The sequence below is a fragment of the Brevibacterium sp. LAARM2_SD2 genome (assembly GCF_057364785.1).
Window position 1 is genome coordinate 1 of record NZ_JBNFOM010000016.1, and the last position, 87,154, is coordinate 87,154.

An 87,154-nucleotide genomic window follows, 5' to 3' on the forward strand; every position below is an offset into this window, starting at 1 on the left:
CCGGGCCGGGCGTCGCCGGGGCGCGGGTCGACCGGGCGGCGGTCAGCCGGGCCGGGCGTCGCCGGGGCGCTGGTCGTCGTGGCCGATCGCGCGGTCCGCGGCGTCGCGGGCGCTCTTGATCTTGTCGCTGTACTTGCCCTTCGTCAGCGAATCGGCGGCACCGGCAGCCTTGTCGAGGACCTGATCGCTGAACTTCTCCACCTTGGGGTTGTTGAGCTTCTCACGGACCTTGGGGTCGTTGGCGAGGTTCTTCGCCTTGTTGATGAACTTGTCGAATCCCATGGGACTGCCCTTCTTCACAGGTGTGCTTCACAGATGTGATGGTCGCCACCGATCCTAGTCCGCGAGGCTGAGTCGGTCCTGTGGGCCGCCTTCGCCCCGCCTCAACCCGACTTGTCCGCGGAAGGGCCGGTCGCGGCGGTGTAGGCGAGCGCTGCCTGCACCCGCGACTCGACGCCGAGCTTGACGAGCACTCGGGAGACGTGCGTCTTCACAGTGGCCTCGGTGATGCCGAGCTCATTGGCCAGGGCGCGATTGTTCCGGCCTGCGGCGATCCCCGCGAGGACCTCGCGCTCCCGGTCGGTGAGATCGTCGGGCAGCGCCGCGGCGGGTGCCGGTTCCTCGGGAAGTGCCGAGAGCATGGTGACGACGCTCGCGGTGACCTCGGGTGAGAGCACGGTGTCCCCGGCGGCTGCGCGGTGCACGGCGCCGATGAGCTCCTCGGCCGAGGCGCTCTTGAGGAGGAAGCCCGCGGCCCCCGCGCGGAGGGCGGCGAGGATGACGTCGTCGAGTCCGAACGACGTGAGGATGAGAACCGTCGGGGCGCCTGGGGCCGACCGCAGCTGCCGGGTCGCGGCGACTCCGTCGAGGACGGGCATCCGCACATCCATGAGGACGATGTCCGGGCGCAGCGCTTCTGCCATGCTCACCGCCGTGCGCCCGTCGGCGGCCTCGCCGACCACGGAGATGCCGTCGGCGGTGTCGAGGAGCAGGCGGATGCCGGCGCGCACGGCTCCGTGATCGTCGGCGATGAGGACGGTGGTCACTGCGGGGGTCCTTTCGGTCTCGGCGGCTCCGGCGCGACGTGCGACTCGGGTGCGGCCGTCCTGCCTCCCGGCAGGGTGAGTGTGGCGGTGAACGTGTCCGTCGTCCGGGTGAATGCGGCACCCCCGCCGAGGCGCTCGAGCCGGTGGGCGATGTTGTCGAGTCCGTGCCCCGCCCGGTCGGTCGCCCCCGCGGTGGGGGAGAGCGCGACCGGGTTGGACGCGGCGATCGCGCCCGCCTCGGTGACGGTGATCGTCAGCTCCGGTGCGCTGGCGTGCTTGACGACGTTGGAGATGAGTTCGGCGATGACCGGACGCAGCGCCGCCTCCTGCCGGTCGGGCAGCGCGGTGAGCGCCTCCGCCCCGGTGACGGTGACCCCGAGGCTCCTGGCCAGGGCGATCGCCTCGGCCGCTGACGCCGCGACGGGAGGATCGGCCTCGACGTCGGAGCGGAGGACATCGATCATGCGGCGCATCTCGCTCAGCGCCCGGTCGGCGGCGGCGTGGACGGTGGTGAGCACCTCGGTGCGGATCCTCTCATCGTGGGCGGCCAGCGCCGCCTGGGAGTGGAGGGCGATCGCGGAGATGTGCCCGGCGACGAGGTCGTGGAGGTCCTCGGCGGCGGCAGTTCGCACCTTCTGCTCGGCGAGCCGGGCGCTCACCGCGGCGTTCTCGGCAGCCAGACGCGCCGCCTGCTCCTGAGCGTCCGCGCGGGCGCGCTCGGCCTCGGCCCGTTCGTGTTCGGCGGCGGCGGTGTTGCGGTGCTCGCGGACGCTGCTCGCCCACAGGGCCGGGAGGAAGAGGATGATGACGGCGAGGACCGAGAACTGGAACGACGTCGACAGATCGAATCCGGAGGCGAACGAGGCGACGCCCGCGACGATCGTCGAGACTCCTGCGAGGGTGAACACGACCGTCGACACGCGCGGGGATGCGTGTCCGACGAGGGCGAAGACGAGCTGGAACACGAGCCAGAGAGCGAAGTCGTGGCCGCCGGCGAGGACGTCGACACCGAGGCCGATGAGGAAGCTCGTCGTCGAGATCGCCACCCGCGGGGCGTAGAGCGTGCCGATGAATCCGCAGGTGATGAGCACGGGCTGAGCGACCTGGTCGGGGACGACGTCGGTGTCGAACCACTGGTTCTGGGGGCCGAGGACGATGAAGAGGACGCCGATCGCGCTGAGCACGAGCGCGGTGAGGAGATCCTCGAGGGTGAATGCGGGCAGGCCCGGCACTGACAGGTGCCGCTGATCGGACATGATCCGAGTCTAGTGACGACGCCGTCGGGAGGAATCATCCCAAAGTCGGATGTCGACGTGCGACTTCCTCCCGACGACGGGGCTTCCCTCTCCCGCATAGCGTGGCGGCATGAACAGCACCGAGGCGGCCCGGAGTTCCGGTCGGGCACAGGCATCGACGGCGTCGGGCTTCTTCAGCGGACCCGCTGAACTCCTCGCCTTCGTCCTCCCCGTCGTCGCCGCGCAGCACCTCGGGGCGAGCGGGGCCGAGACCGGAGCGCTCGTCGCCGTCCAGCTCCTCGTCTCGCTCCTCATCCGGCCCCTGGCCGGCAGGCTCGTCGACCGGTGCGGATCGCCGCGGAGCTCGGCGATGATCGCGGCGGCGGGCTCAGGCGTCGGGGTACTCTCCTTCCTCGTCTTCGCCGCCTCGACGACGCTGCCGCCGGCGTTCGCCGCTGCCGCACTCGGCGGCATCGCCGGTGCGCTCTTCTGGGTCGCGGTGCGCGCCCTCATCGCCGAGCGCGCCGAGGGCGATATCGGCGATGACCGCTTCGCCGTGCTCATGGAGAACGAGTCCTCCGGCGCCTGGATCGCGTTCATCATCGGCATCCCGCTCTTCCAGGTCGCCGGACCGCAGGCCGTCTTCCTGGCGTGCGCGGTCGCCTGCCTCGTCGCGGGGGTCCTGCTCGCGCGGATCGGAACGCACAGTCCTGCACAGGGAGAGGCACGGCAGCGCCCGACGCCCGACTCTGCACATCTGCTGCGATCCCTGCGCGGCATCCTCGCGCTCGTCGTCGTCCTCGCCTTCGCCGAGGGCATCATCTCACTCCTCCTCATCCTCCACCTCGCCGTCGAGCTCGGGCTGGAGCTCGGAGAGATCGCGCTCGTCTACCTGCCGGGGGCGATCGTGCTCAGCATCGCCCCGCGTCCTCTCCACCGTCTCGTCCGCCGCATCGAGCCGCGGTGGATCCTCCTCCTCGGCCTCACGTGCTCCGCCGGGTTCGCCGCGGCGATGGTCACCCGCCCCGGCCCGGTCGCGCTCGCCGTGCTCTGGGTCCTCTCCGCCCTGTGCTTCTCGCTGCTCGAACCGCTGCTCGACAGGCTCATCGCCGTCGTCTCCGGCCACCGGGCGGGAGCTGGGTTCGGGTACGCCCAGAGCGCAGAGCTCATCGGGACCGCTGCCGGGACGCTGGCGGCCGGAGCGCTCTTCGGTGCCGGCGCCTGGCATGTCGCGACGATCGCCGCCGCGGTCGTCCTCATCATCGCCGCGCTCACCGGGTGGCGGGGTCTGCGCCGTTTCCCCGCCGCAGACCTCGGGGCAGACGAACGCATTCGAGACCAGCGCCCGCGCGACAGTCGCCAGCACGGCACTCGTCGAAACGACACCCGCCGCAGCGGCACCACCACAGAGAGAAAGGGACTGAGTCCAGCCATGAAGAGAACAGCAGCGACCCTGGCCATCCATGTCGGCATCTACGTGATCGCGCAGGTGATCTTCGCCCTCGTCGCCGCCAGCTGGCCCTGGGAGGTGATCACGGGCGGGACCTCGGTGACGACCCTGCTGAGCTGGAACGCCGGGGGAACGGACATGCAGAGGTGGATCGGCTCGATCTCACGGATCTGGACGATCGTCGTCCTCATCGACATCCTCTGGTCCGGTTATCGGATGATCGTGCCGAAGGCACCTCAGTCCTCGACGGACTGACCTACTCGAGCATCACCCCGTTGCCGTGGACGCTCACCCGCATGCCGTCGTCGACGGCGTCGATGCCGGTGACCTCGAGGCCTTCGGGCATGTCGCCCAGATCGATGACGATGTCGGAGATCTCCGAGGTGAGGAACGACGGCATCGTCGAGAGGTCGACCTCGGCCGCGCCGAGGGTGAGCGTCGTCGCCGAGACGAGGATCTGCCGCCCGTCGGGCTGCGCATCGATCCCGACGCGCACGTCCTGCCCGAGCAGGGAACCGGTGAGGTAGAGCGTCCCGTCGGTCGTCGTGAACGTCATCCCGTCGGGCAGGGAGGCGTTCTGCCCGGCGAGCCGATCGATCGTCGACAGCGGGATCGTCGCCTCCCCGTCGACGGTGCCGATCGGCCGCGAGGAGTCGGTGGGCACATCGAAGAGGCTGAGGTCGACGTCGGTGACCTCGAGGTCCTCGTACGTCGCCCGCGTCGCCGTGACGTCGACGGCGTCGAGCCTGCCCGCAGCCAACTGGTTGAGGATCGGGAAGCCCCTGACGTCGACCTGCGCGTCGCCGTAGTTCTCCAGCCCCTCGGCGATCCGGCGCTCGGTGGTGAAATCGACGATCCGGTCGGCGGCGATGACCCCGACGACGAGGGTGACGACGACGATGATCGCGGAGACGATGAGGGGACGGCGGCGGGACCGGCGGCTCGGATGGGCTCGGGTTGCTCCAGTCGTCATGACGCTCATTCTCCCATTGTCCCTGCCCAGGATGCGTGCGACCTGGCTGTCGGATGTGCCGGTCCGACAATCGCCTGCCCTGTCGGCCGGGGACGCACCCCGCCTAGGATGGGGCCATGGACTCGACTCGCACGCAGAACATCAGGACCCTCTCCGGTCGCCTCAACTCGTTCCACTCGTCGATCTACTTCTCCGAGGTCGTCGGCGCCTCGTTCGCCGAACTCGGCCTCGAACCCGGGATCCCGGCGAACATGGCCGCCCGCTCGGCGCCGATGGGTCGCGTCAACGCCGGCGTCGTCGCCGGCACCTTCTACAACTACTCGCCGTCGTTCATCGCGACGATCATTCCGCGGATCTGGGACACCGTCTCCCCGGACGTCATGGTCTCCGCCCGTTTCGACGCCGTGTCCCTCTACCTCGACGGACTCTTCGGCGACCGTGACGACATCGCCCTCCTCACCGAGGCGGCCGTCCAGCTCACGGAGACGCTCACCCCCGTGCGCGAGGCGATGGACTTCACCGGGCGCTCGCTGGCCGGCTCGACCGCCGCCGCCGTCGCCGCCCACACCCCGGCCACGGCCTTCGAGGCTCTCTGGGATCTCGCCACAGTGGCGCGCGAGTTCCGCGGCGACGGGCACGTCGCCTCCCTCGTCACCGCCGGAGTCGCCGGCATCGACGCCCTCATGCTCGACGTCGCCACCGGTGCGTCGTTCAAGCCGCGGGCCGCGCAGAAGACCCGCGGTTACACCGATGAGGAGTGGCAGAGGGCCCAGGACGGACTCGCCGAGGCGGGGCTGATCACCGTGGGCACCGACGACCGCGGGTATCCGCTGCCGCAGATCACCGACGCGGGACGTCAGCTCAAGGAGGAGGTCGAGATCCTCACCGACGGCACCGTGGCCGCCGCCTGGTCGGTGCTCAGCGACGAGCAGATCGCCTCGCTCATCGCCCCGAGCCGCACGCTCGTCAAGGTGCTCGTCCAGTCGGGGGCGTTCCCGTCCGCCGTCTTCGCGCAGCCGGAGCGGAAGTCGAGCTAGTTCGCCGGTGTCGCGTCGGCGGGGGTCTCAGCAGCGTCGCCCGCCGGCTGCTCCGCGTCCGCGGAGTACTGGGCGACCACCTCGGCGGCGATGCGCTTGGCATCATCCGAGGTCGGCCCCTCTGCGGAGAACACGGCCCGGCGGTAGTACTCGAGTTCGACGATCGAATCCCGGATGTCGCCGAGGGCGCGATGGCCGCCGAGCTTCGCCGGTGCCTGGTAGTAGGCGCGGGGGAACCACTGCTTCGACAGCTCCTTGATCGAGGAGACGTCGATGATGCGGTAGTGGAGGTAGGCGACGAGGTCGGGCATCTGCTTGTTGAGGAACACCTTGTCGGTGCCCACCGAGTTCCCGCCCAGCGGGGCCTTGCCGGCCTCCTTGACGTGCGTCTTCACATAGTCGAGGACCTGGGCCTGCGCCTCGGCGACGGTCGTGCCGGCGTCGAGTTCGGTGATCAGCCCGGAATCGGTGTGCATCTTCGTGACGAAGTCGTTCATGTTCGCCCGGGCCGCCGCCGAGGGCCGGATGACGATGTCGATGCCCTCATCGAGCGGTCGGAGCTCGAAGTCGGTGACGATCGCGGCGATCTCGATGAGTTCGTCACGCGCCTCGTCGAGGCCGGTCATTTCGCAGTCGATCCACACAATTCTGTCGTTGCTCACGCTGCCAGCTTAACGGTGTGCGGGTCGGGACAAGCCGAGTGGGTCTGTGTGTCCGCTGACACACGCTGAGTGCATCCGCAGAACACCGCCGCCGTCGGTGACCTAAACTTGTACTGACCTCTGCCCGGACAGGGTGGGAGGAATCGTGCCGACTCGAGGAGAAGGTTTTTCGCGTGCGTTACACACTTGCTGTGATTCTCATGGTGGTGGGTGTCGTTGTCTCAGGGCTCGGGCTGCTCCAGAAGACCCTGTGGGCCCCCTCCGACACGATCACCGCCACGACGCAGATCGACGGGTCGGCCCCGGCCGTCATCGTCGATCCGGGCATGCTCAACCTCTATGACACGCCCGCGACGCTGACCGCCCAGGGCACCGGTGATCTCACGATCGCGCAGGCCCCGATCGAGAGCATCGACGCCTGGGTCGGCGATTCCCCGGCCGCCCGGATCACCGGACTCGCCGCGGAGAACGGTCTCACCGTCGAGCCGAAGGAGGGCGAGGCAGAGCTGCCGAACCCGGTCGGCTCCGACCTCTGGGAGGCCGAGGTCACCGGCACCGACACCGTGAGCCTCGACTGGGACTCCGACCCCAACCGCACAGGGTTCCTCATCGCCGGCTCCGGCGCCCCCGGCGACGTCACCTCGGTGTCCCTGTCCTGGCCCAACCGCGCCGACACCCCCTGGGCGATCCCGCTGATGATCGCCGGCGGCGCGATCTTCGTCATCGGCCTCATCCTCCTCTTCCTCGGCCGTCGCACCGCGAAGCGCGAAGCCAACCGCCGCCAGGCCCGGCAGGACCGCCGGCGCAAGCTCGCCGAATACGGCACGGCCTTCGCCATCGTCCCGGTCCTCGCGCTCAGCGCGTGCGGCCCCGCCGAGCTGCCGACCCCCGAAGCCTCACCGGCCCCGACGACGCCGATGGCCGGGGTGAGCAGCGGCCAGGCTGAGCGCATCCTCGGCGCCGTCGCCACCGACATCGCCGCCGCGGACAAGGAGACCGACGCGAAGAAGCTCGAGGCCCGCGCCACCGGACCCGCACTCGAACAGCGCACCGCCGTCTACACGGTCAAGGACAAGGTCAAGGACCAGACGATGCCGCCGGCGATCGCCGCCGACGACATCGTCGTCAACTTCACCGCCGCGACCGACACGTGGCCGCGGATGACGAGCCTCATCACCTCGGCCGGCGACCAGACGCAGCTCCTCGTCCTCACCCAGGACGACGCCCGGGCCGACTACAAACTGTGGTCGCAGACCGTTCTCGTCCCCGGCACCGAGCTGCCGGAGATCGCCGACGCCCGTCAGGGCTCGCAGCCGCTCGACGCGAGCGCGGAGGGCTTCGCGATGACCCCGCAGGCCGCCGTCGCCGACTACGCGAAGGCCCTCGGCGCCGGCGCCTCGTCGAAGGAGGCGAAGCTCTATGAGCCCGACGACTTCTCGAAGTCGATCTGGGCGAACCAGGACGAGCAGAAGAAGAGCGCGGAAGAGGGCAAGGCCAGCGTCAAGTACTCGTACGAGCCCGGACAGCAGATCGTCGCCCAGGAGACGGCGGGCGATTCCGCGGTCGTCACCGGCGTCATCACCGCCGAATCGACGATCACCCCGCAGTCGACAGGCGGCCGCACGGGCACGCTGACCCTGAGCACCCCGCAGAAGGAGCTCACCGGGGAGAGCAGCACGCAGCAGCCGGTGACGACGACGACGTACCAGGTGCTCACCTTCCTCGTGCCGCAGGACGGCAAGCCCCGCCTCATCGGCGGCCTCGAAACCCTCAGCGGAGCCAAGCTCGGCTGACGCACCCAGCAAAGGAGATCCCGTGTCTTTCGATCCGAATCAGGGTCCCGGCCCGCAGTCGGGCAGCACCCCTCAGCAGGGGCTCGACCTCTCCGCGGTCCGCACGAAGAACATGCCCGCCGACGAGGCGGGTGCGCCGGCCGCGGATCCCACCGCGGTGCCGCTGCCCTCGCTCGTCCTCGACGTCGACGAAGCGGTCTTCAACGACATTGTCGCGCTCTCCGAGCGCGTGCCCGTCGTCATCGACCTCGCCTCGAGCGCCAGTGACGCAAGCCGTGAGGTCTCCGCCGTCCTCGCGCGCCTCATCCCGTCCTACGGCGGCAGGCTCGTGCTCGCGAAGGTCGACGTCGACCAGAACCCGCGGGTCGCCCAGGCCTTCGGCGTCCAGTCGACCCCGACGGTCGTCGCGATCATCAAGGGCCAGCCGGTGCCGCTGTTCCAGAGCACGCTGCCCGAACCGCAGATCGCGGCCTACTTCGACGAGCTCCTCACCCTCGCCGCGGAGAACGGCGTGAGCGGTCACGCGGTCGTCGGGGGAGCCGAACCCGAACCGGCCGGCCCCAAGCATCCCGAGGCCGAGGAGGCCCTGGCCGCCGGGGACTTCGACACCGCCGAATCCCTCTTCAAGGCGGCACTGGCCGCCTCACCGGCCGATGACGAGGCGAAGTTCGGCCTCGCCCGCGCCGGCCTCGGCCGCCGCCTCATCGACGCCGACCCCGACGAGCTCATCGCCGCCGCTGACGCCGACCCCGCGGATGTCGAGGCCGCGAAGGCCGCCGCCGACGCCGAGGTCGTCAGCGGCAACCCGGCCGGGGCGTTCGACCGCCTGATCTCGCTCATCCGCACGTCCACGGGACCGGAGAAGGAGGCGCTGCGCCTGCGCGTGCTCGACCTCTTCGAGATCGTCGGACCCGATGACCCGGCCGTCGCCAAAGCACGCACCAAACTGATGAGGGCATTGTTCTGAACCAGATAGTCCGCCTCACCACCGCCATCCTGTTCACGATCACCGGCGTGATCCTGACCGTGCTGGTGGCCTCTGCCATGTCCGTCGTCGGCACCGACGAAGTCACCGAGACCCCGGCCTTCGAAGTCTCCGACGGGTCGTACGCCGTCGTCCTCGACGAGGCGATCGTGCCGTTCTCCGGCACGAACGTCACCATCGAGGCGACGAACGCCGACGGCAAGGAACTCTTCCTCGGCACCGCGAACGGCGTCGACACCGCGAGCTACCTCGACGGGGTCTCCCAGGTCCAGATCAGCGACGTCGACTTCCCCAACGAGGCGACCCATCGCTCGATCCCCGGTGACCCGGCGCCCGCCGCGGACATCGCCGGCAGGGATTGGTGGACATCCGCGGAGACCGGGGCGACCGTGTCGAAGACCTTCGACCTCGATGCCGACCCGCAGGTCCTCGTCATCGCGCCGGCGACGGCGGGGGAGAACCTCGACGGGACGACCGTGCAGCTGAAGATGCGCGTGGCCGGTGTGCTCGCGCTCAGCCTCATCGGCCTGGCCGCCGCGATCATCGCCTTCGGCTTCGCCGCGTACTTCTTCCTCCGCTGGTGGAACGGACGGATCCGCCCGCGCAAGCAGTCCGGCAAGCTCAAGGAGCGCCGCCCCAGCACCGAGGCGCCCCGCCGGAAGTCCCGGAAGTCCGCCTCGGCGACCGGGCAGGAGACCGCGGACACCGCGCCGACCGGCAGCGAGAACCCCGGCCGGGAGTCCGACCGCGGAGCCGGCGAAACCTGCGGCTCCGCTCGGCGCCGGAACACCCGCGTGCGCGCGGCTGCCGGCATCTCGCTGGCTTCGGGCCTGGCGCTGTCCGGCTGCGGTGCGCTGCCCATCGCCCAGCCCGACACCCCGCAGGTCACCCCCTACGAGCGCACCGCTGTGCGCCCGGGCGAGGCCGGGGAGTTCATGACCTCGTACACGGAGTCGCTCGACAAGATCCTCGCCGACAAGGGCGAGGGACTCGAAGCGATCCAAGGCGCCCCGCTCATCGACCGCACCCGTGCGCAGATCCAGATCGCGGACAAGACGAAGCAGAACCTGCGCGCCCCGAACTTCACCGAGGTCGTCGCCGGCGGACCTGCCTTCACCGACTATCCGATGTGGTTCTACGCCCTCGGCACGACGGGCGGGGACGAGAAGCTCACGCAGGTGCAGCTGGCCACCCGGGAATCCGCCTCGGTGCAGCCGCTCGTGCGCACCGCGGTCTTCATTCCCGCCGATCAGGCCCCGACCCTGCTCGCCGACGGCAGCGGAGCGGTCGAGCCTGCCCCGCAGGCGTTCACCGAGGAGATGGCGACCGCAGCCGACCAGATCTCGACGTTCCTCAAGGACGGCAAGGTCGACGGCGGCATCGTCTCCGGACTCGACCAGGGCGGCTTCAAGTCCTTCCAGGACTACGTCGGCGGCCTGCGCAACGAGGACTCCGGCTTCGACGACGTTACCGTCGAATGCACCCCGTACCAGGACTTCGACTTCGGGTCGATGACGCTGACGACGGAGAACGGGGCGCTCGGCATGGGCGAGATCCGCTGCACCCTGACGATCAAGGTGCCCGAGGACTACTCGGTCGACCTCGGTGACACGATCGAGGCCGTGAAGACGAACGACAAGGACGGCAACACCGTCAAGGTCGACACCGCCCAGCCCTACGTCCTGCTCAAGGACGGGGAGACGATCACCGCACTCAACACCGACTGGGACATCCTCTCCTCACGGATCGAGTGAGGAGATCACACGAGGTCCGTCTGCTCCTCGCGCACCCGCCGGCCGACCCGCAGCAGCCACCACAGGCCGATGAGGGGAAGCACGAGCGGGATGAAGCCGTAGCCTGAGCCGAAGTTCGACCACACCGAGGGCTTCGCGAAGTCCTCGGGATGCGTGAAGCTGAGGATGCCGACGATGATGACGCCGGCGAACTCGATGAGGCACGCGGCGATCGCGATGCGGTGCGTGACCCGGTTGCCGATGACGAAGCACACCGTCGCGAGGATGTAGATGCCGGCGGCGATGACGGAGAGCGTGTAGGCGACCGGGGCGACGTCGAATTCGCGGATGACCTGGTAGCCGGCCCGCGCGGTCGCCGACAGCGCGAAGATCCCGTAGACCGCGGTCAGGGCCCGACCGGGTCCCGAATGCATCGCCGAGTACGGTGAGCGCGGTGCCGGGCGAGTGCGTCTGTTCACAGCCAAATCTGGTCCATTCTCTCGATCATGATGATCACCGTCAGCCCGGCGGCGGCGAGCACGCCGGGACCCCACCTGCTCAGCTCCGCGAACGCCCAGAACCCGGCGAGCGCGATGACGAGGATCGCGGTGATGACATAGCCGAAGTAGAGGAGCGGGTCGACGCCGTCGGTGCCTCCGAAGGTCGCGATCGAGATGACGAGCTCGACGATGAGGAGGAGGAGCAGGAGTGCGGAGCAGCCGAGCAGCAGCGGTCCCGCAGGTCGGTTGCGGATCGTCTCGACGATCGCCCACACGGTGAGCACGGCGGCGACGGCATAGAGCACGAGCGTGAAAACGGTGAACACCCGGACAAGTTTAGTCCGCAGGGCCCCGCGGCGAAGACCGCTCCGAGCGGCGGAACCGGGTGAGATCGGGCACGGAAGCGGGTGAGATCGGGCACGGAACCTGGCCGGGGCCGGGCCCGAGCGCCTAAAATACTCGACGTGCCGATCTATCTCGACCATGCCGCGACCTCGCCGATGCCCCAGGCGGTGCTCGACGTCTACACGACCGAGCTGAGCCGCCGGGCCAATCCGTCGTCGCTGCACGCGGTCGGTCAGGCCGGGCGGATGCGGCTGGAGACGGCCCGCGACGACATCGCCCGGGCACTCGGGGCGACGAGCTCCTCCGAGGTCGTCTTCACCTCCGGCGGCACGGAGGCCGACAACCTCGCCGTCAAGGGCCTCTACCTCTCCCGCAACAACGGCAGCTTCGCCGAGCCCGCCCGACCCCTCGTCCTCACCTCGGCGATCGAGCACCACGCGATCCTCGACTCCGTCGACTGGCTCGAGTCCCAGGGCGCGGAGATCGTCCTCCTCGACGTCGACGAGACCGGCCGGATCGACCTGCCCGCCGCCGAGGCGGCGTTGCGCCGCGACCCCGACCGGACCGCGCTGCTGTCGGTCATGGCCGCGAACAACGAGATCGGCACGATCCAGCCGATCGCCGAACTCGGTCGCCTCGCCCGGGACCTCGGCATCCCGTTCCACATCGACGCCGTCCAGGCGCTCGGGCAGATCCCGCTCGACTTCGCCGCACTGGAGGCCACGGCGATGACGATCACCGCGCACAAGATCGGCGGTCCCGTCGGCATCGGCGCCCTCCTCCTCGACCGCGCCGCCGCGCCCACCCCGATCCTCCACGGCGGCGGTCAGGAGCGCAGCGTGCGCTCGGGCACCCTCGACGTCGCCGGCGCGGTCGCCTTCGCCGCGGCCGTCGACCTCGCGACCTCCGACCTCGATTCGCGGGCCGCGAAGTTCTCCGACCTCCGCGACCGCCTCATCGCCGGTGTCGAGGCGACGATCGAGGGCGCGACACTGTCGGGCCCCCGCGGGACCGGCCGTCTGCCCGGCAGCGCCCACTTCACGTTCGCCGGCTGCGAGGGCGACTCCCTGCTCTTCGGCCTCGACGCCCGCGGGATCGCGACGTCGACGGGATCGGCTTGCTCGGCCGGCGTCTCCCGCCCTTCCCATGTCCTCCTCGCCGCGGGCATGAGCGAGGACGTCGCCCGCTCCGCACAGCGCTTCACCGTCGGCCACGACACCGCCGTCTCCGACATCGACGCGCTCCTCGAGGCGCTGCCCGCCGTCGTCGACCAGGCCCGCCGGGCCGGCATGGTCTCGGCGACGCCGCGCTGGCGGCAGACGGCCCACGAGAGTCAGGAGAGCGCATGAAGGTCCTCGTCGCGATGTCCGCGGAGTCGACTCCGCCGTCGCCGCCGCCCGTGCCGTCGACGCCGGCCACGAGGTCGTCGGCGTCCACCTCGCCCTGTCCCGGATGCCCGGCACTCTGCGCACCGGCTCGCGGGGCTGCTGCACGATCGAGGACTCCCGCGACGCCCACCGAGTGGCGGGCATGCTCGGCATCCCCTTCTACGTGTGGGACTTCTCCGAGCGGTTCAAGGAGGACATCGTCGATGACTTCATCGCCGAGTACGCCGCCGGCCGCACCCCGAACCCGTGCATGCGCTGCAACGAGCGCATCAAGTTCGCCGCCCTCCTCGACCGGGCGCTCGCCCTCGGCTTCGACCAGATCGCGACCGGGCACTACGCCGAGGTGGTCCGCGACGCCGCCGGCCGCCCCGAGCTCCACCGCGGCGAGGACCTCGCGAAGGACCAGTCCTACGTCCTCGGCGTCCTCACCGGCGAGCAGCTCGAGCACTGCTACTTCCCGATCGGAGCGACCGCTTCGAAGGCCGAGGTCCGCGCCGAGGCGGCCGAGCGCGGCTTCTCGGTGGCGAACAAGCCCGACTCCTACGACATCTGCTTCATCCCCGACGGCGACACGAAGGCCTGGCTGGCCGACAAGATCCCGATGCGCCCGGGGCTCATCAAGGACGGCGAGGGCGAAGTCCTCGGAGAGCACGACGGTGCGATGACCTTCACCATCGGCCAGCGCAAGGGGCTCGGCATCGAGAAGCCGGCCGCCGACGGCAAGCCGCGCTTCGTCACCGGTCTCGACCCCGCCTCGAACACCGTGACCGTCGGCTCCCGCGCCGACCTCGGCGTCTCCCACCTCACCGGCATCCGCACCTCGTGGGCCGGACCCGCCCCCGCCGACATCGGCACCACACCGGAGACGGGGATCGACTGCGAGGTCCAGATCCGCGCCCACTCCGACCCCGTGCCCGCCCGCGCGTGGCTCGGGGACGTCGTCACCGAGGTGCCCGCCCACGAGGCCGCGGTGCCGGCGGCCCGGCCCGCCGGCCAGCTCCTCCACGTCGACGTCGCCGAGGAGCTCTCCGGTGTCGCCCCGGGACAGACGATGGTCGTCTACCGCGGCACCCGCGTCCTCGGTCAGGCCACGATCGACGTCACCGCCAGGGACCGCCTCGGCGCGCGGTGATGCGCACCGGTGACGCCCACCGGTGACGGGCCCGCTATGGGCGGTAGCCTGGGGGAATGAAGGAATCGCCCCAGGACGTCGTCACCGCGCCGTACGGCACGTGGTCCTCGCCGCTGAGCGCAGCGGAGGTCGCCACCGGGGCAGCCCCGATCTTCGAAGCCGCCTTCCGCGGCGAGCACGTCTACTATTCGGCGAAGTTCGCCGCCGAGAACTCCCGGACGGGACTCGTCCGCACCTCCCTGTCGCACCCGGGGCCGGGGGAGCGGATCCTGCCGGAGCCGTTCAACATCCGCTCGGCCGTCCACGAATACGGCGGCGGGGCCTGGGCGCTCGACCCCGACAGCGACATCGTCTACTTCGTCAACGCCGCCGACCAGCGCGTCTGGCAGCTCATCCCCGGCCGGTCGCCGCACGCGCTCACCCCCGAGACCTCGGGTCTCATCCGCTACGGTGACCTCCACATGACCCCGTGGGGGCTGCTCTGCGTGCGCGAGGACTGCCGATCGACGGTGCGGCGGCGCTCGATCGTGCTCATCACCCGCTTCGGGACGATGCGGGAGCTCGCGACGCAGGCGCACTTCATGGCGTGGCCGCGGATCTCGGCCGACGGCCGACTTCTCACCTTCATCGGGTGGGAGCACCCGCACATGCCGTGGGATGAGACGAGCCTGTGGGTCGTCGACCTCGGCACCGGGGGCGACCCGACCGTCGCCGCCGTCCTCCACGGCAGTGAGGTGGCCCTCCTCCAGCCGGAGTTCAGCGGACCGACGACGCTGCGGCTGTGCTCGGACCATCAGGGGCACTGGGCCCTCTACGAACTCGACCTCAGCGGGGTGGCGGGGTCGTCTGCCGCCGAGGCGGTCGACCTCTCCGTGACCGACCTCAGTCCCGTCCTCGACACGGGAACCGAGATCGGCGGACCGCTGTGGCAGCTCGGGGCGCTGTGGCACCTCGGTGACGGCGCCGAGGTGTGGGCGCACGCGCAGTCGGACATGGCCGCCCTCGTGCGGGCGCGCGACGACGCTGCCGCCACTCCCGTCGGGGACGCCAGCGCCACCGCCGCCTCGGCGCGGGTCGTCGAGGAGATCGCGACGCTGGGCAGCATCGAACTCCACGATCTCGGCCGCACCCACGTCCTGCTCACCGCGAAGTCACCGGACTGCGCGGGCGCGCTCATCGCCGTCGACCGGGTGACCGGGGCGTTCACGGAGATCGCGACGGAGCGGCTCGACGCCCACGACGACTACTACGCGCACCCGCGCACGACGGTCCTCGGCGGCGTCCCCGTCGTCCTCCATGAGCCCCACAATCCCCGCTTCATCGCCCTCGACCGGGAGCGCCCTCCCTACGTCGTCATCGCCCACGGCGGACCGACCGGGCAGGCGACGGCGGACATGTCGGCGCGGATGAGCTTCTTCGCCTCCCGCGGCATCGGCGTCATGGAGGTCAACTACGGCGGGTCGACGGGCTTCGGCCGCGCCTGGCGCGAGCGCCTGCGCGGACAGTGGGGGATCGTCGACGTCGCCGACATCGTCTCTGCCGTCGAGGGACTCATCGATGCGGGACTGGCCGACCCGCTGCGGATCGCGATCTCCGGCGGTTCGGCGGGGGGCTGGACGGCGCTGTCGGCGCTCATCAGCTCCGATGTCTTCGCGTGCGGCACCTCGTACTTCGGGGTCACCGACCTCATGCGGTTCGTCATCGACACCCACGACTTCGAGAGGCACTACGTCGACGGTCTCGTCGGCCCCTGGCCCGAGGCGCAGGACGCGCTCTTCTCCCGCTCGCCGATCCACCGCACGAGCGACATCAGGGTGCCCGTGGCGATCATGCAGGGCGACCGCGACCCGATCGTCCCGCCCAATCAGGCGCAGGAGTTCGTCGACATGCTCCGACTGGCCGGAGTGGAGTACATTTACCGTCTGTACAAGGGCGAATCCCACGGCTTCGTCCGCACCGAGACCATCATCGATTCCCTGGAAAGCGAGTTCGGATTCTATGTCGACGTCTTCGGAATCCCCCGCAGCCGCAGGCACCGCTGAGACGCAGTCACTCACTCCGTCGGCGACGACGACGTCGGTGTGGATTCCCGGTGGGGACAGTCTCGGCGGCTCCGACCCGGCCGCCGCGTCCCGGCCCGGTGACGTCTCCCGGCGGGCCGCCTCGGCGGGCTTCGACGTCCTCGCCTCGGGCCTGCCTCCCGTCCCGCTCATCGCCCACCGCTCCGGGGACCGGTGGGGCGCCGACGCGATCGGCCGCGCCGTCGGCCTGCTCACCGACCTCCACGTCGACCGCGCGTCCTACGGGTGGAGGCTGACGGCCGCGGCGGGACGGGACGAGCGTCTCGAGTCCTCCGGGCTCGGCGAAGCCCTCGACGCCGTCGCCGAATACGGCGAGGGCTTCCCCGGTGCCGTGCAGGTGTCCCTGCCGGGACCCTGGACGCTCGTCACCGCGCTCAGCCTGCCCTCGGGCGCCGCGTCCTCGGCGACGCCGGAGCCCGCCGCGACGTCGTCCAGGCCTACGCCTTCGGCATCGCCGGCCTCACCGAACGGCTGCGCAGGCTCGGGCTGCGCACCGTCATCCGCTTCGCCGAGATGCGCCTCGACCCCGTCCTCACCGGCACCTGGCCCACCGTCTCCGGCTTCGCGAGCCTGCCCGCGATCAGCGAGACACAGGTCCACGCGGCGCTGACCTCGACCTTCGGGCACCTGCCGCCGTCCCTGCTCAGCCTGCCCGACCTCGCGCCCCTGCGGCTGCGCGGCAAGGAGATCCCCGCCGCCGAGGTGGTCCGCTCCACCGGTGCCGGCGCCGTGTCCGTGCCGTTGGCTAGTCTGAGGGCAGCAGGATGGGAGCAGCTGGCGATCCTCGCCGAGGCGGGAGTCGGCACATGGATCCGCCTGCCCGCCGACGCCGGTTCCCGACCCGGTGACGTGCGGCAGTGGCTCGACCGCATCGCCGAACCGTGGCAGCGGGTCGGCATGGGTGCCGCGAGCCTCGCGGGCTTCGGCGTGCTCACGGGAGAGGAGCTGCCGCTGGGGCACCCGCCGCTGCTCGCTCCGGCGGCGACGCCGGACCGCGCCGATGAGCCGGCGATGCGGCTGGCGGCAGGACTGCGGCGAGCCCTGACGGAGGGATAGATGAGCCAGACACAGCGAGACGGAGACACGACCATGGACGACACCTTGGACCTGCAGGACGCCGCTGCCCGGGCGAAGGCTCACGCCGCACTCGCCGAGCAGATCGAGTCGCATCGCGCCGCCTACTACAAGGACGACTCGCCGCTCGTCTCCGACGCCGAATACGACGAGCTCTCCCGCCGGCTCGAAGCGCTCGAGGAGAAGTACCCGGAGCTCGTCACCGACTCCTCGCCCACGCAGACCGTCGGCGGATCCGTCGACACGACGACGTTCTCCCCGGTCACGCACATCGGGCGCATGTACAGCCTCGACAACGTCTTCGACTTCGCCGAGCTGCGCGAGTGGTACCACAGGGTCAGCGGCGCGGTGAGCGCTGAGTCGAAGTTCCTCTGCGAACTCAAGATCGACGGACTCGCCGTCAACCTCCTCTACCGGGACGGCGAACTCGTCCGCGCCGCGACCCGCGGCGACGGGCGCATCGGCGAGGACATCACCGCGAACGTCCGGACTATCTCCGACATCCCGCAGCACCTCGACACGGAGTTCCCGCCCGCCGAGGTGGAGATCCGCGGGGAGGTGTTCTTCCCCGTCGAAGCCTTCGCCGAACTCAACGCGCAGCTCGTCGCCGAGGGCAAGCCCCCGTTCGCCAATCCCCGCAACTCCGCCGCCGGATCGCTGCGGCAGAAGGACCCGGCGGTCACGGCGAGCCGTCCGCTGCACATGCTCGTCCACGGCATCGCCGCGTGGACGCCCGCCGACGCCTCGCACCCGGAGCCGAAGGAGCAGTCTGAGGTCTACGAGCAGTTCCGCTCGTGGGGGCTGCCGATCAGCGAGTACTACAAGGTCCTCGAGACCGTCGAGGAGATCGAGGAGTTCATCGCCTACTACGGTGAGCACCGCCACGACGTCTCCCACGAGATCGACGGCATCGTCGTCAAGATCGACGACTTCGCCGTCCAGGAGGCCCTCGGCTACACCTCACGGGCACCGCGCTGGGCGACGGCGTTCAAGTACCCGCCCGAGGAGGTGACGACGAAGCTCCTCGACATCCAGGTGCAAGTGGGACGCACCGGCCGGGTCACGCCGTTCGCGGTGATGGAACCCGTCACCGTCGCCGGCTCCACCGTCGAACGCGCAACGCTGCACAACGGCTACGAAGTCAAGCGCAAGGGCGTGCTCATCGGCGACACCGTCACCCTGCGCAAGGCCGGAGACGTCATCCCCGAGGTGCTCGGCCCCGTCGTCGCCGCCCGCGACGGATCCGAACGCGAATTCGTCATGCCCACGCACTGCCCGTCCTGCGGGACCCTCCTCGGCGAGCAGAAGGAGGGCGACAAGGACGTCCGCTGCCCGAACGCGCAGTCGTGCCCAGCGCAGGTGACGAACCGGATCTTCTACCTCGCCTCCCGGGCCGCCTTCGACATCGAAGCCCTCGGCGAGGAGGCCGCCCTCGCGCTCACCGCGCCCGCCGAACCCGAGACCCCGCCGCTGTCCTCGGAGGCCGGACTCTTCGACCTCACCCCCGACGACCTCGCCGATGTGAAGATCTGGCGCAACAAGCGCGTCAAGGGCGTCGAGACGGGGGAGCGGGAGCTCGTCCCGTACTTCTTCACCCGGGGGACGGCGAAGAAGCCGAGTGCCCCGAGCCAGAACACGAAGAAGCTCTTCGCCGAACTCGACAAGGCCCGCGACCAGGACCTGTGGCGGGTGCTCGTGGCGCTCTCGATCCGCCACGTCGGACCGACTGCCGCGCGGACGCTTGCCGCCCACTTCCACTCCCTCGACGCCATCCGCGAGGCGAGCCTCGAGGAGCTCTCCGCCGTCGACGGGATCGGGGAGACGATCGCGGCGAGCATCCGCGACTGGTTCGCCGTCGACTGGCACCGCGAGATCGTCGACCGGTGGAGCGCCGCCGGAGTCCGGATGGAGGACGAGGTCGGTGAGACCGCGCCGCAGACCCTGGCCGGGCTGACGATCGTCGCCACCGGGTCGCTGAGCACGTTCACCCGCGACGGCATCAAGGAGGCGATCCTCGCCGCCGGCGGCAAAGCTGCGAGTTCCGTGTCGAAGAAGACCGACTACGTCGTCGCCGGGGAGAACGCCGGCTCGAAGCTCGAGAAGGCCGAATCGCTCGGTGTGCCCGTGCTCGACGAAGACGGCTTCCGGACGCTGCTGGCGACCGGGTCCCTTGCCTGAGACCAGGAACGTCTCAGGCGGAGCGGAGAATGGGGACAGAATGGTTTGGCAGAGTGGGAGCCATGAAGGCATTCCCCCGCTTGATCGCCGGCACCGCGGTCGCTCTGGCAGCAGTTCTCACCGCGGCACCTCTGGGAGCGGGTCTCGCCGACTTCGTCCTCAGCCCTGACCACCACACCAAGCGCAGCACGGCGCCGACCGCGGCGGCCGAGTCTCCGCAGGAGCAGGGCGAACCGTGGAGCGGGGGACTGCTCGGCAGCGCCGAGCGCGGTGAGGGACTCGAGAGACCCGAACCGCTCGCGCTCGCCCCGCGCACCGCCGACGCCGCCGTCACGGCCGCGACGTCACCGAACCTCACGCTGGCCGCCGGGACGGGAGGAGAGTCGGTCGAAGCGCGGATCACCGAACTCGCCGCGGACCTCCAGGCAGGGGTGCGCGCCGGCGAGTTCACCCAGGCCGACGCCGACCGCGTCCTCGGCGACATGGCCGGCTACATCCGCGGTGAGAGAACCTGGCCCGAGCGCGTGAGCGTGTGATAGAGAGGACCCCATGAGCACTGTTCCGCACAGTTCGCACTGGGGGTCCTTCACAGCAGTCGTCGACGACGACACCCTCGTCGAGGTGGTTCCACCCGACACCGATGCCCGACCGAGCCGGCTCATCCACGACTTCGCCGACTCCGTCGACTCCGACCTGCGGGTGCGCAGACCCGCCGTGCGACGCTCCTGGCTCACCGCAGTGCGCGCCGAGCGCCAGGGCCGGGGCGAACCCGAGACCCGCCGCACCGATGAGCGCAGAACCGATGAGCGCAGAACCGATCTGCGCGGCGCCGAGCCCTTCGTCGAGATCGACTGGGATGAGGCCCTCGACCTCGTCGCCGGGGAACTCGAGCGCGTGCGCGGCGAGCACGGGAACGCGGCGATCTTCGGCGGGTCCTACGGCTGGGCGAGCGCGGGTCGTTTCCACCACGCGCGCACCCAGCTCCACCGGTTCCTCAACGCCTTCGGCGGACACACCTCGCAGGTCGGCAACTACAGCTTCGGTGCGGCGGCGATGATCCTCCCGCACGTCCTCGGGCCCGCCCAGTTCGCCAACGGTCGGCTCAGCAGCTGGGACGTCGTCTCCGAGCACACCCGGCTGTGGGTGATGTTCGGCGGGATCGCGCTGAAGAACACGCAGCTCGAATCCGGAGGACTCTCCGACCACCCGATCCCCGACCGGCTGCGGGCCACCCACGACAACGGCTGCCGGTTCGTCTCCGTCTCCCCGCTCAGGGACGACGCCCCCGATTTCCTCGATCCGCAGTGGCTGCCGGTGCGACCGAACACGGACACCGCGCTCATGCTCGGACTCGCCCACACGCTGCTGGCCGAGAACCTCCACGACGAGGAGTTCCTCACCACCCGCTGCGTCGGGTGGGAGCGCTTCGGCCCCTACCTCCTCGGTGAGAGCGACGGCATCGCCAAGGACGCGGACTGGGCGGCCGGGATCACCCGGATCCCCGCGGAGACGATCCGCGAACTGGCCCGTGAGATGGCGGGCACGACGACGATGATCTCCGTCGCCTGGTCGCTGCAGCGCGCCGACCACGGGGAGCAGCCGTACTGGGCGGCGCTCGCGCTCGCGGCGATGCTCGGACAGATCGGCCTGCCCGGGGCGGGATTCGGATTCGGGTACGGGGCCGCAGGGACGATGGGCAACTGGCAGTACCCGTTCCCCGCGCCGCGCCTGCCCGTCGGGGAGAACCCGGTGACCGCGCCGATCCCGGCCGCCCGGATCGCCGACATGCTCCTCCACCCCGGTGAGGACTACGAGTTCAACGGCGAGCGGCGGACGTATCCCGACACCCGCCTCGTCTACTGGGCGGGCGGGAACCCCTTCCACCACCATCAGGACCTCAACCGGCTGCGCCGCGGATGGCAGCGGCCGGAGACGATCGTCGTCCACGAACCCTTCTGGACGGCCACGGCCCGGCAGGCCGACATCGTCCTGCCCGCGACGACGACCCTTGAGCGCAACGACCTCGGCGCCGCCTCGGGGGACAAGCGCATCGTCGCCATGCACCGGGCACTGAGTCCCCGCCACGCGGCCCGCGCCGATTGGGACATCTTCTCAGCACTCGCGGCCCGGGTCGGCACGCACGAGTCCTTCACCGCGGGCCGGACCGAGATGGAGTGGATCGCACACCTCTACACGCGCACCCGGCAGGCCGCTGCCGACCACGACATCGCGCTGCCCGACTTCGCCACGTTCTGGGCCGACGGGGGAGTCGACGTCCCGCAGGGCAGCACGGTGCTCCTCGCGGACTTCCGCGCCGACCCGGCAGGCCACCCGCTGTCGACCCCGTCGGGACGGATCGAGCTCTTCTCCGAGACCATCGACGCCTTCGGCTACGACGACTGCCCCGGACACCCCGCGTGGCTGCCCCCGACCGAGTGGCTCGGCGCCGCCGACGCCCCGGCCGGGTCGCTGCATCTCGTGTCCAACCAGCCGGGACAGCGCCTCCACAGCCAGCTCGACACGGGTGGGACGAGCCAGGCGGCGAAGATCGCCGGACGCGAACCCTGCCGCCTCAACCCGCCGACGCCGCAGCCCGCGGCATCGCCGACGGCGACGTCGTCCGCATCGTCAACTCCCGGGGCGCGTGCCTGGCCGGGGCCGCACTGAGCGCGGACATCAGCCCCGGCGTCATCCAGCTCTCCGCAGGAGCCTGGTACGAGGCCGCGGACCCGACCGACCCCGCCTCGCTCGAGATCCACGGCAACCCCAATGTCCTCACGGCTGACCACGGACGTCCCGGCTCGCGCAGGGGCCCGCGGCGCTGTCGACGCTCGTGCGCGTCGAACCGGTCGATGCCGCCGGGCTGCCGCCGGTGACGGTGACGAGTCGACCGCCGGTCTTCGCGGAGTGAGCACAGCCGCCTCGGCGAGGGACGGGTCACGGTCACAGCGTGCCGGTGGGCGCGGGCTGAGACATTAGACTGGAGCGCAGTGTTGAACGACGATGAAAGGCAGGGAATGACGGAGTCCTCCGCAATCACCCCCGAACAGGTGGCGCACTTGGCGTCGCTGTCGCGGATCGCCATGAGCGAAGACGAACTGGCCGCACTCGCCGGCGATCTCTCGACGATCCTCGAGAACGTCGCGCGGGTCAACGAGGTCGTCGGTGACGACGTTCCGGCCACGAGCCACCCGATCGCCCTGTCGAACGTGCTCCGTCCCGACGAGGTCGGTGCGACCCTGACGAGCGAGCAGGCGCTCGCCGCCGCTCCGGCCGCAGCCGACGACAAGTTCCTCGTCCCCCAGATCCTCGGGGAGGAATGATGAGCGAACTCATCGCCAAGAGCGCCCTCGAACTCGCCGCAGGTCTGACATCCGGCGAGTTCTCCTCCGTTGAGGTCACTCGGGCCCACCTCGACCGCATCCGCGACACCGAGGAGGACTTCGGCTCCTTCATCACCGTCACCGACGACCTCGCCCTGGCGACCGCCAAGGACGTCGACGACCGGCGCAGCCGCGGTGAGGACCTCCACGCCCTCGCCGGTGTGCCCGTCGCCCTCAAGGACCTCGTCGTCACCGAGGGCGTGCGCACGACCGCGGCCTCGAAGATCCTCGAGAACTGGGTTCCCCCGTACGAATCGACCGTCCACCTCAAGGTCAGGGCCGCGGGCCTGCCGGTCCTCGGCAAGACGAACCTCGACGAGTTCGCGATGGGCTCGACGACCGAGCACTCGGCCTTCGGCACGACCCGCAACCCGTGGAACCTCGAGCACGTCCCCGGCGGCTCCTCCGGCGGTGCGGCCGCCGCGCTCGCCGGCTTCCAGGCCCCGCTGTCGGTGGGCACCGACACCGGTGGTTCCGTGCGCCAGCCCGCCGCCTTCACCGGCACGGTCGGCGTCAAGCCCACCTACGGGTCGATCTCGCGCTACGGCATCATCGCGATGGCCTCGAGCCTCGACCAGGTCGGCCCGATGGGCCGCAGCGTCGCCGATGCCGCAGCCCTGCACATGTTGCTCGCCGGACACGACCCGCTCGACTCGACCTCGCTGCCCGACCCGGTCGACGACTTCGTCGCGCTCGCGCAGAACGGAACGCTCAAGGGCAAGAAGCTCGGTGTCATCAAGCAGCTCATCGGCGACGGCTACGACGCCGGGGTCCGCGACGCGTTCACCGCAGCCCTCGACGTCGCCGCTGCCGCGGGTGCGGAGATCATCGAGGTCGACGTGCCCTCGATCTCCTACGCGCTCGACGCGTACTACCTCATCATGCCTTCCGAGGTGTCCTCGAACCTCGCCCGCTACGACGGCATGCGCTACGGTCTGCGCGTCGAACCGACCGAGGGACCGGTGACCGCGGAGACCGTCATGGCCGCGACCCGTGCCGCCGGCTTCGGCGCGGAGGTCAAGCGCCGCATCATCCTCGGCACGTACGCGCTCTCGGCCGGATACTACGACGCCTACTACGGGTCGGCGCAGAAGATCCGCACCCTCGTCCAGCGGGACTTCGCGAAGGCCTTCGAATCCGTCGACGTCCTCGTCTCGCCGACGGCCCCGACGACGGCTCTGAAGTTCGGGGCGGAGTCCGCCTCCGACCCGATGGCCCTCTACCTCGGCGACGTCGCGACCCTGCCGGCGAACCTCGCCGGCATCCCGGGCCTCTCCCTGCCCGCCGGCCTCGCCGACGGTCTGCCCGTCGGCTTCCAGGTGCTCGCCCCGGCGCGTGAGGACCGGCGGATGTACGCCGTCGCCGGCCCCCTCGAGGCCGCTCTCGAAGCCGCCGGATCCCGTGTCCTCGACACCCTTGCGGAAGGACTGACCAAGTGAAGTACGAAGAGGCGATCACCAAGTACGATCCGGTCATCGGCATCGAGGTCCACGTCGAGCTCGGCACCGCGACGAAGATGTTCGACGCGGCCCCGAACACCTTCGGCGGCGGACCGAACTCGAACATCACCCCGACCTCGCTCGGTCTGCCCGGCTCCTTGCCCGTCGTCAACGCCAAGGGCGTCGAGTACGCGATCAGGATCGGTCTGGCGCTCGGCTGCGAGATCGCCGAATCCTGCCGTTTCGCCCGGAAGAACTACTTCTACCCGGACGTGCCCAAGGACTTCCAGACGAGCCAGTCCGATGAGCCCATCGCCTCCGAGGGACAGGTCGAGGTCGAACTCGAGGACGGCACCCAGTTCACGATCCCCGTCGAACGCGCCCACATGGAGGAGGACGCGGGCAAGAACACGCACGTGGGCGGGGCGACCGGCCGCATCCACGGAGCCGACCACTCGCTCGTCGACTACAACCGGGCGGGGGTGCCGCTCGTCGAGATCGTCACCCACCCGATCACGGGCACGGGGGAGCGGGCCGCCGAGGTGGCCGCCGCCTACGTCCGGACCCTGCGCGACATCTTCCGCGCCCTCGGCGTTTCCGAGGCGCGGATGGAGCAGGGCAACGTCCGCGCCGACGTCAACGTCTCGCTGCGGGAGAGCCCCGAGGCACCGCTGGGCACCCGCACGGAGACGAAGAACGTCAACTCGTTCCGCTCGATCGAACGCGCCGTGCGCTACGAGATCGCCCGCCAGGCCACGGTCCTCGACGCCGGTGAGAAGGTCGTCCAGGAGACCCGCCACTTCCATGAGGACACCGGTGAGACGACCTCGGGGCGCCTGAAGTCCGACGCCGACGACTACCGGTACTTCCCGGAGCCGGACCTCGTCCCGCTCGTGCCCTCCCGCGACTGGGTCGCCGAGATCAAGGAGTCGCTGCCCGAGCTGCCCGCCCAGAAGCGCCGCCGGCTGACCGCCGAATGGGGCTTCTCCGACCTCGAGATGCGCGACATCGTCAACGCCGGCCTCCTCGAGGCCATCGAGGACACCGTCACCGCCGGGGCGCCTTCGGCTGCCGCCCGGAAATGGTGGACCGGTGAGGTCGCGAGACTCGCCAACCAGCGTGAGATCCACCCGACGGAGCTCGTCACTCCGGCCCAGGTCGCCGGTCTCACGGCTCTGCTCGCCGACGGCAAGCTCAACGACCGGCTGGCGAAGGAGGTCCTCGCCGGAGTCGCGGACGGTGAGGGCGACCCTGCCGAGGTGATGTCGGCCCGCGGTCTCGAGATCGTCGAGGACACCGGTGCGCTCGAGGCCGCCGTCGACGAGGCGATCGCCGGCAACCCCGACGTCGTCGAGAAGATCAGGGGCGGGAAGATGCAGGCCATCGGCGCGCTCATGGGGCCGATCATGAAGGCCACCCGCGGTCAGGCCGACGCCGGCAAGGCCAAGGAGCTCATCCTCGCGAAGATCAACGGCTGAGGCCGAGGCGGACTCAGCGTTGATCCAGCCACACCCTCTAGACTTCTGAGCAAAGGGAACCCCCCGGGGTTCCCGCAGAGAGTCGGAGGGTGTGGCTGTTCGCATTCTCCCCGGAGCGCGCGTCGGCCGCCGAGCCGGCTCGCCCCCTGCTGAGCGTGGAGGTGGACGCAGTGGCACATGCGTGGAAGTCGCTGTGGAAGGACGAATGCGGCAGAACCGTGCCGATCTACCGGGTGCTCGTGCCCGACAGCGTGAATGAGGAGATCCTCACCGCCTGGAAGGCCCGCGGCTACCGGTACACGGCCGGCGCCCCGAGCGCGATCATGCTCACCGGCGCGATGCGCCGGAACTTCTTCCGCACCTCCGCGGTGTTCAAGGGCGGAACCGCCACCGGTGCCGCCGTGACCACGGGCTTCGCCGCTCCCGGCGGCATTGCGCTGCTCGCCGGGTACCTCGATGCCGCCCTGACCTTCGGCGTCCTCGGTGGGGCCACGGCCGTGGGCACCGGCGTCTTCGCCGCCGTGACGGGACCGAAGTACCTGCGCGATCCCCGTCGCCTCAATCGCCGCAACCGGCAGCGCGCGGCCCACGCCGAGTGGCTGACACCGGCGAGCCTCGGCTTCCAGCCCGGCCGGAAGGAGGGACGCGACACCGATGAGCAGCGTCTCTTCCATCTCGCCGTCACCATCGCCCGCAAGATCGTGCGCACCCGCGCCTGGACGCATCCGTTCCTCACCGACCACGTCTCCCGCGTCGACCTCGACCACGCCGTGGCGTCGATCGGCGTGCGGCTGCGCGAGCTCGTCCGCCTCCGCGAGGAGATCGAGAGCATCAAGGACTCGGGCACGGCGAAGACCGTCGATGCGTACCTGACGAAGCTCGCCGTCGCGTTCACCTCGATGGCCAATCGCGTCGTGTCGATGCACGACTACTATCTGCGGCTGCTCGAGCTCGACCAGCAGCTCGTGCTGCTCCACAACTCCGAGCGCTCGCGGGAGCTCGGCGACCGAGTCCTCGACGTCCTCTCCCGCACCGCCGCCGACGATTCCGCCGACTGGCAGTTCCGGGAGCTGCGTATCGACGCGGACTCCCAGGCCGAGGTCGTCTCCGGTCTCCTCACCGAACTCGAGGAGACCGCCGACACCTTCGACGACTTCGACACCCGCCTGGCCGCGGCGCAGAAGTCGCTCGAGACCGGAGACGGCGCGCCCGCACAGTGAGCAGGCTGCTGGCCTGAGCGGTCAGTGGCCGAACGGATCGGGGTCGACTCCCGGCATCCATGACCGTCCCGGTTCGTCGTACCCGGCGGCGGTCTGCTCCTTCTTCCACTTCTTCGCCCAGCGCTTGTCGAGCCTGTCGACGTAGAGGGTGCCCTGGAGGTGGTCGAACTCGTGCTGCATGACGCGGGCGAACCAGCCCTCGGCGTTGAGCGAGACGGGCTCGCCCGCCTCGTCGACTCCGGTGACCGTGACCCGGTCGGCGCGCTTGAGCGGGTAGTCGAGGCTCGGCACCGACAGGCATCCTTCGGTGTCCTCGGCAGGGTCGGGGCGACCGTCGGGCACCCGGGAGGCGACGAGTCGGGGGTTGACGAAGGTGCCGCGACGACGCACCCCGGCGTCATCCTCGGCGTGGTAGACGAAGATCCGCAGGCCCACGCCGATCTGCGGTGCGGCGAGACCGACCCCGTTGCTCGCATCGAGGGTCTCGTGCATGTCGGCGACGAGTGTCCTAAGGGCGTCATCGAACTCCGTGACGGGGTCGGCAGGGCGGTGGAGCACGGGTTCGCCGTAGATGACGATGGGATGAACGGTCATGGTCTCCATCGTATCGAGTGCGGCCGGAGTCAGCGGGGTGCCGAGCACGAGAGCTTCGTCATCCGCAGACTCCCTGAGTTGTCTCAGAATTCGCGCTGAGGTTGCCTGCGCGCGGCGCTGCTCGGTCGACGGGCGAGGGGCCCGCGCGAGCCCACTGCGCCTGTAATTGCTCAGCGGTTATCGGCGCATCACTGGGTTCCCGAACGCTCAGGCATGTTCGTCCTCGCGTGGTGCCAGGCTATTCATCCCGTGCGTCGGAATGTGACGCAGGATTTCGCCCCCAGCGAACACTGATTGTTGAGCAACCTGTGAGGAGGCGATCGCCGGGGCCGCGTGGTTAAGATGGGCGTGTGACGTCTCGTTCCACGAGATGACAGCCGCAGCCGAGGCTCGACTGCCCACGGACATCTGGAAGGACATGACTTGACCATCTACAGCAACGTCTCCGAACTCGTCGGTCGCACCCCGCTCATCCGCCTCAACAAGGCCAGCGAGCGCACCGGGGCCGAGATCATCGCGAAGCTCGAATCCTACAATCCGGCGAACTCGGTCAAGGACCGCATCGGCGTGGCGATGATCGACGCCGCCGAGGCGTCCGGTCAGCTCCAGCCCGGCGGCACGATCGTCGAAGCGACCTCGGGCAACACCGGCATCGCCCTGGCCATGGTCGGGGCCTCCCGCGGCTACAAGGTCGTCCTCACGATGCCCGAGTCGATGTCGAAGGAGCGCCGCGCCCTGCTGCGCGCCTTCGGCGCCGAACTCGTCCTCACCGACAAGGCCCTGGGTATGAAGGGCGCGGTCGAGAAGGCCGAGGAGATCGCCGCCGACGGCGCGGTGCTCGTGCGTCAGTTCGAGAACGAGGCGAATGCCGCCATCCACAAGGCGACGACCGGTCCTGAGATCCTCGCCGACACCGATGGCGACATCGACGTCTTCGTCTCCGGCATCGGCACCGGCGGCACGATCTCCGGTGCGGGAGCCGCCCTGCGCGAGGCGAAGCCCGACGTCCGCATCGTCGCCGTCGAGCCCTCGGCGTCGCCGCTGCTCACCGAGGGCAAGGCCGGTCCGCACACAATCCAGGGCATCGGCGCCAACTTCGTCCCGGCGATCCTCGACACCGAGATCTACGACGAGGTCATCGACATCGACAACGATGCCGCCTTCGATCGGGCCCGTGAACTCGCGAAGGAGGAGGGCCTGCTCGTCGGCATCTCCTCCGGTGCCGCGCTCGTCGCCGCCGAACAGGTCGCCTCGCGGCCGGAGTTCGCCGGCAAGCGCATCGTCGTCATCCTTCCCGACTTCGGCGAGCGCTACCTCTCAACGCCGCTCTTCTCCCAGTACCTCGACGACTGAGGGAGACGACAGCACGGGATCGCTCAAGGGGCGTCGGTCACCGGCGCCCCTTGAGCACTCTTTGAGGGGATGAGAAGCACGCGGGATGAGGAGATGAGGACATGAAGGCACTGTGGGCGGCGGCGGCCGCAGCGGCGGGTGCGGCGGCATACGGTCTGACGAGGCCCACGGTCCGGGCCGCGCTGCGGGAGGACCTCGACACCGTCAAGCGCCGTGACCCGGCGGCCTCGAGTGACGTCGTCTCGATGCTCTCCTACCCGGGCCTCCACGCGATCTGGGCGCACAGGGGGCTGCACCGGATGTGGCAGCACGATGAGCTCAAAGTCCCCGCGCGGCTCCTCTCCCAGGTCGTGCGCACCCTCACCGGGGTCGAGATCCACCCCGGGGCGACGATCGGCAGGCGCTTCTTCATCGACCACGCCAACGGCGTCGTCATCGGCGAGACCTCGGACATCGGCGACGACGTCATGCTCTACCACCAGGTCACCCTCGGCGGCACGTCGATGGAGAAGACGAAGCGGCACCCCACGATCGGCAACCACGTCCTCGTCGGCGCCGGTGCGAAGATCCTCGGACCCGTCGTCGTCGGCGACAACTCCTCGGTCGGGGCGAACGCCGTCGTCGTCAAAGACGTCCCCGCCGAATCGAGCGCGGTCGGCATCCCCGCCACGGTGCGCCCCAAGCGCACCGGTGCCGCTCCGGCACCGGAGCCGCAGGAGACGGCGGACGCCGACTTCGAGCTCTTCGACCCCGCCATCTGGATCTGACCGAGGGTCACTGCTGGGTCTGCGCCCCACCTCGGCGAGGATCGGTCAACCCGACAGAGTCATCGCCGAGGTGGATCCCGCTCGATTCCCGGCCGGATCTCGAGCGGAATCCACCTCGGTAGCGTTGCTCCGGGTAGCTCTCGACCTTCCACCGTGCAGTCATCACGGCGGGGTCGGGTCGGGATCACGGCGCATCGTCGATCCCTCTCCACTGCACGGGGTGGTTACGGACCACTGTGACTCATGCTCATTTCGCTGTGGATGAGAATTCTCCATCCACAGGCCTCTCACTGGGGCTGGCGCTCATCGGGCGGCCCCACCGATGCTGTCCGTATGTGGACCTCGTTGAACGAATCAGTGCGGTTTCGGAAGGCCCCCACGCCCTTCATGATGGGATCGCCGCAGCAGCGTGGAGTCTCGCGGTACGCGGTGGGCACCAAGGGACGGTACATCCAGATCTTCCGCGGTGTGTGGATCGATGTCGAGGACGAGACGGAGATCCCCGCGCCGCTCTGGGCCGATGAGGACTGGCTCGTGACTCTGGTCAGGCTGCGTGGACTGCGGCTGCTCCACCCCGGCGTCGCCGGCAGCCACGCGACTGCCGCGCAGCTGTACGGACTGCCCATGCCCCACCGCCTCCGCGACAAGGCGATTCACGTATCGAGCGGCTCGCGGGGTCTGAAAATCGAGCGGCCGGGAGTGATCCTGCACCGCTCGATGTTCCATGAGGCCGATGACATACCGCTGCTCGAACTGCCGCTGGTGAGCATTCCGCTTCTCGTCGTGCAGCTGGCGCCGTCGCTGAGCACAGAGGAATTGGTGCAGCTGGGTGATGCGGCGATCGGTCGACAGGCCGGCGGCCCCTACATCGGCATTGAGGAGCTGAGCACGAGGATCCTCGAGCGTCCCCGTGTCACGGAGCGGCGCAGAATCGAGCGGGCGCTGTCACTGATGCGCCCGACGGTCGAGTCCCCGCGCGAGACGTGGCTGCGACTGTGGCTGATCGGCGAGGGCTTCCCGGAACCGGCAGTCCATCCGCCGCTGCGCAGCACCATCGGAGACTGTCTGCTGCATCCGGATCTCGGCTATCCCGACCTCAGGATCGCCATCGAATACGAGGGCGACCAGCATCGCACCTCGGAGGCGCGGTTCGCTGCCGACATCCGGCGCCGCGAACTCATGGAAGCCGAGGGGTGGATCGTTCTGCGCGTGACGAAGAGGACCGACATGACTGCCTTCGCACGGACCCTGGCAGCCCACTTGGGCCGCCGAGGTGCGTCCATCTGACGAAGGAGACTGCCTGCGGAGGTGGATCCCGCTCGATTCCTGGCCCGAATTCGAGCTGGATCCACCTCGGAGACGCATTCCGGGGTTCGCTCGGCGGGCAGAATCTCATCGACCCCGAGCCCGCCGGAATCCTGATTCCTCCCCACTGAGAACGCGCTCGCCAGGCGCGGGAATACATCCGGAACCTTGACTGTTAAGATTTCAACAAGTTGCTTCAAAACTGAAGTTTCAACCACTGTAGGCTGGCCCCAACGGCCGGTCACAGAGACGAGGAGCAGTCATGGAATTCGGTATCTTCACCATCGGCGACGTCACGACTGACCCGACCGACGGCACCACCATCTCCGAGCACCAGCGGATCAAGAACACGGTCGAGCTTGCGAAGAAGGCCGAAGAGGTCGGCCTCGATGTCTTCGCGACGGGACAGCACCACAACCCGCCGTTCGTCGCTCCCGCGAATCCGCCCGTGCTGCTCGCCAACATCGCCGCGCAGACCGAGAAGCTCCAGCTCTCGACCGCGACGACGCTCATCACGACGACGGATCCCGTCCGCATCGCCGAGGACTACTCGTACGCCCAGCATCTCGCGGACGGACGCCTCGACCTCATCATGGGCCGCGGCAACACCGGTCCCGTCTACCCGTGGTTCGGCAAGGACATCCGCGCGGGCATCCCGCTGGCCGTCGAGAACTACAACCTCCTCTACCGCCTGTGGCGGGAGAAGAACCTCGACTGGGAGGGCAAGTTCCGCACTCCGCTCAACGGGTTCACCGTCACCCCGTGGCCGCTCGACGACGTTCCGCCGTTCGTGTGGCACGGCTCGATCCGCAGCCCTGAGATCGCCGAGCAGGCCGCGTACTACGGCGACGGCTTCTTCCACAACAACATCTTCTGGCCGACCTCGCACACCGCGCGGATGGTCCAGCTCTACCGTCAGCGCTACGAGTACTACGGTCACGGTCGTGCCGACCAGGCGATCGTCGGACTCGGCGGGCAGGTGTTCATGCGGAAGAACTCGCAGGACGCGGTCAAGGAGTTCCGTCCCTACTTCGACAACGCCCCGGTCTACGGCCACGGCCCCAGCCTCGAGGACTTCGCGAAGCAGACGCCGCTGACCGTGGGATCCCCGCAGGAGGTCATCGAACGGACCCTGAGCTTCCGCGACTGGGCCGGCGACTACCAGCGTCAGATGTTCCTCATCGACCACGCGGGCCTGCCGCACAAGACCGTGCTCGAACAGCTCGACCTCCTCGGCGAGGAAGTCGTGCCGGTCCTGCGCAAGGAGTTCGCGAAGAACCGTCCCGCCGACGTGCCCGACGCCCCGACCCACGAGTCGCTCGTGCTGCGGCACAAGGAGGGCCGGGACCCGATCCCCGGCGGCGGACCCGGATCGCAGGCGTACAAGGATCGCGAAGCCCGCGCGGCCGAGGCCGAGCAGGCTCGCCAGGAAGCCGCGAAGGCCGACGCCGAGAAGAAGGCCGAAGCGGAGACAGGAGCGCAGACCGAATGAAGATCCTCGCAGTCACGACCTCGCTGAGCGAGGACTCGACGACGCAGAAGCTCAGCGATCGGATCGTCGATGCGGCCGCCTCGGCGGGCCGGGCAGCAGGGCTGACGGTCGAGACCGAGCACATCAACGTCCGCAGCCTGAGCACCGCGCTCACGGACATGGCGCTCACCGGATTCCGCTCCGAGGAGCTTGAGGAGGCTTACCTCAAGGTCGCCGAGGCGGACGCCATCATCACCGTCACCCCGGTCTACAAGGTCGCCCCCGTCGGGCTGCACACGCTCTTCTGGCAGCTCATCGACGAGAAGGCACTGGCGGGCACGCCCGTGCTCATCGCCTCGACGGGCGGGACCTCGCGGCATTCGCTCGCCGGGGAGACGGCGATGCGGCCGATGCTGTCCTACCTCAAGGGCATCGTCGTGCCGACGACGGTCTTCGCCGCCACCGACGACTGGGGCAGCGCCGAGGGCGGACGCGCACTCAACTCGCGGGTCAGGCAGGCCGGGGAGGAGCTCGTGGCACTGACCGCGTCGATCCGGGGCCTGACCGGTGGCGAGGGCGGCGAAGGAGACGAGGTCGACGGGAACGAAGGTCCCGACAGCCTCGCCCCGCATCGGATCACGATCGGACGCGGGGAGAAGCGCGGCGTCGACGACGAGTTCGACCCGAACCGCATCACCCCGTTCGCGCAGCTGCTCGAGGGCTGACGATGAGTGAGACGACAGCCGCCCCGGTCATCCGCTTCGGGCGCGGCCGCGAAGAGCGCGCGCAGTGGGCGTGGCGGACGTACTTCGAGACGTCCCAGCGCATCCGGCAGGAGCTCGACGACCGCCTCAAGGAGCAGGCGGGGCTGACGGTCAGCGACTACAACGCCCTCCTGCTGCTGTGGGAGGCGCCGGATCGGACGCTGACGATGGGGGCGCTGGCCAAGGGTCTCGTGTTCTCCCCGTCGCGGCTCAACTACCGGATCAAGGTCCTCGAGGACGCCGGTCTCGTCGAGAAGACGACGTGTGCCGACGACCGCCGGTCCCACAACGTCCGCCTCACCGAGGTGGGGGCCCGGCGGTTCCTCGACGCCGCCCGGCTGCATCGGCGGGCCATCGACGAGGTGGTCCTCTCGCAGGTCAGCGACGAGGAGCTGGAGATCATCGGCACGGTGTTCTCCCGGATCGCCGCTGGCCTCGACTGAGGACCAGGGGAGCAATCGGGCTTGCCTGCGGCCGTGAGGCCCGTGTCACAATGGCCGTATGACGATCACGACCATCGCGTTCCCCGATTCCGAACTCCGCAACCGCGTCATCGCGCGCATCCCCGCCCACCAGCGGGCCAACGTCGACCTGGTCGTCTACTCCGACAAGGAGAAGTCGGCGAAGCTGAGCAAGGACGATGTCGACGTCGTCGTCCTGCCGTACATGGATTCGGCGGGAACGATCGACCTCCTCGGCGAGCTGCCCAATCTTCGCCTCGTCATCACGCAGACGACCGGGTACGATCCTGTCGCCCACCTGCCCGAACAGGGCATCGAGGTGGCCACGGCGTCGGGCGTCCACACGGGCGGGACGGCGGAGCTCGCGCTCGCGCTGACCCTGGCGAGCCTGCGCGGGATCGACGATGCGGTGCGCAACCAGGTGTCGCGGACGTGGAATCATCAGCGCTACCGTTCGCTACAGGACCGGCGCGTCATGGTCGTCGGCGTCGGTGAGATCGGGCGGGCGATCGCCGACCGGTTCGCCCCGTTCGAGGTCGAGCTCACCCGGGTGGGCACGACCGCCCGCGAAGACGATCACGGGGTCGTCCACGGTGTCGACGAGCTGCCCGATCTGCTCCCGCACACCGACGTCGTCGTCCTCATCACGCCGCTGACGGATTCGACGCACCACCTCGTCGATGCCGAGTTCCTCAAGTCCCTGCCGGACAACGCGCTCATCGTCAACGTCGCCCGGGGCAAGGTCGTCGACACCGACGCCCTCGTCGCGGAGCTGAATACCGGCCGCCTCCATGCCGCCCTCGACGTCATGGATCCCGAGCCGCTGCCGGAGAACCACCCGCTGTGGGGAACCCCGAACACGCTCATCACCCCGCACGTCGGCGGCGACACCTCGGCGTTCGAACCGCGTGTGGTGAAGATCCTCGCCGAACAGGTGCGCCGGATCAACGACGGGGAGAAGCTGCTCAACGTCGTCGAGCTCGACTGAGGCCGCGGGGGAGGGCGGGGCACTGGGCGGCCCCGGGTGCGGCCCTGCACGGGGCCGCACGTGGGACCCACGCGCGGCCCGAAACGTTGGTTCCACCATGCGAGAACCGCGCCGACGTATGCCGGACGGAAGCGTAGAGTGCCCCCATGAGCATTGATACCCCCACTTCAGCACCGGACATCAAACCGCGTTCCCGCGATGTCACGGACGGGCTCGAGAGCACCGCCTCGCGCGGCATGCTCCGCGCCGTCGGCATGGGCGACGAGGACTGGTCGAAGCCGCAGATCGCCGTCGCCTCGTCGTGGAACGAGATCACCCCGTGCAACCTCTCCCTCCAGCGCTTCGCCGGAGCCGCGAAGGAAGGCGTCCACGCCGCGGGCGGCTACCCGCTCGAGTTCGGGACGATCTCCGTCTCCGACGGCATCTCGATGGGACATGAGGGCATGCACTACTCGCTCGTCTCGCGCGAGGTCATCACCGACTCCGTCGAGACCGTGATGAGCGCCGAGCGCCTCGACGGCTCCGTCCTCATGGCCGGCTGCGACAAGTCGATCCCCGGCATGCTCATGGCCGCCGCCCGCCTCGGACTCTCGAGCGTCTTCCTCTACAACGGCTCGATCATGCCGGGCACCGCGAAGCTCTCCGACGGCACGGAGAAGGAGGTCACGCTCATCGACGCGTTCGAGGCCGTCGGCGCATGCCGGGCCGGCACGATCACCCGCGAGGACGTCGACGCCATCGAACGTGCCGTCTGCCCCGGTGAGGGTGCCTGCGGCGGCATGTACACCGCGAACACGATGGCCTCGGCCGCCGAGGCGATGGGGATGTCCCTGCCCGGATCGGCCGCGCCGCCGGCGATCCACCGCAACCGGATGATCTTCGCCCGCCAGTCCGGCGAGGCCGTCGTCGAACTCCTGCGCCGGGGGATCACGACGAAGGACATCATCACGAAGGAGTCGCTGCACAACGCGATCGCCGTCGTCATGGCCTTCGGCGGTTCGACGAACGCCGTTCTCCACCTGCTGGCGATCGCCCACGAGGCGGGCGTCGAGCTCGAACTCGACGACTTCAATCGGATCGGCGACAAGGTGCCGCACCTCGGCAACGTCAAGCCCTTCGGCGAGTACGTGATGAACGACGTGTTCAAGATCGGCGGGGTGCCCGTCATCATGAAGGCCCTCCTCGATGCGGGTCTGCTCAACGGCGACTGCATGACGGTGACCGGCAAGACGGTGGCGGAGAACCTCGCCGCGATCAACCCGCCGGACCCCGACGGGAAGATCCTCCGGGCGCTCAACAACCCGATCCACGCGACCGGCGGCCTCACGGTGCTGCGCGGGTCGCTCGCCCCCGAAGGCGCGGTCGTGAAGTCCGCGGGCTTCGACGCCGACGTCTTCGAGGGCACCGCGCGCGTCTTCGACCAGGAGCAGCCGGCGATGGACGCGGTGCTCGGCGGCGAGCTGAAGAAGGGCGACGTCGTCGTCATCCGCTACGAAGGGCCCAAGGGCGGTCCGGGGATGCGCGAGATGCTCGCGATCACCGGAGCCATCAAGGGAGCGGGCATCGGCAAGGACGTCCTCCTCATCACCGACGGTCGCTTCTCCGGCGGCTCGACCGGGCTGTGCATCGGTCACGTCGCCCCCGAGGCCGTCGACGGCGGGCCGATCGCCCTCGTCGAGGACGGGGACCGGATCACCGTCGACATCGCGGCGCGCTCGATCGAGCTCCACGTCGACGAGGAGGTGCTCGCCGAACGGCGCAAGGCGTGGACGATCCCGGAGAACCACCGGCTCACCGGGGTGCTCGGCAAGTACGCGAAGCTCGTCCAGTCGGCGTCGACCGGAGCCGTCTGCGGCTGATGCGCATCGTCGTCCTCGACGACTACCAGGACGTCGCCCGGTCCTTCGCGGACTGGGCGACGCTGCCGGCCGACTTCACCGTCGTCACGCGTCCGGTCACCGGCACCGCTGACCTGACAGCGCTGCTCTCCGGCGCCGAGGTGGTCGTCGCGATGCGTGAGCGCACCGTCTTCGATGCGCAGCGTCTGGCGGCGCTTCCCGACCTGCGGCTGCTCGTGACCACGGGGGCGGCGAACGCGTCGATCGACCTCGACGCCGCCCGTGCGCACGGGATCACGGTCTGCGGCACCGACGCGCCGCGGACGGCGACACCGGAGCTGACGTGGGGGCTCATCCTCGCCGTGGCCCGCAGCATCCCCGCCGAGGATGCGCGGATGAGGGCCGGAGGATGGCAGGAGACGATCGGAGCAGACCTGGCCGGGTCCCGCCTCGGCGTCATCGGTCTGGGTCGCCTGGGATCGCGCGTGGCCCGCATCGGGCAGGCCTTCGGGATGGACGTCGTCGCGTGGAGTGCGAATCTCACGCCCGAACGCGCCGCCGAGGTGGGGGTGCGCGCCGTGGGCAAGGAAGAGCTGCTGGAGACCTCCGACGTCGTGACGATCCACTACAAGCTCAGCGACCGCAGTCGCGGGCTCATCGGGGCGAACGAGCTCGCGCTGATGAGGCAGAGCGCGATCCTCGTCAACACCTCGCGGGCCGGGCTCATCGACACCGCGGCGCTGACCGACGCGCTCGACTCCGGAGCGATCCGCGGGGCGGGCCTCGACGTCTACGACACCGAGCCGCTGCCCGCCGACCATCCGCTGCGCACGAGCCCGCGGACCGTGCTCACCCCGCACCTCGGCTATGTCACCGAGGGCACGTATCGGATCTTCTACCCGCAGGCGGTCGAGGACATCGCGGCGTGGATCGCCGGTGAGCCGATCCGTGTGCTGACGTAAGGGACGCGGAGAGGCGCGAGCCACCAGGGCAGCGAACTTCTTCGGCGCTCGGCCTTGCGTTCGAGTGCGCTCGAACTTGTAGCGTCGCTGTCATGAACTCACACATCGAGACCAACACAGCAGCGACGACAACGACGACAGAGGTACGCGAGCCGTCCGAGCACCGGCGGCGCTGGGCGATCACCGGTGCCTCGCAGGGGTTCGGGCGGGCACTGACCGAGGAGGTGCTGGCGCGCGGGCACGATGCCGTCGTCGTGGTCCGCGACCCGGAGTCCCTGCAGAAGCTCAAGGCGGACGTCGGGGAGCGCCTCACCGTCCTCACCGCGGATCTCCGTGATGAGACCGCCGTCGCCGAAGTGGGGGAGGCACTGACCGACCTCGACGTCGATGTCCTCATCAACAATGCGGGGCGGGCGATCGTCGGGGCTGTCGAGGAGATCGGCCTCAGCGCGCTCAGGGAGCAGCTCGAGCTCAACTTCTTCGCGGCCGCCGCTCTCACCCGCGCCATCCTGCCGCTCATGCGGGCGCGGGGCCGTGGTGCGATCGTCCAGATGAGCAGTCAGGGAGGGCGAGTGTCGTTTCCCGCGGCGGGGGCCTACTCGGCGAGCAAGTTCGCGCTCGAAGGCTGGTCGGAGGCACTGGCCGCCGAGGTGGGTCCGCTGGGCATCGGCGTGATGCTCGTGGAGCCCTCACGGTTCCGGACCGGGTTCAATACCGCGCATTCGCTGGGGGTGACCGCGGGAACGGACGTCTATGCGGCGATCGTCGGACCAGCCCGCACGGATCTCGCCGAGGTCGACGGCCGGCAGGAGGGAGACCCAGTCCGTGCGGCGGCGATCATCGTCGATCTGGTCGAGGCGAGCCTTGAAGGCAGTGGTGAGCTGCCCTTGCGTCTGCCTCTCGGCGCCGAGGCGGTGCGACGTCTGCGGGCGGCGTACAGTGGAGGTGCGGCCGAGGTCGAGCGCCTGGCCGCCGTGGCGGAGAGCGCTGACTTTCCCGGCATGCGACCTTCACAGCGGGCGGTGTGAGCATGGCGACCGACGATCTCATGAGCCGGATCCTCGCGGACCTGGGCGACTTCGCCGAGGTCGACGGGACGCTGCCGGTCGAGATCATCCACCGGATGGTCAACAGCGGTGACGAGGCCGCTTCGCTGTCGATCGCGGAGATCTCCGAGCTGCTCGGCCTCTCACCCCACACCCTGCGGTACTACGAGAGCAAGGGGCTCGTCGCGGTGGACCGGGACACAGCCGGGCATCGTGTCTACGGCGCCGAGGCTCAGCGGCGGTTGGTGTTCCTCACCCGGATGCGGCTGTCCGGGATGCCCATGCGCGACCTCGCCCACTACGTCGAACTCGTCGAGGCGGGGGAGACGACCGTGCCGGAGAGGCTCGACCTGCTCATCGAGCACCGCGACACGATCCGTCGCCGTATCCGCGAGCTCACCCTGTCGCTGGCCGCCACCGAATACAAGATCGCCGCTTACGGCGGTCGCACCGGTGACGTGCTCGGCGGGGACCCTGCCGACGGTGACGGCGGCGACGGCGAACGACCTGCCCCTGATCCGAGCTGACCCCACCAACGCAGAACGCGGGCGAAACAATTTCGCCCGCGTTCTCATGGTGTTGTGGCACCGGACTCAGCCGGTGCGGACCTCAGCGGACCACGTCAGTCCGCACAACCTCGGCGAGGTCAGCTCGCTTCCGTACGTCAGTTCACGTCGGCGGGATCGGCCGAGACGCGACCGCCGTTCTCGAGCGCGTCGATAGAGGCCATCTCGGCGTCGGTGAGGGTGAAGTCGAAGACGTCGAAGTTCTGCGCCATGCGCTCGCGGTTGTTCGACTTGGGGAAGAGGATGTGGCCGCGCTGCAGGTGCCAGCGGATGATGACCTGGGCCCACGACTTGCCGTGTGCCTCGGCGATCTCGCCGATCACGGTCGACGCGTAGTCGACATTGCCCTGACCCAGCGGTCCCCAGGCTTCGATCTTGATGTCGTTCTCGGCCAGGAGGGGGCGGGTGTCGATCTGCTGGAACTGCGGGTGCAGCTCGATCTGGTCGACGGCCGGGATGATGCCGGTGTCGAGGATCTCCGGCAGGTAGCGGTAGTCGAAGTTCGACACGCCGATCGAGCGGGTGAGGCCCTCGTCGCGGTAGCCGGGGAACGCTTCCCAGGTCTCGACGGCGTTCTTCTGCGCCGGGGTCGGCCAGTGGATGAGGTAGAGGTTGACGTAGTCGAGTCCGAGCTTCGTCAGACTCTCCTCGAGCGCGCGGCGCGATTCGGCGGCGCCGTGGCGGTCGTTCCACAGCTTGGTGGTGATGAAGAGCTCGTCGCGGGGGATGCCCAAAGCGGCGAGGGCGCGTCCGACGCCCTCTTCGTTGCCGTAGACAGCGGCGGTGTCGATGTGACGGTAGCCGACTTCGAGGGCATCGGTGACGATGCGCTCGGTCTCCTTGGGGTCGACCTTGAAGACGCCGAAGCCGAGCTGCGGGATGGTCAAGCCGTCATTGAGGGTGAGATCTGGTACCGACATGGTGTCGCCTTTCGTCACGGATGATGGTCTGGTCGGCGCCCGGTGGGACGCCTCGACCCGAAGTCGCGCGCCGGTATCCGGCACACAACAGAGCGTACAACGACACTCACCGCCCGAATCATTCCCGAAGTCTGGATGATTTCTCCGATTGCGCTGAGCGTGAATTCTCCGGCGCCGAGGCGGTGGTGCAGGCAGGGTGCATTGCCGCGTCAGCGCGGCCGGCGGTTCAGTCCGCGAACACGGTGTGGACGTCGCCGGTATGGGCACGACCGCCGAGGTCGGTGAGCTCGAGGACGACGGCTGAGCCGACCACCTCGGCGCCGAGTTCGGTGACGAGAGCCTGCGCCGCGCTGAGCGTCCCGCCGGTGGCGAGGATGTCGTCGACAAGAAGGACGCGATCGCCTGGGCGCAGGACGTCGGGGGCTTCGATCGTCGCGGTGCCGTACTCGAGGGTGTAGGACACGGCCGCGGCGGGTTTGGGCAGTTTGCCGGCCTTGCGGATGGGGAGGATGCCCGCACCGGTCTTCGCCGAGATCGCCCCGGCGAAGAGGAATCCGCGCGCCTCGAGTCCGCCGACGAAGTCGAAGTGCCCGACGAACGGCGCGATGAGCGCATCGGTGACGGCGTTGAACGCGGTGCCGTCGGCGAGCAGCGGGGAGATGTCGCGGAAGTTCACCCCGGGCTCCGGGTAGTCGGGGATCGAGGTGATGAGGGTCCGCGCGCGGTCGAGCTCTGCATTCGTCACGGGTCAACTGTACTCGCGGCCGCTCGCTTCCCGACGCGGCGCCGTCGCGCCTCGACTCCTATTTCAGAGCCGCACGCGACCTCTTGCGGCGTAGGCTCCAGCCGATGATCAGCCCGACCGCAGCGCCGACGATCGGAGGTGCCGACGATTCCAACTCGGTCGGAGCCCCGACGCTCCACGACCATGGCAGAAGCGGGTGGCCCACTGTCGACTGAAAGGCGATGAGTCCGAGCATCACAGCGAACACACCCAACATCATCAGAGTGGATCTCGTGGTCCACTCTCTTCGGGCAAGGCCGGATTGGCGATAGAGGTTCACCCCTCGCCGCCGGGCATGGAAGCGAGCGACCCAGAACGGAAGGTCCGCCGAAGCGAGAACGACTACGGTCGCCCACCAGAGGCCGGAGGCCAGGAAGAGGAGCGCAATTGCGACTGACGTCCAGCGGAAGACGGTGAAGCCGATGGCCAGGGATCGGAAGATGACGTCGCGCTCACGCTCGTCGGCTTCCGGCATATCGGAGATTCCAGAGACCCGTTCCAGCCCGGAGTCGAGGTGGGCCGCCAGCGCAGACGTCCTGCGGCTCCCCGGATCGCGGTCGAAACCGTGAGCGGAGCGCTCATTGTCGTGTTCGTCGGGAGTCGAACTCATCAGTCTCTCTCCTTCACTGTGGGGTGGTGTTCTTCCTCGTTGACTCGACCTCGAAGAGATCTTCGACGCTCGTTTCGAGCACCGCGGCGATGCGGAGTGCGAGATGGACGCTCGGGGAGTAGTCGCCGCCCTCGATGGCGATGATGGTCTGTCTAGAGACCCCGACCGCTTCGGCGAGGTGGGCTTGAGTGAACCCGAATGCACGGCGGCGCGCCCTCACCCGAGTGGGATTCATCCGCACCTCCGTGCAGCGGCTTCGTCATGCCCGAAGGCGGTGAACAGATCCTTCGAAGTCAATGATCGTTGACATTTTTCACTCTGCCATGCCGTGTCATGCCTGGCAAGAGTCGTTGTGCTCTACGGGGTCGTTGCCGGAATTCATTCCTGCCATCGTGCGCGCCGAAATGTGGGCGTATCCTCGTGCCATGAGCGCTCGCTCAGAACCGGTCACGCTCGCCGAGGCGTTCGCGCAGGTGCCGCGGCACCGTTTCCTGCCCGCTGGCCAGCAGGGCTGGTCGGACAGCAATGTGCCGCTCGAGATCGGGTGCGGGCAGACGAACTCGCAGCCGAGCACCGTCGCCGACATGCTCGCGCTACTCGGCGTCGAACCGGGGGAGACCGTCCTCGATCTGGGGTCCGGCTCGGGATGGACGACCGCCCTCCTCGGCGCGCTCGTCGGGCCCGGCGGCCGCGTCATCGGCGTCGAGCGTCACCGGGAGCTCCTCGATCGTTCTATCTCCGCCGTCGCCGGGCTCGGCATCGACTGCCTCGAATTCGCCGAGGCGACGCCCGGGGTGCTCGGCCGACCCGAGCGCGCGCCGTTCGATCGCATCCTCGTGTCCGCCGGTGCTGATGAACTGCCCGACAGCCTCGTCGCGCAGCTGTCTGTCGGGGGAGTCATGGTCATCCCGGTCGCCGAGGTGATGCTCCGCGTCGAACGCACGGGCGCGGCCGCCGGCGCAGTGACGATCACCCGGCACGGCCGCTACCGGTTCGTCCCTCTCATCACGGAGTGAGGCGGCGGACACCGACGCGGTGAACCGACAAATACGCGGTTAGCGCAGGGCGTATTTGTCGGTTCGGGGCGTCGCAGCGGAATGTGTCGCGCGCTGGCTGCTCAGGCCTGTCCGCGCTACTCACGTCGAAGCACAGTGTGAGTGCACTGTGACGCATTTGCTCAGCTATATTGACGTTTGGTATCGATAGGCGCAGAATGATGTCATGTATCAGGTGTTCACGACCGCCGACCTGAGACGTCTCGGCTGCTCCGACCGCGACGTGAGCGTGGCAGCCGACTGCTGCCTGGAGCGAGTCGCTCGGGGGCGGTTCGCGGTCAAGCGCCTGTGTGACAATCCCAGGCACGCCAGGATCGCGGACGCGGTCACGCTCGGCGAGGCCGAGTTGTTCGAGGAAGTGGGAGACGTGCGCGACGTGCTCGCTCGGGCCAAGGTCCTCATCCGCACCCGTGCCGATGTCGTCAACGGTCGGTCGGGGGAGTCGGGTCGCCACGACGTGGAGGTCTTCTCCCATCTGTCGGCCGCTCTGCTGTGGGACTTCACCATCGTGAAGATGGACAAGCCGTTCGTCGAAGTCATCCGAACCTCCACGAACAAGCGGCACGCCCACCTGTTCATACGACGGCGCGACGTTCCTCCAGGACAGATCGACCGCCTTGGCGATGTCGCCCTGACGACACGGGAGCGCACGCTCATCGATGTCGCCCGCGACTGCGACCTCGACATCAGCGTGCCCATGCTCGACGACGCACTGCGTCGGCACGTGGTGACGCCGGACGGACTGCGCGACGCCGCCGCGAAGTGCCGCGAGACTCGCGGCCGATTCCGCGTCGCGGCGGCTCTCGACCTCGCCGATCCGCGTCGCGAGTCACCCGGAGAGTCGATCAGCGCGGTGAGGCTCCACGAGGTCGGCCTCACCGGGTTCGAGCCGCAGGTGGAGATCGCCGACGCCCACGGTCGCTTCGTCGCTCGGGTCGACTTCCTCCACGCCGCATCGAAGACGATCCTCGAGTTCGACGGCCGGATCAAATACACGATCGACGACACGGACCCCCGTCACGCGTTCGACAGGGAGCGCGAACGCGAGCGGCAGCTGAGGGCTCTCGGCTACACCGTCGTCCGCATCTTCTGGAAGGACCTGTGGCGCCGGCGCCCGTTCACCGATCTGGCACGGCTCGTCAGCGCCCGTACACCGGCGGCACCGACGCGGTGAACCGACAAATACGCGGTCACACTCCGCACGCGGCAGTATCGACGCGGTGAACCGACAAATACGCGGTTAGCGCAGGGCGTATTTGTCGGTTGAGGGCGTCGAAGACGGGCGGACGTCGGCTCGGGGCGTATTTGTCGGTTCGGGGCGTCGATCGCCAGCGGACGCCGCGAACGCCGCCGGGCCCCTCACACGAGGGTGTCGCGCCAGGCGCGGTGGAGCTGGGCGAAGCGACCGGTGCCGGCGATGAGCTCCTCGGGCGTGCCGTCCTCGACGATGCGCCCGGCGTCCATGACGAGCACGCGGTCGGCGATCTCGACGGTCGAGAGCCGGTGGGCGATGATGATCGCCGTCCTGCCCTCGAGCACCGTCGCGAGCGCCTTCTGCACGAGCCTCTCCGACGGGATGTCGAGGTGAGCGGTCGCCTCATCGAGGACGACGACATCGGGATCGGCGAGGAACACCCGGGCGAACGACACGAGCTGCCGCTGGCCCGAGCTCAGCCGGCCGCCGCGCTTCTTCACGTCGGTGTCGTAGCCGTCGGGCAGGCGGCGGATGTAGGGGTCGAGCCCGACCGCCCGGGCGGCGGCGACCACCTCGGCGTCGGTGGCCTCCGGATTGCCGATCCGGATGTTGTCGGCGATCGTGCCGGCGAAGAGGAACGACTCCTGCGTGACCATGACGACGCTCGAGCGCAGCTGTGCGTCATCGAGGTCGCGCAGGTCGACCCCGTCGAGACTGACCGTGCCCTCCGAAGGATCGTAGAACCGGGTGACGAGCTTGACGAGCGTCGACTTGCCGGCACCCGTGGCGCCGACGAGCGCAACGATCTGCCCCGCCGGGATCGTCAGGTCGAAGCGGGGGAGGACATCGGGTCCGTCGGCGTAGGCGAAGCGGACGTCCGTGAGGTCGATCGACCGTCCCGTCGCCGAGGTGGATGACCCATTCGACTCAGCCGCCCCGGCCGCCCCCGCCGACTCAGCCGCCCCGGTCTCCGTGTGCGCGGGCAGGGGTGTGGGCTGGGCCGGTGCCGGGACGCCGGGATCCGTGTCGAGGACGGCGGCGATCTTCTCGAGCGCCGCCGACGCCGACTGGTAGAGGTTGAACGACTGCACGAGCTCGTCGAGCGGACCGTAGAACCGGCGCAGGTAGAGGATGAACGCGGCGAGCACGCCGATCTGCGTCCATCCCTCGATGACGAGCCACGCGCCGACGACGATGATGACCGTCTGCGTGACGTTGCCGACGAGCCGCGTCCACCCGGCGAACCACGCGACGCCCCGCAGCGCATCGGTGTTGGCGTCCCGGTACGCCGTGTCCTGCTCGCGCAGAGTGCCGCGACGGTCGGGCTGGCGCCGGTAGGCCTGGACGGCGCGGATGCCGCCCATCGTCTCGACGAAGTGGACGATGACCTTCGCGATCGACGTCCGGGTGCGCCGGTACGCCCCGCGCTGGGTCCGGTGCGCGGCCTTCGTGATGAAGAACAGCGGGATGAACCCGGCGAAGACGACGATCGCCAGCGGCACATCGAGGACGATGAGCGTGATCGCGATGAACACCATCTGGAGCAGCGCGAGCGCAGTCTCGAACAGCGAGTACGAGAGGAACTGCTGGACCGACTCCATGTCCGAGGTCTGCCGGGACACGAGGCGGCCCGACGTCGACTTCTCGTGATACCCCAGGTCAAGGCGCTGAACATGGGTGAACACGCGCTGGCGCAGGGTGAAGATGATCTTCTGCGCGGTGATGCCGACAAGGCGGGTCGCCGTGAACGCGAGCACCGCCGAGGCGACGGCGGAGGCGACGAAGAGCGTGATCGCCCGCGTCAGCGCCGCCGGGTCGCCGGCGACGGCCTGCGGGATGCCGGTGTCGAGGGCGTCGGCGATGAAGAGCGGCCCGATGACGAGGGTGGCCGAGGTGAGGACGACGATGACGAGGAGAAGCACGGCCATCGGCAGGTGCGGGCGCACGAGCGAGAACAGCAGCGCCCGCGCTTTGGCCGCGATGTCCGGCGGCAGCTCCTCGACCCCGTCGTCCTCTGCCAGGCGCGGCGCACTCATGCCAGGCCCCCTTCCGTCGGCCGGTTCCCCGCCGAGGCGGTCGCTCCCTCACCGCGCGCCGAGGCGGTCGCCTGCATGCCCGCTCCCATGAGTTCGCGATAGAGCGGGGAGGTCTCGAGGAGCTCCTCATGCGTGCCCCGCGCGACGATGCGGCCCTCGTCGAGGACGGCGACGACATCGGCGAGTGCGGCCGTCGACGGCCGGTGGGCGATGATGAGCGTCGTCGAATCGGGCAGGATCTCCCGCAGCTTCAGCTGCACGCGGTCCTCGGTGTCGACGTCGACGGCCGAGAGCGGGTCGTCGAGGACGAGGATGCGCGGCCTGCCGATGACCGCCCGGGCCAGGGCCAGGCGCTGCCGCTGTCCCCCGGAGAGGGAGAGTCCCTGCTCGCCGACCTGCGTGTCGAGGCCCTCGGGCAGACGGGAGACGAAGTCGTCCGCCGCGGTGATCTCCAGCGCCTGCCACACGGCATCGTCGTCGGAGCCCGGGGCGCCCATGACGACGTTGTCGCGGACGCTCGCGGAGAAGAGGATCGGGTCCTCGAAGGAGACGGAGACGAGATGGCGCAGCTCGTTGACCGGCAGGTCGCGGATGTCGACGCCGTCGATGCGCACGGCCCCGCCGGTGACGTCCTGGAGCCGGGGCACGAGCGAGGCGAGCGTCGTCTTGCCCGAGCCCGTCGTGCCGACGAGGGCGAGCGTCTGCCCGGGCTCGATCGTGAGGTCGAGGCCCGAGAGCGTGAGACGGTCCGTGTCGGAGAAGTGGAAGTCGACGTCGTCGAAGACGAGCTCCCCGCGGTGGCGGCCGACAGCGGGGTCGTCGTCGATGCCGCCTGCGGCATCGGTGATGTCGTGGCGGATGTCGATGACCTCCCAGTAGCGGCCGCCGCGGTGATCGACATGATGGCATCGGCGAGGAGGAACCCGAGCATCTCGATCGGCATCCGCAGGACCATGGAGATCGTCACCCCGGCGACGACGGTGCCGATCGTCGTCCAGCCTTGGACGACGCCGAAGGTCCCGATGCCGACGATCGCGGCCTGGGCGAGGGTGGGCAGGAGGATGAGGACGCTCCAGAACCACGAGTCGAGCTTCGCCTTGCGCACCTCGAGGCCCTGGAACTTCCGCGCCAGGACGGAGAAGCGCTCGGCGGCCCACGGGGAGCGGCCGAAGGACTTGAGGATCCGGATGCCCTGGATCGACTCCTCGACATCGGTCGTGATCTCGCCGACGGCGTCCTGGGACTGCCGCGAAGTCTCCCGATACCGCCGTTCGAACATCGCCACGGCGATGATCGTCGGCACCGCCATGACGAGCATGATGAGGCCGAAGACCGGTTGGAGGACGGTGAGCATGATCGTGCCGACGATGATGACGATCGGAGTTGCCAGGAGGAACGGCAGTCCGAAGGCGAAGAACCGCCGCAGCTGCGAGAGGTCGTTCGTCGCGCGCGAGAGCAGCTGTCCCGACTCCCACGAGTCGTGGATCGCCACCGAGGTGTACTGGAGCCGGTCGAAGAGGCGCGCACGCCAGCGGATCTCCCACGCCGAGACCACCGGTGCGACGATCATCCGCCGCGCCCACAGGGCGACCGCCTCGGCGATGCCGATGCCGAGGACCCCGAGCACGGGCAGCCACAGGCCTGAGAGATCACCCGAGGTGATGGGGCCGTCGATGATGTACCCGGTGATGACCGGGACGATGAGCTGGATGCCGTTCGCGAGCAGGGTGAGGACGAGAACGACGATGTAGATGCCGATCCGCGCGCGCAGATCGGGCCAGAAGCGTAGAAGGGGGCGCACGAACATCAAGCCTAGTCCGCGGTTACTCCCGCGTCCATGGTGCTCTGAAGTGGAGTTTCGCCGATCGGCGGGGAGAACGGTCCTTGCCTCGCCGAGGCGGTCGATCTCATCCATCAAGCATCGTTGATCCCGAATTGCGAGACGATCGTTTCTGCCGTTTGACACTCCCGGTGGGGCGGTGAACCATTGAGGCATGACTCACCTTCTCGTCGTCGTCATTAGCCAGCGCGCGGATCATCCGTAGCCTGTCAGTACGACACGTTCCGCGCGCCCCTACCGAAACCGGAGGGGCTTTTTCATGCAGGGACGAAACGCGAGCGGGTCAACCCAGGAAGGATACGACACGATGGCAGCCACGCCCTCGGCTCAGAAGGCGGCCGCCGGGACTGCGCAGAGCGCACCCCCGGTGACCGCGACCCCGACCAGCATCCGGCGATCCTCGGCGCCGGAGGTCCTCACCGGCGCGCAGGCGATCGTCCGCAGCCTTGAGCGCCTCGGCGTCGACACCGTCTTCGGGCTTCCCGGCGGCACCATCCTTCCGACCTACGACCCGCTGCTCGAGACCGACAAGATCCGCCACATCCTCGTCCGCCACGAACAGGGCGCCGGCCACGCCGCCGAAGGGTACGCGGCGGCCTCGGGTCGCCTCGGCGTGTGCATCGCGACCTCGGGACCGGGGGCGACGAACCTCATCACCGCGCTCGCCGACGCCCACATGGACTCCGTGCCGCTGCTCGCCATCACCGGCCAGCAGAGCTCGAAGCTGCTCGGCACCGACGCCTTCCAGGAGGCCGACATCGTCGGGATGACGATGCCGGTGACGAAGCACAGCTTCCTCGTCACGAAGGCCGAGGACATCCCCTCCGCGATCCTCAACGCCGCGCACATCGCCACGACCGGTCGCCCCGGACCCGTCCTCGTCGACATCACGAAGGACGCGCAGACCGGTGAGGCCCCCTTCGTCTGGCCCGAGGAGCCGCAGCTGCCCGGCTACCGGCCCATCCTCAAACCCCACGCCAAGCAGATCCGCGAGGCCGCGCGGCTCATCGGCGAGGCGCAGCGTCCCGTGTTCTACATCGGCGGCGGCGTCATCCGCTCCGAGGCGGAGAAGGAGCTGCTCAAACTCGCCGAGGCGACGAACATCCCCGTCGTCACCACGCTCATGGCCCGCGGCGCCTTCCCCGACTCGCACCCGCTCCACCTCGGAATGCCGGGCATGCACGGCAGCGTGCCGGCCGTCGCGGCCTTCCAGAAGGCCGACCTGCTCATCGCCATCGGCGCCCGCTTCGATGACCGGGTGACCGGCAACCTCGATTCGTTCGCCCCCGACGCCCAGGTCATCCACGCCGACATCGACCCCGCCGAGATCGGGAAGAACCGCGCGGTCGAGGTCGCGATCGTCGGCGACGCCCGCGAAGTGCTCTCGGAGATCCTCACCGAGCTGCGCGGCAAGTTCCCCGAAGCCCTCGAGCGCCAGCGCGAGCCGTGGTGGCGGTTCCTCCGGCGCCTCAAGCAGACGTACCCGCGCGGGTACTCCTCCCACGGCGAGCTCTGCGATCCGCAGTACGTCATCTCCCGCATCTCCGCCCTCACCGGCCCCGAGGCGGTGTACGCGGCAGGCGTGGGCCAGCACCAGATGTGGGCGGCCCAGTTCGTCGACTTCGAACGCCCCCGCTCGTGGCTCAACTCCGGCGGCCTCGGCACGATGGGCTACTCCGTGCCCGCCGCGATGGGCGCGAAGGCCGCCGAACCCGACCGCGTCGTCTGGGCGATCGACGGGGACGGCTGCTTCCAGATGACGAACCAGGAGCTCGCGACCTGCGCGCTCAACGACATCCCCATCAAGGTCGCGATCATCAACAACTCCTCCCTCGGCATGGTGCGGCAGTGGCAGACGCTCTTCTACGACGGCCGCTACTCGAACACTGACCTCAACACCGGGCACGAGACGATTCGGATCCCCGACTTCGTCAAGCTCGCCGAGGCCTACGGCTGCTTCGCGCTGCGCGTCGACAGCAACGACGAGGTCGACGCGGCGATCGAGAAGGCTCTCGAGATCAACGACCGGCCCGTCGTCCTCGACTTCACCGTCCCGCCCGATGCCATGGTCTGGCCGATGGTCGCCGCCGGAGTCTCCAACGACGAGATCCAGTACGCCAACGGCATCCGCCCGGACTTCGAGGACGAGGGGGAGGAGCAGGCGGAAGCGGCGATCGCCGAGGCGGCCGCCGGTGAAGACGGAACCATGCGCTCCGTGGCGCAGATCGAAGGAGGCCTGGAATGAACAACCGGCACACGCTCTCAGTCCTCGTCGAGAACAAGCCCGGTGTGCTCGCGCGTCTCACCGGGCTCATCGCCCGCCGCGGCTTCAACATCCACAGCCTCGCCGTCGGCGTGACCGAACACGATGAGCTCTCGCGCATCACCGTCGTCGTCGACGTCCGCGACGTCGCCCTCGAACAGGTGACGAAGCAGCTGAACAAGCTCGTCAACGTCATCAAGATCGTCGAGCTCGAACCGGCGGCGTCGGTGCGCCGGGCCCACGTCATCTACAAGGTCAAGGCCAATGCGGCGACCAGGCCGCAGGTCGCTGCCGCCGTGGAGATGTTCCGCGCCTCGATCGTCGATGTCTCCACCGACTCGGTGAGCGTCGAGGCCACCGGTGAGCTCGACAAGGTCGAAGCCCTGCGCGAGGTCCTCGAGCCCTTCGGGATCAAGGAGATCGTCCAGTCCGGCGTCGTCGCCGTGGGACGCGGACCGAAGTCGATCACCGACCGCGCCCTGCGCAACTGACCTCGCTCTGAGGGTGGCCGACGTTCCACGCCGTGGAACACCGACCGTCTCAATGGGTGAGCAACTGTACCGAACTGTGAAACAATGGGGTGAGCACCCCGAAACTCTAAGGAGCAGCAACAATGGCAGCAGAACGCTTTTACGACGACGATGCCGACCTGTCCGTCATCCAGGGCAAGAAGGTCGCCATCATCGGCTACGGAAGTCAGGGCCACGCCCACGCACTGAGCCTGCGCGACTCCGGCGCGCAGGTCCGCGTCGGACTCAAGGAAGGCTCGTCGAGCCGGGACAAGGCCGCTGCCGAAGGGCTCGAAGTGGGCACCCCCGCCGAGGTGGCCGCCTGGGCCGATGTCATCACCATCGCCGCCCCCGACCAGGTGCAGGCGGAGATCTTCGAGAAGGAGATCAAGGACCAGCTCGCCCCGGGCAAGACGCTCGTCTTCATCCACGGCTTCAACATCCGCTTCGGCTACATCAAGGCCCCCGAGGGCGTCGACGTCGTCATGATCGCGCCCAAGGGCCCGGGCCACGTGGTCCGCCGCGAGTACGTCGACGGCCGCGGCGTGCCCGTGCTCGTCGCCGTCGAGGTCGACGCGACCGGACACGCCTGGGAGCTCGCCCTCTCCTACGCGAAGGCGATCGGCGGTCTGCGCGCCGGCGGCATCAAGACGACGTTCACCGAGGAGACCGAGACGGACCTCTTCGGCGAGCAGACCGTGCTCTGCGGCGGCGTCTCCCACCTCGTCCAGTACGGCTTCGAGGTCCTCACCGAGGCCGGCTACCAGCCGGAGATCGCGTACTTCGAGGTCCTCCACGAGCTCAAGCTCATCGTCGACCTCATGGTCGAGGGCGGCATCGCCAAGCAGCGCTGGTCGATCTCCGACACCGCCGAGTACGGCGACTACGTCTCCGGTCCCCGGGTCATCACGCCCGAGGTCAAGGAGAACATGGAGAGCGTCCTCGTCGACATCCAGAACGGCACCTTCGCCGAGCGCTTCATGACCGACCAGAAGAACGGCGGCGAGGAGTTCAAGTCGCTGCGCGCCAAGGAGGAGAAGCACCCGATCGAGGCCACCGGCCGGGAGCTGCGGAAGATGTTCGCCTGGCTCAAGGACACCGACGACGACTACACCGAGGGCACTGCCGCTCGCTGAGAGTGACGAGTGCGAGAAGGCGCCGCCGGAGGGATTCCGGCGGCGCCTTCGTCGTCGTGGCGGGTTCTACGCGGCGAGGCGGGCGGCGCGCCTGGCCGCCTGGATGCGCGGATCGGGCACGGGCGCGGATTCGATGAGGCGGCGCGTGTAGGCCTCGCCCGGATCCGTGAGCACCTGAAGGCTCGGGCCCTGCTCGACGATGCGACCGTCCTTGAGGACGACGACGTGACTGGCGAGCTGTTCGACGACGGCGAGATCGTGGCTGATGAACAGGCACGCGAAGTCCAGCGACGCATGGAGCTCACCGAGGAGGGCGAGCACCCCGCGCTGCACGGAGACGTCGAGCGCCGAGGTCGGTTCGTCGGCGATGAGCAGCTTCGGGCGCAGCGCGAGGGCACGGGCGATCGCCACGCGCTGCCGCTGTCCGCCGGAGAGCTCGTGCGGGAAACGGGCGGCGAAGTCGGTCGGCAGCTGGACGTCGGCGAGCAGCGCATCGACCCGGGCGTCGATGTCACGGCCGCTGAGATCCGTGTGCACCCTCAGGGGTTCGGCGATCTGCGACCCGACCGAGCGTCGCGGATTGAGCGAGCCCCGCGGGTCCTGGAAGACGACGCCGACCTCGGCGCGCAGCCGGCGCTGGCGGCGGTTCGGGCGGGTGGACACGCGCTCACCGGCGACGAACGCCTCGCCCGAGGTCAGCGCCTGACCACCGGTGAGGACGTTCGCGATCGTCGACTTGCCCGACCCCGACTCCCCGACGAGACCGGTGATCTGACCCGCCGGGATGACGAGGCTGACGTCGTCGAGCGCGGTGACCTGGCGGCCGGACGAACGATGGACGACGGTGGCGTCGCGAAGTTCGGCGGCGGGAACGGTGCCGGCGGGAACGGCGTCCGCGGCGGGCTCGGGGTCGTCCGGGCGCGCGGCGGACGGTGTCTGCGCATCGACGACCGCGCTCAGCCTCGGCACGGCGGCGAGCAGCTGCTTCGTGTAGTCCGAGGCGGGACGGTCGAAGATGTCCTCGACGGACCCGGTCTCGACGATCCGCCCGTCCTTCATCACGGCCACCCGGTCGGCGATGTCGGCGACGACGCCCATGTCATGGGTGATGAGGAGCACGGCCTGACCGGCCTGGGCCTGGGCGACGAGGAGGTCGAGGATGCCCGTCTGCACGGTGACGTCGAGGGCCGTCGTCGGTTCGTCGGCGATGAGGACCTGCGGGGAGTTGATCGTCGCGAGCGCGATCATCGCCCGCTGCAGCTGACCGCCGGAGAGCTCATGCGGGTAGGCCTCGGCGACCGTCTCGGGATCGGGCAGGCCGACCGCGCTCAGCTGCGCGAGCACACGCTGCCCGATGTCCCCGCGCCCGGCCCCGCCCGCACCGTCGCTGCCGGCGTGGGCCCGGACCGCCTCGGCGATCTGATGGCCGACCCGGAACATCGGATTGAACGCGCTCATCGGCTCCTGGAAGACGACGCCGACCCGCTCGCCCCGGATCGGACGCAGCTCCGCGGAGTCGAGACCGACGAGCTCGATCGCCCCGGTCAGCCCCACCCCGCCTCCGGCCGGGCCGGCGGGATCCCAGAGCACCACGGATCCGGCCTGGCTCGCGCCGGGCACGAGGCCGAGCGGAGCGAGCGCGGTGACCGACTTGCCCGACCCCGATTCGCCGACGAGGGCGAGGATCGACCCGGGGACGAGGTCGAAGGACACGTCCCGGGTGACGGTGCGGGCACCGAAGGACACCGAGTAGTCGCGGTAGCTCAGGGCGGGGGTGGTCGCGCTCATCGGGTCAGCCCTTCAGCGAGGCCTTGAAGTACACGGGGTAGGCCGGGAACTCGCCGATGATGAAGTTCTCGACGTTCGAGCCGTGGAGGAACGAGTTCCGGTTGTACGTCAGCGGCACGATCGGCGCGTCCTCCATGATCCGCTTGTCGGCTTCGGCCCAGATCTTCTCGGCCGCGGCCGCATCGACAGTCCCGGTGGCCTGCTGGATGAGGTCGTCGACCTCGGGGTTCGAGTAGCGGGAGATGTTGTAGTTGCCGCCGCCGATCTGCGAGGAGTCGAAGAGCGGCTGGATGTTGCCGAACGGCGACGGGTAGTCCGGCTGCCATGAGGTCAGTGCGAGGTCGTAGTCGCCCTCGTCGTTCGTCGCATCGGCGGAGAAGGTGTTCGTGTCGACGGACCTGATCTCGACGGTGATGTCGACCCGGGCCAGTGCCTGCTGGATCGCCTCGGCCTGGGCGACGTCGGTGGCGGAGTTCTTCGTCAGCAGCGTCAGCGGGCCGAGGTCGGCACCGGACTCGGCGAGGAGGGACTTCGCCTTCTCGACGTCACCCTCGGGACCGGCAGGGTAGAGGTCGTAGTCGACGCGACCGGGAATGCCGGGGGTGATGAGCGTCGTCGCATAGTCACCGGAGATCTCACCGCCGCCGGCGATCCGGTACGTGTTCTTGTCGACGGCGTAGTTGATCGCCTGCCGCACCTTGAGGTCCTTGAGCCCTTCCCGCTCGGTGTTCATCGCGAGGTAGGACAGGGCGCCGGGCCCCGAGGTGACGAGCCTCGACTGCGCGTTCGGGTCGTTCTGGACCTGCGCGAGCTGCGAGGCGGGGACGAAGCTCGCGGAGAACCCGTTCTTCGCGTCCCCGGAGTCGGAGATGAGCGCCTGCGAGGTCACCGAGGCGTCCTGGCCGAGCTTGAACACGACCTGGTCGGGGCCGGCCGTGCGGACCGGATCGGTCTCCTCATTCCACTGGTCGTTGCGAGTGAGCACCGCCTCGGCGCCGGACTGGTTCGACTCGACCTTGTACGGACCCGAGGCGACGGGATCGAGGCCGTACGTGCCGGGGTCGTCGCTGCCCTCGGGCACGGGGGAGAAGGCGGGCATCGAGACGATCCACGGGAAGTCGCCGAACGTCGAGTTGAGGCGGAAGACGATCGTCTTCTCATCCGGTGTCTCGATCGAGGCGAGGTCGTCCCCGGTGAACGGGCCGGCGTAGTCGTCGCCGCCCTCGATGAGGCCCTTGTGGTAGCTCAGGCCGCCTGAGAGCTCGGTCGAGAACGACCGCTCGATGCCGTACTTGATGTCGGCGGTCGTGATCGGGTCGCCGTTCTCGAACTTCAGCCCGTCCTTGAGGGTGAACGTCCACGTCCTGCCGTCGTCGCTGACCGTGCCCGTGTCCGTGGCGAGGTCGGGCACGACCTCGCCCGGCTGGTCGGGCTGGATGTCCCACGTCGTGAGCCGGCGGTGGACGAGGGAGAGCGAGGTGATCGCGAGCCCCTGGCTCTTGCCGGGGTCGAAGTCGATGTCGGGGTCCTCGGAGAAGATGTTGAGGGTCCCGCCCTTCTGCGTCTCGCCGAGCGTGTTGCCCTGCGAGTCGTCGTTGAGTTCGGGATTCGCGTTGCACCCGGTGAGGACGAGCCCCAGGGCGAGGGTGGCGGCGAGGAGGCCGAAGCGCTTCATGATGGTCCTTTGCGTGAGATGAGCGGAGAGGGGGTGAGGAGGAGCCGTGGGCGGCGACAGTGCGGGATCATGCGCGTGCTCCGATCCGCGGGTCGAGGATCGAGTAGCTGAGGTCGGCGAGCAGGTTCGCGATGATGACGACGGCGGCGGCGAAGAGGGTGACGCCGACGATGACCTGGATGTCGAGGCTCGACACCGACTCGAGCAGCAGGGTGCCGACCCCGCCGAGGGCGAAGACCTTCTCCGTGATCACCGCTCCGCCCAGCAGGCCGCCGATGTCGATGGCGAACAGCGTCGTCAGCGGCACGACGAGGTTGCGCAGGCCGTGCTTGCCGACGACGACGGTCTCGCTCAGGCCCTTCGCGCGGGCCGTGCGGATGTAGTCCTGACTGAGCACGTCGAGCATCTGCCCGCGGGTGAGCCGCGCGTAGATCGCGCCGTTGGCGATCGCGAGCACGATCCACGGCAGGATGAGGTGGAAGGCCCACATTAGGGGGTTCTCCGTGAGCGGGACGTAGCCGCCGATCGGGAGGACGTTGAGGGTGAACCCGAAGAGGAGGACGCCGAGGAGGCCGAGCAGGTACGTCGGTGCGGAGATTCCCGTGATCGCCGCCCCCATGACCGCGGAGTCGGTGAACCGGCCGCGCCGGAGTGCGGCGATGAGTCCTGCCGCGATCCCGCCGATCGCCCAGAGCACCGCGGCACCGAGGGTGAGGGAGACGGTGATCGGCAGCCGCTGGAGGATGAGGTTCGTCACCGAGTCCCGCAGCCGGAACGAGTACCCGAAGCACGGGGCATTGCAGTGGATCGCCGCCGCTCCCTCGCCGAAGGTCCGCCCGCCGATGATGCCGGCGAGGAAGTCGAAGAGCTGCTTCCACCACGCCTGGTCGACGCCGAGGTAGGCCTCGACCTCGGCGAGGCGCTCGGGGGAGCAGGGTTTGCCGCACGAGAGCTGAGCGGGATTGGTCGGCATGAGGTAGAAGATCGCGAAGCACGCGGCGGCGATGATGATGAGGACGACGACGGCCCCGAGGATCCGGGACGCGGCGAACTTCACGCGGTTCACGGCTGGCCTCCTGCGCTCATCGGGTCGATCCTCGGGGTGTCGGGGCCGCGGTCAGGGGTGCGGTCGGCACTGCGCTCGGGGCCCTGTTCGGCGGTGGGGTCGAGGGCGTCGCGGAGTCCGTCGCCGAACATGTTGAACCCGAGCGTGACGAGGAAGAGCGCCATGCCGGGGAAGATGAGGTACATCGGGTCGACCTGGACCCAGGAGATCGCATCGGAGATCGACCGGCCCCACGACGGGGTGGGCGGGTTGACGCCGACGCCGAGGAAGGACAGGGCCGCCTCGGCGCCGATCTTGCCGGGAATCGACACGGTCGTGAAGACGATGATCGTCGCGGCGAGGTTCGGGAGGATCTCGCGGACGAGGATGCGCGCGCTGCTCGTGCCCTGCGCGGCGGCGGCGCGGACGAACCCGCGCTCCTTGAGCGAGAGCGTCTCGCTGCGGACGACGCGGGCGACCGGCGGCCAGCCGAAGAAGCCGATGACGAGGATGAGCAGGAGCGGGCGCGGGAAGCTTGCGGGCACGGTCGCCGAGAGCGCGATGGCGAAGATGAGGAACGGGAAGCCGAAGACGATGTCGGTGAACCGGGAGAGCAGCCGGTCGGCGAGGTGCCCGTAGAAGCCGGCGATGAGTCCGATCGCCACGCCGACGATGACGGAGACGAGCGTCGCGGCGAGTCCGATGAGCAGGGAGACCTGCGCGCCGTAGGAGACGATCGCGAAGAGATCGCGTCCGGTGCGGGGCTCGACGCCGAACCAGTGCTGAGCACTCATCCCGCCCAGCGGCCCGGCCGGGCGGTGTCGGGGGCGAGCAGCTCGGGGTTGTAGGCGTAGGGGCTGTTGCCGGTCAGGGCCGCGAACACCGGGGCGAGGACGGCGAGGAGGACGAAGAACACGACGAGCCCGAGGCCGATCATCGCTGGTCGGGAGCGCTTCAGTCGCGCCCAGACGGTGTCTGTGCGGGGCGCGCGTCCCGGCCGCTCGGGCGGGGCTGCTGTCATCGTGGTCCTTCGATTCGTGGTCGGTCGGACGGTGGGCTCGGTCGCGTCCGGGATCGCCGAACTGCTCAACAATTATGCGCCTGATCGTCGTCTGAGCAAACTCATGAAGTTCCGTGACAGTAGCGCAGTTTCCTCCGTTCGTCACCAGGGGCCCCGGTGCTAGAGTCGCAGGCAGGGAACCCTGGCCGACTCGAGGAAGACGACACCGTGACGAACTACCGATTCGAGAGCTTCACTCCCGCCTTCGACGAGTCCACGGGGGAGCCGGATGCCAGGACGAAGGGCTACTTCGCGTCGACGAGCGTGGGGTTCCACGACTCCCGGTCGACCGATGCGGCGCTCAAGGCCCGTGTGCAGCGGGCGATCGACGACGATCGTCGTCTCACCGCGGTCTACGCCGATAACGAATACGACTATGCGCTCGACGCCGACATCCCCGTCGCGACCTTCGCGTGGTTCGAGAAGCTCGTCAACGTCGGTGCCGGGCGGCTCGTGCCTGCGCACCTCATCACGTGGGTGACCGTGCGGCCCACCCATCGCCGCCGGGGCCTGCTCCGGTCGATGATCACCACCGACCTCGCCGAGGCGAAGGCCGCCGGCTACCCGTTCGCGGCGCTGACCGCGACCGAGGGCGGGATCTACTCCCGCTACGGCTTCGGCGTGGCGACGTGGTCGCATGCGATCGAGGTCGACACCTCGCCGGGCTTCCAGATGATCCGCGAACCCGACCGGCGGGTGGAGATGTGTCTGCCGAGCGTGCTGCGCGAACTCGCGCCGAAGATCTACGGCGAGTTCATGAAGACCTCGCCGGGGGCGATGGAGCGGCAGCAGACCTACGTCGAACGGGCCACCGGCGCGCTCAACACCGAGACCGGAGAGGCCGATCGCGGAGTCCGCGCCGCCCTGCACTTCGGGGAGGACGGCGAACCCGACGGCTACGTCTCCTACAAGTTCGCGGGCTGGTCGACGACCCCGCCGACGATCGAGCTCATCGACTTCGTCGCCGTCACCGACGCCGCGTACGCCTCCCTGTGGTCCTTCCTCGCCGCGATTGACCTCTCGACGCGGGTGAAGTTCGGCGAATCCGCCGAGGACTCGCCGCTGCCGTGGCTGCTCACGGACTCCCGCCGCGTGAAGACGACGTCGACGGAGGACAACATCTGGATCCGGATCCTCGACGTCAGGGCCGCCCTCGAGGCCCGCGCATGGTTCGTGCCCGGCACTCTCGTCCTCGACATCGACGATCCGCAGGAGCTCACCGGGGGACGCTTCCGCGTCACCTCCGACGGGCAGAGCGCCGTCGTCGAACCGGTCTCGGAGGCGACGCCGGCCGACCTCAGCCTCGGCATCGCCGAACTCGGCTCCCTCTACTTCGGCGGGGCGGACCCGGTCATCCTCGTCCGCGCCGGTCGCATCGAGGAGAACGTGCCGGGAGCCGCCGTCCAGGCGAAGTCGATGTTCGGTCTCGAGCGGATGCCGTACTCGCCGAACGGATTCTGACGCTGAGGCGCCTCGAGGTGCTCCAGGTGTCCAGGGTGCTCGGGGCGCGGACGGTGTTCCCAGATCCTGAGACTTTGTGAAGGTATTCACGCAGTCTCATATGATGAGCCCGTCCCGGTTCCCTGAAGGAGTAACTCAGTGCCCAAGCCCATCGTGCTCATCGCCGAAAACCTGTCACCGGCCACCATCGACGCACTCGGAGGCGACTTCGAGATCCGTCACACCGACGGCGCTGACCGCTCCCGCCTGCTCACCGACATCGTCGACGCCGATGCGATTCTCGTCCGCTCGGCCACCCAGGTCGACGCCGAGGCGATCGCCGCGGCCGCGCACCTCAAGGTCATCGCCCGCGCCGGCGTCGGCCTCGACAATGTCGACGTCCCGGCCGCCACCTCGGCGGGTGTCATGGTCGTCAACGCCCCGACGTCGAACATCATCTCCGCCGCCGAGCTGACGATGGCCCACATCCTCGCCTCGGCCCGGTACTTCGGCGCCGGCAACACCTCGCTCAAGGCGGGGGAGTGGAAGCGCTCGAAGTTCACCGGCGTCGAACTCTACGAGAAGACGCTCGGCATCATCGGCCTCGGCCGCATCGGCGGTCTCGTCGCCGAACGCGCGAAGGCCTTCGGGATGCGCCTCGTCGGCTACGACCCCTACATCACGCAGGCGCGCGCGCGCAGATGGGCGTCGAGGTCGTCGACCTGCCGGGGCTGCTCGCGGTCTCCGACTTCGTCACCGTCCACATGCCCAAGACGCCCGAGACGATCGGGATGATCAGCACCGAGCAGTTCGCGCTCGCGAAGCCGGGCGCCCGCTTCGTCAACGTCGCCCGCGGCGGCATCATCGATGAGGAGGCGCTCGCCGAGGCGGTCGCCGCGGGCACCGTGGGAGGCGCCGGCATCGACGTGTGGAACGTCGAACCGCCCGAGCCGTCCGCGCTCATGGACCTCGACGCCGTCAACGTCACGCCCCACCTCGGCGCGTCGACGGTCGAGGCCCAGGAGAAGGCCGGGGTCGCGGTCGCGAAGTCCGTGCGCAAGGCGCTCGCCGGTGAGCTCGTCCCCGACGCCGTCAACGTCGCAGGCGGGGCGATCCACGAGGACGTCCGTCCCGGGATCCCGCTCGCCGAGCGCCTCGGCCGGGTCGTCAACGCCCTCGCCGAATCCTCGGTCACGCACTTCAAGGTCGAGGTCAACGGCGAGATCGCCGACAAGGACGTCTCCGTCCTCAAGCTCTCGGCGCTCAAGGGCCTGTTCAAGGACGTCGTCTCCGACCAGGTCTCCTACGTCAACGCCCCGCTGCTTGCCGAGGAGCGGGGGATCGGGGTCGAGCTGACGACCGATCCGTACTGCGAATCGTTCCGCAACATCACCCGCCTGACCGCGACGACCGGGGACGGACAGCGGATCACCGTCGCCGGCACCGTGACGGGTCCGAAGCTCGTGCAGAAGCTCACCGAGGTCGACGGCTTCGATCTCGAGATCGAGCTCACCGACAACCTCCTCATCTTCCGCTACGAGGATCGTCCGGGCATCATCGGTCAGCTCGGGCTCGCGCTCGGCGCCAACGAGATCAACATCGCCGGCATGCAGGTCTCACCGTCGTCGGAGGACAACGAGGCGCTCTCGGTCATGGCCGTCGATTCGGCGGTGCCCGAGGAGGTCGTGCGGGCCGTCGCCGGCGCAGTCAACGCCTCGGCGTTCTCCGCGGTCTCGCTCGACGAGGACTGAGCGGACCCGACGCAGACCACACTCGGTGCCCCGTATCCGCGCAGGCGGGTGCGGGGCACCGCTATGATGGTCAGCGCACATCGAAACCCTCGGTGACTGCATCGACCATCGCCGGTCCCGCGCTGGTCGTCCTCGGGTGGCCTGCGTCGGGCCGGTTCCACTCCCATGAAGGAACCCGATGACCAACTCCCCCCAGTCCCCTCTGCCCGCTCCCGGGCAGGACACCCACCAGGCCCCGGTGGCCGGCACGGCCGCTGCCGGCAGCCTCGGCGATCTCGCGCTGCCGCTGCGCGGTGCCCGTCCGAAGCAGGCGGTCTCCCGCTTCCTCAAGAAGTACTCCGTGTTCTCCGGCCGTGCCTCCCGCAGCGAGTTCTGGTGGGTCTACCTGTTCGTCGCCATCGCCATGGCGATCCCGTATGCGCTCATCATCATCGGCATGTCGATCGGCCTCGCGTGGGCGGCCGCGAACCCCAAGATCACCGAGTTCGGGGTCGATCAGACCACCGGTGAGGCGATCACCCTCGAACAGTCCCCGGGCATCATGAACCACGCGCCGGCTGCGACACTCATCTGGCTCGGTCTCGCGCTCCTCGTCGTCGTCTTCCTCGCCGTCATCGTGCCGATGCTCGCGCTCATGGTCCGCCGTCTCCACGACGTCAACATGCCCGGAGCGCTCCTCTTCATCGCGCTCGTCCCGTTCGCCGGGCCGCTCATCGTCCTCGTCTTCATGCTGCTCGAGGCCAAGCCCGAAGGCGCGCGCTTCGACGCCGTCGGCGCGCACTGAGGCCGACTCGCCGGTCAGGGCGAGTCCGTGATCGGCGCGGCCGCAGCGTCCGGATTGCCCGCGGCGGCCACCTCGGCGAGCGCGCGCTGGAGGACCTGCAGGTCCTCGAGCGTCTCGACCGCGATGATCCGCCCCCACCGCAGGGTGAGGAACTGGAACATCGTGTTCTCGTAGCGGCCGCCGCCGGGCAGTGAGCCCGAGACGCGGGTGCGCACGGCGATCCGCGTGTGCCACGGTCCGCCGTCGACGATGACGTCGTCGACGGCGAACCGGGCGTCGGGCAGGATGCTCGTCACCCGCTCCCACCAGCGGATCATCGCCTCCCGGGTGGTGCGCCGACCGCCGAGCGCATGGTCGCCGTGGAAGACGTCGACGAAGCGCGGGGCGAGGCTGTCGACCATGGGCATGACCTGACCGCGGCTGATCTGGTCGAAGACCGCGCGGATGCGGGCCCTGACGATGCGCTTGTACATGGGAACCCCTCACCGGCGACCAGGGGTCGTCCGCATCGATTAACGTTACTATTGGTTACACTATGAGCCGAACCGGTCGCCCGCGCAAGAGCGCAACGGAATCCGAGATCGTCAGCGCCCTCACCGATCTCGTCATCGAACGCGGCTACGCGTCCGTCACCGTCGATCTCGTCGTCGAGCGGGCGGGCACGAACAAGCCCGCCTTCTATCGCCGGTTCCGCAATCTCGCCGAGGTGGTGCCGCTCGTGCCCACCGCCCGCCACGGCACGGACACCGACATCGACACCGGCAGCCTCGCAGGCGACCTCACGGAGGTGCAGGCTCGGCAGCAGCGGCTCTTCACCGACCCCGTCGTCACCCGCGGCTTCGCCGGATGGGCCGCTGACATCGCCGGCGATGTGTCCGGCGCGGCGGCGTTCTTCGACTCCTACCTCTCACCGAGGCGGCAATTCACGCGAGTCATCCTCGCCCGGGCCGTCGACCGCGGAGAGATCGCCCCCGGTGCCGACCCCGACTGGCTCGCCGATCTCCTCACCGGGCCGCTCCTCATGCGCTTGGTCCTCCCGGGCCTGCCGCCGATCGACGACCGCCTCGTCGCGCAGACGGTCAGCGCCGCCCTCGACGTGCTCGGCGCTGCCGGGGCGGGGCGGACGGAGAGGGGCTAGCGGAGAGGGCCTAACGGAGCAGCAGCGGTGAGCGGGTGCGCAGACCGATCCACGTCCACAGGGCATCGGCGAGGATCGCGGCGGTGAGCCCGACGAGGACGCCGGCGATCGTGTCGGTGAGCCAGTGGACCTGGAGTGCGGTGCGCGACCACATCATCGCGAGCACCCAGCCTGCCGCGAGCAGCAGCGACCAGTGGAAGCGGAGCCGCAGGGGATCGGCACGGGTGCTCGTCGCCGCCCGCGTGACGATGAGCGCGAGCCCGAAGGCCAGCGCCGCCGCGCCCATCGAGTGACCGGACGGATAGGAGTAGCCCAGCGACGAGTAGAGCTGATCGCCCGGGCGGGCCCGTTCGACGAGCAGCTTGATGAGCTCGGAGAGGCCGACGCCGAGCAGCATCGTCGTGACGATGACGACAGCGGCACGGAACCGGCGCAGCAGGATGAAGATCGCGGCAGCCAGCGCGGTGCACATCATCGCCCCGTTGCCGCCGCCCACCTCGGCGAGGGTGACCGCGACCCAGTACGGCACCGAATCGAGCGGCACCTTGACGAGGTGGGCCCACCACACATCGAGCGGGGTCGGCCCGGTGTGGGTCAGGCGCAGCCAGAGGCCGAACGCGCCGACGAGGAGCATGGCCGGCAGCACCGACCACAGCGCCCACCGCGGTGTGGGGGCGACTGCGGACGGTGCTGGGAGGGCAGACGGGGGTTCGGGGCCGGTTGCCCGGCCCCGGGCGCATCGGCGCTGATCAGGCGTTCCAGAGACCGTAGGTGTCGGCGAGCGACGCGATCTTCTTCGCGCGCGCCAGACGCGGCAGGTACGAGCCGTCGGTGATCTCCGTGCCGCCTTCGGCCGCCGCGAGCATCTGGCGGGCCCACGTGCGCTCGTCCTCGCTCGGGCTCATCGCCTCGTTGAGGGCGTTGACCTGGTCGATGTTGAGGACGAGCTTGCCCGTCATGCCCATGTTGTGGGTGACGTCGGCGTCCTCACGCACCTGCTCATCGCTGGCGTCGGCGGCCGAGGGGCCGTCGATCGCGCCGGGCAGCCCGCCCATGCGCGAGGCGATGGTCAGGCGCGACCGGGCGTACGCGAGGGCCATCGGATCACCGGAGAATCCGGTGTCCTTGCGGAAGTCGTTCGTGCCGAAGGCGAGGCGGAAGGTGCCGGGCGCCTCGGCGATCTTCGTCGCGTTCTCGACGCCGCGGGCGGATTCGAGGAGCGCGAGCACGGGCAGGCCGGCCTTCGCGCGCATCGCGGTGTAGGAGACCTGCTCGGGGCGCTCGGTCTCCGGCAGCATGACCCCGCGCAGACCGGGCAGCATGGCGACGGCCGCGAGGTCGTCGTCCCAGAACTCCGACTCCATCTTGTTGATCCGCACCCACGCCGACATGCCGGACTCGAGGGCGCGGACGACGTTGTCGCGGGCCTCGAGCTTCTTGTCCTCGGCCACCGAGGCCTCGAGGTCGAAGATGACAGAATCGGCCTCGGACGCCTGCGCGGGTGCGAACAGAGCCTCCTTCGCCGCATTGACGAGCAGCCACGAGCGGGACAGCTTGGCGGGGAGGGAGGCGGCGCGACGATTGCGGATCGTTTCTGTCAAGGATCGACTTTCTCTCGGAAGCGGTGAGTCGGCGAGTCTGCGGCCGCGGTCGAGTCGCGACGGCTGACCACCATTTTCGTCGGTCGACCAAGGATTTTGTAGCCGCAGACGAAGATTGAGACGTGAAATTGTCCACGTTCGGACCTGTGGGAGGATCGGGAGGCGCCGAGGCGATCTGTTCACATAGTGATATGGGCTGGTTGCATGATGAGATGGGCTCTAGTCTGGCGGGCATGAAGACGTACTCCATAGCGGTCATGCCCGGCGACGGAATCGGCACCGAGGTCGTGCCGGAAGGGCTCAAGGTCCTCCAGCGCGCGATCGAGCTCTCCGGGGAGCCGGTCGCCCTCGAGCTCACCGACTACGAGGTCGGGGCCAAGCGCTGGCACGAGACGGGCGAGACGCTCACCGATGACGAACTCGCGGCCCTGCGCAACCACGATGCGATCTTCTTCGGCGCGTGCGGCGACCCGAGCGTGCCCTCGGGAGTCCTCGAGCGCGGGGTCATCCTCAAGATGCGCTTCGGGCTCGGCCACGCCGTCAACCTCCGTCCCGCGAAGCTCTTCGCCGGCGTCGAGAGTCCCCTCGCCGCCCGTCCCGCGATCGACTTCGTCGTCGTCCGCGAGGGCACGGAGGGCTCGTACACCGGCATGGGCGGCTCCGTGCGCACGGACACCCCGCACGAGGTCGCGACCGAGGTGTCGGTCAACACGTGGTACGGCGTCGAGCGGGCCGTGCGCGATGCCTTCGAGCGGGCGCAGGCCCGGCGGAAGAAGCTCACCTACGTCCACAAGCACAACGTCATGGTCCATGCCGGGCACCTGTGGCGCCGTGTCGTCGAGAAGGTCGGCGAGGAGTTCCCCGAGGTGGCCGTCAACTACGAGCACACCGACGCGTGCACGATCTACATGGTCACCGACCCCGAGCGCTACGACGTCATCGTCACCGACAACCTCTTCGGTGACATCCTCACCGACCTCGCCGCCGCGGTGACCGGGGGCATCGGCCTGGCCGCCTCGGGCAACCTCAACGTCGAGGGCACCGCGCCGAGCCTCTTCGAACCGATCCACGGTTCGGCGCCGGACATCGCCGGCAAGCAGATCGCCGACCCCACCGCGTCGATCCTCTCGGGTGCGCTCATGGCCTCCCACCTCGGACTCGACTCCGTGGCCGCCGCGATCGAGACGGCCGTCGAAGCCGATCTCGCCGAGCGCGACGGCACCCCGCGGACCACCGCCGAGGTGGGTGACGCGATCGCCGCCCGACTGGGGTGAACCGGGCGGCCGGGCCCGCGGGATGGATCGTTCGGGCCCGCCGGGACGGGCCCCGGGCGCCCGCCGGGGACACAGGTCACCTCGTCGCGGAGGGACGCCCCGCCTCGGCGCGGTGGGAGTCGACCCCCGATGGATGACCGGGTCGTCGGATGGACTACCCTGAGACGTGTTACGCCTCACAACTGGGAAAGAAGCTCTGATGACTGAATTCGCCGTCCTCAAGAACATCCAGCCGCAGCCTGAGCTGGTGCGCGAGGACATCAAGAAGGATCCCGGGTTCGGGCAGTACTTCACCGACCACATGGCCCACATCCGGTACACGAACGAGGACGGGTGGCAGGCCCACCAGGTCGAACCCTACGGTCCGATCGTCCTCGACCCGGCGGCCGCGGTCTTCCACTACGCGCAGGAGATCTTCGAGGGCCTCAAGGCCTACCGTCACGCGGACGGCTCGGTGTGGACGTTCCGCCCGGATCGCAATGCCGTGCGCATCAACCGCTCCGCCGAGCGCCTCGCGCTGCCGCAGCTGAGCGAAGAGGACTTCATCAACTCGCTCAAGGCGCTCGTGTCGACGGATGAGGCGTGGGTGCCGACGCCGGGCACCGACGGTGACGAGTCGAGCCTCTACCTGCGTCCGTTCATGATCGCCTCCGAGCGGTTCCTCGGTGTCCGGGCGAGCCACGAGGTCGACTACTACGTCATCGCCTCGCCTGCCGGCCCCTACTTCGCCGGCGGCATCAAGCCGGTGTCGATCTGGCTGTCGAAGAAGCTCAACCGCGCCGGCTCCGGCGGCACGGGCTTCGCGAAGTGCGGCGGCAACTACGCCTCGTCCCTCCTCGCCCAGCAGGAGGCGGCGGACAACGGCTGCCAGCAGGTGCTCTTCACCGATGCCGAGGAGCACAAGTACATCGACGAGCTCGGCGGCATGAACCTCATGCTCGTGACGAAGGACGGCAAGCTGCTCACCCCCGAGCTCAGCGACACGATCCTCGACGGTGTGACCCGGCGGTCCCTGCTCGACCTCGCCCCCGACCTCGGCCTCGAGCCCGTCGAGCGGCCGATCACCATCGAGGAGTGGCGTGAGGGAGCGGAGAACGGCGACATCGTCGAGGCATTCGCGTGCGGCACCGCCGCCGTCATCACGCCGATCGGCAAGCTCGTCTCCGACGAGTTCACGATCGACCACGGCGACGAGCCCGGGGAGAAGACGATGGCGCTGCGCAAGGCGCTGCTCGACATCCAGTACGGTCGCGCCGAGGACAAGAACAACTGGCTCGTGCGGCTCGCGTGAGGAGCTGAGCGCCACCTGCTCTCCGGGGGCGGATCCGGCTCGATGACCATCGTGGTCGCGAGCGGGATCCGCCTCTGTGCATATCAGGTGGGATTGGGTCCGGCACGCGTCGAGCGGGGTATCGCCCTGGCGCATATCCCGCCGCCGGCGCATGTTTTGCGCATCTGTGCGTTAAACGTTGTACTGTGTCCTCGTGACAGCCGCAGCCTCGACCTCGACGCCCACCGCCTCTGACGTCATCGCGAACCTGCCGTGGAAATGGAACACGCAGGGCGCGATCTTCCTCATCGGCGGTCTCGGCTTCATGTTCGACGCCTGGGACGTCGCCCTCAACGGATTCCTCATCCCCCTGCTCAGCGAGCATTGGGACCTGAGCGTCGGCGAGGCGGCATGGATCGCCACGGCCAACCTCATCGGCATGGCCCTCGGTGCCTTCGTCTGGGGCGGCATCGCCGATGTCATCGGCCGCAAGAAGGCATTCACGCTCACGCTCCTCGTCTTCTCGATCTTCACCGTCGCCGGAGCATTCGCGCCCGAGTTCGGGTGGTTCATCGCGTTCCGGTTCCTCGCCGGGTTCGGGCTCGGCGGATGCATCCCCGTCGACTACGCACTCGTCGGCGAGTTCACTCCGAGCAGGCACCGCGGACGCGTCCTCACCGCGATGGACGGCTGGTGGCCGATCGGCGCCTCACTGTGCGCGTTCGTCTCCGCGTGGCTGCTGACCATGGGCGATTGGCGGCTCATCATGCTCGTCATGATCATTCCCGCCCTGCTCACGGTCGCCGTGCGGTTCGGAATCCCCGAATCACCTCTCTATCTCGCCTCAGTCGGGCGCACAGCCGAGGCCGACGCCATCATCGCCAGGCTCGTCGAGCGCACGGGAGCGAACGTCACGACCTGGACGCACGACGTGCCAGCCGCGGTCTCCGCCCGCGACGGCCACGACAGCCTCGGCGAGGGGACCGGGCACCGCACCCAAGCTGATCGCACCCGGACTGACCACACCCGGACTGACGCTGCCGTTCTGCGGGAGGACGCGGCGATCACGCAGGGCAACTCCGCGGGCAGGCAGGGGGATCCTGCGGTCACCCCGGGTGACTCCTCGGGCATGGAAGGGAACTCCGCGGGTCTCATCACCTCCGTCAGTGGTCAGCTGCGGGCTGCCAGCGGTCAGCTCGTTCAGCTGTGGCAGTACTCGGCGAAGACGACGCTGGTGTCGTGGGCGCTCTTCGTCTCCGTCCTCCTTGTCTACTACGCGGCACTGACATGGCTGCCGGGGATCCTCAAGAAGCAGGGACTCGGCGACCAGGCGGCCTTCCTCGTCACCGGTGCGATGACCGCTGTCGGCATCCTCGGTGTCGTCGTCTCTGCGCTCGTCGTCGAGCGGCTCGGGCGCAAACTGGTGCTCGGGGTGACGGCGATCGTCTCGGCAGGTCTCCTCGTGTGCGTGGCCGTCTTCATCGAGGCCTCCGGATCGGAGCTGAGCTTCGCGGCGAAGGCGAGCATCATCGGCTTCGGATTCGTCATCCAGATCGCCATCCCGACGCTCTACACTTACGTCTCCGAGCTCTATCCGACCCGGCTGCGCGGCTCCGGCTTCGGCTGGGCGTCAGCGGCGTCGCGGATCGCCACCGGCATCGCCCCTCTGGTCTTCGGAGCGTTCATGTGGCCTGTGCTCGGTCTCGTCACGACGTTCGCCCTCACCGGGGTGCTCGTTGTCGCCGCCGTTGTGCTCATGGGGTTCCTCGCGCGGGAGACGACGGGGGAGAAGCTCGTCTGAGCCGGGCGTGACTGCCGATTCTGCGGTTGCTCCGGCGCGCCCTTGATTGCTGATGCTGCGACGCGACCGCGACTGTCGGTGCCGCGGCGACTCGGGTGAGAGGGGTGCCGGGCGTCCGACGCCCTGTCGCCCACTCCGTCGTCAGCGGACTGACCTGCGGTGACAGTGTTCGACGGGGTCGTGTCAGGACCGACCTCTAGGGTTGTGTCATGGAGTCGGAGACCGTTTCAGACGTCATCGCGGACATCGTCCGCTGGCGCGAAGCGCTGTCCGCCCTGCCTCCGGCGACGACCGAGCGTGAGGCGATCGAGCGGATCACCGCGCTCGAGGAGCTGACCTCGGCCGCCGCTGCCGCTCAGGCACGCGAGGCCCTCACCTTCGACATGCACCGCCGCAACCGGGAGGCCGAGGACGGTGTGCCCAGCGCACGGCAGGGCAGGGGAGTGGGCGCGGAGATCGGTCTCGCCCGCAAGGTGTCGCGTGCGCGCGGCAGCAAACTCATCGGATTCGCTCGCACCCTGCTCATGGACCTGCCGCACACGTACGCGGCCCTGTCGCAGGGAGAGATCTCGGAGGAGAAGGCTCAAGCCGTCGCGCGGGAGTCCTCCTGGCTGCCACGGGAGAAGAAGCAGGAGCTCGATGAGCAGATGGCCGATCGTCTCGCCGAGGTGGGGGTGGGGCGCCTCAGCAGCGAAGTGCGGATGCTGGCACAGAAGCTCGACCAGGTCGCGGCCGTCGACCACCTCGATCACTGCACGACCGAACGCCGCGTCACCGTCCGACCGGCTCCGGGCAACATGGCCTACCTCACCGCATTCCTGCCGATGCAGCAGGCTGTCGCCGCATTCGCGAATCTCTCGACATCGGCGGCAGCGCGAGTGGGAACCGGTGCATCCGGTGGCAGCACGCAGAGCCAGACGATGGCGGACCTGCTCGTCGAGCGCGTGACCGGGCAGGAGAGCGCCGATGCGGTCCCGCTCGACGTGCTCGTCGTGATGAACGACGAGACGATGTTCGACGCCGGCGACGACCCGGCGTGGCTGCCGGGATTCGGCCCGATTCCGGCCGGTGCGGCACGGTCGCTCATCGCCGAGAACGACGCGGGCGTGTTCCTGCGCAGGCTCTACACTCGGCCCGCCGATGGTCAGCTGGTCGCCATGGATTCGAAGCGCCGGGAGTTCGGGGGCCTGCTGCGCCAGATGGTCCTCGTCCGCGATGACGTGTGCCGGACTCCGTGGTGCGACGCCCTGATCAAACATGCCGACCATGCCACGCCTGTCGCTGATGGCGGAGCCACCACCTGGGACAACGCTTCAGGATTGTGCGCCGCCTGCAATTACACGAAGGAGCTCGCGGGGTGGAGGCACCGAGCCACCGCCGACGAACTCATCGTCACGACGCCGACCGGCCACCGATACACAGTGAGAACCCGCCCGATCGACGGTCGAAGATCGAGCGTCGGACGACAACCGAATGCCCGCGACCCGGGCGGCGAGAGAGAAGCAGGCGAGGCAGAAGCGCGTGGGAGTGAACTCGTCACGTCAGAGGTCTCGGAAGAGGCGAACTCACATGTCATCTGGCAGATCATCGAAGCATTTCCGGTGTCGCCGGAGTCCAGATGGCGCATCACCGGCGAGTTCACCGCGGCACTGACTCGAGGGGACCGGTCTGTCGTGACTCCGCACGATCGAGAACAGTCACCGGGTGGTCAATGCGGGACGTCGGGTCGGCGACGGCGGAGAGCGCCGCGAGCGAGTCGGCGGCCGGGGGAGAGCACGGTCGAGTCTCGGCTGGCCAGAGAGGTCGAGGCACGGACAGGTGCCTGATGACGCGCGGCTGTCGACCGGCAGCCCGATGTCGACCGGCAGCCCGATGTCGACCGGCAGCCCGATGTCAACCGGCAACCCGAAGTCGAATCGCAGCTCCCTGACGATTCTCTCGCCAGACTGCGACATCAGTTTGCCTGGTGTTCAGTGCAATGACTACTCAAGTCGTTAAGGTTGTAGTATGAACGACCTTCCCGGGACCGGGGCACCGACGGCCGCGGACGCAACACTGCCTGTCGAACTCGTGTGGGGGCTTCCCGGCGGCCTCGGCGACACGTGGGAGCCGGTGGCATCGGCCGCCGGCGTGCACGGTGTGCTTCCGCCCCCGGACGAAGTCGGCGAACTCTACGGCGCCGCCGCCGCAGAACCGCCGCTCAACGAGGATCCGAAGTACGCGGCGCACTTCGCGAAGGTCTACGACGCCTCGGTGCGCAAGGGCCAGGTCCTCACCGCCCTCGTTCGCTCGGCCGGCGACGGCAGACTCCGCGCGATCGCCTACGGCCACTTCTGGGCATGGCAGGAGCAGAACTACGAATGGGCCTACGAACTCCGCGACCGCCTCGGCGACGCCGCCCCGACGCTCGAATGGACATTCGCACTCAACCTCCTCGCCCGCGACCCTCGCCTGCGGGCCTCCGGCCTCGGGCGCATCACCCTCGTGACCTGGCTGAGCGCGATCGCCGGCTACGGCTGCTGGCTGCAGACCGATGACATCGACAGCCCCGCGCGCCGCCTCTACGAAAGTCTCGGCTTCACCGCGCTCGGGCACGGACCCCAGGCCCCCAACGGTCGCCCCGGCCTCGTCTTGCACCGCCCACCGCTGTGACCCCGCCGCTGTGACCCATACCACTTCGAGAGACGCGATCTGAGTCGAAAGTCACTCGGCTGAGCTGGCAGGATGGAAGCATGAACAGTGCTTCGCCGGAATCCAGTGTCCAGTCTCCCGAACCCGACGATGAGAACCTCTGGCTCGAGGCCATCGACGGCGATGAACAGCTCGCCTGGGTCCGCGACCAGAACGCTGCCACCCTCGAACACTTCCGCGACGGACTCTTCGACCAGATGTCCGACGAGATCCTCACGGCTCTCGACTCCGACGACCGAATCCCCATGGTCACCAAACGCGGCGACCACTACGTCAACTTCTGGCGCGACAAGGACCACCCGAAGGGCATCTGGCGCCGCACCACCTGGGACAGCTATGCCTCCGAGGACCCGGAGTGGGACGTCCTCCTCGACGTCGACGAACTCGCCCGCACCGAAGACACTCCATGGGTCTGGGCCGGTGCCTCGGTGCTGCGCCCCGACCACACTCGGGCCCTCGTGTCGCTCTCGCCCGACGGCGGCGACGCCCACCGGGTGCGCGAGTTCGACCTCGTGACGAAGACCTTCGTCGCCGACGGCTTCGACATCCCCGCCGCGAAGACCCGTTTCGCGTGGCTCGACGCCGACACGATCCTCGTGGCCACGGACACCGGACCCGACTCGCTGACCACCTCGTCCTACCCCCGCCAGGCTCGCGCCCTGCGCCGCGGGCAGGCGATCGCCGAGGCCCCCATCGTCGCCGAAGTGCCCCGCGACCACGTCGCGATCTTCGTCGGCAGCGACGTCGGCGCCCCGCAGCAGCGGACCCGCGACCGCGCCGTCGTCATCGACGCCATCGACTTCTTCAACTCGACGGCCAGCTTCATCGACCTCGACGACATCAGGGCCGACGGCGGCAGCCTGCCGGCGACCGCCTCGGCGTGGGAGGACGCCTGGATCAGCGTCGACGTTCCGACCGACGTCTCCGTCGGCGTCGACGACGACCACGTGCTCTTCCGGCCGCAGACGGCCTGGGATGCCGGGGACGTCGTCGTTCCCGCCGGCGGCCTCGCCGTCGCCCCCACCGCCGAGGTCAAGGCGGGCACGATCCGACCTCGCGTCATCTTCGCGCCCGACGACCACACCGCCCTGGGATCCTGGGCGAAGACCCGTGACTTCCTCGTCCTCGAACTCCTCCGCGACGTCCAGTCCGAACTCCTCGTCCTCGACCCCGCCGCCGACTTCGCGTCGACGCCGCTGCCGGGAGTGCCCGCGAACCACATGGTCAGCCTCAGCCCCGTCGACCCCGACGACGACGCGACGGCCAACGACTTCTGGCTCGTCAGCACCGGGTTCCTCACCCCGTCGACCCTGTCCTACGGCAGCCTCGGCGGCGCCCGCGACGCGGCAAGCACCAACCCTGACCCGGCAGGCACCGACCGCGACGCGGCAGGCACCGACGGCGCGGACACCGCCGTCATCAAATCCTCGCCCGCGCTCTTCCCCGCCACCGGATTCAGCGTCGAACAGCACTTCGCGACGAGCGCCGACGGGACCCGGATCCCGTACTTCCAGATCGCCGAGGAGGGACTCACCCTCGACGGCGCCAACCCGACCCTCCTCGACGGCTACGGCGGATTCGAAGTCAGCCGCACCCCCGTCTACTCGCCGATCGTCGGCCTCGGCTGGCTGTCGCGGGAGACGACGGGCGACTCGTCGCTGCCGGCGGGCAGGAAGGGCGTCTACGTGCTGGCCAACATCCGCGGCGGCGGAGAGTACGGTCCGGTGTGGCACACCTCGGCGATGCGGGAGAACCGGATGCGCGCCTACGAGGACTTCTCCGCCGTCGCCCGCGACCTCATCGACCGCGGCGTCACCCGCCCGGCGAACCTCGGCTGCGCCGGGGGATCGAACGGCGGCCTCCTCGTCGGGAACATGCTCACGCAGTACCCGGAGCTCTTCGGCGCCGTCTCCTGCGGCGTGCCGCTGCTCGACATGCGCCGCTACACGAAGCTGAGCGCCGGCTACTCGTGGAAGGCCGAATACGGTGACCCCGACGTGCCGGAGGACTGGGAGTTCATCCGCACCTTCTCGCCGTACCACCTCCTCGCCGCCGACGTCGACTATCCGCCGGTCCTCTTCTGGACGGCCACCTCGGATGACCGGGTCGGACCCGTCCAGGCGCGGAAGATGGCCGCCCGCATGCAGGCGATGGACATCCCCGACGTCTGGTTCTTCGAGGACACCGAGGGCGGGCATGCGGCGGCCTCGGACAACAAGCAGGCGGCGTTCGTCCGGGCGCTGAGCTACCGCTTCCTCTGGAGGTCCCTGACCGGACAGTGACCGAGTGACCGGACTGGCCGCCTCACGTGGGGCGGCGTAGCGTGGAACCATGACGAATGAGACCCAGCAGTTCCACGCCGAATACAAGGTGATCGGCGGCAAACTCGTCGTCGCCGACGTCGAGACCGACGGGCAGGTCATCACCGGCCTGCAGATCTCCGGCGACTTCTTCCTCGAACCCGAGGACGCCTACTTCGATCTCGCTCCCGCGCTCATCGGGGCAAGCGTCACCGCCGACAACACGCAGCTGCGCGACCGCCTCGACGCGGCCCTGGCTGCGTACGGGTCCGAACTCGCGATGCACGGCTTCTCCACCGCCGATGTCGCCACCGTCGTGCGCCGCGCCCTCGGCTCGGCCGCGAACTTCACCGACTTCGACTGGCAGCTCATCCGCGGCGACGTCCTGCCCACGCGAGTCAACGTCGCCCTCGACCAGGTCCTCCTCGAAGAGGTCTCCGCCGGTCGCCGGGCGCCGACCCTGCGGTTCTGGGAATGGGACGACACCGCCACCGTCATCGGCGCCTTCCAGTCCTACGCCAACGAGATCCGGCCGGCAGGCGTCGAGAAGTACGGTGTCGAGGTCGTGCGCCGGATCTCCGGCGGCGGGGCGATGTTCATGGAAGGCGGCAACTGCATCACCTACTCGATGTTCGTGCCGCCCTCGCTCGTCGCCGGTCTCGACTACCAGGAGTCCTACGTCTTCCTCGACCAGTGGGTGCTCGCGGCCCTGCAGGGTCTCGGCGTCGACGCGTTCTACAAGCCCATCAACGACATCTCCTCGACGGCCGGGAAGATCGGCGGTGCCGCGCAGAAGCGCCTGCGCGACGGCACGCTGCTCCACCACGCGACGATGAGCTACGACATCGACGCGGACAAGATGGTCGAGATCCTGCGCATCGGCGAGGCGAAGCTCTCGGACAAGGGCGTGGCGAGTGCGAAGAAGCGCGTCGACCCGCTGCGCAGCCAGACGGGGGAGTCCCGCGAGGCCATCATCGACACGATGGCCCGGACCTTCATCGACCGCTACGGCGCCACCGAGGACACGTACACCGAGGCGGAGCTGACCCGCGCGCGCGAGCTCGTCACCGAGAAGTTCGGCACCGAGGCATGGACGCACCGGGTCCCGTGAGCATGCCCGGCACGATCGTCGCCCTCGGCGGGGGCGGGTTCTCGATGTCCGAGACCGGGGAATCGGCGATCGACGACTGGCTGCTCGCGCGGGCCGGGGCGAACCGGCCAGGCCGCCTGCCCGCCGTCTGCTTCATCCCCACCGCCGCCGGCGACAGCCGTGACTACTGTGAGCGCTTCGAGGCGGCCTTCGCAGGCCGGGCGCGCACCCGCGTGCTCTCCCTGTTCGGGCAGAACCCATGGGACTACGCGCACCCGGAGATGCTGCTCGACATGGATCTCGTCTACGTCGGCGGGGGATCGACGGTCAACCTGCTCGCCCTGTGGCGGCGCCACGGCGTCGACACCGTGCTGCGCAGAGCCGCGGCCGACGGTACGATCCTCGCCGGCATCAGTGCGGGCGCGAACTGCTGGTTCGAGGGCTCCTCGACGGACTCGTTCGGTCCGCTCGCCCCGCTGCGCGACGGCCTCGGGTTCCTCGCCGGCAGCGCCTGCCCGCACTTCCACGGAGAGGAGGGCCGCGCCGACTCCTTCCGCACCTGGATCGGCGAAGGTGCACTGCCGGGGCCGGGGTACGGCATCGACGACGGCACGGCACTCGTCTTCGAGGACGGAACGCTCACCTCGGCGCTCACCGAGGAACCGGGCGCCGGAGCCCTCCTCATCGACCGCGCCTCCGAAACCCCCGTGGCGACGACCCGGCTGGGCGGGCCGACATGATCCGGCGGAAGCTCTCACCCGAAGAGCGCTGGGAGCGCAGCCAGCGGCGGGAGGCGATCGCCCTCATCGTCGTTTCGGGAGTCTTCGTCCTCTTCGGCGGAATCCTGGCCCTGACCGGCGAGGTCGTCGCGATCCTCGTCATCCTCTTCTTCTCCGGCTGCCTGCTCGCCGGCATCATGCGCCTGCCGCGGGTGAGTGCGCGCACCGCTCTGCTGGCCTGCATTCTCGGGTGCTTCGGCTTCGCGGCCGCGTGCGCCGGGATCCTCATCCTCGCCCTGACCGGAGTGCCGTTCGATTCCGCGTACCTCTCCCAGCGAACCCTCGCGCTTATCGCCGCGGTCGGCGTCGTGTTCTTCGGCGGGGGCGGCATCCTGCTGGCCGTCCTCGCCTGGCGGAACCGCTCCGGACCGAACGCATCACCGCCTCGGTGACTCTGTAGGATTGTGGCGAACGTCGTCCTCAACCTCCAAGGAGCACCATGCGCCAGGTCGAACCGTCCGTTGAACTGCTCGCCAAGCCCAGCATCGATTGGGAGGCGATGAGGACCTACCTCGACGACGTCGGCGGCTCCTCATGGGCGGATCGGGTCGAAGCCGCCGAGTCCCCGGACGCCGAGGATCTCCTCGAGTTCTCCGGCCGCATGTGCTACCGCTCGTGGGAGCCGGGACTCAACCCCAACGTCTCGCGGGTGCGCACGGATTCGGCCTCGTACCTCGGCAACGTCATCTCCTCCCAGCACGGATCGGTCCTCGAGCACGCGAACTTCACGTTCGTCCTCCACAACGTCTCGCGCGTGCTCACCCACGAGCTCATCCGCCACCGCGCCGGATCCGCGTTCTCGCAGGAGTCGCTGCGCTACGTCCGCCTCGCCGACATTCCGTTCTGGTTCCCCGACTGGGCGCGTGAGGACCCCGAGCTCATGGAGCGCTCCCTCCAGGTGCTCGACACCCTCGAGGAGCACCAGAAGTGGATGGCCGAGCACTTCGGCCTCGACGAGGAGGGCACGAAGTTCGCGCACAAGAAGCACATGACGTCGTTCATGCGCCGCTTCGCGCCCGAGGGCCTGGCCACCGGCATCGTCTACACCGCGAACCTCCGCTCCCTGCGCCACGTCATCGAGATGCGCACCGCGAAGGGCGCCGAGGAGGAGATCCGCCTCGTCTTCAACAGGATCGGTGAGATCATGCAGGCCGAGGCCCCCGCGATCTTCGCCGACTACGAGATCGTCGACGGGGAATGGATCCCCGGGACCCGCAAGGCCTGAGAACCCCGCACCCACCGCCACAGAGGAGAGGCACCGTTATGGCTGACATCTTCAACGCCGAACTCAGCCCCGGCAAGCTCGAGGTCATCACGACCTGGGTGGCCGCGCAGGACTGGGCGGCCGACCTCGATCTCGAGCGGCAGCCGCTGGAGCAGGTCACGTCCTACCGCCTCGACGACCCTGCCGGTGAGGTCGGGCTCGAGGTCCACATTGTCGCCAGCGGCGCGCGCACGTTCCAGGTGCCGCTGACGTATCGCGGGGCGCCTCTCGACGGCGCCGAGGAGGCCCTCATCACGACGATGGACCACTCCGTGCTCGGCACCCGCTGGGTCTACGCGGGCATGGGCGACCCCCTGTTCCGGCGGCGGCTCGATGCGACGATCGCCACCGCGGGCACCGGAGCCAAGCAGTACCTCGTCGACGACGAGGGCAACCGCGTCGAGGAGATCACCGAGGTGGCCCATGTCCACGGCACCGGCCCGCTCGTCGGCGCCGGCGACGTCGATCTCATCACCGAACTCACCCTCGACTCACCGCTCGAGGGCACCGAGTCCGGCCTCCTCCTCGGCCGCTGGCCCGGTCAGGAGCACTCGGTCGTCCTCGCGGTCATGGAGTGACTCGCGGTCATGGAGTGAGCTGAATTCAGTCCGCTCAGCGGCAGCGCCTGAGGTCGATGATCGTCATCCCGGCGCTCTGCCGGCTCGGATCATCCATGTCGAGCATCGCCTGGGGTGCCTCGTCGAGGCCGATGACGTCGGCGACGAGATCCTGCGGCCGCAGATCGCCGGCGGTCACGAGGTCGACGAGCTCGGGATACTCGGCGGCGGCCATGCCGTGGGACCCGAGGATGCTGAGTTCGCGGGCGATGACGCGCGGCACATCGACGACGGGCTCACCGTCGAGCAGCCCGATCTGCACATGCCTGCCCAGCGGTGCCAGGGAGGCGATCGCCGAGGTGATCGTGTCCTGCCGCCCCAGGGCATCGACGGTCACCGCGACCCCGTCCGGGCAGTCGTCGGCGAACTGCGCGACCACCTCGGCGGCAAGCTCATGCGGGCCGAGATCGCCCGCATTCACCGTCCGGCTCGCCCCGAGCTCCCGCGCCCGCGCGAGCGCAGGCTGGCTGACATCGACAGCGATGACCTGCGCCCCGACCGCCCGGGCGATCATGATCGCCGAGAGTCCCACCCCGCCGCAGCCGAACACCGCGACGGTCTCGCCTGCGGTGAGCTCTGCGCGCACGCGGAGGCCGTGGAAAGCCGTGGCGAAGCGGCAGCCGAGGCCGACGACCGCGGCGGCCGGCAGCTCCTCGGGCACGGCGACGAGGTTGGCGTCGGCGTGGTGGATGACGACCTGATCGGCCCACGACCCGAAATGCGTGAAGCCCGGCTGCGTCTGATCGGGGCAGACCTGCGCCTGGCCCGAGCGGCACCACCGGCAGGTCCCGCACCCGCAGACGAAGGGCACCGTGACCCGCTGACCGATGGGGAATCCCGCGACCGCCGGTCCCGCCGAGGCGACCCGGCCGACGAGCTCATGCCCGGGCACATGGGGCAGACTCACCGTCGGATCATGACCTGACCAGGCGTGATGATCGCTGCGGCAGACCCCGGTGGCTTCGACGTCGAGGACGACGCCGTGCTCCGGGGCCACGGGCGCGGGAAGATCGCGAACCACGGGTGGCGTGGAGAACTCCTCGATGACGACGGCGCGCATATCGGTCAGCGGGGGTGGATGTCGGCGGTCGCGAGGGCATCGAGGAGGCGGCGCCGCAGCGCCTGGGCCCGGTGGGAGAACTCCTGCTGCCGGTTCATGTACTCGGCCTTGCCGGCGGCGGTCTCGATCGCGACCACGCCGTAGCCCCAGCCGCGCAGATCGTAGGGTGAGGCCTCCATGTCGAGGGTGCGGATGTCGAGCGCGAGGTCGAAGCAGTCGAGGACGAGGGGCGAGGGGGCGATCGGTCCGATCTTCATCGCCCACTTGTAGAGGTCCATGCCGGCATGGAGGCACCCCGGCTGTTCGGTCGTGACCATGCCCGCCCGGGTCGGCTGCAGCGTGTTGAGCGGTACGGCGGCCGGGGTGAAGAAGCGGAACGCATCGTGGTGGGTGCAGCGGATGCGGTGTCCTTCGACGACGGCGTCGGTCTCGGCGGGGCTGAGCCGCAGCGGCACCTGCTGGTGGCGGCGCTCCTCGTCGCTGAAGCGGTAGACCATCGCCCATTCGTGGAGACCGAAGCACCCGAAGTTCGCCTCCCGGTGGAGGTCGAGTCGAGGAGTGAGGCGATGAACCTCGCCCCGTCGCCGCGGTCGGCTCGCCAGGACTCGAGGTCGACCTCGGCGCAGGAGCCGGTGGGATCGGTGCGGTACCACCGGCGGTCGAAGCACTCGCGGTCCGCAGGGGTGTCGAGGGCGAGTCGGACGCCGACCCCCGGGTTCCACTTCGCCACCTGGCCGGGCTTGAACGGATAGTAGGTGAAGAGGAAGTCCTCGACCGGGTGCTTCTCCCCGCTCAGCCGCCGCGCCGTGTGGGCGTCGGTGCGGGAGGCGACCGCGGCCTCGTGCTCGGCACGAAGCGCCCGCCACACCGAGGCGGGCAGCAGGGTGCCGGGCAGAATCGTTCCGGGCAGGGCCGGGCCGACGGTCGAGGGCAGGGTCGAAGTCACCGTCCCATTGTCCCAGACCGCTTGGTCCCGCGCATCGCGGGCGCCGTCAGCGGATCCTCCGGCCATGGGTGCTTGGGGTAGCGGCCGCGGTTCTCGGCGCGCACGTGCGGGTAGGCGTTCGCCCAGAACGAGGCGAGGTCGCTCGTCACCGCGAGCGGTCGCCCGGCCGGTGAGAGCAGGTGGAGGACGACGGGTATCTGCCCCTCGACCACCCGGGGGACCGCGGTCCACCCGAAGACCTCCTGGAGTTTGACGGCGAGGACCGGTCCCGGTGGATGGTCGTCTCCGTCATCGGCCTCGTCCGGGTCGGGATAGTCGAGGGTGATCCGGGAACCGCTCGGCACCTCGAGCGCTGTGGGCACGAGCTCGTCGAGGCGGGACGCCTCCGGCCACGGCAGCAGGGTCCGCAGCGCGCCGATGAGGTCGACCCGGGACGGATCGGCACCCCGAGCCATCCGGTCGAGCGCGGCCGGACACCACTGCGGGAGGGTCTGCGCGAGGTGCGGCCACCGGACATCGGGCCATGGCTGTCCGAGGACTCCACGGAGCAGACCGAGGCGACCCCGCAGCTGCTCGAACGTCGCGCTCGGCCGCAGAACCTCGCGTGCCCCGCGCTCCTCGACGGAGGCGGCGATCGCCTCTCGTGCGAGCTCGGGGCTCGCCGTGATCGGGGTCGACGTCAGCTCAATCGCGCCGAGGCGGGCCTGCCGGACCGCACGCACCCGCCCCTCGTCGAAGGACGCGGCCTCCGTCGTCGTCAGCAGGCCCGCGCCGGCGAGTTGCGCGGTGTCGGCGTCGACGGGCACCGCGGCCCGGATGATGGGGCGACCACCGGCGAGGCCGACCTCGGCGATCGCCAGCCATTCGCTGCCGGTCAGCGAGGAGTCACGGGGCAGGCTCGCGGCCGTGCCCGAGGCGAGGAGGTAATCGGCATGGGCGGCGCTGCGGAGTCGTGCGATCTGATGCGGGAAGGCGAGGGCGACGACGAGGCCGAGGTCAGCGGGCCGCAGGGAGCCTTGGCCCGCGCCGCTGCCCTCGCGCGCCGGAGAACCGGCGGCAGAGTCGTCGTCGGCAGAGTCGGCGGTCCCGAAGTGTGCGGCGAGCCGGGAGAACCGGTCGGTCTCGCTGCGGAAGCGCCGATCCGATCGGAGATCGCGCAGCAGCGCCGTGAGGTCGGCTCCGGGGGCGCGGCGATCGGATTCGATGACGGCGACGGCTTCGGCGGCCGCGCGGGGTCCGAGCATCGCGGCACCGTCGAGCAGTCCGCGAGCCGCCCACACCGAGGCGGGGATCCGCGCGATCGCCCGCCCGAGCTCCGTCACGGAGAGGTCAGCGACGGAGAGGTCTGAGCCGGCCGTCGAACCGTTGACCTCGACCGCCCCGAGTCCGACGAGGCTGCCCACCGCCCGCCGCAGCGCTGTCGCTGGGAGCGGGTCGGGAAGCAGGTCGAGGTCACCGCCCCACACCGCGAGGTCGAGGACGGCCCCGGTGAGGTCCGAGGTCGCGATCTCCGGAGGAGTGTGGTCGGGCAGCGCCGCCCAGTCGGCCTCGGACAGGCAGCGATAGGCGACGCCGGGACCGAGCCGTGCCGCACGGCCCGAGCGCTGCCGGCCGGAGGCCTTCGACTCCCGCGTGGTGACGAGGCCGGACATCTGACGCTTCGTGTCGAGTCGGGGTCCGCGGGCGAGTCCGGAATCGACGACGATGCTCACCCCGGGGACGGTGAGCGCTGACTCCGCCACCGAGGTGGTGACGATGATCCGGCGCTCGGCCCGGTCGACTGCGGCGGTGCCGGTGCTGCCGGCGCTGGGCGGTCGGAGGATCGCGTCCTGCTCCTTCGCCGGTGTCTGTCCGGCGAGGGTGTGGACGGTCACGGCCTCCGACCGGTCGAGGAGCGCGGTGATCCGGGCCGCTGCCTCGGTGACCTCTCGAGCGCCCGGGACGAAGACGAGGACGTCGCCCGCCTCCGTCGATCCGCCGGCACGGTCGGAGGCACCGGCACGGACGGAGGCACCGGCACAGACGGATCCACCGGCGGCGTCGACCGCCTCCACCGTCGTCCGCGCGACATGGTCGAGGAAGCCGCGGCTCACCCCGCGGGCATCGAGCGCCCGCTCCGGCGGCGGGGCCCAGACGATGTCGAGGGGATGCGGCTGTGCCGCCACGGACAGCACGGGCGCAGGGTCGGCGGACGTGCCGAGCCGCTGCGCCCACTGTGCCGCGTCGAGGGTCGCCGACATGACGACGAGACCGAGGTCCTCGCGCAGGTCGATGAGCTCCCGGCACATCGCGAACGTGAGATCCGTGTCGAGCTGGCGCTCGTGGACCTCGTCGAGGATGACGGCGGAGACCCCGGAGAGTTCGGGATCGGACAGCAGGCGGCGCAGCAGCACGCCCGTCGTGACGAACTCGATCTGCGTGCCGGCCGACACCGCCGACTCGCCGCGGACCGTGAAACCGACATCCTCGCCGAGGCGGGTCCCCGTCAGCTGGGCGAGCCGGCGCGCCGCGGCACGGGCAGCCATCCGTCGCGGCTGGGTGACGATGACGCGACCGGCCGTCCGGCCCAGGTCCCCGGTCCGGCTCAGCGACGCACGCAGGTGTTCGGCGATGAGCGGGGGCACGAGTGTCGTCTTGCCGGTTCCGGGAGGGGCCTCGACGACGAGTCGCGGATACGCCTCGGCCGGCGGCAGCTGCCCGAGGAGTGCAGAGGCGGGCAGTCCGGCGCCGATCGTCTCGAGGTCGAAGGAGTGCATGCCCCCAGTCTCTCAGGACGCAGCCGGTCTCTCAGGACTCAACAGACCTCTCAGGACCCAGCCGGCCCGATCCGTGCGAGGGCGGTGAGCGCGCGGTCGCGCACCCGCGCGGGACGCCCACCGGCCAGCGCGAGCGCGGAGGCCAGACTCGCGACCCGCTGGATGACCTGCGGGGCGATGCGGCGTCGGCGCGCATAGAGCCCGAGCGCCGCGTCCGGCGGATGGGTGTTGAGGAGGCCAGCGAGGGCAACGGCGTCGCAGATCGATTCGCAGGCCCCGCGTCCGAGGTTCGGCTGCATCGCATGCGCGGCGTCCCCGATGAGCACGGTGCGCCCGCGGACGAACGACGTCAGCGGCCGAGACACGTGGATGCCGCTGATGACCGTCTGGTCGGGCGTCGCCGCCGCGAGCACCTCGGCGACCGGGGCCGGGAAGGAGCGCGCCGCAGCGCGGAGGCGGTCGAGTCCGTCGGCGACCGAGGAGAACCGCTGCTCGGGGAACGCGGCGAACCAGTTCGTCCGCCGCCCCGAAGACGCCTCTACACCCGGCAGCGGGGTGATCCCGACGAGCATGCGCTCGCCCCAGTATTCGGTGACTCCACTTCCGGAGAGATCCGCGTCGACGACCCCGCGGATGACGGTGAGCGCAGGCTTCCGCGGACCCGAGCGCGCACCCCACACAGCAGTTCGGACCGTGCTCCGGGCACCGTCGGCCCCGACGAGGACATCGGCGTCCAGGGCCTCGGGAGCGACCGCCTCGGCGGGGGAGAGCCGGGTCGTCGCCGGTCGGGCGGCGGTGAGCACGGCATGGAGCTGCGCGCGACCGATCATCACCGCGCTGAGGCGGGGGACCCGGGCCAGTGGACGGCCGTCGGCGGTGAGGATCCGCGCCGCATCGACCCTGATGCCGGCGGCCTCGATCGCCGGTCCGAGACCGGCGGACCGCAGCGCGGCCATCGCCTGCGGGAACAGCGCGAACGCCGTATCGAGGACGGAGGCGGCCGGGTCGCGTTCGTGGACGGTGACCGACCAGTCGGGTCGGTCGAGGGTCGCGGCGAGCGTCGCGCCTGCGATCCCGCCGCCGATGATCCGCACCGTCGTCATGGCTTCAGGGTAGCGCGACCATCGCCGCCTCGGCGATTAGACTGGGGGCCATGCGTATTGCGAGATTTGTGCACAAGGACGAACCCGCCTACGGAGTCGTCGAAGGCGACGTTCCGCCGATCGAGGACGGGACATGGGACACCTCGGGCCTCAGCCTCGCCGTCCTCGACTCCGACCCGTTCTTCTCCCCGGCCCAGTCGACAGGTGAGCGGCTGAAGTTCGACGACGTCCGCCTCGTCTCGCCGATCCTGCCGCGCTCGAAGGTCATCGGCGTCGGCCGCAACTTCGCCGACCATGCCGCCGAGCTCGGCAACGACGTGCCCACCACACCGGTGACGTTCATCAAGCCGAATACCTCGGTCATCGGCCCCGGCGACCCCATCCGCCTGCCCGCGATCAGCGAATACGTCTCCTACGAAGGCGAACTCGCCGTCATCATCGGCCGGGTCGCCAAGGGCGTCCGGGCCGAGGACGCGATGGACCACGTCCTCGGCTTCACCGCCGCCAACGACGTCACCCTGCGCGACCTCCAGAAGTCCGACACCCAGTGGACCCGGGCGAAGGGCTTCGACACCTCGTGCCCGCTCGGACCGTGGATCGAGACCCAGCTCGACGTCGACGACGCGACCATCCGCTCGTGGGTCAACGGCGAGCTCAAGCAGGACGGCACGACCGCGGACTTCATCTTCGACATCCCCACGCTCATCGAGCACATCTCGGAGACGATGACCCTGCTGCCCGGCGACGTCATCCTCACCGGCACCCCCGCCGGAGTCGGGCGGATCGTCGCCGGAGACCGCGTCGACATCGCGATCGACGGACTCGGCGTGCTCACCAACCCCGTCATGGACGCCTGAGCCCCGCCACCGCCTCGGCGGCTCCACCATCACACCAGACCAGCACCATCACACCATCGAAGGATCGCCCGTGACCGTCAAAGTCCGCTTCTGCCCATCACCCACCGGAACCCCGCACGTCGGCATGGTTCGCACCGCGCTGTTCAACTGGGCGTACGCCAAGCACACCGGCGGCACGTTCGTCTTCCGCATCGAGGACACCGACGCCGCCCGCGACTCCGAGGAGAGCTTCGGGCAGGTCGTCGAGGCGATGAAGTGGCTCGGCCTCGACTGGGACGAGGGCATCGAGGTCGGCGGACCCGACGCCCCCTACCGCCAGTCGCAGCGCGGTGACATCTACGCAGACGTCATCGAGAAGCTCAAGGCCGCACGTCTCATCTACGAGTCGTACTCGACGAACGAGGAGGTCGAGGCCCGGCACCGGGCGGCCGGACGGGATCCCAAGCTCGGCTACGACGGCTTCGACCGCGACCTCACGGCCGACCAGATCGCCGCATTCCGCGCGGAGGGCCGCGAGCCCGTGTGGCGGGTGCGGATGCCCGATAACGACATCACGTTCACCGACCTCGTCCGCGGCGACATCACGTTCAAGGCCGGCACGATCCCCGACTTCGTCGTCGTCCGTGCGAACGGGCAGCCGCTCTACACGCTCGTCAACCCCGTCGACGATGCCCTCATGGGCATCACGCACGTGCTGCGCGGTGAGGATCTGCTCTCGTCGACGCCGCGCCAGATCGTCCTCTACGAAGCGCTCAAGGCCATCGGCATCGCCGAGGCGACCCCGCAGTTCGGTCACCTGCCCTACGTCATGGGGGAGGGGAACAAGAAGCTGTCGAAGCGCGACCCCGAGTCGAACCTCTTCCTCCACCGCGAGAACGGGTTCATCCCCGAAGGGCTCATCAACTACCTCGGGCTGCTCGGCTGGTCGATCGGACCCGACCGCGACGTCTTCACCGTCGAGGAGTTCACGCAGGCTTTCGACGTCCACGACGTCCTGCCCAATCCGGCGCGCTTCGACATCAAGAAGGCCACGGCGATCAACGCCGATCACATCCGGATGCTCGCCCCCGCCGACTTCCGTGATCGTCTCATTCCGTACCTCCAGGCCGCCGAGGTGCTTGCCGAGGAGCCGACGGACGCTCAGCTGGCGATCCTCGACGAGGCGGCGCCGCTCGTGCAGACCCGGATGAACCTCCTCGGCGAGGCGCCTGACCTGCTCGCCTTCCTCTTCACCCCCGACGACGAACTCGTCATCACCGAGGACGGCCTGAAGACCCTCAAGGACTCCGCGCCGGAGGTGCTCGCCGCCGCGCTCGAGGTCCTCGAGGGTGTCGACGACTGGACGACGGAGAACCTGCAGGCGGTGCTCGAGGCCAAGCTCGTCACGGAGATGGAGATCAAGCCGCGCTTGGCCTACGGTCCGCTGCGGGTCGCCGTCTCCGGCCGCCGCGTCTCCCCGCCGCTCTTCGAGTCGATGGAGATCCTCGGCAAGGACTCCTCGCTCGCGCGCCTGCGGGCTCTGGCGGCGCAGCTGTGAACGTCGAGGAGAGGCACCGCGGGGGACTGCACTTCCGCGATGTGACGATCACCGTCCCGCTCGACCACTTCTCCCGGCTGACGGACGCACCGGCATTGGCCGGTCACCCGGGGGTCGCCTCGGCGGAGATCGAGGTGTTCGCGCGGATCGTCGCCGACGAGGCCGAGAGCACGAAGCCCTATCTCGTCTTCCTCCAGGGTGGGCCCGGTTTCGAGGCACCCCGTCCGACGACCCCGGTGGGCGGGGGATCGTGGCTGGCCAGGGCGCTCGAGGACTTCCAGGTCGTCATGCTCGACCAGCGAGGGACGGGGAAGTCGAGCCCGATCGGCTCGGTCGACGGCGCGATCACCGGCCTCGACATGCTCAGCGGCGCTGAGCCGGAGGCGATCGCCGAGGTGCTCAGCTGCTATCGCGCGGACTCGATCGTCGAGGATGCGGAAATCCTGCGCACCGCGCTCGGCGTCGAGACGTGGTCGCTGCTCGGGCAGTCGTTCGGCGGATTCACCGCGCTGCGCTACGTCTCCGCGCACTCCGAGTCGCTCACCGAGGTGTACTTCACCGGCGGGCTGCCGGCGATCGGCGTCGACCCCGTCGACGTCTACCGCACGACGTGGGCGACGATGATCCGCAAATCCGAGGAGCACTACCGTGACTTCCCCGGCGACCGGGAGCGGATCGCGTCCCTGGCTTCCCTCGCCGCGGCCGAGGACGGTCTGGCCCTGCCCGGTGGGGCACGGGCGACGACGGAGCGGCTCCGACTTCTCGGGCACTACCTCGGCGCCTCCGACGGGCCCGAGGCCCTCCACTACCTCCTCGATCTCGACCCCGCCTCGGCGGGACTGCGGCACGATCTCGCCGGTGCCCTGCCGTTCTCGGGACGCAACCCGCTCTACGCGGTCGTCCACGAATCGTGCTGGGCCGACGGCACCGTGACGAACTGGGCGGCGAGGCGGGCGATGCCCGATTCGGTGAGTGCGGATCCGACGCTGCTCGCCGGAGAGCACGCGGGTCCGGAGTCCTTCGTCGAGGATCCCGAGCTCGCCCCGTTCGCCGAGGTCGCCGAGCTCATCGCCGCCCGCCGGTGGCCGGCGCTCTACGACGTCGAGGCCTTGAGGTCGTCCCAGGTCAGGGGAGCGGCAGCCGTCTACTTCGAGGATGCGTACGTGCCGTGTGAGTACTCGCTGGCGACCGCCGAGCTGCTCTCCGGGGTGCGTCCGTGGGTGACGAACGAGTACGAGCACAACGGTCTGCGCGCTGACGGCTACCGGGTGCTCGACCGGCTCATCACGCTCGCTCGGGAGTGATCGGCCGACCGCCTCGGCGGTGTTAAGAAGGTCACACGAAAACGGGCGCTGAGGATTTGGCTCCCAGGCGCGGGGTTGTGTAGAGTTATGACTCGTTGCCCAAGGAAATCAGCCTTGGAAAACGATGGGCTATGGTGTAATTGGCAGCACGAGTGATTCTGGTTCACTTAGTCTAGGTTCGAGTCCTGGTAGCCCAGCGGATCCGTTCGCAGGAGTCACCTTCTCGGACGTGTCTTCGGCCCCCGTCGTCTAGTGGCCTAGGACGCCGCCCTCTCAAGGCGGTAACGGCAGTTCGAATCTGCTCGGGGGTACGGTTGAGCCCCGCATCGAATTCTCGGTGCGGGGCTCACTCTATTTCCATTGTCGGATGTGCGACCGGTCAGCGGCCGATCGAGTCGGCGAGGCGCTTCGTGTGCTCGGCGGTCTTGACGCTGGCGACGATGAGCTCGAGGGCGAGGCGGACGAAGATCACCCACAGCGACGGGACGATCCAGCCGAAGAGGATCGGGGTTATAGGCCAAAAAGTGTGTCCGTGCCGGGTGTGTCACCGACGTCGTCCGCCCCATCCTGACTGGATACCGATCCCGTCTTCCCACGAGAACCCCGTGTCATAGACGGCGGGACCTAC

Annotated in this window: 76 protein-coding genes, 2 tRNA genes and 4 pseudogenes; 54 read left to right on the plus strand and 28 right to left on the minus strand. The window is 69.3% G+C overall.

Going from position 1 to position 87,154, the window contains the following annotated elements; genetic code table 11:
• Positions 1-42: 42 nt before the first annotated feature.
• The 3 genes from AC2W7K_RS11175 to AC2W7K_RS11185 form a co-directional block, all read right to left on the minus strand.
• Positions 43-282: an antitoxin gene (locus tag AC2W7K_RS11175; protein ID WP_486006190.1), complete on the minus strand. Its 240-nt coding sequence runs from the start codon at positions 280-282 to the stop codon at positions 43-45.
• 101 nt (positions 283-383) lie between these two features.
• On the minus strand, positions 384-1,046 hold the full coding sequence (locus AC2W7K_RS11180) for a response regulator (RefSeq protein WP_211978969.1): 663 nt from the start codon (positions 1,044-1,046) through the stop codon (positions 384-386).
• Positions 1,043-2,302: a sensor histidine kinase gene (locus tag AC2W7K_RS11185; protein WP_211978970.1), complete on the minus strand. Its 1,260-nt coding sequence runs from the start codon at positions 2,300-2,302 to the stop codon at positions 1,043-1,045. The genes AC2W7K_RS11180 and AC2W7K_RS11185 overlap by 4 nt, the downstream gene beginning before the upstream one ends.
• A gap of 109 nt (positions 2,303-2,411) precedes the next feature.
• Between AC2W7K_RS11185 and AC2W7K_RS11190 the strand changes: the two genes are divergently transcribed.
• A complete protein-coding gene (locus AC2W7K_RS11190; RefSeq protein WP_211978971.1) occupies positions 2,412-3,986 on the plus strand; it encodes an MFS transporter in 1,575 nt (524 codons plus the stop codon).
• A 1-nt stretch (position 3,987) separates the two neighbouring features.
• Here AC2W7K_RS11190 and AC2W7K_RS11195 read toward each other — a convergent pair whose 3' ends face one another.
• Complete coding sequence (locus AC2W7K_RS11195; RefSeq protein ID WP_211978972.1) at positions 3,988-4,704, minus strand: LmeA family phospholipid-binding protein; 717 nt, start codon at positions 4,702-4,704, stop codon at positions 3,988-3,990.
• Between the two features lie 116 nt (positions 4,705-4,820).
• Here AC2W7K_RS11195 and AC2W7K_RS11200 point away from each other — a divergent pair, with 116 nt between their 5' ends.
• Positions 4,821-5,741 (plus strand): SCO6745 family protein, encoded by a 921-nt coding sequence (locus AC2W7K_RS11200; RefSeq protein WP_211978973.1) that lies wholly within the window; start codon positions 4,821-4,823, stop codon positions 5,739-5,741.
• Here the strand turns inward: AC2W7K_RS11200 and orn are convergent.
• Positions 5,738-6,403 (minus strand): oligoribonuclease, encoded by a 666-nt coding sequence (orn, locus tag AC2W7K_RS11205; RefSeq protein ID WP_282959872.1) that lies wholly within the window; start codon positions 6,401-6,403, stop codon positions 5,738-5,740. The two genes, AC2W7K_RS11200 and orn, sit on opposite strands and share 4 nt — an antisense overlap.
• Before the next feature lie 200 nt (positions 6,404-6,603).
• Between orn and AC2W7K_RS11210 the strand changes: the two genes are divergently transcribed.
• From AC2W7K_RS11210 to AC2W7K_RS11220, 3 genes are all read left to right on the plus strand, one after another.
• Positions 6,604-8,196, plus strand: coding sequence for a DUF8094 domain-containing protein (locus AC2W7K_RS11210; protein WP_211979267.1), 1,593 nt, complete (start codon positions 6,604-6,606; stop codon positions 8,194-8,196).
• Between the two features lie 22 nt (positions 8,197-8,218).
• Entirely contained in the window at positions 8,219-9,163 is a 945-nt protein-coding gene (locus tag AC2W7K_RS11215) for a tetratricopeptide repeat protein (protein ID WP_249121039.1), read from the plus strand.
• 65 nt (positions 9,164-9,228) lie between these two features.
• On the plus strand, positions 9,229-10,935 hold the full coding sequence (locus AC2W7K_RS11220) for a hypothetical protein (RefSeq protein ID WP_486006191.1): 1,707 nt from the start codon (positions 9,229-9,231) through the stop codon (positions 10,933-10,935).
• Positions 10,936-10,940: 5 nt separating this feature from the next.
• Here the strand turns inward: AC2W7K_RS11220 and AC2W7K_RS11225 are convergent, their stop codons facing one another.
• Positions 10,941-11,393 (minus strand): hypothetical protein, encoded by a 453-nt coding sequence (locus tag AC2W7K_RS11225; protein WP_211978974.1) that lies wholly within the window; start codon positions 11,391-11,393, stop codon positions 10,941-10,943.
• Positions 11,390-11,740: a hypothetical protein gene (locus AC2W7K_RS11230; RefSeq protein ID WP_137826071.1), complete on the minus strand. Its 351-nt coding sequence runs from the start codon at positions 11,738-11,740 to the stop codon at positions 11,390-11,392. The genes AC2W7K_RS11225 and AC2W7K_RS11230 overlap by 4 nt, the downstream gene beginning before the upstream one ends.
• A 138-nt stretch (positions 11,741-11,878) precedes the next feature.
• Between AC2W7K_RS11230 and AC2W7K_RS11235 the strand changes: the two genes are divergently transcribed.
• The 13 genes and pseudogenes from AC2W7K_RS11235 to AC2W7K_RS11295 all read left to right on the plus strand — a co-directional run bounded on the left by AC2W7K_RS11235 (position 11,879) and on the right by AC2W7K_RS11295 (position 27,132).
• Positions 11,879-13,108 carry a cysteine desulfurase family protein gene (locus AC2W7K_RS11235; RefSeq protein WP_211978975.1) on the plus strand — a complete coding sequence of 410 codons (1,230 nt, stop codon included), beginning with the start codon at positions 11,879-11,881 and terminating at the stop codon, positions 13,106-13,108.
• A pseudogene (gene mnmA / locus AC2W7K_RS11240) lies at positions 13,105-14,279 on the plus strand (tRNA 2-thiouridine(34) synthase MnmA). The gene AC2W7K_RS11235 and the pseudogene mnmA overlap by 4 nt, the downstream one beginning before the upstream one ends.
• A 56-nt stretch (positions 14,280-14,335) precedes the next feature.
• Positions 14,336-16,321, plus strand: a complete 1,986-nt coding sequence (locus AC2W7K_RS11245) for a S9 family peptidase (protein WP_211978977.1) — start codon at positions 14,336-14,338, stop codon at positions 16,319-16,321.
• Positions 16,278-16,970, plus strand: coding sequence for a hypothetical protein (locus AC2W7K_RS11250; RefSeq protein WP_486006192.1), 693 nt, complete (start codon positions 16,278-16,280; stop codon positions 16,968-16,970). The genes AC2W7K_RS11245 and AC2W7K_RS11250 overlap by 44 nt, the downstream gene beginning before the upstream one ends.
• Complete coding sequence (locus AC2W7K_RS11255; protein WP_486006193.1) at positions 16,874-17,416, plus strand: hypothetical protein; 543 nt, start codon at positions 16,874-16,876, stop codon at positions 17,414-17,416. Before AC2W7K_RS11250 ends, AC2W7K_RS11255 begins: the two co-directional genes overlap by 97 nt.
• Before the next feature lie 33 nt (positions 17,417-17,449).
• A complete protein-coding gene (gene ligA / locus AC2W7K_RS11260) occupies positions 17,450-19,612 on the plus strand; it encodes an NAD-dependent DNA ligase LigA (RefSeq protein ID WP_211978979.1) in 2,163 nt (720 codons plus the stop codon).
• A gap of 62 nt (positions 19,613-19,674) precedes the next feature.
• Entirely contained in the window at positions 19,675-20,148 is a 474-nt protein-coding gene (locus AC2W7K_RS11265) for a hypothetical protein (RefSeq protein WP_211978980.1), read from the plus strand.
• Positions 20,149-20,161: 13 nt separating this feature from the next.
• On the plus strand, positions 20,162-22,279 hold the full coding sequence (locus AC2W7K_RS11270; RefSeq protein ID WP_486006194.1) for a molybdopterin-dependent oxidoreductase: 2,118 nt from the start codon (positions 20,162-20,164) through the stop codon (positions 22,277-22,279).
• Entirely contained in the window at positions 22,237-22,488 is a 252-nt protein-coding gene (locus AC2W7K_RS11275) for a molybdopterin dinucleotide binding domain-containing protein (RefSeq protein ID WP_486006205.1), read from the plus strand. The genes AC2W7K_RS11270 and AC2W7K_RS11275 overlap by 43 nt, the downstream gene beginning before the upstream one ends.
• Before the next feature lie 141 nt (positions 22,489-22,629).
• Positions 22,630-22,935 carry an Asp-tRNA(Asn)/Glu-tRNA(Gln) amidotransferase subunit GatC gene (gene gatC, locus AC2W7K_RS11280; protein WP_137826078.1) on the plus strand — a complete coding sequence of 102 codons (306 nt, stop codon included), beginning with the start codon at positions 22,630-22,632 and terminating at the stop codon, positions 22,933-22,935.
• Positions 22,935-24,434 (plus strand): Asp-tRNA(Asn)/Glu-tRNA(Gln) amidotransferase subunit GatA, encoded by a 1,500-nt coding sequence (gatA, locus tag AC2W7K_RS11285; protein ID WP_211978982.1) that lies wholly within the window; start codon positions 22,935-22,937, stop codon positions 24,432-24,434. The genes gatC and gatA overlap by 1 nt, the downstream gene beginning before the upstream one ends.
• A complete protein-coding gene (gatB, locus tag AC2W7K_RS11290; protein ID WP_211978983.1) occupies positions 24,431-25,912 on the plus strand; it encodes an Asp-tRNA(Asn)/Glu-tRNA(Gln) amidotransferase subunit GatB in 1,482 nt (493 codons plus the stop codon). The genes gatA and gatB overlap by 4 nt, the downstream gene beginning before the upstream one ends.
• A 161-nt stretch (positions 25,913-26,073) precedes the next feature.
• A complete protein-coding gene (locus tag AC2W7K_RS11295; protein WP_486006195.1) occupies positions 26,074-27,132 on the plus strand; it encodes a hypothetical protein in 1,059 nt (352 codons plus the stop codon).
• A 21-nt stretch (positions 27,133-27,153) separates the two neighbouring features.
• Here AC2W7K_RS11295 and def read toward each other — a convergent pair whose 3' ends face one another.
• On the minus strand, positions 27,154-27,726 hold the full coding sequence (gene def, locus AC2W7K_RS11300) for a peptide deformylase (protein ID WP_211978984.1): 573 nt from the start codon (positions 27,724-27,726) through the stop codon (positions 27,154-27,156).
• A gap of 423 nt (positions 27,727-28,149) precedes the next feature.
• Here def and cysK point away from each other — a divergent pair, with 423 nt between their 5' ends.
• The 11 genes from cysK (at position 28,150) to AC2W7K_RS11355 (ending at position 39,208) form a co-directional block, all read left to right on the plus strand.
• A complete protein-coding gene (gene cysK, locus AC2W7K_RS11305; RefSeq protein ID WP_211978985.1) occupies positions 28,150-29,079 on the plus strand; it encodes a cysteine synthase A in 930 nt (309 codons plus the stop codon).
• Between the two features lie 101 nt (positions 29,080-29,180).
• On the plus strand, positions 29,181-29,846 hold the full coding sequence (epsC, locus tag AC2W7K_RS11310; RefSeq protein ID WP_211978986.1) for a serine O-acetyltransferase EpsC: 666 nt from the start codon (positions 29,181-29,183) through the stop codon (positions 29,844-29,846).
• Between the two features lie 429 nt (positions 29,847-30,275).
• Complete coding sequence (locus AC2W7K_RS11315; RefSeq protein ID WP_211978987.1) at positions 30,276-31,133, plus strand: hypothetical protein; 858 nt, start codon at positions 30,276-30,278, stop codon at positions 31,131-31,133.
• Positions 31,134-31,413: 280 nt separating this feature from the next.
• Entirely contained in the window at positions 31,414-32,643 is a 1,230-nt protein-coding gene (locus AC2W7K_RS11320) for an LLM class flavin-dependent oxidoreductase (RefSeq protein WP_137826559.1), read from the plus strand.
• Positions 32,640-33,347 (plus strand): CE1759 family FMN reductase, encoded by a 708-nt coding sequence (locus AC2W7K_RS11325; RefSeq protein WP_211978988.1) that lies wholly within the window; start codon positions 32,640-32,642, stop codon positions 33,345-33,347. The genes AC2W7K_RS11320 and AC2W7K_RS11325 overlap by 4 nt, the downstream gene beginning before the upstream one ends.
• A 2-nt stretch (positions 33,348-33,349) precedes the next feature.
• Positions 33,350-33,829 (plus strand): MarR family winged helix-turn-helix transcriptional regulator, encoded by a 480-nt coding sequence (locus tag AC2W7K_RS11330; RefSeq protein WP_198499229.1) that lies wholly within the window; start codon positions 33,350-33,352, stop codon positions 33,827-33,829.
• A gap of 58 nt (positions 33,830-33,887) precedes the next feature.
• Positions 33,888-34,835: a 2-hydroxyacid dehydrogenase gene (locus AC2W7K_RS11335; RefSeq protein WP_211978989.1), complete on the plus strand. Its 948-nt coding sequence runs from the start codon at positions 33,888-33,890 to the stop codon at positions 34,833-34,835.
• Between the two features lie 146 nt (positions 34,836-34,981).
• Positions 34,982-36,694 (plus strand): dihydroxy-acid dehydratase, encoded by a 1,713-nt coding sequence (gene ilvD, locus AC2W7K_RS11340; RefSeq protein WP_137826555.1) that lies wholly within the window; start codon positions 34,982-34,984, stop codon positions 36,692-36,694.
• Positions 36,694-37,635: a D-2-hydroxyacid dehydrogenase family protein gene (locus AC2W7K_RS11345; protein ID WP_211978990.1), complete on the plus strand. Its 942-nt coding sequence runs from the start codon at positions 36,694-36,696 to the stop codon at positions 37,633-37,635. Before ilvD ends, AC2W7K_RS11345 begins: the two co-directional genes overlap by 1 nt.
• A gap of 92 nt (positions 37,636-37,727) precedes the next feature.
• Complete coding sequence (locus AC2W7K_RS11350) at positions 37,728-38,663, plus strand: SDR family NAD(P)-dependent oxidoreductase (protein WP_198499225.1); 936 nt, start codon at positions 37,728-37,730, stop codon at positions 38,661-38,663.
• Between the two features lie 2 nt (positions 38,664-38,665).
• Complete coding sequence (locus tag AC2W7K_RS11355; protein ID WP_198499224.1) at positions 38,666-39,208, plus strand: MerR family transcriptional regulator; 543 nt, start codon at positions 38,666-38,668, stop codon at positions 39,206-39,208.
• A 137-nt stretch (positions 39,209-39,345) separates the two neighbouring features.
• Here AC2W7K_RS11355 and AC2W7K_RS11360 read toward each other — a convergent pair whose 3' ends face one another.
• From AC2W7K_RS11360 to AC2W7K_RS11375, 4 genes are all read right to left on the minus strand, one after another.
• Complete coding sequence (locus AC2W7K_RS11360) at positions 39,346-40,167, minus strand: aldo/keto reductase (RefSeq protein WP_486006196.1); 822 nt, start codon at positions 40,165-40,167, stop codon at positions 39,346-39,348.
• Between the two features lie 226 nt (positions 40,168-40,393).
• Positions 40,394-40,912, minus strand: coding sequence for an adenine phosphoribosyltransferase (locus AC2W7K_RS11365; RefSeq protein WP_198499222.1), 519 nt, complete (start codon positions 40,910-40,912; stop codon positions 40,394-40,396).
• Positions 40,913-40,970: 58 nt separating this feature from the next.
• The gene (locus AC2W7K_RS11370) at positions 40,971-41,561 is read right to left on the minus strand and encodes a hypothetical protein (RefSeq protein ID WP_198499221.1); all 591 of its coding nucleotides are present in this window, start codon (positions 41,559-41,561) and stop codon (positions 40,971-40,973) included.
• 13 nt (positions 41,562-41,574) lie between these two features.
• Positions 41,575-41,796: a helix-turn-helix transcriptional regulator gene (locus AC2W7K_RS11375; protein WP_198499220.1), complete on the minus strand. Its 222-nt coding sequence runs from the start codon at positions 41,794-41,796 to the stop codon at positions 41,575-41,577.
• 190 nt (positions 41,797-41,986) lie between these two features.
• Between AC2W7K_RS11375 and AC2W7K_RS11380 the strand changes: the two genes are divergently transcribed.
• Entirely contained in the window at positions 41,987-42,577 is a 591-nt protein-coding gene (locus AC2W7K_RS11380) for a protein-L-isoaspartate O-methyltransferase family protein (protein ID WP_198499219.1), read from the plus strand.
• Positions 42,578-42,983: 406 nt separating this feature from the next.
• Complete coding sequence (locus tag AC2W7K_RS11385) at positions 42,984-43,790, plus strand: hypothetical protein (RefSeq protein ID WP_198499218.1); 807 nt, start codon at positions 42,984-42,986, stop codon at positions 43,788-43,790.
• Positions 43,791-43,975: 185 nt separating this feature from the next.
• Here the strand turns inward: AC2W7K_RS11385 and AC2W7K_RS11390 are convergent, their stop codons facing one another.
• The 3 genes and pseudogenes from AC2W7K_RS11390 to AC2W7K_RS11400 all read right to left on the minus strand — a co-directional run.
• Positions 43,976-45,847 (minus strand): ABC transporter ATP-binding protein, encoded by a 1,872-nt coding sequence (locus AC2W7K_RS11390; protein WP_198499217.1) that lies wholly within the window; start codon positions 45,845-45,847, stop codon positions 43,976-43,978.
• Positions 45,844-46,929 (minus strand): ABC transporter ATP-binding protein, encoded by a 1,086-nt coding sequence (locus AC2W7K_RS11395; protein WP_486006197.1) that lies wholly within the window; start codon positions 46,927-46,929, stop codon positions 45,844-45,846. Before AC2W7K_RS11395 ends, AC2W7K_RS11390 begins: the two co-directional genes overlap by 4 nt.
• Positions 46,845-47,843 (minus strand): annotated as a pseudogene (locus AC2W7K_RS11400) (ABC transporter transmembrane domain-containing protein); the annotation flags it as partial. The pseudogene AC2W7K_RS11400 and the gene AC2W7K_RS11395, both read right to left, overlap by 85 nt.
• A gap of 151 nt (positions 47,844-47,994) precedes the next feature.
• On the opposite strand from AC2W7K_RS11400, the gene AC2W7K_RS11405 reads away from it, so the two are divergent.
• The 3 genes from AC2W7K_RS11405 (at position 47,995) to ilvC (ending at position 51,595) form a co-directional block, all read left to right on the plus strand.
• A complete protein-coding gene (locus AC2W7K_RS11405; RefSeq protein ID WP_198499216.1) occupies positions 47,995-49,932 on the plus strand; it encodes an acetolactate synthase large subunit in 1,938 nt (645 codons plus the stop codon).
• Positions 49,929-50,441, plus strand: coding sequence for an acetolactate synthase small subunit (gene ilvN, locus AC2W7K_RS11410; protein WP_137826546.1), 513 nt, complete (start codon positions 49,929-49,931; stop codon positions 50,439-50,441). Before AC2W7K_RS11405 ends, ilvN begins: the two co-directional genes overlap by 4 nt.
• Before the next feature lie 122 nt (positions 50,442-50,563).
• Positions 50,564-51,595 carry a ketol-acid reductoisomerase gene (gene ilvC / locus AC2W7K_RS11415; protein ID WP_137826545.1) on the plus strand — a complete coding sequence of 344 codons (1,032 nt, stop codon included), beginning with the start codon at positions 50,564-50,566 and terminating at the stop codon, positions 51,593-51,595.
• A 66-nt stretch (positions 51,596-51,661) separates the two neighbouring features.
• Here ilvC and AC2W7K_RS11420 read toward each other — a convergent pair whose 3' ends face one another.
• The 5 genes from AC2W7K_RS11420 to AC2W7K_RS11440 all read right to left on the minus strand — a co-directional run bounded on the left by AC2W7K_RS11420 (position 51,662) and on the right by AC2W7K_RS11440 (position 57,124).
• Positions 51,662-53,383: an ATP-binding cassette domain-containing protein gene (locus tag AC2W7K_RS11420; protein WP_198499215.1), complete on the minus strand. Its 1,722-nt coding sequence runs from the start codon at positions 53,381-53,383 to the stop codon at positions 51,662-51,664.
• Between the two features lie 4 nt (positions 53,384-53,387).
• On the minus strand, positions 53,388-55,058 hold the full coding sequence (locus AC2W7K_RS11425; RefSeq protein WP_198499214.1) for an ABC transporter substrate-binding protein: 1,671 nt from the start codon (positions 55,056-55,058) through the stop codon (positions 53,388-53,390).
• A gap of 67 nt (positions 55,059-55,125) precedes the next feature.
• The gene (locus AC2W7K_RS11430) at positions 55,126-56,124 is read right to left on the minus strand and encodes an ABC transporter permease (RefSeq protein ID WP_198499213.1); all 999 of its coding nucleotides are present in this window, start codon (positions 56,122-56,124) and stop codon (positions 55,126-55,128) included.
• A complete protein-coding gene (locus AC2W7K_RS11435; RefSeq protein ID WP_486006198.1) occupies positions 56,121-56,897 on the minus strand; it encodes an ABC transporter permease in 777 nt (258 codons plus the stop codon). The genes AC2W7K_RS11430 and AC2W7K_RS11435 overlap by 4 nt, the downstream gene beginning before the upstream one ends.
• Positions 56,894-57,124, minus strand: coding sequence for a hypothetical protein (locus AC2W7K_RS11440; protein ID WP_486006199.1), 231 nt, complete (start codon positions 57,122-57,124; stop codon positions 56,894-56,896). Before AC2W7K_RS11440 ends, AC2W7K_RS11435 begins: the two co-directional genes overlap by 4 nt.
• A 207-nt stretch (positions 57,125-57,331) precedes the next feature.
• Between AC2W7K_RS11440 and AC2W7K_RS11445 the strand changes: the two genes are divergently transcribed.
• The 3 genes and pseudogenes from AC2W7K_RS11445 to AC2W7K_RS11455 all read left to right on the plus strand — a co-directional run bounded on the left by AC2W7K_RS11445 (position 57,332) and on the right by AC2W7K_RS11455 (position 61,138).
• Positions 57,332-58,624, plus strand: a complete 1,293-nt coding sequence (locus AC2W7K_RS11445) for a GNAT family N-acetyltransferase (protein WP_198499211.1) — start codon at positions 57,332-57,334, stop codon at positions 58,622-58,624.
• 138 nt (positions 58,625-58,762) lie between these two features.
• Positions 58,763-60,354 (plus strand): annotated as a pseudogene (gene serA, locus AC2W7K_RS11450) (phosphoglycerate dehydrogenase).
• A 178-nt stretch (positions 60,355-60,532) separates the two neighbouring features.
• On the plus strand, positions 60,533-61,138 hold the full coding sequence (locus tag AC2W7K_RS11455; protein WP_198499209.1) for a DUF805 domain-containing protein: 606 nt from the start codon (positions 60,533-60,535) through the stop codon (positions 61,136-61,138).
• A 14-nt stretch (positions 61,139-61,152) separates the two neighbouring features.
• Here the strand turns inward: AC2W7K_RS11455 and AC2W7K_RS11460 are convergent, their stop codons facing one another.
• Positions 61,153-61,611: a nuclear transport factor 2 family protein gene (locus AC2W7K_RS11460; RefSeq protein WP_198499208.1), complete on the minus strand. Its 459-nt coding sequence runs from the start codon at positions 61,609-61,611 to the stop codon at positions 61,153-61,155.
• A 62-nt stretch (positions 61,612-61,673) separates the two neighbouring features.
• Here AC2W7K_RS11460 and AC2W7K_RS11465 point away from each other — a divergent pair, with 62 nt between their 5' ends.
• On the plus strand, positions 61,674-62,276 hold the full coding sequence (locus tag AC2W7K_RS11465) for a TetR/AcrR family transcriptional regulator (protein WP_486006200.1): 603 nt from the start codon (positions 61,674-61,676) through the stop codon (positions 62,274-62,276).
• 10 nt (positions 62,277-62,286) lie between these two features.
• Here the strand turns inward: AC2W7K_RS11465 and AC2W7K_RS11470 are convergent, their stop codons facing one another.
• Positions 62,287-62,922, minus strand: a complete 636-nt coding sequence (locus AC2W7K_RS11470; protein WP_232623641.1) for a phosphatase PAP2 family protein — start codon at positions 62,920-62,922, stop codon at positions 62,287-62,289.
• A gap of 103 nt (positions 62,923-63,025) precedes the next feature.
• Entirely contained in the window at positions 63,026-63,877 is an 852-nt protein-coding gene (locus AC2W7K_RS11475) for an HpcH/HpaI aldolase/citrate lyase family protein (RefSeq protein ID WP_198499205.1), read from the minus strand.
• 233 nt (positions 63,878-64,110) lie between these two features.
• Between AC2W7K_RS11475 and AC2W7K_RS11480 the strand changes: the two genes are divergently transcribed.
• From AC2W7K_RS11480 to AC2W7K_RS11530, 11 genes are all read left to right on the plus strand, one after another.
• The gene (locus tag AC2W7K_RS11480; protein WP_198499204.1) at positions 64,111-65,151 is read left to right on the plus strand and encodes a 3-isopropylmalate dehydrogenase; all 1,041 of its coding nucleotides are present in this window, start codon (positions 64,111-64,113) and stop codon (positions 65,149-65,151) included.
• Between the two features lie 199 nt (positions 65,152-65,350).
• Positions 65,351-66,442, plus strand: a complete 1,092-nt coding sequence (locus AC2W7K_RS11485; protein WP_198499203.1) for a branched-chain amino acid aminotransferase — start codon at positions 65,351-65,353, stop codon at positions 66,440-66,442.
• Between the two features lie 193 nt (positions 66,443-66,635).
• Positions 66,636-68,222, plus strand: a complete 1,587-nt coding sequence (locus AC2W7K_RS11490; RefSeq protein ID WP_198499202.1) for an MFS transporter — start codon at positions 66,636-66,638, stop codon at positions 68,220-68,222.
• 209 nt (positions 68,223-68,431) lie between these two features.
• Complete coding sequence (locus AC2W7K_RS11495; protein WP_198499201.1) at positions 68,432-70,048, plus strand: HNH endonuclease; 1,617 nt, start codon at positions 68,432-68,434, stop codon at positions 70,046-70,048.
• A gap of 181 nt (positions 70,049-70,229) precedes the next feature.
• A complete protein-coding gene (locus AC2W7K_RS11500; protein ID WP_198499200.1) occupies positions 70,230-70,874 on the plus strand; it encodes a GNAT family N-acetyltransferase in 645 nt (214 codons plus the stop codon).
• Positions 70,875-70,954: 80 nt separating this feature from the next.
• Positions 70,955-73,195 (plus strand): prolyl oligopeptidase family serine peptidase, encoded by a 2,241-nt coding sequence (locus AC2W7K_RS11505; protein ID WP_198499199.1) that lies wholly within the window; start codon positions 70,955-70,957, stop codon positions 73,193-73,195.
• 49 nt (positions 73,196-73,244) lie between these two features.
• Positions 73,245-74,324, plus strand: coding sequence for a lipoate-protein ligase small subunit (lplB, locus tag AC2W7K_RS11510; RefSeq protein WP_198499198.1), 1,080 nt, complete (start codon positions 73,245-73,247; stop codon positions 74,322-74,324).
• Positions 74,303-75,043, plus strand: coding sequence for a Type 1 glutamine amidotransferase-like domain-containing protein (locus AC2W7K_RS11515; RefSeq protein ID WP_198499197.1), 741 nt, complete (start codon positions 74,303-74,305; stop codon positions 75,041-75,043). The genes lplB and AC2W7K_RS11515 overlap by 22 nt, the downstream gene beginning before the upstream one ends.
• A complete protein-coding gene (locus AC2W7K_RS11520) occupies positions 75,040-75,474 on the plus strand; it encodes a hypothetical protein (protein ID WP_198499196.1) in 435 nt (144 codons plus the stop codon). Before AC2W7K_RS11515 ends, AC2W7K_RS11520 begins: the two co-directional genes overlap by 4 nt.
• 47 nt (positions 75,475-75,521) lie before the next feature.
• A complete protein-coding gene (thyX, locus tag AC2W7K_RS11525) occupies positions 75,522-76,307 on the plus strand; it encodes an FAD-dependent thymidylate synthase (protein ID WP_486006201.1) in 786 nt (261 codons plus the stop codon).
• A gap of 38 nt (positions 76,308-76,345) precedes the next feature.
• The gene (locus AC2W7K_RS11530; protein WP_486006202.1) at positions 76,346-76,924 is read left to right on the plus strand and encodes a maltokinase N-terminal cap-like domain-containing protein; all 579 of its coding nucleotides are present in this window, start codon (positions 76,346-76,348) and stop codon (positions 76,922-76,924) included.
• Positions 76,925-76,958: 34 nt separating this feature from the next.
• Here the strand turns inward: AC2W7K_RS11530 and AC2W7K_RS11535 are convergent, their stop codons facing one another.
• From AC2W7K_RS11535 to AC2W7K_RS11550, 4 genes and pseudogenes are all read right to left on the minus strand, one after another.
• On the minus strand, positions 76,959-78,023 hold the full coding sequence (locus AC2W7K_RS11535) for a zinc-binding dehydrogenase (RefSeq protein ID WP_486006203.1): 1,065 nt from the start codon (positions 78,021-78,023) through the stop codon (positions 76,959-76,961).
• A gap of 5 nt (positions 78,024-78,028) precedes the next feature.
• Positions 78,029-78,921 (minus strand): annotated as a pseudogene (locus AC2W7K_RS11540) (3-methyladenine DNA glycosylase).
• A gap of 44 nt (positions 78,922-78,965) precedes the next feature.
• Positions 78,966-81,725, minus strand: coding sequence for an ATP-dependent helicase HrpB (gene hrpB, locus AC2W7K_RS11545; RefSeq protein ID WP_486006204.1), 2,760 nt, complete (start codon positions 81,723-81,725; stop codon positions 78,966-78,968).
• Between the two features lie 50 nt (positions 81,726-81,775).
• Positions 81,776-82,828 (minus strand): FAD-dependent monooxygenase, encoded by a 1,053-nt coding sequence (locus AC2W7K_RS11550; protein WP_198499191.1) that lies wholly within the window; start codon positions 82,826-82,828, stop codon positions 81,776-81,778.
• A gap of 50 nt (positions 82,829-82,878) precedes the next feature.
• On the opposite strand from AC2W7K_RS11550, the gene AC2W7K_RS11555 reads away from it, so the two are divergent.
• The 5 genes from AC2W7K_RS11555 (at position 82,879) to AC2W7K_RS11575 (ending at position 86,837) form a co-directional block, all read left to right on the plus strand.
• On the plus strand, positions 82,879-83,685 hold the full coding sequence (locus tag AC2W7K_RS11555; RefSeq protein ID WP_198499190.1) for a fumarylacetoacetate hydrolase family protein: 807 nt from the start codon (positions 82,879-82,881) through the stop codon (positions 83,683-83,685).
• Between the two features lie 70 nt (positions 83,686-83,755).
• On the plus strand, positions 83,756-85,222 hold the full coding sequence (gene gltX / locus AC2W7K_RS11560; protein ID WP_198499189.1) for a glutamate--tRNA ligase: 1,467 nt from the start codon (positions 83,756-83,758) through the stop codon (positions 85,220-85,222).
• Positions 85,223-85,263: 41 nt separating this feature from the next.
• Positions 85,264-86,526 carry an alpha/beta fold hydrolase gene (locus AC2W7K_RS11565; protein ID WP_198499188.1) on the plus strand — a complete coding sequence of 421 codons (1,263 nt, stop codon included), beginning with the start codon at positions 85,264-85,266 and terminating at the stop codon, positions 86,524-86,526.
• A 125-nt stretch (positions 86,527-86,651) separates the two neighbouring features.
• Positions 86,652-86,723: transfer RNA gene (locus AC2W7K_RS11570), tRNA-Gln, on the plus strand.
• Positions 86,724-86,764: 41 nt separating this feature from the next.
• Positions 86,765-86,837 (plus strand) — tRNA-Glu (locus AC2W7K_RS11575).
• Between the two features lie 68 nt (positions 86,838-86,905).
• Here the strand turns inward: AC2W7K_RS11575 and AC2W7K_RS11580 are convergent.
• Complete coding sequence (locus tag AC2W7K_RS11580) at positions 86,906-87,040, minus strand: DUF4282 domain-containing protein (protein ID WP_486006206.1); 135 nt, start codon at positions 87,038-87,040, stop codon at positions 86,906-86,908.
• Between the last annotated feature and the right edge of the window lie 114 nt (positions 87,041-87,154).

What these genes read in the sequence shown, in the direction of transcription:
- AC2W7K_RS11175 (WP_486006190.1), bottom strand. Translation starts at nt 282, where the DNA reads ATGGGATTCGACAAGTTCATCAACAAGGCGAAGAACCTCGCCAACGAC.
- AC2W7K_RS11185 (WP_211978970.1), bottom strand. Translation starts at nt 2,302, where the DNA reads ATGTCCGATCAGCGGCACCTGTCAGTGCCGGGCCTGCCCGCATTCACC.
- AC2W7K_RS11190 (WP_211978971.1), top strand. Translation starts at nt 2,412, where the DNA reads ATGAACAGCACCGAGGCGGCCCGGAGTTCCGGTCGGGCACAGGCATCG.
- AC2W7K_RS11195 (WP_211978972.1), bottom strand. Translation starts at nt 4,704, where the DNA reads ATGACGACTGGAGCAACCCGAGCCCATCCGAGCCGCCGGTCCCGCCGC.
- AC2W7K_RS11200 (WP_211978973.1), top strand. Translation starts at nt 4,821, where the DNA reads ATGGACTCGACTCGCACGCAGAACATCAGGACCCTCTCCGGTCGCCTC.
- AC2W7K_RS11210 (WP_211979267.1), top strand. Translation starts at nt 6,604, where the DNA reads ATGGTGGTGGGTGTCGTTGTCTCAGGGCTCGGGCTGCTCCAGAAGACC.
- AC2W7K_RS11245 (WP_211978977.1), top strand. Translation starts at nt 14,336, where the DNA reads ATGAAGGAATCGCCCCAGGACGTCGTCACCGCGCCGTACGGCACGTGG.
- AC2W7K_RS11250 (WP_486006192.1), top strand. Translation starts at nt 16,278, where the DNA reads ATGTCGACGTCTTCGGAATCCCCCGCAGCCGCAGGCACCGCTGAGACG.
- AC2W7K_RS11255 (WP_486006193.1), top strand. Translation starts at nt 16,874, where the DNA reads ATGCGCCTCGACCCCGTCCTCACCGGCACCTGGCCCACCGTCTCCGGC.
- ligA (WP_211978979.1), top strand. Translation starts at nt 17,450, where the DNA reads ATGGACGACACCTTGGACCTGCAGGACGCCGCTGCCCGGGCGAAGGCT.
- AC2W7K_RS11265 (WP_211978980.1), top strand. Translation starts at nt 19,675, where the DNA reads ATGAAGGCATTCCCCCGCTTGATCGCCGGCACCGCGGTCGCTCTGGCA.
- AC2W7K_RS11270 (WP_486006194.1), top strand. Translation starts at nt 20,162, where the DNA reads ATGAGCACTGTTCCGCACAGTTCGCACTGGGGGTCCTTCACAGCAGTC.
- gatC (WP_137826078.1), top strand. Translation starts at nt 22,630, where the DNA reads ATGACGGAGTCCTCCGCAATCACCCCCGAACAGGTGGCGCACTTGGCG.
- gatA (WP_211978982.1), top strand. Translation starts at nt 22,935, where the DNA reads ATGAGCGAACTCATCGCCAAGAGCGCCCTCGAACTCGCCGCAGGTCTG.
- def (WP_211978984.1), bottom strand. Translation starts at nt 27,726, where the DNA reads ATGACCGTTCATCCCATCGTCATCTACGGCGAACCCGTGCTCCACCGC.
- epsC (WP_211978986.1), top strand. Translation starts at nt 29,181, where the DNA reads ATGAAGGCACTGTGGGCGGCGGCGGCCGCAGCGGCGGGTGCGGCGGCA.
- AC2W7K_RS11320 (WP_137826559.1), top strand. Translation starts at nt 31,414, where the DNA reads ATGGAATTCGGTATCTTCACCATCGGCGACGTCACGACTGACCCGACC.
- AC2W7K_RS11325 (WP_211978988.1), top strand. Translation starts at nt 32,640, where the DNA reads ATGAAGATCCTCGCAGTCACGACCTCGCTGAGCGAGGACTCGACGACG.
- AC2W7K_RS11330 (WP_198499229.1), top strand. Translation starts at nt 33,350, where the DNA reads ATGAGTGAGACGACAGCCGCCCCGGTCATCCGCTTCGGGCGCGGCCGC.
- AC2W7K_RS11335 (WP_211978989.1), top strand. Translation starts at nt 33,888, where the DNA reads ATGACGATCACGACCATCGCGTTCCCCGATTCCGAACTCCGCAACCGC.
- ilvD (WP_137826555.1), top strand. Translation starts at nt 34,982, where the DNA reads ATGAGCATTGATACCCCCACTTCAGCACCGGACATCAAACCGCGTTCC.
- AC2W7K_RS11345 (WP_211978990.1), top strand. Translation starts at nt 36,694, where the DNA reads ATGCGCATCGTCGTCCTCGACGACTACCAGGACGTCGCCCGGTCCTTC.
- AC2W7K_RS11350 (WP_198499225.1), top strand. Translation starts at nt 37,728, where the DNA reads ATGAACTCACACATCGAGACCAACACAGCAGCGACGACAACGACGACA.
- AC2W7K_RS11355 (WP_198499224.1), top strand. Translation starts at nt 38,666, where the DNA reads ATGGCGACCGACGATCTCATGAGCCGGATCCTCGCGGACCTGGGCGAC.
- AC2W7K_RS11360 (WP_486006196.1), bottom strand. Translation starts at nt 40,167, where the DNA reads ATGTCGGTACCAGATCTCACCCTCAATGACGGCTTGACCATCCCGCAG.
- AC2W7K_RS11370 (WP_198499221.1), bottom strand. Translation starts at nt 41,561, where the DNA reads ATGAGTTCGACTCCCGACGAACACGACAATGAGCGCTCCGCTCACGGT.
- AC2W7K_RS11375 (WP_198499220.1), bottom strand. Translation starts at nt 41,796, where the DNA reads ATGAATCCCACTCGGGTGAGGGCGCGCCGCCGTGCATTCGGGTTCACT.
- AC2W7K_RS11380 (WP_198499219.1), top strand. Translation starts at nt 41,987, where the DNA reads ATGAGCGCTCGCTCAGAACCGGTCACGCTCGCCGAGGCGTTCGCGCAG.
- AC2W7K_RS11390 (WP_198499217.1), bottom strand. Translation starts at nt 45,847, where the DNA reads ATGAGTGCGCCGCGCCTGGCAGAGGACGACGGGGTCGAGGAGCTGCCG.
- AC2W7K_RS11405 (WP_198499216.1), top strand. Translation starts at nt 47,995, where the DNA reads ATGGCAGCCACGCCCTCGGCTCAGAAGGCGGCCGCCGGGACTGCGCAG.
- ilvN (WP_137826546.1), top strand. Translation starts at nt 49,929, where the DNA reads ATGAACAACCGGCACACGCTCTCAGTCCTCGTCGAGAACAAGCCCGGT.
- ilvC (WP_137826545.1), top strand. Translation starts at nt 50,564, where the DNA reads ATGGCAGCAGAACGCTTTTACGACGACGATGCCGACCTGTCCGTCATC.
- AC2W7K_RS11420 (WP_198499215.1), bottom strand. Translation starts at nt 53,383, where the DNA reads ATGAGCGCGACCACCCCCGCCCTGAGCTACCGCGACTACTCGGTGTCC.
- AC2W7K_RS11425 (WP_198499214.1), bottom strand. Translation starts at nt 55,058, where the DNA reads ATGAAGCGCTTCGGCCTCCTCGCCGCCACCCTCGCCCTGGGGCTCGTC.
- AC2W7K_RS11435 (WP_486006198.1), bottom strand. Translation starts at nt 56,897, where the DNA reads ATGAGTGCTCAGCACTGGTTCGGCGTCGAGCCCCGCACCGGACGCGAT.
- AC2W7K_RS11440 (WP_486006199.1), bottom strand. Translation starts at nt 57,124, where the DNA reads ATGACAGCAGCCCCGCCCGAGCGGCCGGGACGCGCGCCCCGCACAGAC.
- AC2W7K_RS11455 (WP_198499209.1), top strand. Translation starts at nt 60,533, where the DNA reads ATGACCAACTCCCCCCAGTCCCCTCTGCCCGCTCCCGGGCAGGACACC.
- AC2W7K_RS11460 (WP_198499208.1), bottom strand. Translation starts at nt 61,611, where the DNA reads ATGTACAAGCGCATCGTCAGGGCCCGCATCCGCGCGGTCTTCGACCAG.
- AC2W7K_RS11465 (WP_486006200.1), top strand. Translation starts at nt 61,674, where the DNA reads ATGAGCCGAACCGGTCGCCCGCGCAAGAGCGCAACGGAATCCGAGATC.
- AC2W7K_RS11480 (WP_198499204.1), top strand. Translation starts at nt 64,111, where the DNA reads ATGAAGACGTACTCCATAGCGGTCATGCCCGGCGACGGAATCGGCACC.
- AC2W7K_RS11485 (WP_198499203.1), top strand. Translation starts at nt 65,351, where the DNA reads ATGACTGAATTCGCCGTCCTCAAGAACATCCAGCCGCAGCCTGAGCTG.
- AC2W7K_RS11495 (WP_198499201.1), top strand. Translation starts at nt 68,432, where the DNA reads ATGGAGTCGGAGACCGTTTCAGACGTCATCGCGGACATCGTCCGCTGG.
- AC2W7K_RS11500 (WP_198499200.1), top strand. Translation starts at nt 70,230, where the DNA reads ATGAACGACCTTCCCGGGACCGGGGCACCGACGGCCGCGGACGCAACA.
- AC2W7K_RS11505 (WP_198499199.1), top strand. Translation starts at nt 70,955, where the DNA reads ATGAACAGTGCTTCGCCGGAATCCAGTGTCCAGTCTCCCGAACCCGAC.
- lplB (WP_198499198.1), top strand. Translation starts at nt 73,245, where the DNA reads ATGACGAATGAGACCCAGCAGTTCCACGCCGAATACAAGGTGATCGGC.
- AC2W7K_RS11515 (WP_198499197.1), top strand. Translation starts at nt 74,303, where the DNA reads ATGGACGCACCGGGTCCCGTGAGCATGCCCGGCACGATCGTCGCCCTC.
- AC2W7K_RS11520 (WP_198499196.1), top strand. Translation starts at nt 75,040, where the DNA reads ATGATCCGGCGGAAGCTCTCACCCGAAGAGCGCTGGGAGCGCAGCCAG.
- thyX (WP_486006201.1), top strand. Translation starts at nt 75,522, where the DNA reads ATGCGCCAGGTCGAACCGTCCGTTGAACTGCTCGCCAAGCCCAGCATC.
- AC2W7K_RS11530 (WP_486006202.1), top strand. Translation starts at nt 76,346, where the DNA reads ATGGCTGACATCTTCAACGCCGAACTCAGCCCCGGCAAGCTCGAGGTC.
- AC2W7K_RS11535 (WP_486006203.1), bottom strand. Translation starts at nt 78,023, where the DNA reads ATGCGCGCCGTCGTCATCGAGGAGTTCTCCACGCCACCCGTGGTTCGC.
- hrpB (WP_486006204.1), bottom strand. Translation starts at nt 81,725, where the DNA reads ATGCACTCCTTCGACCTCGAGACGATCGGCGCCGGACTGCCCGCCTCT.
- AC2W7K_RS11550 (WP_198499191.1), bottom strand. Translation starts at nt 82,828, where the DNA reads ATGACGACGGTGCGGATCATCGGCGGCGGGATCGCAGGCGCGACGCTC.
- AC2W7K_RS11555 (WP_198499190.1), top strand. Translation starts at nt 82,879, where the DNA reads ATGCGTATTGCGAGATTTGTGCACAAGGACGAACCCGCCTACGGAGTC.